Below are 115,343 nucleotides of genomic sequence, written 5' to 3'. Positions count from 1 at the left end.
GAACACGTTCCGGGCCACGGCGGGCAGCAGGGTCTGAGCGGCGGGCGCGGGCGCGCCGGGGCCGGGTGGGCCGGGGCCGGGTGGGTCGTCGTTCGGGTTCAGGCGAAGTGGCGGATGCGGGCGGCCGTCGCGGGGGCGTACGGGAGCCAGTCGTGGACCGAGCCGGTCCTGACGAACTCGGCGACCGCGGTACCGAACTCGCGCCCCAGGGCACGCTGGGCGTCTCCGACCCCGCCGAGCATCGGGCTGTCCGGGTAGGCGTCGAAGGTGTTGAAGAGGAAGGGCAGTTCGACGCAGTGGGCGGCGCCGAGGGAGTGCGGGTCCTCGGCCGGGCGGTAGTCGAACTCGTAGACGTGGGTCGCGTTGCCGCCGGCCGCGTGGTGGTCGGCGATCTCCAGCGAGCCGTCGCGGAAGAGCGCGTCCGTGCCGATCGCGGTGAAGACCTGCGCGGGGGTGCCCTGCGGGAGCCGGGCGGCGTACGCGTCGTAGATCTCCCGGGCCCGGTCACCGGCCTGGGCGGACAGGAGGTCCAGCGCGCCGGCGGTGGTGAGGTGCTGGATGTGCGGGTCGAAGGCGAAGAAGGACGTCGCCTCGTCGGCGGTGGTACCGATGAGCAGCGGCTTGCCCTCCAGGGCGCCGTCGGTGAGCGCCCGCTGCCAGGTGCGGGGCATGCCGGGGGCGCCCAGCACCGGGTACATCGGCGGGGCGGCGTTGCCGGGGCGGGCGATCCGGACCGCGAGCCGTCCGTAGGCGGACAGCAGCTGCTCGGCGGGCAGGGCGCGCAGGGCCTTCGCGGTGTCGGCGCCGGCCGGGACGCCGAGCAGCCGCAGATAGGTCTCGGCGTTCTCGGCCGCGTCCTCGGGGTCCTGCGGGGCCAGGCCGAAGGGGCCGCTCTGCACCAGCACCCGGCTGACGAAGCCGGAGGTCTGCGGGTCGAGCGCCAGGGAGAGGGCGGAGTAGGCGCCGGCCGACTGACCGCCGACCGTCACCTCGCGCGGGTCGCCGCCGAAGGAGGCGATGTTGTCCCGGACCCAGCGCAGCACGGCGGCCTGGTCCTGGGGGCCGAGGTTGGCGGCGCCGATCTCCGGGAGGTAGAGGTAACCCAGCGGTCCCACACGGTAGTTGGCGGTGACGACCACGATGTCGCCGAGGGCGGCGAGGCGGCCGCCGTCGTACCAGTCCCAGCCGCCGGAGCCGCTGGTGAAGCCGCCGCCGTGCCACCAGACCAGGACCGGGCGGGACGCGCCGTCCGCCAGGGCCCCGCGCGGCGCGAAGACGTTGACGGTGAGGCTGCCGTCCTCGTTCCAGTCCGGCGTGCGATGTCCCATCACCTGCTCCAGGCGGGACGGGCCCTGCGGGACGGCGGGCCCCGACCGCACGGCCTCCCGCACCCCGGTCCATCCCGGGTGCGGCCGCGGCGCGGCGAACCGCAGCTCACCGACCGGCGACGCGGCGTACGGGATGCCCCGGAAGGAGACCGCCCCGCCCGCCCCGCCCGCCGCGATTCCCTGGACCTTGCCCCGGTCCGTGGCCACGACCGGGTTCTCGATGTCCGCCATGGTGCTCACCTCTCTCGGTTCGGTTGCGATGTCACCGATCCTCACCGAGAGCACGGAAACGAGCCAGAAAGCGGGCTTCGAATCGCGAATACAGGCCATATGATCCGTGATTATGGAGAAAGCACGCCATCAGCTGGACGAGACCGACAGCCGGATCGCCGCCGCGATGCTGGCCTCCCCGCGCGCCTCGTGGCGCACCGTCGGCCGGGTCCTCGGGATGTCGGAGCGGACCGTGGTCCGGCGGGCCGCGCCGCTCTACCACGACGGCACGCTGCGGGCCACGGCCGTCCGCAACCCGGTGTGCTTCCCCGACCTGATCCCGCTGGCCCTGCGCATCCGGTGCAAGCCCAACCGGATCAGCGCCATCGCCGCCACCCTGGCCCGCCGCCCCGACACGATCTGGGTGGACGTGCTCGGCGGCGGCGACGAGATCTGCACCATCCTGTTCCTGGACGGCCCGGACGCCCGCAACAACCTGCTGCTGCGCGACCTGCCGGCCACCGCCGCCGTCCAGTCGTGGACCTCGCACGCGCTGCTGCGGGTCTTCCCGGCCGGCTTCGGCTGGAGCGGCGGCCTGCTGTCGGCGGAGGAGCTGGCCGGTCTGCGCCAGGACCTGCCGGAGGCCGCCCCGCGCCCCTCGCTCGCACCCGTCGACCACCAGCTGATCGCCGGGCTGGTCGAGGACGGGCGGGCCTCCTACACGGAGCTCGCGCACCGCGCCGGCATCAGTGCCCTGACCGCCCGCCGGCGCCTGGAGGCGCTGGCGGGCGGCCTGGTCGTCAGGCTCGCGACCGAGGTCGATCTCGCCCGGCTGGGCATCCGTACCGAGGCGCTGCTGTGGATGACGGTCGCCCCCGGCCGTCTGGAGGAGACCGGCCGGCGGCTGAGCCGCCATCCACAGGTCCGTTTCGCCTCGGCCACCACCGGCTCGGCCAACCTGCTCGTGGCCGTCGCGGCGACCGACCTCGACGCGCTCTACCGCTTCCTGAGCGACACGATCGGCGCCCTGGAACACGTCTCCACGATGGAGGTCACGCCGATCCTGAGCGGGGTCAAGCGGACCGGACTGGTCCGGCCCGGGAGCCTGTGACCGACCCGGAGCCCGTGACCGACCCCGGAGCCGGGGGCCGGACCAGCTGGTCGGGCTACTTGCCCGGGCACTGCTTCCAGGCCAGGTGGTAGACGGTGCTGATGTCGCCGTCGGTGGAGTCCATGGTCATGAAGCTGACCTTGCCGGGGTTCGCGCTCCCGGCGTTCACCCGCAGCTCCGTGTTGATGTTGAAGTTGCGCTGGACTCCGCAGGGCGCCCAGACCAGTTGGGCCCAGTCGTTGGTGTCGGTGGCCTGCCAGTTGTCGTTGTAGGGGCCGCTGAAGGGGTGGCTCGCCGCGGCGGTGTTGGACGAGCCCTGGAAGTAGTACGAGGCGCGCTGGGTACCGATGGCGCCCGACTGGAGCGAGGCGAAACCGCGGTAGTCGGCGCTGGCGATGGCGTAGGTGAAGCCGCCCGGCACGTGAACGACCAGGTTGAGCTGGCAGTTGCGCCGGAAGGCGGTGGGGTCGGAGTTGCCGCCGGCCTGGGCGAGATAGGCGCTGTAGGTGACGGTGAAGGCCTCGTTGTCCTCGGACACGGCGACGGCGGTGGTCCCCTGCGGACAGCCGGAGCCGTTCACCGTGGCGACGTTGATCACGATCTTGTCCGGCGGCGGGTCGTCGAAGACCGGCGACGACGAGGCCTTGGCCTGGGCGGGAAGCCCGGCGGTGAGCAGCGCGGCGAGCGCTCCGCCGAGCAGGAGTCCGCGTCTCCTGGGTCCCATGGTTTCTCCACTTCGGTGATCGGTGGGGGGTTACGCCCGCGGCCCTCCGTGGCTCACCTCTGTAGTTCACCTTTGAAGAATCTGTGTGCTTCCTGTGAAGACCGGGGCGCTCGAATCGTAGGAACCCCCACGCGGAGGGGTCAGGGCGAACTCCGGCCATTCACAGTCCCGGATTTCACAGCCCGCGAGGGCCTCAGGGGTTCTCCCAGGCCGCCGGCTCCGCGGCCAGCGCCCGCACCGGATCCGGCAGCGCGTCCGCCGCGATGTCCGCCACCGTGACGCCTTCGAGGATCTTGCGGACGTTGGCGCGCAGCGCGATCCACAGGGGCAGCAGCGGCTGGGCGGTGCCGGTGTAGGCCAGACCCGTCGGGCGTTCCCCCCGTACCGAGACGATCGGGCCGTCCACCGCACGGATCAGGTCCGCCACGGTGATCGCGGACGCGTCCCGCGCCAGCCGGTAGCCGCCGCCCCCGCCACGCCGGCTGTCGACGATCCCGGCGCGCCGGAGGTCACCCAGAATGCCCTCCAGGAACTTGTGCGGAATCTCCTGCGCACCGGCGATCTCCTCCGCCTTCACAGGGCCCTCCCCCTGCCGTACGGCGAGCTCCAGTACCGCCCGTACCGCGTAATCCGCTCGTGCCGAGATCCTCATGCGTCCATTGTGGGGCGTCCTCCCGTGGACAATGGCCGCACTCGCGCCCCGTAAGATCGCCCGGGAGGATCCCTTGGCGCTCAGCAGACGTACCTTCAGTGCCCTCGCCGGCTCGGCCGCGCTCGGCTTCGCCCTGGGCGGCAGCGGCGGGCCAGGAGCGCCCTCGGCGTACGCGGCGCGCAGCGTGCCGACCGGCCCGGCCCCCGCCGCGCCGCACGCCGACGGGCGGCGGCACACGATCGGCTACGACCACCACTCCCTCCTCGTCGACGGCCGGCGGCTGGTGGTCTGGTCCGGCGAGATGCACCCCTTCCGCCTCCCGAGCCCGTCCCTGTGGCGGGACGTCCTGGAGAAGATGCGGGCGCACGGCTACAACACGGTCAGCGTCTACGTGGCGTGGAACTACCACTCCCCCGCCCCCGGCGAGTACGACTTCACCGGCGTACGCGACCTCGATCTCTTCCTCCGCACGGCGGCCGAGACCGGGCTGTACGTCATCCTCCGCCCCGGCCCCTACATCAACGCCGAGGTCGACGCCGGCGGCTTCCCCGGCTGGCTCACTGCCACCGAGGGCGCCGCCCGCTCCACCGACCCGACCTACCTCGGCCATGTCGACGAGTGGCTGACGGCCGTCAACCGCATCGTGCGCCGCCACCAGCTCACCGACGGCGGCGGAACCGTCCTCCTCTACCAGATCGAGAACGAGTACGACGGCCACGTCGCCGACCCGACCGGCCCCGCCTACATGTCCCACCTGTACAAGAAGGTGCGGGCCGACGGCATCGACGTCCCCCTCTTCCACAACGACAAGGGCCGCAACGGCTACTGGATCCCCGGCTCCTTCGACACCGGCGGCGAGACCGGCAAGTGGCTGTACGGCTTCGACGGCTATCCGTCGCCTTCCCAACCCGCCCCGGACTGGGGTGACTTCGGGATCGGCGGCCTCAAGGGCGGCGCGACCGCGAGCCCGCGTACGCCCGGCTTCGTGCCGGAGTTCGGGGGCGGCTGGTTCGACCCGTGGGGCGGGGTCGAGTTCGGCGGCAAGGGGTACGCCGAGTCCCGGCGCACCCGGGACGCGGCCTACGAGCGCCGCTTCTACCTCACCAACCTCGCCAACGGCCTCACCCTCCACAACGTCTACATGACCTACGGCGGGACCACCTGGGGCTGGCTGCCGGCACCGGTCGTCTACACGTCGTACGACTACGGCGCGGCCATCGACGAGGCCCGCAACGTCACGCCGAAGATCGCGCCGATGCACCAGCTCGGCCACCTCCTCCAGCGCGTCCCGGACTTCGCGAAGCTGGACCGCGCGGCCGACGTCCACGTGTCCGGGCTGAAGGCGTACCACCTCACCAACCCCGACACCCAGGCCCACTTCTACGTCCTGCGCAACGACGGCGACGGCGAGGTCACCTCCACGCTCCGGACGGCCGACGGCGACGACGTCGAGCTGACCGTCCCGGCCCAGGACGCCCGGCTCGTCACCACCGGCCTCTCCCTCGGCAAGCGGAAGCTGCGCTACTGCACCGCGCAGCCGATGTTCGTGCTCACCGCGGGACGCCAGGACATCGCCCTGTTCACCGGCCGGTACGGCGAGATGGCGCACCTGGTCCTGGAGTGCCCGGCCGAGCCCTTCGTCCAGCGCCTCGACGCCGAGGCGGCCTGGGTCTACGACCAGGGCGTCCTGCACGTCACCGCCCCGCTCGGGCAGGGCGGACTCACCCGGGTCCTGGTCCAGCGCGGCGAGAGCGACACCCCGCTGCTCCTGCTCTTCGCCGACGACGCGACGGCGCTCCGGCTGTTCCCGTACGACACCCCGTCCGGCACGCTCCTCGTCTACGGTCCGGCGCTGCTGCGCCACGCCAAGCTCGACGGGCCGGCCGTCCGGCTCACCGGGGACACGGTCGGCCCGACCGGCCTGGAGGTCTGGGGACCCCGCGGGATCACCTCGGTCACCTGGAACGGGCGGCCGGTACCGACGCGGGTGAGCCTCTCGGAGAGCCTGGTCGCCCTGTCGGACATGCCGGGGGCGCCGCGGCCTGCGCTGCCGGCCCTTGCCGACTGGCGCCGGAAGGCCGAGAACCCCGAGTCGGCGACCGGCTTCGACGACTCGGCGTGGACGGTCGCCGACAAGAAGACGTCGTTCAGCACGACGGCGGTCCCGGCCGGTCAGCCGGTGCTCTTCGCCGACGACTACGGCTTCCACTACGGGGACGTCTGGTACCGGGGCCGGGTGGACGGTGACCTGTCGGACCTGGAGTCGGTCTCCCTCGCCTACAGCACCGGCACCCAGGGCATGCTGATGGCCTGGCTGGACGGGGTTCCGCTGGGCTCGCACCGGATGCCGGTGCCGGACGCGAAGACGGTGCGGAAGGGGAGTTGGGCGGCCACGGCCGAGTTCTCCGTCGCCGGGGTGAAGAAGAAGCAGAGAAGGAAGCCGCAGCATGTGCTGTCCGTGCTGGTGCGGCGGATGCAGCACGACATGGACGGCGGCTCGCTGGACACCCACAAGGTGGCGCGCGGGCTGACCGCCGTCTCCTTCAAGGGCGCCTCGCCGAAGGTGGGTTGGCGGATCCAGGGGACGGTCGCCGCGGATCCGGTGCGCGGGCCGCAGAACAACGGGGGGCTGTACGGGGAGCGGGAGGGATGGCACCTGCCCGGGTTCGCGGACGGCGGGTGGGAGGCGGTTGCGCTTCCCCGCTCCGACAAGGGGATGGGGGTCACCTGGTACCGGACCGGGTTCCGGATGTCCGTGCCGGGCGGGGTGGATGCTTCGGTGGGGCTGGTGCTGGAGGACGATCCGGCGCGGGCCTACCGGGTGCAGATCTTCCTCAACGGGTGGAACCTGGGGCAGTACGTCAATGACGTGGGGCCGCAGCATACGTTCGTGCTGCCGAACGGGATCTTGCGGACTCGGGGCTCGAACACGTTGGCCCTGGCTGTGCTTTCGGATGGCACGAGCGAGTTCGGGCCGGGGGTTGTGCGGCTGGAGTTGCTGGGGAGTGCGGCAGGGGGAGTGCCGGTGACTTCGGTGGTCTCCCCCGGCCGTTGACTGCGGGCCGGTGGGGGCTGGTCGCGCAGCTCCCCGCGCCCCCAAGGGGGCGCGTTGACCCTTACGTCAGTCGGATCACATTCCAGGAGAGGGGTTCCAGAACGGCGTTGAGAGTGCCGCTGTTCAGAGACGTGCCCTCGGCCAGGTGAGGGGTCACCCGCTCCGGTTCCTCCAAGGTGTTGCGGGCGTCGGGGTCCTCGTCCGACAGGACGCTGTGTTCCGTGACCTGCGTGAGGTCCAGGCCGCTCAGGGCCACTTCCAGCGGCAGCGTCTCCGTCCGGCTGCGGTTCACGGCGAAGACCGTGACCGTGCCGTCCTCGGCCCTGACCGCCGTCGCGTGCAGCAGGCTCGTCTCGCCGTACTGCTTCGTGTCGTACGTCGGTGAGTCCACGCGTACGTCCAGGACCCGGCCCCTGCCGTACCGGGACGCCTGGGCGAAGGGGAAGAACGTCGTCTGGCGCCAGGCAGGGCCGCCGGGCTCCGTCATGATCGGGGCGATCACGTTGACCAGCTGGGCCAGGCAGGCGACCGTGACGCGGTCGGCGTGGCGGAGCAGGGCGATGAGGAGGGAGCCGAAGACCACCGCGTCCAGGACGCTGTAGTTGTCCTCCAGGAGGCGGGGGGCCTCGGGCCAGTCCCGCGCGTCGGAGTTCTCGATCGCATGCCACTTCGAGGTGTACCAGACGTTCCACTCGTCGAAGGAGAGGTTGATCTTCTTCTGGGACTTCAGCCTGGCGCCCACGTGGTCACAGGTGGCGACCACGTTCTCGATGAAGGACTCCATGTCGACGGCGGAGGCCAGGAAGGAGTCGACGTCGCCGTCCTGAGGCTCGTAGTAGGCGTGCAGGGAGATGTAGTCGACCAGGTCGTACGTCTCCGCGAGGACCGTCGCCTCCCACTCGGCGAAGGTCGGCATGGACTGGCTGGAGGAACCGCAGGCGACCAGTTCCACGGACGGGTCCATCTGGCGCATGGCGCGGGCGGTCTCGGCGGCGATGCGGCCGTATTCCCCGGCGGTCTTGTGGCCGGTCTGCCAGGGGCCGTCCATCTCGTTGCCCAGACACCAGAGCCTGATGCCGAAGGGGTCCTTGTCGCCGTGGGCGGCGCGGAGGTCCGACAGGGCGGTTCCGGAGGGCTGGTTGGCGTACTCCTGGAGTTCCAGGGCCTCCGCCACGCCCCGCGTGCCGAGGTTGATCGCCATCATGGGCTCGGCCTGCGGGCCGACCTTCTTCAGGAAGGCGATGTACTCGCCGAGTCCGAAGCGGTTGGTCTCCGTCGACCGCCAGGCGAGGTCGAGGCGGCGCGGGCGGTCCTCCACCGGGCCGACCGAGTCCTCCCACTTGTAGCCGGAGACGAAGTTGCCGCCGGGGTAGCGGAGGGTGGTGACGCCGAGTTCGCGGACGAGGTCGAGGACGTCGGTGCGGAGGCCTTCGGCGTCGGCCGTGGGGTGGGTGGGCTCGAAGATGCCGGTGTAGACGCAGCGGCCCAGGTGCTCGACGAAGGAGCCGAAGAGCCGGGGGTTGACTTCGCCGATGGTGAAGGCGGGGTCGAGGGTGAAGCGGGCGGTGCGCAATTTTCGCCTTTCGGGGGTGGGTGACTTGTGTTTCGTGGGCGGGTGCGGGTGGTTCGTGGTTGCTCGCGCAGTTCCCCGCGCCCCTAAAGCAAGCTGGGCCAGCCGTCCTTTGTCCAGCTCAGGGGGTTAAGCCCTAGCTTTGGCGTTCCGTTGTCGTCCGCGTCGTAGTAGTGGTACGCCAGCCAGGTCCTGCCGTGGGTGCGGAACGTCGACTCGCCGCCCGGGCCTGTGTACCTGCCGTGGCTCGCCAGCAGCAGGTCTCCGCCGCCCTCCAGCATCGGCTTCCCCGTGCTGTCGGCGTACGGGCCCGTCGCCGACGTCGAGCGGCCCACCCTGATCTTGTAGGTGGAGTTCACTCCGGCGCAGCAGGCGTCGTAGGAGGCGAAGAGGTAGTAGTAGCGGCCGTGGTGGAGGATCGAGGCGCCTTCGACCGCGTAGGGGGCGTCCGGGCGGGTGGCCAACTGCTGGACCGTGGCGCCGGGGACCGCCTTTCCCGTGTGCGGGTTCAGCTGCACCATGCGGATGCCGGTCCAGTACGAGCCGAACGCCATCCAGAGCTTGCCGTCGGCTCGGACCAGCGCCGGGTCGATGGCGTTCCAGGAGTCGGTCGTGTCGGAGGCGAAGGCGGCGCCGTGGTCGGTCCAGGTGCCGGGGAGGCCCGTCGGGGAGGTGGCCACGCCGATCGCGGAGTGGTTGGTGCCCCAGGAGGAGACCGCGTAGTAGAGCCAGTAGCGGCCGTCGCGGTAGGAGAGGTCGGGGGCCCAGGGGTCGGCGGTGGAGTTGTAGTCGTACCACCAGCTCGGGGGCGTGGTGAACGCGTTGCCCGCGTCGGTCCAGTCGTGGAGGTTCGTGGAGAGGCGGGCGCCGATGATGCCGCCGGTGGAGTAGGCGACGTACTGGCCGTCCTTGAGGTGGTGGACGGTGGGGTCGTGGATGATCTGCTGGCCGGTCAGGGGGAGGGGGTCGGGGTAGGTGGTGGCCGCGGAGGCGGTGGTGGGGAGGAGTGCCAGGGTCGCGGCCGCAAGCAGGGTGGCGAGTCTGGGGAAGCGCTTCAACTCCGGCTCCTCACTGGCCGGCCAGGCCCGTGTGGGCCACGCCGCGCACGATCTGGCTCTGGAAGAAGACGAACACGATGATCAGCGGGAGGCCCGCGATCAGGCCGCCGGCCATCAGCTGCGGCCAGACGATACCGAAGGCGTTCTGCACGGTCGCGATGCCGTTCGGCATCGTCATCAGGTCGGGGTTGTTGGTCACCATGTACGGCCACAGGAAGTTGTTCCAGGAGGCTATGAAGGTGAAGATGCCGACCGCGGAGAGGGACGGCTTGGAGAGGGGGAGGACGATCGTGAAGAAGATGCGCCAGCGGCCGGCGCCGTCGATGAAGGCGGCCTCCTCCAGTTCCTTGGGCAGCGACTGGAAGAACTTGTAGAGGATGTAGACCATCGCGGCGGGGGCACACTGGGGGAGGATCATGCCCCAGTAGGTGTCCACCATGCCGAGCGACTGGACCGTGGTGAACAGCGGGACACCGAGGATGGCCGGGGAGAACATCAGGCCCGCCATGGTGAGCGAGAGCAGGACGCCCTTGCCCCGGAACTCGGTACGGGCGAAGCCGTATCCGGCGAGGGACGCGACGAGCAGCACGACGAAGGTCACGCAGACCGAGACGACGACCGAGTTGACGAACCAGTCGGGGATGTTGCCGGCGTCGAAGATGCCCTTCCAGGAGTCCCAGGTGACGTGGTCCGGGATCCAGTGCGGGGAGGCGACCGACTCGGTGGAGGTCTTGAGCGAGGTCGACAGGGCCCAGAAGAGCGGGGCGATCCAGAGGAGGGAAAGGACGGCGGCGATCGCCGTGAGGGCGATCTGGGGCGGGGTCCAGGTGGAGCGCGGCCTGCGGACGGCGCGGGGCGTGGTGCTGCTCATCGGGTGGCCTCCTCGCGGGTGCGCAGCAGCAGCATCCGGGCGAGGGCGACGGCCGCGACGATGATGAAGAGGATCATGGAGATCGCGGAGGCGTAGCCCACGCGGTAGCTGGTGAAGCCCTGCTCGATCATGTACTGCACGAAGGTGCGGGTGGAGTTCTCGGGGCCCGAGCCGAACTGGAACATGATGACGACCTGGTCGTAGACCTGGAGCGAGGCCAGGATCTGGAGCGCGATGACCAGGCCGGTGATGTTGCGCAGGTTGGGGACGGTGATGTGGACCATGCGCTGGAAGGCGTTCGCGCCGTCCAGTTCGGCCGCCTCGTAGAGGTGCCGGGGGATGTTCTGGAGGGCGGCCAGGTAGAGGAGGAAGGAGAAGCCGACGGTCCACCAGAGGGTCGCGATGACGCTCGCGAGCAGGGCCGTGGACTTCTGGGTGAGCCAGGGGGTGTCCAGGCCGAGGGTGTGGTTGACCAGGCCGTTGACCGGCTGGAAGAGCCAGTACCAGAGGTTGGCCACGACGGCCGACGGGAGCAGGAACGGGGCGAAGAAGCTGAACCGCCACAGCCACTTGAAGTGGACGGTGTGGTGGGCGATCAGCGCCATCAGGAGCGCCATGACGACGATCAGCGGGACCACCCAGAGGGTGAACTTGACGCTGTGCCACAGGGACTGCCAGACCAGGTCGTCCTGGAGGGCCTCGCGGTAGTTGTCCAGGCCGATGAAGCTGGTGTGGTCGCCGGAGATGTTGGCGTCCGTGAAGGACAGGTACAGGCCGCGGACGATCGGGACCAGGACGAAGAGGCCGTACAGGACGAAGAACGGGGTGACGAACCAGCCGCCGTGCTGGAGGCGGCGGCCCCAGCGCAGGCGCAGGGTGTCGGTGCCGGTGGCGGTGCGTGCCACGCGCGGGGCGGCGGGGACGGCCGTGGTGGAGGCGGTGGAGCTCATGCGCCGGCTCCCTTCAGCTCCTGGGCGGCGGTCTTGCCGTCCATCGGGTTCTTCGAGGCCAGCAGGGCCTCCAGGGCGCTCTTCATGGCGCGGGCGGTGGCGTCGGGCCTGGTGGAGCCGAGGTTGGAACCGGCGATGAGCGGGCCGACCCGCTTGGAGAGGGTGCCGGTGGAGCCCGCGAACCAGATGTGCGGCTCGGTGGCGAGGTGCCGCATGGCGTCCTGGGAGTACTCGCGCTGCGGTGAGAGCTTCGTGTACGCCGGGTCCTCGAAGGTCGGCAGGTAGGCGGGGACGTGACCGCCCTGGGCCCAGGTCGCCGCGTTCCTCACCAGGTAGGCGGCGAGCGCGTAGGCGCCCTCGTTCGCGGCGCCGCCGCGGCCGGCCTGGTGGGGCAGGACGAAGGAGTGGGACTCGGCGTGGGTGCCGGGGGTGCCGAAGACCGGGGGCAGGGGCGTGGCGCCGTAGTCGATCTTCGCGGGGGTGTAGACCGGGACCGACCAGTCGCCCTCCCAGACGAAGGGGGCACCGGCCAGGAACATCGCGGCGTCGTCCGAGCCCGCGATCGCGTAGCCGTCGGTGACGTGCCTGCGGAGGAACTCCAGTACCCGGGTGGCCTTGTCGGTGTCGAAGACGACGCCGGTCTGGTCGGCGTCGAAGTAGCCGCCGCCGAGCTGCTGGTAGAAGGCGACGAAGAACCACCAGGAGAAGTTCTGGTCGTTGGCGTGCATGCCGAGGGTCTGCAGGCCGCCCTTGAGCTTCGACCTGGCGGCCTTGAGCATGGCGAACCAGTCGTCCTCGGAGGCGGCGTGCGGCAGTCTGCCGTCCGCGTCGAGCAGGCCCGCCTTCCGGCAGACGTCCTTGCGGTAGAAGTTCAGCTGGACGTGGACGTCCAGGGGCAGGGCGTACAGCTCGCCGCCGACGACGCCGCGTTTCCACAGGGTGGGGTTGAAGTCGGCCTCGCGGACGCCGTGTTCGGCGAGCTTGCCGATGTCCCAGGGGTCGAGGAGGCGCCCGGGTGCGAAGCCGGTGACCCGGCCCTGGTGCATGACGGCCAGGTCGGGGGCGCGGTTGCCGGCGGCCGCCATGGCGAGCTTGGTGTAGTAGGGGTCGCCCCAGGTGAGCGTGGACGCCTTGACGTCCGTGTCGGGGTGGGCCGCGTGGAAGGCGTCCACCATGGCCTGCATGTTGGCGCCGTCGCCGCCGGAGAAGAGGTTCCAGTAGCGGACGCGGGTGCGCGCGCTCGATGTCAGTGCGTCGGCGCCGGTGCCGAGGGCCGCGAAGCCGAAGCTCGCCGCCACCGCCAGCCCTCCCGCCGTGCCCAGTAGTTGCCTGCGACCGAGGCCAGGTCGTCCCATGCCATTGCCTGCCCTTGTCTTCGGGATCCGTGGTGCTCGTGATCGCACTCGTCATTCTTGTTCGATATATCGGCTCACGCTCGTAACTTCGAACGGGACCGTAAAATCGAAGCGCTTGCGCGTCAATGGGTCCGGCGTGACTTTCCTGTATCGAGCAGTTGTTCTCACGTGAACTACCGCTCGAACTACCGCCCCCGGACGCGTAGTCTCGGACGGGCCGACGCAGCGCGGTGACCGCCGTCGGGGCGGTGCGAAGGGGGAGCGATGGACTTGGCCGGCGCGCGGCACCGGTGGGCCCCGATCGCCGCGTGGCTGCGGCGCTCCCGGCCGGACACGGGGGCACGGCGCTCCCGGCCGACCGCTCAGATGCGCCGGCTCGCCGCCGGCCTCACCGCCGCCGTCCGCGCCCGGCCGCAGCCGCCGGCCGGGGTGCGTGAGGTGTGCCGGGCCCTGTGCGAGGAGATGACCGCACTGCGCGGCGGACGGCCGGTGGAGCTGCGTTTCGAGCGGTTCCCGGACGAGATCGAGGTCACCGGACTGTGGGTGGAGTTCCAGGACTTCGATCTGGTCATCGTCGAGGAGCGGGCCGCGGCCGTGCAGCAACTGGTCATCCTCGGGCATGAACTGTGGCATCTGCACGCCGGTCACCACCAGCAGCACGGGGCCGGCCCGGCGGCGGTCCGCGCACTGGCCGGTCAACCCGACTGGCGGGAGAACGCGTTGACGGTGGCCGCGCGCGATGGCTCCCGGGCGACCGACGAGGCCGAGGCCGACGACTTCGGGTACCGGCTGGCTACCGCCCTGAGGCCGTACGTGGAGAGTCCGCGCCGCCCCGCGCTCGACCCCCTCCGGCCCCAGCCCGACCCGCTCCAGCGGTCCCTCGGTTACCGCGGGCACGGCGGAGCGGCACGGTGACGCCGACCTCGTCCGCCCTGGAACCCGCACGGTTCCTCAGCGACTTCTACATCTCCTTCTGGATCCCCACCGCAGTGCTGACCACCGCCCTGGTCATCAAGCTGCCCACCATCATCCGGCTCTGGCGCGACCCGCTGCTGCGCGCGGTCGGCGGCCTGCTGCTGCTCGCCTGCGGAGTGTTCGTGTTCTGCACCCCGTCGACGATCGCCGCCGTGAACCGGTGGACCGGCGTCCCCAACATCTCGGCGCCCTGGTGCTATTCGCTGCTCACCGCGTTCTGCGGCTCCTGTCTGCTGCTGATCATCGCCTGGCGCAACGGCCTCTCCGACCGCTCGGCCGCCACCCGGCGGGCGATGCGCTGGGTGGTCGCCGTCTACTCCGGGGTGATCGCCGCCCTGTGGCTGCTCTTCGCGCTCGCCGACACGCCCGTGGAGCGACTGCAGGACCTGGACACGTACTACGCCAACACCCCGTTCATGCGCGAGGAGATCCTGCTCTACCTCGTCGCCCACTCGATCGCCTGCTTGATCACCTCATGGCTGATCTGGAACTGGGTGCGCACCGAGGGCCTCGACGCCTGGCTGCGCTGGGGACTGAAACTGCTCGGCGTCGGCTACGTCCTGAACCTGATGTTCGACGCGGCCAAGCTGGTCGCGGTCGCCGCCCGCTGGTGCGGCCGCGACCTGGACTGGCTCAGCACCGACCTGGCCCCGCCCGTCGCCGCCCTGTCCGCGATCAACATCGCCGTCGGCTTCATCCTCCCGCACGCCGGCCAGTACCTGCACGAGCGCTGGCGGGTCCGGCTCGCCCACCGCGAGCTGCGGCCGCTGTACCAGCTGACCCGGACCGTGCACGGCGACCGCGTCCCCTTCGCCCTCCGCGCCACGCCCGAGCTGCGGCTGACCAGGCGCGAGACCTTCATCCGAGACGTGCTGCTGCCCCTCACCCGGCACATCGACGGGGACCTCGACCGGCGCTCCTACGACGCCGCGGTCGACCTCGGCCACCCTCCCGACCGGGCCCGGGCGCTGGCGTCCGCGGTCAGCATCCTGGACGCCGTCGGCACCCGGGGCCGTACCCCCGAACCTGCCGACACGGCCGGCGGCCCGGACGCCACCCACCTCCTCCAGGAGATCGGGGCGGTGTCCCGGGTCCTGCGCCACCCCGACGAGATCGAGGCGGTCCGCATGCGTGCGGCCGTCACAGCCATCCCCGCAGAGAGCGCCGTCCATGAGTAATCGCACCGCCGTCGTCCTCGGCGGCTCCCTCGCCGGCCTGCTGGCCGCCCACGCCCTCGTGCCGTTCGCGGACCGGGTCGTGGTCGTCGAACGGGACGCGCTGTCCGCCGGCCCCGAACCGCGCAAGGGGCTCCCGCAGGCCCGGCACGTCCACCACCTGTGGTCCGGCGGGGCACGCGCCCTGGAGGAGCTGCTGCCCGGCACGGTCGAGCGGCTGCAGGCGGCGGGCGTGCGGCGGCTGCCGGTGACCACGGACATGGTGGCGCTGTCCCCGCAGGGCTGGTTCCGGCGCTGGGACGAGTCGGCGTTCGTGCTGCCGTGCAGCCGGGACCTGCTGGACTCGGTGGTACGCGAGCAGGTGCTGGCCGACGACCGGATCGAACTGCTGGCACGCACCGAGGCGGTGGCGCTGACCGGCACGCACCAGGCGGTGACGGGGGTACGGCTACGAGCGCTCGACGGCGGCGCGGAGCGGGAGCTGGCCGCCGGGCTGGTCGTCGACGCGACCGGCCGCGGCTCCCGCACGCCGGCCTGGCTGACCGAACTCGGACTGCCCGCACCCGCGTTCCGCGAGGTCGACTCCGGTATCGCCTACGCCAGCCGGCTGTTCCTGGCCCCGGAGGAGGCCGCCCGGACCGGTTTCCCCATCGTCCACCTCCAGGGCAGCCCGCAGGGCAGCCGTCCGGGCCGCGGCGGCGTCCTGATGCCGATCGAGAACGGCCGGTGGCTGGTCACCCTGTACGGCCGCCGGGACGGCGCACCGGGCGCGGACGCCGACGACTTCCTGAGGTACGCCCGGGAGGAACTGGCCCACCCCGTCATCGCTGAACTCCTCACGAACGCCACGCCGTTGACCGGCGTCACGGTGACGCGCACGACGGCCAACCGGCGCCACTTCTACGAGCGCATGCAGGCTTGGCCGGAGAACCTCGTCGTACTCGGCGACGCAGTGTGCGCGCTGAATCCGGTGTACGGGCACGGGATGTCGGTGGCGGCGCAAGGAGCGCTCGCGGTAAGGACCGTGATGCAGCGTCAGGGCTGGGCCTCGCCCGGACTCGCCTTCTCGCTCCAAAAGGCGGTGAGTCGGCCGGTGCGGGCGGCGTGGGATCTGTCGACGGGGCTGGACGTGTTCTACCCGGGCGCGACGGAGGGCGGGCCGACGCTGCGGGAGCGGTTGGCGCAGGCGTACGTCGGGCGGCTGATGTACACGGCGACCGGGAACGGGCGGATCGCGCGGCGGGTCACGGATGTGACGGCTCTGGAGCGGGGGGCGGAGGTGCTGATGGCGCCGAGTGTGGTGCTGGCATCGTTGGTGGGACCGCTGAAACCGGCGTTGACCGGACCGCCGTTGACTGCAGGGGAGCTGAAGGCGGCGGGGGTTCTGTAGCGCCCCGTCAGGGGCGCGGGGAACTGCGCGGCCGGCCCCCACTCGCCCGCAGGCGAAAGACGACCCTGCCACGCCGGACAGTCGAGCATCTGCGGCGCCGTCGTGGCTGGTCGCGCAGTTCCCCGCGCCCCTTCAGGGCGCTCAGCCCTGGAACGCCGGTTGGGCCACGCCCTTCCCGGCCCCCGGGATCACCAGCAGGGACCCCGCCGTCGGATGCGGCCGGTCCAGCCCCACCCGGGCCGTGGTGACGTACAGGTCGGTCAGATCGGCGCCCCCGAACGCGCAGGCTGTGGTGAGCGTGGCGGGAAGGGGGATGACCCGGTCCAGCTCGCCCGTCGGCGTGTAGCGGCGTACCGCCGCCCCGCCCCACAGCGCCACCCACACACAGCCGTCCGCGTCGACCGTCAGGCCGTCGGGGAAGCCGGCGCTCTCCTCGATCGTCACCAACGGGCGGCGCTCGACGGGAAGTCCGTCGACGTAGTCGAAGACGTCCACCCGGCGGGTCGGCGTGTCGACGTAGTAGACGTGGCGGCCGTCCGGGCTCCAGCCCGTGCCGTTGCTGACCGTGACGTCCGGCAGCAACGTCGTCACCGTGCCGTCGGGCGACACCCGGGACAGCGTGCCGCCCCCGGTCGCCTCGTCGTAGCGCATCGTGCCGGCCCACAGGGAGCCGTCGGGGGCGACGGCCGCGTCGTTGGCGCGGCGGCCGGGGACCGGCTCGCGGTGCAGCCAGCGGAACGTGTCGTCGGGGTCGAGGAGGCCGACGCCGTCCCGGAGGTTGAGGACCAGGCCACCGCCCGCGCGCGGCTTGACCGCACCGACGTGCTGTTCGGTGGTGCGGACCGTACGGCCGCCCGTGGCCGGGTCGTAGCTGTGGATCCGCGAGCCCAGGACGTCTATCCAGATCAGGCGGCCGGTCGCCGCGTCCCACGTCGGGCCCTCGCCGAGCGTCGCCTCCGCGGCGACCGCGACCTCGTACGCCGTCGTCATCACGCCACGCTCCGGTGACCGAGGCGCTCGGAGAGTTCGGCGGCGCCCTTGGCCGCGAGCTGCTCCAGCTCGTCCCGGCGCTCGTCGCTCCAGCGGATCATCGGAACGGAGATGGACAGCGCCGCGACGACCTGGCCGGTACGGTCGCGGACCGGCGCGGCGACGCAGGAGACGTCCGGGTTGGACTCGCGGCTCTCCACGGCCACACCGCGCGCACGGATCCCGGCGAGGGCCTCGCGCAGGGCGCCCGGCTCGGTGATGCTGTTCGGGGTCATCGCGACGAGGTCGGCGTCGTCCGGGATGCGCGCGGTCAGCTCCGGCTCCGGCAGCGAGGCCAGCAGCATCTTGCCGACCGAGGTGCAGTGGGCGGGCAGCCGGCGGCCGGCCGCGGAGACCATGCGCACCGCGTGCGTGGAGTCGACCTTGGCAATGTAGATGACGTCGGTGCCTTCGAGGATCGCCACGTGGACGGTCTCGTCGCAGGTCTCGGCGACGGACCGGGCGACCTGCTGGCCCTCGGCGGCGAGGTCGAGCTGCTCGGCGTATCGGCTGCCGAGCTGGTACGGACGGACACCGAGCCGGTAGCGTCCGGGCTGTCCGGGTACGGGCACGATGTACGACCGGGCGGAGAGCGTGGTCACCAGCTCGTGCACGGTGGTCCGCGGCAGCTGGAGTTTGCGCACTATGTCGGGGGCGGAGAGAGTCCCGTCCCCGTCGAGGAAGAGCTCAAGAATGTCGAGAGCCCGGGTCACGGCAGGCACGAGGCGTCCCACGTCCGGCCCCCTCCCTTGGGTCTAGGCGCCAGATATCGGTGCGGCGCGCGTCGGAGCTGCGGAACCGTTCGAGATATCAACAGGCGATCGGCATGACGAACACAGGCTAACCATCTGGGATTCCGCGGGCAATGGCCGGGAACCAGCCGTACCCAAGCAGGCACCCAAGCACGTGCACCACATGTGCACCATGGGTGCCATGCAACTGGACTTCCAGCTGGTGCTGCTGCGCCGCATGGCCGACCACAACCCGGACCTGGTCGAGGACGCCCGGCGCACACTGGGCGCTTCGATCGCGGACATGCGGGAGGCCAACAAGCGTTGGCAGGCGATGGCCCGCTCGCCCCGGTCCCGCTCGGCGGCGGCCCGCTACCGCTCGGTCCTCGGCCCGCCCGCGTCCGAGACGAAACGGACCGTGGGCGACCTGGAGTGCGCGGCCTGGCAGTGGCCGCTCCCCCTCTGGCCCACCCTCCGCTTCGAGGTCATGGTCGCCCCCGGCGGCGCGGTCTGGAACGAGTGGCTGGTCCGCGCCCCCGGCGCCCCCGCCCCGAGACTGGAGACCCTCGACGACCTGACCCCCTGGTCCTGCACGGTCGACGAGGCCGCCCGCGCCTTCGCCCCCGCCCGCCCACTGGAGGGCACGGCCCCGACCCGCTGGGGGCTCACCTTCAAGGTGCCCGACGGCCGTCAGGTGGTCGCCGAGTTCACCTGGGGCCTGCTCCAGCGCACCGCGGTCATCGACGGGCCGCGCTGAGGATCGCCGCCGCCACGGCGTCCGCCGACCCGGGGTGCAGGAACAGGAACAGGTTCGGCTCGACCAGCTCCAGCTCCATCACCTGCGGCTGCCCGTCCGCCCCGTCGACCAGGTCCACCCGGGCGTACAGCAGCTCGGGCGCGTCCGGTACGGCGGCCAGCGCGCGCTCCGCGACGGCGACTTCGGCCGGGGTCGGGGTCCACCTCTCCAGCTCCGGGTGGGCGACCTTGTCCGCGTCGTACGCCGTGCCCGGCGTGAGCACCGCCCGCTTGCGGCTGGCGTGCAGCAGCCGCCCGCCGAAGAACTGCAGCGCCCGCTCCCCGCTGACGTCGATGCCGGAGACGTACGGCTGGACCATCGCGGTCAGCCCCTCCTCGTGCATCCGGGCGAGGTGCCCTACGGCCGTCCCGTGCTCGGCGGGCGTGTAGCGGGCGGCGAACCGGGCGCCGGCGCCGAAGGTGGGCTTGACGACGAAGTCGCGGTCGGACGGCAGCTCCGCGGGATCGCCGGGTGCCAGATACCGGGTCGGTACGACCGGCACACCGGCCGCCGCGAGATCACCGAGATACCGCTTGTCGGTGTTCCAGCGCACGACCTCCGCCGGATTCGCGATCCGGGTCGCCTTCCCCACCCGCTCCACCCACGGCAGGAACTCGTCCGTACGCCAGGCGTAGTCCCAGGTGGAACGGAGGACGACCAGGTCGTGGTCGCCCCACTCCGTCCCGGGGTCGTCCCACGGCCGGGCGACGGCCTCGGCCCCCGCGTCGGCCAGCGCCCGCAGCAGCACCGGCAGGTCCCGGTCCTTGCTCGGTTCCGCGCCGGGGTCGTAGGTGGCGAGGGCAATGCGGGGCACGGTGGGGCTCCCTTGTCGTGATGACGGCTGGTTTCCGCTCGGTCGCAGGCTAACCATCCGTACCGGCCATACCGCAACCGCGGCCGCCCTGTTGACCTTCACCTTCGGTGAAGCCCCAGCATCGGTGGCGGACGTCGAGGAACACGAGGCACGGGCATGGAGACGGCATGGAGACGGCATGGAGTGGCTGACCATCGGGGCCTTCGCGAGGGCCTGCCGGCTGTCGCCGAAGGCGTTGCGGCTGTACGACGAGCTGGACCTGCTGAAACCCGCCCGGGTCGACCCGGAGACCGGCTACCGGTACTACGCCGACGCGCAGCTGGAACGCGCCCGGCTGGTGGCCTGGCTGCGGCGGCTGGGCATGCCGCTGACGCGGATCCGCGAGGTGTGCGCGCTGCCCGCCGGCCCGGCCGCCCGGGAGGTGCGCGCGTACTGGGCCCGGGTCGAGACGGAGACCGCCGTACGGCGGGACCTGGCCGCGTTCCTCGTCGACCACCTGTCCGGTGAATCGAGAAGGGACACGACGAAGATGCTGGAGTTGCGTTACGCCGCCCATTCGGACCGGGGGCATGTCCGGCCGTCCAACCAGGACACCGCGTACGCGGGGCGCCGGCTGCTGGCCGTCGCCGACGGGTGCGGGCCGGCCGGGGAGTCGGCCAGTGCCGCCGCCGTGGCGGCGCTGAAGTCCCTGGAGGACGCGGAGCTTTCGGCGGGGAACGTGCTGAATCTCCTGGAGGACGCGGTGCGGTCGGCCGACGAGGCCGTGCGGCAGGTGGCAGAGGGCAGTACGGAAGGGGGCACGGAGGTCGGTACGACGCTCACCGCGCTGCTGTGGACCGGGTCCCGGCTGGCCCTCGTGCACATCGGGGACTCGCGGGGGTATCTGCTGCGGGACGGGGAGCTGTTCCGGATCACGCACGACCACAGCGTGGTGCAGTCGCTGATCGACGAGGGCCGGCTGACGCCGGAAGAGGCCGAGAGCCATCCGCAGCGGATGCTGCTGGCGAAGGCCCTGCCGGGTGGCACCGCCGACGCCCCGGACCTGAAACTGCACGAGGCCCGGGCCGGCGACCGGTACCTGCTGTGCTCGGACGGCCTGACCAGGGCGGTGTCCGACGAGCGGATCCGGGAGTTGCTGAGCGGGGGCGAGCCTGGGGACGCGGTGCGGGTACTGGTCGAGGCCGCCAACGCGGCGGGCGGGGACGACAACGTGAGCGCGGTGGTGGCCGACGTCGTGTTGCCCGCCCACCCACCCGTCTCGGCCCGATAAGAGGCCGAGGAAGGACGAGATCCGACCGGACGGAAAGCCGTCCGGGACCCGCCCCCGCCTCGGCCGACGGCAAGGCCGGAGGGGGCGGGCCACGAAGGGAGAACGCCGCCTCCGGGCTCGCCCCGCCACGGCCCACGGCCGCCACCGAGAACGCCGCCTCCCGGCTCACCCCACCCCGGCCCACAACCCCCACCAAGAACGCCACCCCCGAACTCACCCCACCCCGGCCCACAACCCCTACCGAGAACGCCGTCCCCCGGGCTCGCTTCGGCCCTGCCCACGGCCCTCGCTCCGCCCGGCAGAAGGTCCGCCATGACGTCCACGGCACCGGCCGATGCCCGCACCGGTCTCCCCGGCCTCGCCCCGGCGGTGTGATCAAGGTCGTGGGGTGGAGTGCGAGTGGGTGCCCTCGGAGGGCGGTACCTGGTGTAGGAAGAGGTTGTCGAGGTTCCGATCGGTGAGGAGTCGTCGCGTGTCCCTTCTGTTTCCGGCCCTGGTGGACGGTCCGGGCGAGCAGGTGGCCCTGCGGTTCGGCGCACGGTCGTTGACGTACGGGCAGCTCGCCGCCGCGGCCGGCGCCGTCGCGGGCCGGGTCCAGGACGCCGACCGGGTCGCGGTGTGGGCGACGCCGGAACTGGAGACGGCCGTCGCCGTCGTCGGCACCCTGCTCGCCGGCCGGGCGGCCGTACCGCTCAACCCCAAGTCGGGCGAGAAGGAACTCGCACACATCCTCTCCGACAGTGCGCCGGCCGTCGTTCTGGCCGCCCCGGGTGTCCGACTCCCTGCCGCGCTGGCGGACTTGGCGCGGATCGACGTCGACGCGCAGGCCGTCGGCCCGGTGCCCGAGGACCGCACCGCCGAGGCCGACCCCGCCCTCGTCGTCTACACCTCCGGCACCACCGGCCCGCCCAAGGGCGCCGTCATCCCGCGCCGGGCGCTCGCCGCCACCCTGGACGCGCTCGCCGACGCCTGGCAGTGGACCGGCGAGGACGTCCTCGTGCACGGCCTCCCGCTCTTCCATGTGCACGGGCTCGTGCTGGGGATCCTCGGGCCGCTGCGCCGCGGCGGCTCCGTCCGGCACCTCGGGCGGTTCGACACCGACGGGGTCACCCGCGAACTGAACGACGGCGCGACCATGCTCTTCGGCGTCCCCACCATGTACCACCGGATCGCCGAGGCGCTGCCCGCCGACCCCGGGCTTGCGAAGGCGCTCGGCCGGGCCCGGCTGCTGGTCTCCGGCTCGGCCGCGCTGCCCGTCCACGACCACGAGCGGATCGCGGCCGCGACCGGACGGCGGGTCGTCGAGCGGTACGGCATGACGGAGACCCTGATGAACACCAGCGTCAGGGCCGACGGGGAGGCGCGGGCGGGGACCGTGGGGGTGCCGCTGCCGGGGGTGGAGCTGCGGCTGGTGGAGGAGGACGGGACGGCGATCACTACGTTCGACGGGGAGACCGTCGGGGAGATCCAGGTGCGTGGCCCGAACCTGTTCACCGAGTACCTCAACCGGCCCGACGCCACCGCCGCCGCCTTCACCGCCGACGGCTGGTTCCGCACCGGTGACATGGCCGTGCGGGAGCCGGACGGCTATGTGCGGATCGTCGGGCGCAAGGCCACCGACCTGATCAAGAGCGGGGGTTACAAGATCGGGGCCGGTGAGATCGAGAACGCGCTCCTGGAGCACCCGGGGGTGCGGGAGGCCGCCGTCACCGGGGAGCCGGACGCGGACCTGGGCGAGCGGATCGTCGCCTGGATCGTCCCGGCCGACCCGCAGGCACCGCCGTCCGCCGAGGAGTTGGCGAACCATGTCGCCGCGCGGCTCGCCCCGCACAAGCGGCCCCGGGTCGTCCACTACCTGGACGCCCTCCCCCGCAACGACATGGGGAAGATCATGAAGCGGGCCCTCGGTGCCTGAGCCGGCATCCGGGCCGGCACCCGAGCGGCTCTCCGCCCGGCAGGTCCTCGGCCTCGTCACCGACCCCGGCACCTTCGCCGAACTCCCGCACCCGGCACGGCAGTCGCCGCCCGACGGCCCGCTCGGCTGGCAGGGGTACGACGCCTCGCGCGCCCGCGCCGCCGAGCGCACCGGCGAGGAGGAGTCCGTCGTCGTCGGCACCGCGCAGGTCGAGGGCACGGCGGCCGTGCTGATCGCCTTCGAGTTCGGCTTCCTCGGCGGCTCGCTCGGCGAGCGCACCGGGGACCGGCTGGAGGCGGCGTACGTCCATGCCCGCGCCCACCGGCTCCCGGTCGTGCCGCTGGTCGCCACCGGCGGCAGCCGGATGCAGGAGGGCATGCTCGCCCTCTCCCAACTCCAGCGGGTGGCACGCCAGTCGGCGCTCACCCGGGAGGCGGGGCTGCCGCAGATCGCGGTCCTGCGCGACCCGACGACCGGCGGCGGCTGGGCGACCCTGGGCGCCGGCGCCGATGTCGTCCTGGCCCTGCCCGGCGCCCAGGTGGGCTTCGCCGGCTCCCGGGTCCGCCCGCCGGACGCCGATCCGGCCGCGTACACGGCCGAGGCGCAGTTCGCGGCCGGGGCGGCCGACGCCGTGGTGCCCCTGGAGGATCTGAGGGCATCGCTCGGGCTGTGGCTGCGGCTGCTGACCGCCCCCGCCCCGATACCCGCCGACCCGCCGGCCGCCCTCGGCGGCACCGCGCTGCCCGCCACCGGCTGGGAGGCCGTCCGGCGCGCCCGCGCCCCGCACCGCCCGCGCGCCGACGCCTACCTGGACGCCTACTTCACCCGCCGGGTCGCCCTGGTCGGCGACCGGTGCGGCGGGGCGGACCCCGGCGGGATGCTGTGCGGCTTCGGCGAGCGGGAGGACGGCCGTACGGTCGCCTTCGCCGCGCAGACCGGGACGGCGACCAGGCCCGCCGGATACCGCACAGCATCCCGCCTGATACGGCTCGCGGACCGGCTGGGGATCCCCGTGCTGACCCTCGTCGACACCCCGGGCGCCGCGAACGACGCCGAGGCGGAACGGCAGGGCGCCGGCGCCGCGATCGCGGAGCTGTTCGGCGAGGTCGCGGCGGCCCGGACGCCGATCACCACCCTCGTCATCGGCGAGGGCGGCTCGGGCGGGGCGCTGGCGCTGGCCGCACCGGACAGCACCTGGGCCACGCCGGACAGCTACTTCTCCGTCATCGCACCCGAGTTGGCGGCGGCGATCCTGAAGCGGCCCCCGGAGCAGACCGAGACCACCGCCGGCCAACTGCGCATCCGGCCCCAGGACCTGGTGGAACTGGGGGTGGTCCGGGGCATCGTGGACCACGCCACGACCGGCTCCGCCGCACCCCTGCCACCGGGCTGACCTCCCGCCCGCCGCTCTGCTCGACCGCGCGTCCGGCTGCCCCGCCCCGACCCGTCCGCCCATCCGCCCGCCCATCGTGGTCGTCTGCGGGTCCGTGGGGGCTGGTCGCGCAGTTCCCCGCGCCCCTGCGGGGCGCTGCCCCACCCGCTCACCCGTCCGACCATCGTCGGTCGTTCCGAAAAAGTGTCACGGGGCCTGTACCGCACAGGCGTTGGGCGATGGTGCGGAAACGGCACGTCCGGGCGGTTTCCGTCGCGGCGGGCAGACACGGGCCGCCGCCTTCGGTGACAATGGGCCGGTTACGGGGTCGGAGTACACGGGGGAGCCGGGGGCGTCATGGCGAGGATGATGGAGTTCAAGACCGAGGACGGCGCCGTCGTCGTCGTGGAGTCGGCCGACAGCGTGCCCGGCAGCCGTCCGGTGTCCCGCGACGGCGGTGCGGGACCGGTCACCCAGGCCACCCGCTCCTTCGAGGGCGCCCTGGACGGGGTGCGGGCGGCGGCCCAGTCCGCGCTGCGGGTCTTCCGGGACGGCGCCCTGCAACCCGACTCCGTGGAGCTGGAGTTCGGCGTGAAGCTGACGGCGGAGGCGGGCGCCGTGATCGCCAAGGGCGCGGCCGAGGGGCAGCTGGTGGTACGGCTGAGCTGGGCCTCCGGGGCTGCCGACGCGACATGAGCCGCGCTGCCTGGCACGCCCGGATCGAGTGCGGGGGCGCGATCTCGGGGGCGGGCTTCCTCGTCGCCCCGCGCACGGTGCTGACCTGTGCGCATGTCGTCCAGGACCGGGAGTCGGCGCCGCTGACCGTGAGCTTCCCGAACCGCCGGGACCTGGGCGGGCTGACCGCGACCGTGGCCGTGCACGGCGGCTGGGCGGGCGGCTGGACCGACCCGGGCGATCTCGCCGTACTCGAACTGGACCGCGAAGTGCCGTTACCGCCGGCCCGGTTCGCGCCGCCGGGAGCGGAGCAGGGCGGGGCGCACCTGGTCGCGTACGGCTTCCCGGAGGGCTACGGCGAAGGGGTGCAGGCCCGCTACCGTGCCGTGTCCCGGACGCTGATCGCCGACGAGTGGCTCCAGCTGGAGGCCGCCTCGGCGCACGGGCAGCCGCTGGCGGGCGGGTTCAGCGGGGCGGCCCTGGCGCTGCCGGACGACCGGGTGGTCGGGATGGTCGTGCAGGCCTCCGAGGAGGCGGACGTCCGGATCGGGCGGATGCTGCCGACGGAGGTCATGGCCCGCTACTGGTACGACCTGGGCGCGCTGGTCCCGGCGGCCGAGACCGACACCCCGGCCGCGACAGGGCTGCTGCACGCGCTGGTGCGGCGGGCCGAGGAGGCCGGCCTGGACTGCCGTCCCGACCAGCTCTACCGGGACGCGACGGGCCCCTTCGCCCCGGATCCGCCCCCGGACGGGTTCGCCTCGCTGCGGGACGCGGCCGCGTACGTGCAGTGGCAGGTGGACGACCCGGAGGCGGTGCCGAGGTTCGCCGACCGGCTGCGGGCGCTGCTTGAGCCGCGGCCTCCGGCACCCGCGCGGGCGGCCGCCTGGGCACCCATCGTCGTCGAGCTGGAGCGCAGCGGCGAGGGCCAGGACCAGGTCACGGTGCGGGTGTCGGCGTACCGGGAGGGGCAGCGCCGGCCGGTGGGCGTGGCGCGGCTGCCGCGCGGTGACGTGCGGACGTACGTCCAGCAGCACGTCGACGACGCCTTCGGCCATCTCGCCCAGGACGCCGAGGCGTTGCTCACCTTCGTACTGCCCCGCGAGTGGCTGAACGAGCCGGTCGCGCACTGGGAGTGCGGCCCCGAGGACTCCACCCCGCTCGGCTGCGCGCACCCGCTGGTGGTGACCGACCGCTCCCGGCACCGCAGCGCGCGGCTGCGCCACCAGCTGGCCGGCCGGTGGCGGGCCCTGGAGCGGAGTCCGGGGAAGGCGGTACTGCACCGGGTCGACTGCGGCAGTGCCGAGCGCCCGCTCAGCCTGCGCAAACGCCTGCGGGACGCGGACGCCGGCCTGGCGGGTTTCGGCGCCCCGCCCGCCGCGGCCCCGGAGCACTTCGAGACCGGCGTGAACTTCCCGGTCCCGGTGCTCCTGTGGCCGCGCACCGGCTGCGCGAGCACCGACCACGCGGGCCCGTGCCCGGGCAGCGACTTCCTCGACGCCCTCGGCCCGCAGGTCGCCGGCGTCCCCCCGGCCGAACTCCCGCGCCGGATCTGGCACCTGCGGGAGGAGGCGGCGGCCACCGACCCCGACGGGCACTGGGCGAGGGACGTACAGCTTCTCTGGGACGACCCCCGCTGCTACCCCGAACCGCCCGCCAGCCTGCACACCCCCGTCGCCTGACCGCGCCGCCGTCAACGGAGAAGGAACCCATGCCCCTGTGGCCCGTCTACACCGGTACGAAGGAGCCGCACGACGGCGTCACGGGGCTGCCCGCGCCGCCGCCCTGGCGGGCCTTCGACGGCGGCCCGGAACTGGCGACCCCCGCCGACGCCGACGACACCTCGGCCACCTCCCCGGACCGCACCCACCGCGCCGCGACCTACCAGGCGACACCGCGCACGGTCCAGCTCGTCAACGCGGCCCTCTATCTGCGCCGCCCGCTACTGGTCACCGGCCCGCCCGGCACCGGCAAGTCCTCCCTCGCCTACGCGGTCGCCCGCGAGCTGCGGCTGGGCCCGGTGCTGCGCTGGAACATCACCAGCCGCAGCACCCTGCACGACGGCCTCTACCAGTACGACCCGCTCTCCCGCCTCTACGCGGCCCGCCAGTCGGCCACGGCCCTCGGCCCGGGCGCCCCCGTCCCCGAGTCCGGTATCGAGGACCATCTGCGTCTCGGCCCGCTCGGTACCGCGCTGCTCCCCTACGGCCGCCCCCGCGCCCTGCTCATCGACGAGATCGACAAGAGCGACCTCGACCTGCCCAACGACCTCCTCAACGTCCTGGAGGAGGGCCAGTACGAGATCCCGGAACTGGTCCGCGCCGCCCGGCACTCCCCCACCGCCGAGGTGATGGTCGACGGCACCGACGAACGGGTGCGGGTGGAGCGCGGCCGGGTGCGCTGCCGGGCCTTCCCGTTCGTCGTCCTCACCAGCAACGGCGAACGCGAGTTCCCGCCGGCCTTCCTGCGCCGCTGTGTCACGCTGAGGCTGCGCCAGCCCGACGACCGGCAGCTCGCCGACATCGTCCGCGCCCACCTCGGCGAACCGGACGCCTACGCCGAGTCGCTGATCACCCGGTTCCTGTCCCGGGTCGGCGGCGGCGACCTCGCCACCGACCAGCTCCTCAACGCGATCTACCTGGCCCGTTCCTCCGACCTGAGCGCCGAGTCGCTGGACGAACTGGCGGAACAGCTGATGCCGTATCTCGGCGAGGCCACCCGGACCGATGCCTTCTGACCACCCGGCTCCGCTCGCCCGCCTCGCCGACCTGCTGGCGCAGGCGGGGGACGGCGTGCGTCCGACGTCCCGGGAGCTGGCCGAACTGCTGTGGCTGGCGGGGCGGATGGACCGGGAGGAGGGAGAGTCGGCACCTCCGCCGGACGAGGCCCTCGTAGCGGCGGACCCACCGTCCCCGGATCCGGCCGCCGGCCCACCGCCCGCGCCGCGCCCCGACCCGGCGGGGCCCCCGGCCGCGGGGAGCGCGGAGGACCCCGCCCGCACCCCGCTCCACCTGCCCTCCCCGTCCCTGTCCCCCGGCCCGTACGCCTCCCTCCTGGCGCCCGCGCCGCCCATGCTGCGCCACCCGCTGGCCCTGCAACGCTCCCTGCGCCCCCTCAAACGCCGTACGGACGCCCCGTCCGGCCACCGGCTCGACGAACCCGCCACCGCCGACCGCATCGCCCGCCTCGGCGCGGCCCCCGAGTGGTGGCTCCCGGTCCTGCGCCCCGCGCGGGAACGCTGGCTGCGGCTGAACCTGGTGTACGACGACGGTCCGACGATGCCGGTCTGGCACCCGCTGCTCCGCGAACTGCACACGGCACTGGCCCAGTCGGGGGTGTTCCGGACGGTGGCCGTCCACCGGGCGGGCGCGGACGGTGCGGTGAGCGGCGAGGGGCTGCCCGGCGAGGGGCGCACGGTCACGCTTCTGATCAGCGACTGCATGGGCCCGCAGTGGCGGCCGGGCGAGGCGGGGGCACGATGGTACGGCACCCTGCGGCGGTGGGCGCGGCAGATGCCGCTGGCGGTGGTCCAGCCGCTCCCCGAACACCTGTGGCGCGACACGGCGTTGCCGGCCACGCCCGGACTGCTGTCGGCGCCGTTCCCGGCGGCACCGACGGCCGCGCTCACCTTCACGCCGTACGAGGGGGAGGTCCCGGAGGGTTCGCCGGTGCTGCCGGTCCTGGAGGCCGGGCCGCGGTGGCTGGCGAACTGGGCGGGGCTGGTGGCGTCGGCGGGCGGGGCCCGGTTCCCGGGGGCGGCCGCGCCGTTGGACGCCGGCGTCCGGGGCGACGCCCGTACCGACGTGTCCCGGCTGTCCGCCGAGGAACTGGTCCTGCGGTTCCGGGCGACCGCGTCCCCCGAGGCGTTCCGGCTGGCGGGGCATCTCGCGGTCGGCCGGCCCGATCTGCCGGTCATGCGGCTGGTGCAGCGGGCGGTGGAGCCGGATCCGCGGCCGCAGCACCTGGCGGAGGTGATTCTGAGCGGGGTGCTGACGGCGGTACCGGGGCCGCCGGGGGCGTACGCGTTCCGGCCGGGAGCGCGGGAACTGCTGCTGCGCAGCCTGCCACGGGCGGCGCGCAGCGGTACGAGCGAACTGCTGGCCCGGGTCGGCGGACTGATCGAGGAGCGGGCGGGCGCGGCGGCCGGGGAGTTCCGGGCGGTGGCCCCGATGGCGGGGGGGACTTCCGCGGCGGGCGAGGGCGAGGCGTTCGCGACGGTACGCGCGGAGAGCGTGCGGCAGCTGGCGGGGGGCGGGGCCGGGGCGGTCCCGGTGCCGCGGGAGGTCGGTGGGCGGTACCGGCTGGTGCGACAGCTCGCGCCGGGCGGCTCGACGTGGCTGGCCGAGGACGTCGAGACGGACCGGACGGTGACGGTCAGGCTGCACGAGCCGTTCCGGGAGCGGGGGCGGAGCGAGAGGTTTCTCGGTGACGCCGGACGCCTGCGGTCGCTCACGCACCCGAACGTGGCGGCCGTCCTCGGCTTCGGGCTCGACGACGGGGCACCCTATGTCGTCACGGAATGGCTGGACGGAATCGCCCTGAGCAAACTCGCGCCGACCGACGGTGAGAGTCTGTCCGCGCCGCTTCTCACGTCGATCGGCGCTCAACTGGCCCACGCCGTCGGGGCACTGCACGCGGCCGGGCTCTCCCATGGCTCGATCGGCCTGTCGGGCGTGATTCTGCTGCCCGACGGAACCGCCAAGCTCACCCGGTTCGAACCGGGCAGGTCGTCGGGGTCGGTCGGGCAGGGGCAGGACCTGCGGGCGCTGCGGACCCTGCTGCTGCGGCTGACCGCACCGGGCCGGCAGCCGACGCCGTCCGTGGCGCCGACGGAGCTCGAACACCTGCCGCGCCCCGTGCAGGGGGTGTACGCGGATGCCCTGGGCATGCTGGCGTCGAAGTCGCTGCGCGTCCAGCGGCAAGGGCTGGAACTGCTCACGGACCCGCGCCTGCGGCATGCGGCGAGCGAGTCGTACCGGACACGCTTCTACCACCTTCTTTCACATCCGCTCCTGGGACTTCCCCACGACCGCCGGGACGTCGGGTCCGTCGCGGGCGCGGTGCTCGCCATGCTGCTGCTCAAGCACGGTCGCGTGGTGACCCGGGACGAACTCGCGAGAGGTCTCTGGAACGCGGGCGAGGAGCCACGGGACGCGACGGCCGAGCTTGCCCTGATCGTCTCCCGGCTGCGGCTGGTCCTCGGCCCGGGGGTTCTGGCGAGGCATCCCGACGGCTACGCCCTGCACGCCGGTGACGACTACGTCGACCTGCTCGAGTGCGAGGGACTGGAACACCGGGCCACGCAGCTGGCGGCCGAGGGCCGGCTCACGGACGCCCGGGGCATGATCGACCAGGCGCTGCGGCTGTGGCAGGGCCCGGAGGCCCTCCCCGGCATCCCCGGGCCCGCGGCCCGCACCGCCCGCACCCGCCTCCTCCGGCTCCGCCTCGCCCTGCACCGCAAGCGCGCCGAACTCGACCTGGACCTGGGCGAGTACGAGCGCGCCGGCGCCGAACTCACCGAACTCGTCCGGGCGTACCCCTCCCACGAGGACTTCCGCCGCCTCCTGCTCATCGCGCTCCAGCGGCAGGACCGTGTCCACGAAGCACTGGACGTCTACGAGGAGTACGAGCTCGCCGGCGGCACCGACCCCGAACTCCGGGCGATAGGGCACGAGTTGCGCGCCGAGTTCGACGAGCCGGGCGACGGGGGCGAGTACGAGCCCCCGGCCCCGGAAGCCTGGTCTCCCGACGAACCGGAGGAGGGTTCCTTCCCGACCGAGGAGTCACTGCCGTCGATCTTCGCGATCGAGGAGGAGGCGACCGCCCGCCAGGAGGCGCCGCTGCCGCAGAACGTCGTACCCGAGAGCCTGTTCGCGGTGGAGGATCCGCTGGGCGAGGAGGAGCCGCCGTGGGAGGCGGGGGACGAGGGCGGGGACGGGGGCGGGCGCGATCCCGACGATCTCCTCGAGGCCGCCCCCGGCGCCGGTCCGCCCCCGCCCACCTACCGCACCCTGCTCTCCGTCGAGTTCGCCGACACCCCCCGGCACCCGGACGACGTGGCGGCGCTCGGCCGGGTGGTCACCCGGCTGGCAGGGGACGCCGCACTGCGCGCCGGCGAGTACGTGCTGACCGCCCACGGCAACGGCTACTCGGTGCTGACGGAGCCGGACGTCAGCGGGCTGCCGCTGTTCCTCGTCACCGTCGCGCGGTTCGAGGACGAGGTGCTGAGGCTGGGCGGTCCCAGATGCCTGGCGATCTTCTCCTGTGTCCTGGACGACGGCCGTACCGTGGGCCCGGCCCTGTCGAGGGTCCGCCGCACCCTGGACGCGGTCGACGACCGGCGGGGCATCATCGCCGTACCGCAGCTGCTCCGGGACGAGCTGGAGGACGACACCGACCCCGCCCCGTTGCTGCTGCCGCTGCGCCGCGGGACCGGGGAGGGCTGGTACCAGCTGTGCGTGCTGACGCGCCCGCTGTACGACGGCACGCGCAAGCCGACACCCGTGCACGGGCCCTACCCGGTGCCCGGACACAGCCCGTTTCCCGAGCCGGTCCGGGAGACCAGGACCGTCGTGTACCAGACCCGCTCAGGCGACGAACTCAGCCTCGTCATGTTCCCCGCGGCCACGCACTACCGCGAGGTCGACCTCACCGAACGACGGCTGGCGCTGGACGAGACCGACGCGACCTTCCGCGCCGTCGGCGAAGCCCGCTGGCGCGTCGTCGATCCCCTCCGGGCGGTGGCCCACGGCACCGCCGCATCCGCACGCAGGGTCATCACGGACCTCCTGCGAGCGCGGCTGCGCTATCTGTCGGACCACTACCCGCGCACCTACCTCCGCCAGGCGAGCGCCGAACTCGCCGACGGACCGGGCGAACGGCGGACCCCGCCGGGCATCGACGTCCGCTGGGACCTCACCCTCACGCCGACCCACGACGCCTACCCCGTACCGCCGGCCCGTCCGGAGCGGGTCGACCTCAATGCCCGTCTGCGCCGGGCGGACGCGGTCATGTTCGGTTTCGACGGCACGCTGGCCCGGCTCCACCCCGACGACGTGACCCCGGACATCCCGCTCCTGGCCCGGCTGCTCGGTCCGGATCCGCTCGGCCGTCCCCCCATGCTGGACCTGCAGAACGTCTCCCCGGAGTTGCGCGCACGCCTGACGGCCCTGGAGTCGCAGGCGGCCGAGCGGTCCGTGCCGGTCGCCGACGCCGACCTCGTGATCCGTACCCTCGCCGACATGGGCCTGGAGCTGGCGGTCGTCACCGACTGCGATGCGTACACGGCGACCGCGTATCTGCGCCGGCGCGGGCTGCTGGACTGCCTGCACGGAGGTGTCCACGGGCGCGACGGGCTGCACTCACCGCTGATGCCCGACCCGCACGTCGTGACGCAGGCCCTGCGGTACCTCGGTGTCCGTCCCTCGAAGTGCCTGATGGTCGGCGCCACCGAGGCCGAGCGGGCGGCCGCCCGGCAGGCCGACATCCCCTTCTTCCACGTCAGCGGCGAACCCGGCCTGCGCCCGCTCCTCGAAGCCGCCCGCACCCTGTAGCCGGGAAACCCCCCATTCAGCCGCGCCCCGCCCGGCCCCTCCCCGCAGGCGCGCCGCTCTGATCCCCCGGAGGATGCGAAGCAGGCCGCCGACCGGCGGTGCCACCCCACACGGCCCGCGCTCGGGAGGATCTGCCGTGACCGTCAGTCTGGAGCAGTTGCGCCGCTGCCATTTCGCCGTCGATCTGGGGGCCGCCCGCACCCGCGTGTACGTGAAGGGCATGGGTCTGGTCGTCGACCAGCCCTCCGTCGCCGCCGTGAACACCCGTTCCGGCGCCCTGATCGCCGTCGGCGAGTTCGCGGAGAAGATGACGGGCCGTACCCCGGACTACATCCGCGTGGTGCGGCCCATCTCCGGCGGGACCATCGTCGACATCGAGATGGCCCAGCGCATGCTGCGCCATCTGCTCGGCGACAAGATCCGCCGCTCCCTGCGCCGCAAGCCCCGGCTGCGGGCGGCGGCCTGCACGACGCACGACGCCGACCCGCTGGCCCAGCGGGCGACCATCGAGACGCTGGTGGGGCTGGGGGCCAGACGGGTGGAGCTGGTCGACACGCTGATCGCCGCGGCGGTGGGGTGCGGGCTTCCGGTGGAGCGGCCCGAGGCCAGCATGATCCTGGTCTGCGGGGCCGCCGCCACCCAGGTCGCCGTGTTGTCGCTGGGGTCGATCGTGTGCGCCGAGCGGCTGCCCGTCGGCGGTGAGGCCGTGGACCGCGCGATCGTGCAGCACCTGCGGCACGAGCACGAGCTGATGCTGCCGAACCAGTCGGTCCGGCCCCTGGAGCTGGCCCTGGACGGCAACGGCCTCACCCCGCACGGCCCGGCCTCCACCGAGATCCACGGGCGGGACGTGGCCACCGGGCTGGCCCGCAGCGTGCGGGTCGACACCGCCGCCGTACGCGATGCCATCCAGACGCCTCTCATGTCCGTCCTGGACGGCATCGGCAAGGTGCTGCGGGACTGCCCGCCGGACCTGGTCGCCGATCTCGTCGACCGCGGGATCATGATGGTCGGCGGTTCGGCGCTGCTCCCCGGCTTCGACCAGCTGCTGCGGGAGGCCACCGGTATGCCGGTGCACATCGCGGAGCGGCCGGACGTGTGCGCCGTCCAGGGCATCGGGGCGATGCTGGAGGGCCGGATCGAGCCGCTGGTGCTGGACCCGCTGGCCGCCTGAACAGCCACCTTCCGCGGCCGGGCACCGGTGTGAGTCGATGCGCCCCCTGCGCATCTTGTCGCCCCTGGATTAGGGTGGACTCACCGATGGTGACGGGAGGGGACGTTCCGTGACAGCCGATATCACCGAGTATCTCGCCGAGGCGGCAGCGGTCCCCCGCCTCACCGTGACCCGTGTCGGAGTGACCGGACACCGTGCGCTCCCGCCGTCCGTCCTGCCGCTCGTCCGTTCGGCCCTGCGGCGTCAGTTCAGCCGCAGCGACGTGGCCTGGGAGGCCCTCAGCTGCCTCGCGGCCGGCGCCGACCAGCTGTTCGCGGACATCGCCCTGGCCCATGGCGTCCCGGTGACGGCCGTGATCCCCGGCATGGACTACGAGGCCCACCTGGGCGACGAGCAGGCCCGGGCCACGTACCGCAGGATCCTGCGGTCCTGTGCGAACCGCGTCGACCTGCCCCGCCAGCCGACGCACGAGCAGGCCTACTTCGCGGCGGGCTGCTGGATCGTGGACCACTCCGACCACCTGATCGCCGTATGGGACGGCCGCCCGGCGCGCGGCCCGGGCGGCACCGGCGACGTGGTGGCCTACGCGCGGCGCAGGGGGGTGCCGGTGACGGTGCTGTGGCAGACGGGGGTGCGGCGGGACTGACACCGGGCCCGCCCGCCGGTCACGGGGCGGCCGTGAGGGGGTGTCAGGTGCCGAAGCGCACCAGCCACTCCGTGTGCGCCGGGGACATCAGACGCTCCGTCTCCCCCACCGCCTCGGCCCAGCCCGCCTCCGTCACCGTCGTGGCCATGGCGATCCGGGCGGTCTCCAGGTCCTGTTCGATGAGGGAGTGGGCGTGCGTCAGCGGGCCGTGGCGTCGCACCTCCTGCCAGGCGACACCCGCCGCGGCGGCCGCGCTGAGGAGCCCCGCGAGGTCGGCGCCGCCGAGCAGGCCGACGGTCCGCAGCAGGGCGGCCGCGAGGGCGAACAGGGTCAGTGCCGCGGTGACGGAGGACCAGCGGGCGGCGGCGCGATGCGCGCGGACGGACCGGTTCTTGTACCAGACGGCCTGTTCCAGGAGCCGGTCGCGCAGGTAGAGGTCCCGGCGGGCCGCGTAGGACTTGGCCCGCTCGGCGCGCATCCGCGGTGTGATCTGCCCCCCGCCCCGTTCCCCGGGGTCGCTGCGGGAGTCCTCCCAGCCGCATTTGCGCAGCTCGCGCAGGCGTTCCTCGACGCGCTCCGCGAAGACCGCGTCCGGGTCGGCGACATGGGAGTGGAAGGGCCCGCCGTGCACCATGTACTGCCAGGCCAGCGACTTCAGCAGTTCGGCGGCCGCCCGGTGCGCCTGCCAGTGGGCGCGGGAGCGACGCCGCGAGGTGCTCAGGCCGAGGGCTATCGTCAGCCCGTACAGCACGGCGGCGAGCAGCGTCATGACGTGCCCTGACGCCTGCTCGGTCAGGACGGCGGCCGTGGTGGCCAGCAGAAGCAGCAGCAGATGCGTACGCACCGCCCGGAACGAGTCACTCTGATGGCGCAACGCCCACTGGTCGCTGACCTGGAACAGCGGCGGCAGGTCCCCGTCGCTCAGCGTGGTTCGCGGTACAGGAGTGACAGCCGCTCCCATGACGCCCCCTGGATTCGCTGCGCGCCCCCGACAGCCTTACGCGCGCCTCCGAAGACCAGCGTAAGAACTCCCTGGGTGCGGAAACCAGTCCCACGCGCAAGTGAGGCATTTCTGATATATGGTTCCGCGTCAGCACGACCGGACTGCGCGGAAGTCCGCAAATCCTTTGAGCCGCCGAGGAGTTGCGTGTGCGACAGTCACAGCCGACAGCAGCTTCACCAATCCGAACCGGAGCTGAGAGACACCATGATCCTTTCGGTGACGCCGGCGAGGCGCCCTTCCCTCACCACCACGATCACTTCAGGACGCACGCGCCTGAGGGACATCGGACCGCGCACGGCCGCCGCCGCGCGCACCGCGGGGCGCGTGACCTGCCCCGACAACCGTCCCGACCGTCCCGTCACGTTCAACTCGGCCTGCTGAGCGAGGAGGGCTGACGTGGGGCAGCGCGCCGACGAGGCATCAACAGCCGCAGGACGCCCGAGGCTTCCCGGCAGCCCACCTCTGAGACAGCTGGTCCTCAAGATCCACAGCAGGTGTGACCTGCTCTGTGACCACTGCTACGTGTACCAGCACGCCGACCAGAGCTGGCGGAACCGCCCGACCTTCATCCGCCCGGAGACCGTGCGCGCCGTCGCCGGCCGGCTGGCCGAGTACGCCCGCTCGCGGACCCTCGAGTCCGTCTCGGTGATCCTGCACGGCGGCGAACCGCTGCTGGTCGGCCCGGCCCGGTTGCGGGCCATCTGCGCGGAGCTGACCAGCGCCCTCTCCCCGCTGACCGCGCTCGACCTGCGCATGCACACCAACGCGGTCACCCTGAACCGACGACACCTGGACGTCTGCCGGGAGTTCGGGGTCCGGGTCAGCGTGTCGCTCGACGGCGACCGCGCGGCCAACGACCGGCACCGGCTCGACCGAAGGGGACGCAGCAGCCACGACCGCGTCGTCCGCGGCATCCGGCTGCTCCAGGAGCCCGAGTACCGCCACCTGTTCAGCGGGGTGCTGTGCACGGTGGACGTGGCGAACGACCCGGTCGCCGTGCACGACGCCCTCACCGCACTGGCCCCGCCGCGGATCGACTACCTGCTTCCGCACTCCACCTGGGACTCCCCGCCGCCCAACCCGGCCCAGGCCACCGCGCCGTACGCCGACTGGCTGCTCGCGGTCTTCGACCGGTGGGAGGAGCAGGGCCGCCCGATGCCGGTGCGGACCTTCGAGTCGGTGCTCAGCACGCTCCGCGGCGGGCCGCCCCTGACCGAGGCGCTCGGGCTGGCGCCGAGCGACCTGGCCGTGATCGAGACGGACGGCGCCTTCGAGCAGGCCGACTGGCTCAAGACCGCCTACGCGGGCGCACCCGAGACGGGGTACGACGTCTTCCGGCACGGTTTCGCGGAGTTCGCCGCGCACCCCGGTGTCCAGGCCCGACAGGCGGGCGTCGACGGGCTCAGCGACACCTGCCGCCGGTGCCCGGTGGTGCGGTCCTGCGGCGGCGGCCTGTACGGACACCGGTACCGCTCGGGAGACGGCTTCGACAACCCCAGCGTCTTCTGCGCCGATCTGCGCTCCCTGGTCGAGGGCATCGCCGACCGGGTGACCGACCGCTCCTTCTCGCCCGCGGTGCTGGGCTCGGATCAACTCTCCTGGGCTCAGCTGGATTTGGACCGGCTGCTGTTACGCCGCGTACAGGAGCACCTGGCGTCCGAGCCGGACTGGGCGGACGCCTGGCGGCTGCTGCTGGCCCTGGACGCCGACCCCGGCACCGCCCCGCACCTGGACGAGGTGCTGACGCACCCCTATGTGCGCACCAGCCTCCAGCGCTCCCTCAACGGCCCCGTCGACACGGCCCGGTTCATGGCACTGGCCGCCGCGGCGGCCCTGCGGGCAGGGGTACCGGCCACGCTGTCCTGGGACCAGCCCGGCACCCGCCTGTACCTGCCCACCTGGGGCACCTACCGCCTGGACACCCCCGGCCGCATCGAGGTCACCGTGGCACCGGACGCCCTCCGGGTGCGCGAGGACCGCGAGGCCGACGGGAACTGGGTACGCCTCGACGAGGTCCCCGTCTCCGCGCGCTGGCGTCCCGTCGACCGGCTGCCGGTCCAGGACGGCCCGCTGGTCGACGACGCCGACCCCTACCGCGACTGCTACGCCTTCCCGGTCGCCCCGCCGCTGGAGTGCGGCGAGTTCGCCGAACGGATGGCCCGGGCCTACGAGCTGCTGGCGAAGGACGCACCGGCCAGGCACACCGACCCGGACACGTTCCGTCCCGGCGTCCTCACCCCGCTGGCGGCGGGCAGCGGTCTGGTGCTGGGTGCCCACGGGCTGGGGGCGCTGGGCGTGGCGGTGGACGTGACACCGGAGGAGTTCGCCCGCGAACTCCCGCGCATCGGCCGCCGGGCCCGCCTCACCGCCCTGCGCGAGACGGCCGACCTGCACCCGCCGGGCAGCCCCGCGGGCCCCCTGCTGGACCTGGCGGACGAGGAGCTCGGCCGGGATGCAGGCGAGGAGGCGGCAGGCGCCCTCACCGCGCTCACCCTGCTGCCCGAGAACGAGCTGACCCAGACCGGTGCCGTGCTGGTGGCCCGCATGTGGTCGCAGTGGGCGGACCGTCCTGCAGCGTCGGCGGAGCGGGCCGACGGCCTGTCAGCGGACAGGGGGACGCGTGGCGAGGGGTGAACGGGTGCAGGACCGGGTTCCGGACAACCGGCCCTGTTTCTTCCTGTCGTACGCCCGCACCCCGCGGTGGAGCCCGGACAGCGGCGACCCGGACCACTGGGTGCGGGTCCTGTTCAACGACCTGTGCGGCCACATCATGGCGCTCACCGACCTGCCCGCCGGTTCCCCGGCCGGTTTCATGGACCGGGAGATGCGTTCCGGGGAGGGCCGGCCCGAGAAGCTGAGCGAGAACCTCGCCGCCTGCCGGGTGTTCGTGCCGCTGTTCTCGCCGCGCTACTTCTCCAGCGAGACGTGCGGCCGCGAGTGGTACGCCTTCCACGAACGGATGCTGAACGCGAGGACCACCGGGACGGCCACCGCCCCGGCCATCGTGCCCGCCCTGTGGACCCCCGTCGACATGCGCGAACTCCCGGACTCCGTACGGCACATCCGCGTCGAGGACGCGCCGTCGGGCGGCCGGTACCTCAGCACCGGTATCTACGGGCTGATCAAGCTCAGCCGGCTGCGCGACGAGTACGACGAGACCGTGTTCGGCCTCGCCGAGCGCATCGTGCAGGCGGCCGGCGAGTCCCGGCTGCCGCCCGGCCGCCCCCGGGACTACGAGAGCACGCCGAGCGCCTTCAATCCGCGCGGCACCGGCCCCCGGCACATCCGGCTGACCGTTCTCGCGCCGACCCGGGACTCCGTCCCGGGCCACCGCGACGCCCAGCCGTACGGTGACGACGCAGTGGACTGGAACCCGTACCGCACCGAGTCGACGCGCGCGCTGTCCACGCACGCCGAGGAACTGATCCGCTCGCTGGACTACCGGGTGACCGTCGCCGCCTTCGACGACGAGAACCCCACCGAGGAGCCGCACGGGTCCGGGGAGCGGCGGCCCGGCATCCTGCTCGTGGACCAGTGGGCGCTGAGCGACGAGGAACGGCGGAGCAGACTGAAGACGTTCGACGCGCACGCCCGCCCATGGGTGAGCGCGATCGTGCCGCGCTGCCGGACGGACCTGCAGAACCACGGACAGGAGGGGCGGCGGCTCGCCGAGGAGCTGGAGCGGGTGATGCCGACCATCCTGGAGCGGGCCCGGCGCGGCGACACCCGGAGCGCCGTCGACGGCGTACCCACGCTCAAGTCCTTCACCAGGGTGCTGCCCGAGGTGGTGGCGTACACGACCCGGCAGTTCCTGAAGAACGCGGAGGTCCGACTGCCGCCGGGCCCGCACATCCCCAGACCCCGTCTGGCGGACCCGTGTCCGCCGTCCGACCCGGACGCGGGAGACGACCCCGGAGGAGAGGCATGACGGCCGCAAGGGACGGACGCATCATCACCTTCTACTCGTACAAAGGCGGCACCGGACGGACGATGGCGCTGGCCAACACGGCGTGGATCCTCGCCGCCAACGGCAAACGGGTCCTCGCCGTGGACTGGGACCTGGAAGCCCCGGGGCTGGATCGCTTCTTCCACCCGTTCCTGGACCCCAACGTGCTCGCCGCCACCGGGGGCGTCCTCAACATCCTCCAGGACTACGCCTGGGCGGCGACGGACGGCACCAGCCGCACGGGCGCCTGGCACCTGGAGTTCGCGGACGTGGAACACCACGCCGTCTCGCTCTCCCCCGAACGGCAGGGACTCGCCTTCGAGAGGGACGGCTCGCTCGACTTCCTCTCCGCGGGCCGCCAGTTCCGCGCCTACGCGGGCACGGCGTCGTCCCTGGAGTGGGACAACTTCTACGACCGCCTCGGCGGCGGCATGTTCCTGGAGGCGCTGCGCGACAGCATGAAACGGTCGTACGACTACGTCCTGATCGACTCCCGCACCGGGCGGTCGGACACCGCGGACATCTGCACCCTCCAGATGCCCGACCTCCTCGTGGACTGCTTCACCCTCAGCGACCAGTCCATCGAAGGCGCCGCCGAGGTCGCGCACAGCGTCGCCGACGAGCACCGCAAGCGGCGGATCCGGGTGCTGCCCGTGCCGATGCGCGTCGACGACGGCGAGAAGGACAAGGTCGAGGCGGGCCGAGCGGTGGCCCGGCTGAAGTTCGCCGGACTGCCGAAGGGGCCGGGCGGGGAATCGCTCAGCGCCGACGAGGTCACCGCCTACTGGGGCAGCGTCGAAATTCCGTACAAGCCGTACTACGCGTACGAGGAGACCCTTGCCGTCGTCGGGGACAAGAGGGGCGACCCCAAGTCGCTGCTGTCCGCCTTCGAACGGCTCACCGCGGCCGTGTCCGACAACCAGGTCACCGCGCTGCCGCAGATCCCGGAAGCGGTGCGGCTGCGCAGCCGGGACGCGTTCATCCGGCGCCGGCCGCAGGCCACCGGGGCGCGGGTGGCGATCGTGTACGCGGCGGAGAACCGGATGTGGGCCGACTGGATCGAGTCGCTGCTGAAGCGGGCGGGCTGCGCCGTCACGCTGCACGACCTGGCCGCCGGACCGCTCGGCGGTCCCTCCCCCGGCACCCGCACCCTGGTGGTGTGGTCCAAGGCGCTGCACGACTCCCGGCACACCGAGAGCCTGCTGGGCCCGGCGGCCGGCGACGGGGCACCGGGATCACTGGTGCCGGTGCAGGTCGACGAGGTCCGGCTACCGGCGTCGTACCCGGACCAGACCGATCCTGTCGTCGACCTGCACGGACTCGACGAGGCCGGCTGCGAGGGCGCGCTGCTCGGCGCGCTCGAACTGCCCGGGCAGGTACCGAAGAGCGGACCGGCGGCGCCCCGGTTCCCCGGCCATGTCCCGGCCCACTGGAACGTGCCGCAGCGCAACAGCACCTTCGCCGGGCGGGGTTACATCCTCGCAAAGGTACGGGAGCAGCTGCGCAGCGGCATGACCGCCGTGCTGCCCCAGCACCAGGCGCTGTTCGGGATGGGCGGGGTCGGCAAGACGCAGATCGCCCTGGAGTACGTGCACCGTTTCAGCGCCGACTACGACCTGGTGTGGTGGGTGTCGGCCGGGAACATCGACAACGTGGTGGCCTCGCTCGCCGAACTCGGTTCCCGCATCGGCGCGCCCGGCGGCGAGGACATGGCACTGGCCAGCAAGGAAACCGTGCGCATGCTCTCCCGGGGCAACCCCACCAAGCGGTGGATCCTGGTCTTCGACAACGCCGACGATCCGGAGGACCTCGCCGGCTACATGCCCGCCACCGGCGGCGGGCACATCCTCGTCACCTCACGGAACCAGGCGTGGTCGGACAGGGGGGAGACGCTGCCCGTCGACGTCTTCCAGCGGCAGGAGAGCGTCGAGCACCTGTCCCGGCGCGCCCCCGGGCTCAGCCCGGCGGAGGCCGACCAGGTCGCGGAGGCCGTGGGCGATCTGCCGCTCGCGGTGGAGCAGGCCGGGGCCTGGCTGGCCGAGACCGCCATGCCGACGGCCGAGTACCTGCGCCGCCTCACCGAGGAGACCGCCGCGGTGCTGGGGCTCAACCAGCCGGCCGACTACCCCGAGACGGTGGCCGCCACCTGGAACATCTCCATCGAGCGGCTGAAGGAGCGTTCGCCCGCATCGGTACGGCTGCTGCAGCTGTGCGCGTTCCTCGCCGCCGAGCCGATCTCCGCCGAACTGCTCTACGACAGCGACGAGATGCTCACCGCCCTCGGCCTGACGGAGAGCCTGCTGATCGGCCAGCTGGTACGGGAGATCGGCCGGCTCGCGCTGGCCAAGGTCGACCAGATCTCCCGCTCGATCCAGGTGCACCGGCTCGTGCAGGCGGTGATCCGCTCCCAGATGTCGGAGGAGGACCGGCGCGAGGCCCGGCACACAGTGCACGAGATCCTCAGAGGCGCCCGCCCCAAAGGGGACGAACCCACGGACAACCGGGAGAACTGGCCGCAGTTCGACATCGTCTGGCCGCATCTGACCGCCTCCGGCATCCGCAACTGCACCGAGACGGAGCCGCGCCGGCTGCTCATCGACCGCGTCCGCTACCTGTGGAAGCGCGGCGAGTTCCCGCGGGCGCAGCGACTCGCCGAGCAACTCCTCGACCACTGGAAGGAACCCCTCGGCGAGGACGACGAGCAGTACCTGTACCTGCGCTGCCAGCTCGCCAACGTGCTGCGCTCCCAGGGGCTGTACGTCGAGGCGCGGGAGCTGGACGCCGACGTGCTCGGGCGGCAGCGCCGGCTGCTCGGCAACCGGCACCCGCACACGTTCATCACCACCTCCGGCCTCTCCAGCGACCTCGCGGCGCTGGGCGAGTACACCAAGGCGGTGGAGCTGGCGAAGGAAGCGCACGACGGCTTCAGCGACCTCTTCTACGAGGCCCACCCGCGCACCCTGAACGCGGCCAACAACCTCGCACTGGCCCTGCGCATGGTCGGCAGGTACCGGGACGCCCGGCAGATCGACGACGTCACCCTCACCCGCCGTACCCAGGTGCACGGCGCGGATCACATCTACACGCTCTCGTCCGCGGAGAACCTCGGCCGCGACCTCCGCGAGGTCGGCGAGTACAGCGCGTCGGTGACCGTGCTGTCCCGGGCGTACGACCAGCACAAGCGCGTGCTCGGCAAGGAGTTCCCGGGCACGCTGCGGTGCGCGAAGTCGCTCGCGGTGTCGCTGCGCCGGGCGGGCGAGCTGGAGGACGCGCGGCGGCTGACGTCCGCGACCCTGGAGCAGTACCGGTTGCAGTACACCGCGTCCACCCCGGACTCGCTCGCCTGCGAACTGAACCTCGCCGCCGACCTGTTCGCGGCCGAGGACCGGGAAGCCGCGCGCGACGTCGCCCAGAAGGTGCTCACCGAGTACGTGAAGAAGCCGGGCGAGGCACACCCCTACACCCAGGCCGCGATGAACAACCTCGGTGTCTTCCACTGGGGCTGCGGTGACCAGGAGCAGGCCGAGGAGGTGTTCCTGAAGGTGCTGGAGCGTATGACCGAGGTGCTCGGCGCCCACCACCCGCACACCCGGTTCTGCTCCGCCAACTACGCCATCGTGCTTGCCGAGAGCGGCCGGCTGGAGGAGGCCTGGGAGCGGGAGCGACTCAGCATCGACGCGTTGCGCGCCGACCTCGGCGCCCAGCATCCCGAGGCTCTGGCCGTCGTCAGCAACGGCGCCCTCACCCTGACCGCCCTCGGCCGCCTGGACGAGGCCCGGACGCTGCGCGAGGAGACGGTCCGGAGACTGATGGGGCTGCGCCGGCAACTCGGCGAGAACAACGGCATCACCCGCTTCGCGCTGGCGGAACGCCGGGTGTACCGGGACCTGGAGCCGCTGGCCGTGTGACCGGGTCGGCGACGGGGTTGACCAGGAGCAGGCCGCGGCCGGTGCGGGCCGTCCGCGTGCCCGTGCTCCGTGCGGCGATCCGGGTTGCCTAGTACGGCAGGATGCGCCCGGAAGGCGTCCTGCGGTCGATCTCCTGCCCGCGGGGAGCGGGCCGACGAACAACGCGTACGCGGATCCGACCGTCCATGACGCCCTCCTCTTGCCGAGCCCTGACCGGTGCCTGCTGTCCGGTAGGAGGGCTCTGCCCCGCACATGGCTGGTCCAAGCCTGGTGCGGGGCAGCAAAGTTGGCGGGCGGCCTGCTCAGCGGGCGTCCGGCCGTGGCCCGCGCAGGAACAGGGCGCCGGTGAGGGTGGAGAGGAGGACGAGGGCGGCGTTCACCGCGATCGCCGCCCTGAGGCCGCCGAGGACGGCCGCGGCACCGGTGCCGGTCGTCGCCGCGGTGGCGATCGCGCTCATGACCGGGGTGCCCATGGCGATGCCGATCTGCTGGGTCATGGTCGCGAGCCCGGTGGCCAGGCCCTGTTCGCGGTCGGCCAGCCCCGAGGTGGCGGTGACCATGAAACCGACGATCACCAGCATGTTGCCGCCCCCGCCGGCGAACGTGGCGACGAGCAGCAGCCCCAGCGAGGAGCGGGTGTCGCCGAGGCCGAGCAGGGCTGCCGTGCACCCGGCCTGCAGGATGCCCCCGCCGATCAGCGTCCGCCCGCTGCCGAGACGGCCGATGACCCTCGGGGCGGCCGAACCGCCGACGACGGTTCCGGCGCCCAGCACGCCGAAGGACAGTCCCGCGGCCAGCGGGGAGAAACCGAGCACCTCCTGGAGGTAGAGGGTCAGCAGGAAGACCAGGGACGTCTCGGTGAGGAACGCGATCAGACCGGCGGCGTTGCCCCAGGCCACCGAGGGGCGGCCGAGCACACCGAGCGGCACCAGCGGCTCGGCCACCCGGCGCTCCACCGCCCGGAACACGATCAGCAGCAGCACCCCCGCCGCCGTCGGCAGCAGCGCGGACGGCGCACCCCAGCCGTGCTCGCCCGCCTGGGTGAGGCCGAGGACGACGGCCAGCAGACCGAGCGTGACGCTGAGGGCGCCGGGCACGTCGAGCCTCGGGCGCCCGTCGGGCCGGGACTCCGCGACCACCGCCGGGGCGACGAGCAGTACGGCGAGGGCGACGGGCACGTTGACGAAGAACGCCCAGCGCCAGGAGAGCAGGTCGGTCAGGAGGCCACCGAGGATCGCGCCGGTGGTGAAACCGGCCGGCATCAGCGCCCCGTTGAGGCCGAGCGCCTTCTCGCGCAGCGGGCCCTCCGGGAACGAGGTGGTCAGCAGCGACAGCCCGGCCGGGGTCACCGCGGCGGTGGCCAGGCCCTGCAGGACGCGGGCCGCGATCAGCACCTCCGGGTTCCCCGCCAGGCCGCCCAGCAGCCCGGCTCCCCCTCCGACGCGGCGCTGCGGCTGCTGGGCAGCGTCACCGCGCCGGTGGCCGACCCGGCGAAACCACGGTCCCGTAACACGTGAATCACAGGAGGTACCCGTAGGTTCCGGTGCCCATGACAGACACCTTCTCCACGTCTCACGGAAGGACATCCCTCCGGTCATGAGCAAACACAGGAACCGCCGGGCCGCGCGCATCGTGGCCTTCGGAGCCGCCGGTGCCCTGACGGTCGCCGCGGGCGTCACCGCGGTGGCGTCGGCGAGCCAGCCGGCCACGGCGACCGCGACCACCTGCTCCTTCACCCGGTCCGACACCTCGGCGAGCACCGGGGACAACCCCCGGCACGTGGTGACCGGTGACCTCGACGGCGACGGGAACGCCGACGTGGTCGCCGCGGACAACTCCGCCGACTCGGTCTCCGTGCTGCTCGGCAACGGCGACGGCACCTTCGGCGCGGCCACGGACTACTCCGTGGGCGACGCGCCGTACCAGACCGTCATCGCCGACTTCGACGCCGACGGCAACCCGGACCTCGCCACCGCCGACTTCGACGGCGGCACGGTGAGCGTGCTGCCCGGCAACGGCGACGGCACCTTCGGGACGGCCACGCAGTACACGGTCGGCTCGGGCGCCCGCGCGCTGGTCGCCGGTGACGTCGACGGGGACGGCGACCTGGACGTCGCGGTGGCCGAGGAGTCCGCCGGGCGCGTCAACCTGCTGCTGGGCGACGGTGAAGGTGCGTTCACCGTCTCCTCGCAGACGGTGACCGTGACCCGGCCGCACGGGCTGGTCCTCTCCGACTTCGACGGCGACGGCAACCTGGACGTCGCCACCGCCAGTGTCGCCACCGCCGGGGGCGTGAGCGTGGCCCTCGGCAACGGCGACGGGACCTTCGGCGACGTCACCGCGTACAGCAGCGTGCAGCGGCTCTACTCGCTCACCGAGGGCGACTTCGACGGGGACGGCACCACCGACCTGGCCGCCGTCAGCAACGGCTCCGACACCCTGGAGATCTACGCCGGGAACGGTGACGGCACCTTCCAGGACCCCGTCGACCACACGACCTCCGCCCTGCCGGTCGCCGTCAACGCGGCCGACGTCAACGGCGACGACGTCCCCGACGTCCTGGTCTCGTCCCTCAACGGCAACTCGGTCGAGGTCTTCACGGGCAGCGCCGGAGGCTCGTTGAGCGAGCTGACCGAGCTGTCGGCGGACGGCGCCTACGAGGCGGCCGCCGCCGACGTGACGTCCGACGGCACGACGGACCTGGTGGTGGCGAGCAGCAGCGACGACGCGGTGGACGTCTTCACCGGCTCGTGCGAGTGACCCGTCAGCCCACGCCGACGGCGATCGCACCGCTGTAGTCCCCGCCCGGCTCGATGGCGGTCGGCTCCCCGTCGACCGTCATCGTGACCGCACCCCCGCCGGACGCGGTCACGGAGGAGTCCGCCGAGAGGGTCAGGCGGCTGAGGTACGACGTTCCGGTGGCCGTCCACCGCGAGCCGCCGGCGAGCGTGACGACCACCCCGTTGTTGACGACCGGTTGTGCGGTGTTGGTGACATGGCCGAGCTGCGCGTACTCGGCGGAGGTGATGGTGGCGAGGGCGTGCCGGGACGCGGAGGCCGACAGGACGCCCGCGACGCTCGACGCGTCGAAGGTCAGCACCATGTTCCGGCCGGTGCGCATGGCGTTGTAGAAGTCGCCGGTGAGGGCGATGTCGGTGAAGGCGGCCGTGGTGTCGGTGTCGTGCGCCGAGGAGACGTCCCAGGTGTCGTCCTTCACCGGGTCCTCGGTGGGCTCGGTGTAGACGCCGTCGTTCGACCCGGGGTTGTCGGTCTCCATCACCTGGAGGATGACACCGTTGCCCGGGTCGAGGGCCGCGCCCGCCGAGCCGTCCACGGTGATGGTGGCCCGTACCGCCTTGTCCAGGAAGGTGGTCGCAGCGGTGGTGACGACCGTGCCGCCGGTGATGTGCAGGGTGCCCGCCCCGTGCCACATCACCCCGAACTGCCGGGAGTCGATGACCGTGCTCTGCACCGGAAGTGCGGCCAACTCGGCGTCACTCAGCCCGAGTTCGAGGTCGGTGTTGAGCTGGGCCACGTCCTCGCGGGTGCTGTCGCCGTAGTACAGGATGCTGTCGGAGGCACCGATGATGGTGGCGTACGTGCCGACGTCGATGGTGCAGCCGAGGATCCGTTCCGTCACGTTGCCGTCGGCGAAGGAGCCGTAGCCCTCGTCGCCGAGGTTGCTGATGGCGCAGTTGATCGCGGTGGCCTGGGCGTTGCTGACGGAGTCGGTGGAGAGGGCACCCCAGGTCTCCGACGCGATGCTCGAGTTGATGTACGTGGCCCTGGTACCGGTGCCGATGACGGTGGTGGCCCGGACGTTGCCGGAGATCCCGAGCCGCCAGGGCACGACCAGCATGTCGGCACCGCCGCCGAAGACGTAGTCGGAGGGCAGGACCCCGTTCAGGCACTGGATGGCCGAGTTCTTGACGACGACGTCGGCCCCGTCCGCCGCGACGAGACCGCTGCGCTCCACGCCCTTGCTGGAGACGGTGACCCCGTCGACGACCAGCCGGGTGCCCGATCCGGTCCCGACGATGGCGGATCCGTCCCCGACGAAGTCGCAGCGCCCGTTGCCGGTGAAGCCGATCGTGGTGTCCGAGATCGCGTACGACGCGCCCTCCGCGACGTAGCAGCCGTCGAAAGCCTCTCCGGTGGAGGTGATGCTCACGCCCTGCGCCGCCGAGTCGCCGACCGTCCCGCCCACCAGGGCCGAGGTGGCGGACTTCGCGGCGACGACCCCGTCCGCACCCACGTACAGGGCCTGCCGCAAGGGAAAGGTGACGCCGGCGAAGGCGGCCGGGTTCTGCTCGGCGACCGTGAGCACGAGGTCGCCGGTGTACGACCCCGGTGCGATCGTCGTGTCCGTGGCGAGCGTGGCGGTCAGTAAGGAGCCGGTCTCCACACCGTCCACGGTCAGGGTGAGGCTGTAGCCGTCGGGCGCGGCGAGGGTGCCCCCCTCGGCGAGGATCAGGGCGCCGAGGGCGGTCGTCGTCCCGACCACGTACGTCTCCCCGGCTCCCACGCTGAGCGTGCCCCCCGTGTCCCCAGCGTCCCCCGCGTCCCCCGCGTCCGCCGCGTCCGCCGCGTCCGCCGCCCGGGCGGTACCGGCGAGCGCCACCTGCCCGGCCCCCGCGGTCGCCAGCGCCACCAGGGCCCGCACCCGGTCCCTCATCGACGGCTCGTACGCACTGCTGCCTGCTGTCATGAACGACTCCTCCGCGGTCACGGATGTGCCGGTGGACGGTTCCGGATCGCGGTGCAGTCTGCCCCAACCACTGTTTAACTGTCGACAGTTGAGCAATATTCTCAGGAAGTGCCGCCAAAAATGGGCCCAGTGTCGACACTCATGGTTCGGTGAGCGCAGTTGCCGAGCCGGCTGCGGTGTCCTCAGACGGCCAGGCCGGCGGCCAGCCAGAGCGCGACGTCGCGCGGGTCGGCGGCCGTGCCGGTCATGCGGAGCTCGCGGTGCACCGCGCGGGGCAGTTCGGGGCGGTGCAGCAGCGGGCGGGCGGCGAGCGCGAGGACGAGGCCGGTCCATGCCTCGGCGTCCTCGGGGTCGCCCGCCAGCAGGCGGGCGTAGCCGTCGGAGGCGTCGGGGTCCCCTGCGACCAGGGCGCGGTCGCCTGCGGACGGCACGGGCCAGCCGCCGGCGTCCGGCACGGGCCGGCCGCCGGCGGACAGCGCGGACCGGTCGCCGGCGCCCGGCACGGCGAGGCGCTGCCGGATCAGTCCGTTGCGGGCCTGCGACCAGGGCGCGGCGAGATCGGGGACGACGGTGGACGCGGCGACGTGCGCGTCCACCGCGGCACCGGCGGCGAAGGCCCGGGCCAGGGCGCGGACGTCGTCCGGGGCGGGGGCCAGATGCCGGACCCGCCAGCCGGTGCGGTGGTCGGTGGCCGCCAGTTCGGCCAGTGCGGTGATGTCCGGACGGATCCGGCGGTCCGACCACCAGGCCGGCAGCCGCGCGGCCATGCCACGCAGGAAGCGGCGGCCGTGCGCGGTCAGGCCCGGGTCGGCGCGCAGGGTGTGGATCGCCTCCTGGGTCTGCCGTCGGCGCAGGGCGAACTCGAACTCCGCCAGCGGCCGCTCGGCCGGCGGCGCGTGGTCCAGGTACCTCCACCAGAAGTCGGTGATGCCGAGGAAGGCGTAGGCGCCCTGGAGCAGGCCGCTCAGCGGGCGCGGGTCGTTGCGCCAGGGGGCGTAGTGCCGTTCGGTTCCGCTGTCCCGCTCCAGTGTCAGCAGATGGAGCAGCGCGCCCAGTTTGGTGTGCTGGAACTCGTGGACCAGGGTGACCGCGAAACTGACCGGGTCCGGGGGCAGCGAGGAGAGCAGGCCGCCGAAGGCGTCACCGGAGGAGGCGCTGAGGACTGTCCAGGCCGGCGCCTGGCGCACCTCCGCGATGGTGCGAAGCCCCACGGCCATGGCGGCGGCCGTGCTCGGGTCACTGACCGCGAGCAGGTCCAGCGCGCGGCCGAACCGTTCCCGCCAGCGGGCGAGTTCGTCCTTGCCGAGGCGCTGCGGGGGCAGCGGTTCGCTCAGGTCCCGGTAGGGGTCGATGTCGTCCATCCAGAGGGTCATCGGCCGTCCCGGCACGTCGGCCCGCAGGGTGCGCAGCCCCTGCCACCCGGGGGCGTCACCGTCGTGGTCACCGGACGGGCCCACGCACACGCCCTGCGGATCGACCCGCAGCCGGCCTCCCTCGACCACCACCTCCGCCGTCCCCCACCGCGGACGGTCCGGCAGGCGGGCCAGCCCGAGGGCGGGGAACATCGCGGTGCCGTCCCGCAACGGCACGGTGGTGCGCAGCGGCAGCCCGGCGCGCACCGCGGCGACCGCGCACACCGCGTACAGATGACCGAGGTCGGTCCAGAGCGGCCCGTCGCCCCAGGCCGTGCGGCTCAGTCGCCGCAGGCCGTGCCCCAGCCAGATGCCGATCTGGGGGTGCATCAGCAGCTCCGCGAAGTCCTCCGGAGCCCGCTGCTGAGCCGCCGTCAGGGTGTCCCACGCGGTGTCCACGGGCGGCAGCGGGCCCAGCGCGCCGGGGGTCGCGGCAATGGCGTCGAGCAGGGTCCGCAGCAGCAGAAGCCGCCTGCTGTACTCGGTGACGCGCAGGAAACGCACCGTCTCGGGACCGCCCCGGCCCGCGGCCAGGTCGCTGAAGCAGGCCGCGGGTACGAGATGGTGGTCCGCCCGGGCGGGTGCGGAGCGTGCGTCCGGCTGCACATGTCTCCTTCCGCGGGGTCCGTCAGTCAGCTCGTCCGGGTCCTGGTCCGCCCTCGCCGGCGAAGTTGACCCGGGGCCGTTCGACCTGCCGCAGCAACCGCTCCAGTGCACGCGCGTAGACGTCAGGGCTCCGCGACCGGAGGTCGGAGAGGGCGGTGTCGCTCAGGTCGGGCAGTTCGGATCTCATGAATTCCGTCGACGTGTTCATGCGCCATCCCCCTGAGAACGCCATGTCTCCCGTTGATTTCATGATGACGCACGGACCAGGCGCCGGGAAGGCCGTGATCAGGCCGGACAGCCCTCCGACCCGGGCGGCAGCCGGCGGGCCGCCCAGTCCGTCAGCTCGCGCTGTGCCAGCGAACCCGGTTCGAGCCATCCGAGCGCCTCGACAAGAGCGGCCAGGCCTCCCGGGTGCAGGCGGCAGGTACGCACGATGCTGATGATGTCGGCCCGGGCCGCTCCCAGCCGGGGAATGGCGCCGGCCAGGTCGACGGGCAGCATGCCGATGACAAGCTGGCGCAGGTCGCGGTCGGCCAGGGCGGGCCATCCGGCCAGCAGTGCGATCAGTTCGGACAGTGCCGCGTCCGGCACCGGTTCCGCCCGGCGCCGCGTGGCGGGGAAGTCGTAGTGCCGTACGTCGCCGGCCCCGGACCGGTACCAGAGCGAGGTGGGCCGCTGTCCCCCCTCGGTGAACCGTCCGATCACGGTGCTCGCCACCGCACCCATGTCCGGTGGCCAGTTCTCGTCGCCCGCGGCCTCCAGTGTGGCCAGCACGGCACGGGAGAACGCCCCGGTCCGCAGCACGGGGTCGTTGGCCGCTCGCTGCCCCGGCCCCGAGGCCAGCAGCACGAACTGCTCCCGGCCCGGCAACCGGTCGCCGCGGGACGGGAGTTCGCCCGGCAGTGAGCGGACGAAGCCCAGGTCCTCGACGAAGGTCTGGCAGGAGTCCACCAGCCAGATCTGGCGCCGGAAGCCGGGCAGCGCGTCGGTGGTGAGGGTGGTCAGCCAGGCGTCCAGGTCGAGGTTGCGTTTGTCGTCGGCCGTGGCGTCGGCGTAGAAGAGCCTGCGGTGTCCCTGCGGGTCGGTGACCCCGTGGCCGCCCCAGACGACGAACAGCAGATCGCCCTCCAGCGCGGGCAGCCGACGCGTCAGCACCTCCTGCACGGCCTCCCGCCCGGCGGGACCGGCGGTCACGTCCGTCTCGGGTCCGCCCGTCCCGGGCAGGGCGTCCAGCAGCAGGGAGATGTGGGCCGCGGGCACGCCACGGCCGCGCAGCCAGGCGGTGAAGCGGCGGGCGTCGGCGGCCGGGCCCGGCAGGTCCCAGGACGGGCCGACGGCATAGCGTTCCACGCCGACGACGACGGCGTGGGTCCGGTCCGGACGGGCGGCGGTCACGGCAGTTCCTCGGCCAGCACGCGGTACAGCTCCGGGTTGCTCCAGTAGGCGCTGTGGGAGAGCGGGAAGGGCTGGCGGCTGTCGAGGGCGATGTCCTCGACCCGGCCGGGGAAGACGCCGGCGCCGAGGTAGCTGAGCAGGTCGCGCCGGTCGTAGACGTTCAGCCAGCGCGGTACGTGGGCGGGCAGCGGGCTGCCGGGCTCCAGGCTGGGCAGGGCCCCCAGTTCGTACAGGAACGGGGCCTGCGAGCCGACGGTCACCAGCAGCGCGACCTGCGGCAGCGGCCGCAGCACCAGCAGGTCCAGCGCGGCTATGCCGCCGAGGCTGTGGGCGAGCAGCACGACCGGTGGCTCCGCCTTCTGTACGGCCGCCGCGACGGCCTCGCGGATCGGGCCGCCGCGGGCCAGGTAGAGCAGCACGTCCCCGGCGGCCGGATGGGCCGCGTCGGTGAGCGCCGACCGCCGTCTGACCGCCTGCGCGGAGGCCAGGCCGAGGGCCAGCCGCCCGGTCAGCCGCTTGATCCGCCGGGTCACCGGGCCGCGGTGGGTGCCGGGCTCGTCCCCGGTGCCGGAGGGGCCGGGGAGCAAGGTGGCGATCCGGGCGACCGCCTCGTCGCGGGCGGTGCCGTCGAAGGCCGCCGCCGGTCCCTGCCGCCCGGTCCGGCGGCGGACCGCCTCGGCCACGAAGGCCCGGGCCAGTTCGGCCGTTCCGGCGCCCTCGACGGGGGCGCGGAGGAAGCGGCGGCAGTCGTCGGTGGTCAGTACGGCGGCCACGGCGGCGGCGAAGTCCTCGGCGATGCCCGCCGCGTCCAGCAGCCCGCGCAGCCGGTCGTCCGCGGTGAGCGCCGGGGCCGCCGCGGAGAGGGCCTCGCCCGGCGGCCGGGCGCCGGGTGCCGACTCGGTTCTCCCGGTGGTCTCCGCGGTGAGCAGGCGCAGTTCGAGCAGCGGGTCCAGATAAAGAAGTCCCCAGAATTCGACGTCCTCGTCGAGTGCCTCCCCCGGCGCACCGGGGGCGCCCGCATGCGGTACTTCACGCCCGGTCCCGTACCCCGGCACGGAAATACCGTTCGAATGCAGTACCGATCCGGCAGTTCCTCCCCAATAGCAGGAAGACATGCGGACTTCGGGCCGTAACGGCCGCAATCCTTCCCGTACGACTTCCACAGTTCCGCTGAATCCCGGCTCGCGCACGCCGGTACCGTGTACGAATAAGACCGTCGTCACCGTCGACCCCCCGCCCCAGAACGGCATATTCCAAGCGCACGCAACAATAGGTCAGTTGCCCCGTCACCGGCTACACTGTGTGAGAACAACGCCACAGGGTGCGGCACTTGCCGAAGGGGGATGCCGGTGAGCATCGACTCCACTGTCACTCATGTCGTCGCAGCTCTCGCGCTGGTGATCACAGCCTCCACGGCCCTGGGAGCGGCCGCCCGCAGGCTACGCCAGCCTTCCGTCATCGGACAGTTATTCGCCGGTATCGCCCTCGGTCCCAGCCTGCTGGGCCTGGCTCCCGGAGGGGTGTACGAAACCTTCTTCCCGGACCAGATCAAGCCAATCCTCACTTCCCTGGCGCAAGTCGCGCTGGTGCTCTTCCTGTTCGCGGTCGGTTATGAACTCGACCTCGGTCAGCTGCGTAATCGCGGCGCGGTCACCGCCGTCTCGCTGAGCGGGTTCGCGATTCCCATGCTTATCGGAGCCGGCATCGTTCTGCTGTATTCCGGAGGTTTCCGCTCCGCGAACGGCGGGCATCCGATCGACGCGACATTCACCCTCTATATGGCGGTCGCCCTGTCCATCACGGCGGTTCCCGTGCTGGCGAGCATCATCCGGGACCAGGGACTGGCCGGCACCCGCCCCGCCACGATCGCGATGGCCGCCGCCGGTGTCATCGACGCGCTGAGCTGGCCGGTGCTGGCCGTCGCCCTGCTCGGCGGCGCGGACGGCTCGCTGCGGGCCTGGACCCTCAAGGTGGCGCTGCTGGCGGGGTACGTGCTGGTGATGTTCGTCGTGGTGCGGCCGGCGCTGAAGTGGTGGATGCACCGGCCCGGCGCCCTGATGACCAATCATGTCCCCGTCGCCGCCGCGCTGGCGCTGGCCTCGGCCTGGGCCACCAGCGCGCTCGGACTGCATGTGATCTTCGGTGCGCTGCTGGCCGGGATCATCATGCCCCGCCAGCCCGACGGCGCCCCGGACAGCCAGGTGCTGCGCCCGCTCCAGGAGACCGGCGGCCTGCTGCTGCCGGTGTTCTTCACGATCTCCGGTATGTCGGTCCAGCTCAACGGACTGCACGCCTCCGACCTGGTGCTCCTGCTGGTGATATGCGCCGCCGCGGTGGTGGGCAAGGTGGCCGCCGGCGCCCTGTCGGCCCGGGGCGGTGCCCGGCTGCCCTGGCGTGACTCGCTGCTGATCGGTGTGCTGCTCAACACCCGGGGGCTCACCGAACTCATCGTGCTCAACGTGGGGTTGCAGGCCGGAGTGATCGGCCCCCGGCTGTATGCGCTGCTGGTCGTGATGGCGCTCTTCACGACGGCGGCCACCGGGCCGCTGATCGGCCCGCTGTACCGTCCGGCCGGCGCAGCGCCGCCCGGACGTGCCGACGCCGACCCCGGTGACGGGCGGCCCCCGGGCTCCGGCCAGGCCCCCGCCGTGGACGCCGAGCCGACGCCACAGCCGTAGCGCCTCCGGCCGCGGCGCCTCCGGTCGTGGCGTCGTGGCGGGTCGAGCCGGCCGGGCACAGGAGCCCGGCCGGCGGCCCCTGGCTAGAACGGCACCGGGGCGATGTCCGCCTCGGCCCGCTGGCTGCTGGCGGCGGCGGTGGTCGCCGGGTGGCTCTCGCCCAGCGTCCGGCGGAACCGGGTCAGGGTGTCGGTGTGCAGCACCGTGGCCTCGTCCACGCGGTCCAGCGCGCGCAGGTCCAGAGCCACGTTGTTGGCGCAGGCCAGGGTGGTCGGGTGGTCCGGGCCGAGGTCGCGCGTGAGGATCTCCAGGCTCTGCCGGTCCAGTTCCAGGGCCTCCGTGTGGCGCCCCAGTGCGCTGTGGTGGTTGGCCATGCCGAGAGCCGTGGTCACGGTGAGGATGTTCTCGTCACCCAGTGACTCGCGCATGCCCCGAAGCGCCATGTCGAGGTGTTCCCCGGCGGCATCGAGCTCGCCCAGATGGCGCAGCGTGATGGCCACGTTCGTACGGGCCGACAGGGTGTAGGGGTGAGCGGGGCCCAGTTGGGCGGCGTAGCGCTCGACGGTCGCCTCGCCCACCTCCCGGGACCGTGCCAGCTGACCGTCCTGCCTGAGGTCGACGACCAGGTTGGCCGCGAAGGCGATGGCGTCCGGGTGGTTGGCCCCGTACCGGCTCTGGACCCTCGACAGCCCCAGTTCGGCGAGCTGCAGCGCCCCTTCGTGGTCGCCGGCGCGCCGACGGCACACCGCGAGCACCCGGGCGCAGGTGATGCTGGCCGGGTTGTCCTCGCCGTAGTTGGCGATGTACCGGGCGTAGATGTCCTCCTGGTGGGCCAGCGCTCCCAGGTAGTCGCCGACCTCGCGCATGTCGAGGGACAGGCCGCTGAGGGTGTTCAGGGTGTCGAGGTGGTTCTCGCCGAGGGTGAGGCCGCGCAGCCGGGCCGTCTCCGCGTCGCGTTCGCGGGCCTCCTCGTACAGGCCCATCAGCCGCAGGCCGATGCCCAGGCTGTGCGCCGCGCGGAGGGTGGCCGGGTCGTCCTCGCCGAAGGCCCGCAGAGAGCGTTCGTAGACCGACCGGTTGATGTCCAGGCCCTGGGCCATCTCGGCCCTCAGCCGCAGTCCGCTGGTCAGCTGGATGAGGGCGTCCAGGGTGCCCTCGTCGTCCTCGCCCGCGACCCGGACGTACGTGTCCGCGGTGCGCTGCATCATGGCGGCTGCTTCCTCGTACTCGCCGACCCTGCGCAGCAGGAAGGCCAGCCACTTCGCCATCTCCAGCGTCTGCTGGTCCTCGGCGCCGAACTTCCCGGTCCACACCTGCATCGCCTCACGCGCCAGGGAGACCGCGCCGTCGAAGTCACCCCAGATGGAGAGGAACTCCACCACGTCCCGGATCAGGCCGCGCACCCACGGCGAGTCGCACTCCACGGCCCGTGACACCACGATGTGCGGCAGCAGCTGCTGGTAGCGCGGCCACAGCTCGCGTGAGCCGGGGCTGTTGGGGTTGGCGTCGGCGAGCAGCAGGTGTGCGCCGTGCCGCATGTCCGCCTGCTGCTGCGGGGACATGCGGTTGACCAGGACCGCCTGGACCAGGCGGTGCAGCTGGATGGTGTCGTGGCGGTGCTCGATGCGGGCCAGGGCGTAGACGTTGATCTCCCGGATGGCCCGGCCGAGCCTGATCGGGTGGCGCAGGGCCTCGTCCAGCTCGGGGGCGATGGTGCTGCGTGAGTTGTTGAAGAGGGAGCGGGAGATCGGCTCGGGCGCGAAGAAGGAGCAGACCTGGAGGAGCTGGAGCGCCGCGGGGTTGCGCTGTTCGAGCTGGCGCAGCGAGACGTCCCAGGCGGCGGCCACCGACATGGGGTAGTCCGGCGACGGGACGAGTTCGAGCATCAGCTCGGCGATCTTCTCCCGGATCAGTCCCAGGTACTCGTCCACGGCCATGCCGGTGACGGCCTGCCAGGCCGCGGCCTGCTCGATGGCGAGGGGCAGGTCGCCCAGCTCCTGGGCGAGCAGGTCGGCGTCGGTGTCGCTCAGGTCGCGGGCCCGGCGGCGCAGCAGCGTCTTGCTCTCCTCGCGCGTGAAGACGTCCACGGAGAGCGTCCTGGCCACCCGGTCCCACTCCTGGTTCCGGGAGGTGATGAGGATCTTGCCGGTGCCGCCGGTCGGGAAGTAGGGGCGTACGGCCTCGACGTTCTCGGCGTTGTCGAACACCAGGAGCCAACGGTCGTAGGGCTCGCCCCGGCGCAGGGCCTCGCGCACCGCCGGGACCGCCCGGTTGGCCTCCGTGCCCACGTTCAGGCCGATCCGGTGGGCGAGTTCGGTGAGCGCGGTCAGGATCATCGTGGGCTGTTCGGACGGGATCCACCAGATCACGTCGTATTCGGAGGCATGCCGGTAGACGTATTCGATGGCGATCTGGGATTTCCCGACACCGCCCATGCCGTGCAGGGTGTGGGGCAGCACGGCCGAGGTGTCGCCCGTCAACAGCTGCTGCCGCACCTGTGCGAGCAGCTCCTCCCGCCCGGTGAAATTGGGATTGTTCGGTGGCACGTTGCCCCAGACCACCGGTACGGAGGTGCGCTGCGGGGTCTGCTGTGACTGCGGTGCGGCCGGCCCCGGGACCGTCCTGCCGGATGACGAGAGGTCGGCGCCCGGCTGCCCGTCGGCGCTCGGAACGGGAATCTCCCGCACTGGAGTCCCGCTCGCGGATCCTTCCGCTGCATGCTGGTGCTCACTGGCAGTGATGTCGGTCATGTCCGGGCCGCCCAAATCTGAATTTAGAACATGTTTATTACGGGTATCGTGGCTCATTTGCCGCGAATTCTCATTGATCGACGCACCCGAAGGGGCCCCTTCCAGAGCCGCGCTGACCCGGCGGGCGCGCAGCAGGTAGGGCCCCGACAGGGCGCGCAGCACGGCCAGCTCGACACGCACGAACGGCAGGCTCTCCGCCGTCACTTGTGGAACCGGCTCCTCCTCCGGGGCGAGCAGTGCGCCGTGCAGCCCGCGGGCCGCCGCGAACCGGTCGCCGTAGAACTCGGACACCGAGCTCACGACCCGGGCCGTGTCCGCGCGCATCGCGCCCGCCAGCAGCGCCTCGCGCGCGCCGTCGACGAACTCCAGCGGCACGGGGGCGGCGGCGCTCCGCGCCGCGGCCGGCGCCGGCTGCTCCAGCAGGCCGCTCAGAAAGAGCTCGGCCAGATGGGCGGGCTGTGCCTCGGGCACCAGTCTGCGCTGTACGTCCCGCACCAGGCGGGGCTCCAGGATCGCGGCGGCCAGATGAGTGGCCAGCCGGAAGGCGGTGGGGGTGGCATGGCTGCGGAAGCGCCGGATGCGCTCCTGCACCGAGGGCGCCGGAATGACGACCGGAGGCTCGTCGACGTCCTCCTCGGGCGTATCCGGGGCGCCCACCAACAGCACGGGGGCCTCGACCCAGCCGGGCTCCGCACCGGCCACCAGCACGGCCCAGCGGCCCAGCCACCGGGCGTCCAGCTCCAGGACCGGGACCGCCGCGCTCCAGGCTGCGGGCGGCGGGTCGAACGGGTCGCGCCACTCGGCCGGGAAGTCCACGGCCAGTTCGGTGGTGCGGGCTCCCGCGCGGGGGCTGCGCAGCCGCGCCTGCCGGGGCACCAGCGCGGTGCGGTGCCAGTCCCGCTGGGACAGCAGATGCACCACCGCCACCGGTCCGGCCGCCGACCACAGCTCCAGCGCCTGCCGGCCGGCCGCGGTCCCCCACAGCGGTCCCAGGCCGTCGGTCAGGACCAGGACGATCCGGCGGCCGGTACGGTCCACCAGCTCGCCGGGGACACCGAGGACGTCGTGCTCCGGGTACGGCCCGCACAGCACCGCTTCCGGCCCCCGCGGGGTCTCCCGCAGGCCGAGCCGGCGCACCCGTACGTCCCGGAAGGCGCCGAGCCGCTCCGCCACGGCGGTGAACTCGGCGACCGTCTGCTCCCAGATGACCATGGTCGCGTGGTCGTCCACCACCAGCACCAGATCGAAGCGGCGCTCGTCCGCCGACCGGGTGTAGGGCACCCACAGGCCGTCCTCGGCGGCGCGTTCGGCGGTGGTCTCCTCGTCCAGTTCGACCTCGAACGCCGAGGGCACCAGCTGCTTCAGCACGCGCAGCGCACGGGTGATCCCCGCCGCGTCCCGCAGATCCGGCACCGCCTCGACCGGTTCGGCCGCCTCGGCCACCCCGGCCGCCCCGGTCCGGACCCGCCGGTTCGCCCGCTCCCGCGCGGTCCCGGGCCCGGGACCCTCCGGCCCGGCGGGAAACAACGGCAGGATCAGCACCTCGGCCATGTCACCGGACGGCTCCCGCACCGCACCGTCGTCGCCCTCGCCCGTCGTGCCGTCACCGGCCCCCGCCGTCGTACCGCCGACGGCACCGTTCGCCGCACCACCGGCGGAGCCGTTCGCCGCACCACCGGCGGAGCCGTTCGCCGCACCACCGGCGGGACCGCCCGTCCCGCCCCTCGTGCTGCCGCCCGTGCCGCCCGTCGTACTGCCGCCCGTCCCGCCGGACGCCGGCGGCCCGCCGAGGGGTTCGGGCAGGCCGGAGAGCTCCGACAGCGCGGTCGGCCGGGGCTGCGGCGGGCGGTCCGACGCCGGCAGCCGTGCCGCCAGCGTCTGGTATGCGTGCAGCCAGAGGCCCTCCGCCACTTCGAAGGCCTCCGGATAGGCACGCGAGTCCTCACCCATCAGGGCGCCCCCGACAACTCGCGCCAGAGCGCCTCCAGCAGCTCGCCCCAGGACTCGTCGTCCTCCCGGACCCCGGCCGTCCGCAGGAACACCGCGTTGAGCAGCTGGTCGGTCGCCAGCCCGCCGTTCTGCCGGCTGCGTTCCACGAACGCCCGGATCATCTCGTCGTGCCGGCCCGCCTGGTCCCGGAAGTGCGCGGCGATCATGGCGGCCAGCTGGTCCTCGCGGGGCGGGGAGACGTCCAGCCGGACGCAGCGGCGCAGAAAGGCCGGCGGGAACTGCCGTTCGCCGTTGCTGGTGATGACGACGAACGGGAAGGCCCGGCACCGGACCCGGCCGTCCGTCACCGTGACCGTGGTGTCCGGGTCGTCGGTGAACACCCGCGCCTCGCTCTCGTGATGGCGGGCGCGGACCAGTTCCGGGATGTCGTACGAGCCGTTCTCCAGCACGTGCAGGAGGTCGCTGGGCAGGTCGATGTCGCTCTTGTCCAGCTCGTCGATGAGCAGGACGCGGGGCAGCTCGTACGGGAGCAGGGCGGTGCCCAGCGGGCCGAGCCGCACGAAGTCCCCGATCCGTGCCCCGGTGCCGGCCTCCGGTGCCGTCTGCGGGGTGCCGTCGCCGGACGGGGCGGCCGGGCCCCGCCCGAGGGACGCCTGGGCGCGGCCGATGGCGTCGTACTCGTACAGTCCGGAGCGCAGGGTGCTGCGCGAGGTGATCCCCCAGTGCAGCACCCGGCCCAGGCCCAGTTCGCGCGCGACCAGATAGGCCAGCGTGGACTTCCCGATGCCGGGCCGGCCGGTCACAAGGAGCGGCCTGCGCAGCAGCAGAGCCGTGTTGATCATGTCGATGTCGTGCGGGTCCTGCCGGGAGGTGGTGCGGCCCACGCTGCCGAGGCGGCGGTCGGTCTCGGCGTTCTCGGCCGGTACGGGCGGCAGCACCGGGCCGCCGTCGAAGGCCCGCCAGCCGGGCGGCGGGGGCAGGACGTCGGCGAGGCGGATGTCGGGCAGCGGCTGACCGGTGCCGCGGTAGATCCACCAACTTCGGCTGACGGGACCGCCGTTGCGGCTGTGGTCCACCGGGTGCTGGGCGCGGGTCATGAGGTCCCCTCGTCGTTGTGTCCGCCGCGCACGCTCCCGGGATCCGACGCCGGGTATTCGGACCAGTCCACCATCCGGTTCGGGTTGTCGAGGAGCACCGCGAGGTGACGTCCCGAGTGCGCATCGCGTTGCGGCGCGGCAGCGGTGGCCGCTTCGGTCCGCAACTGCCGGACACGCTCCGGCAGTTCGGCGGCCGTTCCCTTCAGCAGCTTGTCGACCCGTTTCCTGAAGTCGCCCGGGGGCGTGGGCCGGCGGTCCCAGACGGCCAGCGGCACGCCGGCCCGCAGCGCGGCTTCGAGCGTGGCCTGGCGGCCCTCGGGTCCGGTCAGCGGAGGCGCGTTGAGCGCGACCGACACCAGCCGCTCGTCGGCGGCGAGGGTGCTGTTCCACCGCACCGGGTCGTGGCCGCGCTCGCCCGTGGTGTCCCAGTGGCAGAGGATCCGGGGGCCGGCCGTCATCTGCTGCCAGCGGTTGCGCCAGCGCCGGTGGTAGCGCCTGGCCCGCATCCGCTCCAGGCTGCGCAGCGCCACCGGGAAGTCCAGGCACAGCGCGGTGGCGGAGGACGAGTGCGAGGCCATCGGCAGCCACTCCACGGGATGGTTCAGCAGCTGCAGCGGCAGCACGAACTCGAGTACCGGCCGGCCGGGGCGCTCGCCCCAGTCCTCCTCGACGCTCTCGACCAACTGCTCGACCGCGGCCTCGACTTCACCCAAGGCCACGATCTGGTCCTCTCCCCGCTCCGGCCGCCACGAGCCCGGACGCCGCTGCCGCCAGTGGGACAGCAGATACTCGTCCGGGCTCATCCCGTGCTTGCTCAACTGGACAACGAGACAGGCGGGAGCCGGTTCCGCCGCCCCCCGAGTGATCTGCGAGCGGAGGGTTTCGAGAGGTTCCACCAGGTCAAGTCGGGTGCCCTGAGCGTCGTTCCAGCCGCGCAGGCCGTCGACGACCTGCCGGTCGGCGCCGGACGCCGCGCCCGCCGCGATCGCGTGCTCCACCAGGACCAGCACGGGAAGCAGGCCGTCGGGGCGGGCGTTGGCGTCGGCCAGGAAGTCGAAGGCCTCCTGGAGGGTGGAGACCGGGTGGGCCGGGAGCGGCAGGTCACCGGCCGCCGCGTACAGCAGGCCCTGCGCGTCGGGATGCGGTAAGCGGCTCAACAGCGAGCGAGCCCTGCGGAGTTCGGCTTCGGGCAGGACCGCGAGAACGGGCGAGGCGGAGACGAGCTCGACGATCCTCAGTACCGGAATCGAGCCGGGGTCGTACTCCTGGAGGGTGTCCACCAGTACGGAAAGTCCGGAGGGCTTCCGCCAACAGGCTTGGAAGATCTCCAGTATGTCGTGCCGCTTCCGGCTGTGTCGCCGGACGTTGGCCAACTCGGGTAACCGGCCCGCCAGCATGTCGATCAAGAGATCGCGCCCTCCCGGTGCATCGAGTCCCGACACCGCGCACATCTGCTCTATCAGCTCATGCTCGAACCCCGCTGCATGGCCGCCGTTTCTCCCACTCAACAAACTTCCCCCCGTCACGGCTCCGGCGCCCCTCAACTCCCTCCCGTTGCAGGGCAGTCCGAGTGCCGCAGCCCTGTGTCCAGGGTATGGCCCAGGCCTTACGGGTGGCCACCCCGGAGCGGTAATCACAGGCATCCGCTAGACGGTCACATGGACGTAGACCAAGGGCGCGGCCGCCTCGCTCTCGTCGACGGTCAGCAGGGCCGATCCGGCCGTGTCGCCCCGCTCGGGGAGGTCCGCGTAGAGGCCGGCGAGGTGTCCCCCGGTGCCGATCCTCCAGGGCAGCCCGACGGAGTCGATGTCGTCCTGGTCCAGGACGGCGTTGCCGGCCGCCAGGTCCCCGGTGGCCTTGTCCAGGGCGGCCAGGAACTTCTCCAGGCCTGCGGGGGTGGTGCGGAAGCGCAGGTAGAGGTCCTGGCCGCTGTCCGCGCTGCCGTCGCCGGGCACGACGAGGTAGGCGGCCTGCCGGGCCCCGGCCGGCACCGCGAGCCGGAAGGTCTTCCGGAGCGCGGCGCCGGGGACGCCGTGCTTCTCCTGCGGGGCCTTCGGCAGCGCCTCGACCTTGAACCCGTAGAGCCCGAGCGGTGCCGCGAGGATCGCCCCGGCGGCCGCCAGGAACACACCGCAGGCCACCACCAGGAGCGCGACGGGCAGCCGCCGTTCGCGCTCCGGGCGCGTCATGTCCGCCATCACGGCTTCTCTCCCGTACTCGCTCTCGTGATCTCTCTCATGTCCTCCCCCACCGTAGGGCTGCCGCTTCGCGGTCGGGCGCGGGCACCGCCTAAGGTCGTCCGGTGACGAACAGCAGCGCGACGCGTTCCCACGACCTCGACGGCATACGTCCGGCGCCGGCCTCCCTCGGGCGGCTGGACCGGCTGCGCCGGTTCGGTTACGCCGGGGTCCCGCACCGCACCGGCGTCCGGGAACGCCTGGTCCCGCCCTTCCCCGAGCCCGCCACCCGCCTCTGGCTGCTCCTGGGCCTCGGCCCGGCCCGGGCACTGCGCCTCGCGAAGGCGATGGAGTGGCTGGGCCCGCTGCTCGTCACCGCGCTGGCCGGCGCCCTCCGCTTCTGGCGCCTCGGCCGGCCGCGCGACCTCATCTTCGACGAGACGTACTACGCCAAGGACGCCTGGGCACTGCTGCACCTCGGGTACGAGGGCAGCTGGCCGGACCGCAAGGTCGCCGACCCGGAGATCCTGGCGCACCCCCAGGTGATCCGGCTCTCCGACACCGGCTCCTTCGTCGCCCACCCGCCGACGGGCAAGTGGGTGATCTCCGCCGGCGAGTGGCTGTTCGGCCTCGACCCCGTCGGCTGGCGCTCCATGACGGCGGTCCTCGGCACCCTGTCGGTGTTCATGCTGTGCCGCATCGGCCGCCGCCTGTTCCGGTCGACGTTCCTGGGCTGCCTGGCCGGGGCGCTGATGGCGGTGGACGGCCTGCACCTGGTGATGAGCCGCACCGCCCTGCTCGACCTCGTCGTCATGTTCTTCGTGCTGGCCGCGTTCGGTTGCCTGCTGATCGACCGGGACCGGGCCCGGGCCCGGCTCGCGGCGGCCCTGCCGGCCGACGCGGAGGGCCGGGTGCGCCCGGACGCCGGCACCGGTGAACGGGCCGGAACGGGCCCGCGGCCCTGGCGCCTCGCGGCCGGCGTCCTCCTCGGCCTGGCGGCCTCGACCAAGTGGAACGGCCTGTACGTCCTGGTCTTCTTCGTGGTCCTGACGCTGCTGTGGGACGTCGGCGCCCGCCGCGTCGCCGGGGCCGCCCACCCGTACCGGGCGGTGCTGCGCCGGGAGCTCGCCTGGTCGGTCCTCTCCCTCGTCCCGACCGCCGTGGCGACCTACCTGGTGACCTGGACCGGCTGGTTCCTGTCCGACGACGGCTGGGGCCGGCACTGGGCGGACGGCCGCGGCGGCACCTGGTCGTGGATACCGGCCCCGCTGCGCAGCTTCTGGCACTACGAGTACCTGGTGTACCAGTTCAACGTGGGCCTGCACACGCCGCACAAGTACCAGTCGAACCCCTGGAGCTGGCTGGTCCTCGGCCGTCCCGTGCTGTTCGCCTACGACTCCCCGGAGCCCGGCCGGGACGGCTGCTCCACGGCGTCCGCCTGCACCCGCACGGTCCTCGCCCTGGGCACCCCGCTGCTGTGGTGGTCGGCCTGCCTCGCCCTCGGCTACCTGCTCTACCGCTGGGCCCTGCGCCGCGACTGGCGGGCCGGCGCGATCCTCTGCGCGGTGGCGGCCGGTTACCTGCCCTGGTTCCTCTACCAGGACCGGACGGTCTTCTCCTTCTACGCCGTGGTCTTCGTGCCGTACCTGTGCCTGGCCGTGGCGATGATGCTGGGTGCCGTGCTGGGCCCGCCGGGCGCGGACCGCCGGCGCCGTACCCGGGGCGCGGTGGCCGCGGGGGTGCTGGTGCTCCTCATCGCCTGGAACTTCGTCTACTTCTACCCGGTCTACACCGGGCAGACGATTCCCTACAGCGGCTGGCAGTCCAGGATGTGGCTCGACACCTGGATCTGAGGCTCACCCGCCGCCGGGGCTCAGCGCAGTGCGGCGGCCTCGCCGGTGCGGACGGTACGCAGGACGCGGTCCGCGGTCTCCCGCTGCTCGCCGACGGGTGCCGTGTAGCCGATGACCTCGCGCACGGCCTCGTCGCCGAGCGTCCGGGAGATCACCCAGGCGCCGAGGTACTGCGAGGCCATGCAGCCGCCAGCCGTGGCGATGTTCCCCTCGCTGTGGAACGGCGCGTCCAGCACGGTGACGCCACGGGCCTCGACGAAGGGCCGGCTGACCGGGTCCGTGCACGCGGGCCGGCCGTCCAGCAGGCCGAGCCGGGCCAGCACGAGGGCGCCGGAGCACTGCGAGCCGATCAGCTGGCGCCCGGGGTCGAGCGGCAGCCGGGAGACCAGGTGGTCGTCGGCGACGACGTCCCGGGTCCGCACCCCGCTGCCGATCAGCACGGCGCCGGCCTCGGCCACGAACTCCAGCGGCCGCTGCCCGGTCACCTCGACGCCGTTCATGGACGTGACGACCGGCGTGGGCGTCGTGATGAACGCCTCAAGGCCGTCCTTGCGGCACCGGTTGACCAGCGCGGCGGCGATGAAGGAGTCGAGCTCGTTGAACCCGTCGAAGGTGACCACGGCTACCTGCATCGCAACTCCCCCGGTCCGGCGGCGGACGTCCACTCCACGGCCACTGCACCGTGCGGCGGCGTGTCAGCGGTGTGCGGTGGCCGTGGGGCTGGGCTCCGGGCCCTCCGCGCGCACCGAGCCGTGGCCGTGACCGGACCGGGGGTGCGGGCTGGGGCTCGGCCTGCCCGCCGCCTCGGACGTCGTCTTCTTGGCGTGGTGCCGGGGCACGACGTCCTGGGGGAAGGTCAGCTGCTCGTTCATCCACTTCAGGGCGGCGGGCATCTCCCGTACCCAGGTGGGGAAGTTGTGGCTGCCGCTCTCGGGGAGGATGGAGACGACCCGCATGGGCGCCCTGACGGCCTTGATGAAGGCCTCGGTCTGCGCGTAGCCCTTCTCGCCGTGCTTGCTGTTGGCGACCAGGACCGAGACCTGGGGCACGGGCAGGTGCTTCAGCCGCCACATCAGGTCGTGGCCGTCGATCCGGGCCTGACGGCCGGGACCGCTGCCGAAGAGGTTGCCGGTGGTGGGGTCGTCCTTGACCTGGTAGTCGGGCGACAGGGCGGCGGCCGTGGTGTAGACGCCGGGGTCGCGCATCGTGAGCTGGAGGGCGCAACTGCCGCCCGAGGAGTACCCCATGACGCCCCAGGAGTTCGCGTCGTGGCCGGCCCGGTAGACGGACTTGATCGCCTCCGGGAGGTCCTTCGCCAGGAACGTCTCGGTCTGCGGTCCGCCGGGGACGTCCACGCACTCGGTGTCGCGCGGCGGGGCGACGGTGGGCCGGATCATCACCATGATCGTCGGCTGCATCTGGCCCTTGCGCTGCAGTTCGCCCGCGGTCTGCGAGACCCGCAGGTGCTGGGCGAGGTTGAAGATGCTGCCCGGGTAGCCGCTGAGCGCGACGATCACCGGGAAGCGCATGCGGTGGTACGCCTTCTGGAAGTACTGCGGCGGCAGATAGACGAAGGCCGGGTCGACCACGCCGGTGCGACGGCCGATGATCTTCACCGACTCCACCCGGCCGACGGCCGCGGCGGGCCCGCTCGGCAGCCCGCTGACCCGGCTCAACTGCTGGTCGCCGGCGGGCTGTACGAGCGAGGCCCCGCGGACGCTGCTTATGCCGTTCACCGAGCCGCCGCCGTTCCCGCCGGCCGCCTGCGTCACGCCGACCGGAGCGGTGTCGACGTTGCCCAGCAGCTCGTTCCAGGAGCCGAAGAACTGGTACGACGAGTTCACCGCGCACGCGAACGCCGCGACGATCGTCACCTGCGTCACCGCGACGGCCCCGAGCCGCCCCAGCACCTGCCACAGCCCCGGCCTGGCGAACCGCGGCCACAGCCAGACCAGCAGGGCCACACACAGGGCGGCCAGCGCCGCGAGCGCGTATACGGTCGTTCGACTGGTCAAACCCATGTCACTCAGTCCCTGGTTTCCCTGCCCGTGCCTCGTTGCTTCCGCACAGGAGGAGGGCCGAAGAGCCTTCCGCGTTCCGTAACGAGGGATTCAGGAAGAAGACATGACCTGTTACGCCATGTCGGGCGGGGCGGCCGCCGCCGCGGGGTGACCGATGTCATTGACACACCGGATCACCGGAGGTTGTCATGAACACATGCAACTGACCGGGCGCCGTACGCTGCTCGACGCCGCCCGGGTACAGGCGGCGGCGCGCCCCGGGGTGCTCTTCCACGGTCCCGCCGGCATCGGCAAGTCCACGCTCGTGGCAGCCCTCGCGGCGGACCCGGCCGCCGGCACCGTACTGCACTGCTCGCCCGCCGAGGAGGACGCCCGGCTGCCCTTCGCGGGGCTCGTCGACCTGTTCGCGCAGGTCCCGGAGAGCTGCCTGGAGACCCTGCCGCCGCAGCCTCGGGCCGCACTGCGGACAGCCCTGCTGCGCGGCGGACCGGCGGACGACCGCGGCCTGCTGGCCGTACGCGTCGCCGTCCTGGACGCGCTGCGCACCCTGGCCGCCGGCGGTCCCGTCCTGCTGGTCGTCGACGGCCTGCAGTGGCTCGACGAACCGACCGCCGATGTCCTCGCCTTCGCCGTGCGCAGGCTCTACGACCCCGGCATCCGGATGCTCGCCGCCGAGCGGGTGGCGGACGGCGGCCAGCCCGAGCGGCTGCGCTGCTGCCCGCCGGGCACCGTCGAACTCCCCGTGCCGCCCCTGACGGACGACGAGACGGCCCATCTGGTCCGCGCCGACCTCGGCGCCGACCTGCCCCCGGCCGTGCTGCGGGCGATCCAGCAGACCGCCGCCGGAAACCCGTACTACGCACGGGAGTTGGGGCGCGCGGCACTGCGCTCCCCGGTGCCCGCCGGGTTCGGCACGCTGCCGCCGGTGCCCCCGGGACTGCGCACCCTCCTGCTGGAGCAGGCCCGTGCGCTGCCGGAGCCGGTGCGGCGCACCCTGCTCGTGGCGAGCGCCGCCGCCCGCCCCAGCCTCACCCTGCTGCGCGCCGCCGGGCTCCCGGACCCGGCCGCGGACCTCGCGGAGGCGGAACGGCTCGGCATCGCGACGGCCGACGCCGACGGGGTCGTACGCTTCCGGCATCCCGTGCTCCGGGCCGCCGTGCACGCCGACGCCGCCGAACACGGGCGCCGGCAGGCGCACGCGCTGCTGGCCCGCGCGGTGACCGAACCCGTGGAGCGGGCCCGTCATCTCGCGCTCTCCCATCCCTACGAGGACGAGGCCACGGCCCGCACCCTGATGTCGGCGGCCGGGTCCGCGCGCCTCGACGGCGCCCCCGGCACCGCCTTCGAACTGGCCGTCCTCGCCGCCCGCCGCACCCCGGCCGGCCATCCGGCGGACCGGGCCGAACGGCTGCTGGCCGCCGCCGAGTACGCCATCGACGCCGGACGCACCGAGGAGGCCGGCGAGGCCGCCGGGGCCGTGCTCGCCCGGTCGGGGTCGGCCGCGCAGCGGGTGCGGGCCCGGCTGGTCCTGCTGCGCGGCGCCGGGCAGGCGCTGGAGGGCACCGAGGACCTGATCGCGGACGGCCTGCGGGACGCCGCGGGCGATCCGCGCTCCGAGGCCCGGCTGCACCACTGGGCCGCCGTACGGGGCCTGCTGTGCGGGGAGTTGGCGGAGGCGGCCGGGCATGCCCGGCGGGCCGCACGGCAGGCGGGCGCGGCCGGCGACACCGAGACCCGGATCGACGCGCTCGCCACCCTCGCCCGGGTACGGTCCCTGGCCGGAGACCCGGTCGCCGCCGACGCCGCACTGACGGAGGCACTGACCCTGTTGGCAGCGCCCCGAAGGGGCGCGGGGAACTGCGCGACCAGCCACGACGCAGCCGCAGTCGACACACGACAGATCGCGGCACTTCCAGATTTCGCGGCGCTCCCAGCGGAGCGCCCCGGCGGCCCGGAGAGCCGGCGGCTGATCCGGATGCGGGCGATCCTCGCCCTGGACTCCGACCGGGTGACCGAGGCCCGCGACCAGGTCGTCCCGCTGCTGGCGGCGACCGGTGAGCCGGCCGGGGCCGAGGAGACCGTCGCGACCCTGGTGGCGCTGACCCGCATCCAGGTGCGCGCCGGGCACTGCCGGGAGGCGCTGCGTACCGCGGCCCGCTGCTCGCGGGCCCTGCCCCAGGCGGCTCCGGCCCTGTACGCGGCGGCACTCGCCGCGACCGCGGGCGGCACCGCCGACGAGGCCCGGCGGCTGGCCGCGCAGGCGGTCCGTGCCTCGGAGGCGGACGGCGACCGGCTGTTCCTGCTGCGCGCGCTCGCGGTCCTCGGGCAGGCCGAACTGCTCGGCGGTGATCCGCGCGGGGCGGCCGCCGCCGTCGAGGCGCTGCAACGCGTCAGGGAACTCGGCGAGGCCATGTGCGCCGCCGACCCGCCGCTGCTGCACTGGTACGGCGACCTGGCCGAGGCCCTGGTCGCGCTGGGCGAGACGGACGCGGCGGGGGCCGTGCTCCGCGACGCCCGGGCGCGCGTGCCGCACGGCGCGCCCGGCAGCGTACTGGCGGCGCTGGAACGGGCGGAGGGGCTGTGCGACGCGGGCCTCGGCCGGGCGCGGGAGGGGGCGGTACGGCTGCGTACCGCCGTGGAGCGGCTGCGCCGGTTGCCGCTCCCCGTCGAGCTGGTACGCACCCTGATCGCACTCGGCGCGGTCGAGCGCCGCGCCCGCCGCCGGAACGCCGCCCGGCAGGCGCTCGCCGAGGCCCTGGAGACGGCGACCCGGATCGGCGCGGCCCCGCTCGCGGCCCGGGCCAGGGACGAACTGGCCCGGCTGGCGGCCGGGGAGCGCGGCGGCGAGACGGGCGCGGGCGGGCCCGAACTCACGCCCACGGAGGCGCGGATCGCCGAACTGGTCGGCGGTGGGGCGACCAACAGGGAGGTCGCCGCCGAGCTGTTCATCAGCGTCAAGACGGTGGAGGGGGCGCTGTCCCGGGTCTACCGCAAGTTCGGGGTCCGCTCGCGCACCGCGCTGGCGCACGCGATGGCCGTCGCCGTCATCGCCTCCGGGGCGGCGGTGGACACCGGCGACGACGACCGGTCCGGGCCCGTGGCACAGACCGTGGCGGTGAGTCAGGCGGCACGTGCCCGTCTCCCCCGCCCGCTCGACACACGCCGTTGACATGACATCCGCAGTTAACACGTAACGCAAGGGTTCCCCCGCTTACGGGGGTGGGGCCGGAGTTCCTACGGTGATCCCGTTCCGTTTCCCGGGACGGCTCAACTCCCCACCCCCCACTCTCCATTCTTCGGAGGACCCCAGTGAAGTCACGCCTGAAGCTGCTCGGCCTGATCGCAGCGCCGGCCCTGGTCACGGCGGTCGTCCCCGCCGCCTTCGCGGCCGACGCCCCGCACACCGCCCGGGCCGCCGTCGCCGGAGACGTCCTGCCCGGCCTGAAGCACGACGCCGCCCGCACCGGCAAGGTGGCGGCCGGCAAGCGGATATCCGTGGCGATCAGCCTGACTCCCCGGGGCGGCACGGCACTCGACACCTTCGTGGCGAAGGTCAGCGACCCCCACTCGGCCTCCTACGGGCACTATCTGACGAAGAGCCGGTTCGCGGCCCGCTTCGGCCGGACCGACGCCGAGGTCAAGAAGCTGAAGGACTACCTGCGTTCGCAGGGCGTCACCGTCGGCAAGGTGCACTCCGGCAACCTGCTGGTCGACGCCAGCGGCACCGCAGCCCAGCTCCAGAAGGCCTTCGGCACCCAGCTGTCGACCTGGAAGGACGCCACCTCGGGCCGCTCCTTCTACGCCAACGACAGCGCGCCGACGCTCCCCTCCTCCCTCGCCTCCATCGTCAGCGACGTGGCGGGCCTCAACAACCGCGTCCAGCTGCACCACCAGGCGACCCCGCACACCGTCTCCCCGCACAACGGCCCCGGCGGCGGCTACACCCCGGCCCAGCTCAAGGGCGGCTACAACGTCTCCGGGACGTACACCGGCAGCGGCCAGAAGATCGCGCTCCTGGAGTTCGACGGCTTCCAGCAGTCCAACATCACCAAGTACGACACCAACTACAGCCTCGGCTCGCCCACCCCGACCGTGTCCAAGGTGGACGGCGGCTCCGGCTCGCTCGGCGACGGCCAGGTCGAGGTCGAGCTGGACATCGAGGTCCTGCACGCGATCGCCCCGAAGGCGAACGTGACGGTCTTCGAGGGCCCCAACTCGGACGCCGGTGAGGTCGACACGTACCAGGCCATCGTCGACAGCGGCATCCCGACCACCTCGATCAGCTGGGGCGCGGCCGAGTCGGCCCGCACCACCTCCAACATCAACGCGGTGGACGCGGTCTTCAAGACGGGCGCCGCCGAGGGCCTCGGCTTCTACGCGGCCTCCGGTGACGACGGCTCCGACGACGCGGGCGACGGCGGCACCTCCGTCGACTACCCGGCCAGCGACCCGTACGTCACGGGCGTCGGCGGCACCAAGCTGACCGTCACCTCGGCCAACGCCTTCAGCAAGGAGGTGGCCTGGTCCGGCGGCGGTGGCGGCAAGTCCACCGTCTTCAAGATCCCGAGCTGGCAGACGGCCGTCCAGAAGAGCGCGGGCGGCGGCTACCGCCAGGTCCCGGACGTCTCGGCGCACGCCAACCCGAGCCCCGGTGTCTCCATCTACTCGCAGGGCTCCTGGTCCTCGGTCGGCGGCACCAGCGCGGCGGCCCCCGAGTGGGCGGCGTTCGCGGCCCTCTACAACCAGCAGGCCGCGGCGGCCGGCAAGGCCAACCTCGGCTTCGCCAACCCCGCCCTCTACGCGGCGAGCGGCACCGGCTTCCACGACATCACCAGCGGCAGCAACGGCGCCTACTCCGCGGCCACCGGCTGGGACTTCACCACCGGCTGGGGCTCGTACAACGCCTCGACCCTGGCGACGAAGCTCCTCGGCTGACCCCGTCCCCTGAACCACCCGCCCCCGCGCGTACCGGGAACCGTCCCGGCCCGCACGGGGGCGCTTTTTCTCACCTGACGTCGACGAAGTCGCCTGCCGCCGTGGCCGGGCCGGTGGTGGCGGTGCCGGCGAAGACGAAGCGGAAGTAGCCGTCGGCCTTCGCCTTGGTGGTGGTCCGCAGCGTGCCGCTGCCGCCGCTGGTGACGGTCTTCAGGGTGGTGTAGGTGCTGCTGCCCTTCTTGCGGAACTGCAGCTTGACCGGCTGTCCCTGGTAGCCGGTGTAGCTGCCGCTCGACCAGTTGGCGCGGGTCAGCTTGCCGGTGACCGTGACGGTCCTGCCCTTCTTCACCGGCTCCGGCGAGGCGTTCACCGTGACCTTGGCCAGCCGCTTGACCGAGGCGGTGCCCGCGACGTCGATCTCCGTCCAGTCGTCGGTGCGGTCCTGCGCCCCGGCGAGCACGTTCCAGGTACCGGCGAGGCCGTTGTGGTCGAGGTCCCGCGCGGCGTCCACGGCGATGCTCACCGTGCAGTCGGCGGTGGTGGGGTTGGCGATGGCCGGCACCTCGCAGGTACCCGCCGGGTACGCCCCCAGGGTGCCGTCCTCGTCGTCGGTGTTCGGGCCGTGCCACAGGTAGGCCCAGGACGCGACGACGCCGTCCGGGTCCGTCGCCGTCCAGGTGATGGTGACGGTCTTCTTGGTGGTGAGGCCGAGGACGATGTCCTTGCCGCCGTTGACGACGACGTTCGAGAACACCGTGTCGCTGGATGCGGTCCGGTCCGCCGCCTGGGCGGCTGTCGGAAGCACCGACGCGGACAGGGCGGCAAGGCCGGTGGCAAGGGATACGGCGGCGACGGCCGGGCGGATGCGCATGGAATCCCCTTTCGGGATCGACGGCCCGCCGCCTCCGTACGGCGAGTCCTGATGCTGCGTCACACCGCCTAGACATGCGGGGGACCGTCACGGTTGCCCCGTTGTTCCGATTGTGTTCACGGAGAACGGCCGGCTCCCGCCGCTCCGCCCCGGATCAGGATCTGCGCAGGACCCGGTTGGCTCCCGCCACGACCGTGGTCACGAGGACCCAGCCCACGCTGACCAGGGCGACCACCACCCACTGCATGTCGCCGTGGGAGCTGTACGAGCGCTCCTGCCCGAAGTCGACCACCGGAAGCAGCAGGTCGAGGGTGTACACGGCCGGCTGGAAGTCCGGTGGCGTGCCGTCGCCGTAGGGCAGCGGCGGCCAGGTCGCGAACAGCGCGGTGCCGGCGGTGAAGAAGGCCGCGAGCAGCAGCACCGCGCGCAGCGGCCGGTACCCGTAGCCGACGGTGAGGTCCTGCAGGAGGCTCCAGATCCGGGCGGGCCAGGCCAGGGTGGCCCGCCTGCGGCGCTGTTTGGCGAGCAGGACGAGGCGCGCGTCGGCGTCGCGGCCGTGGCGCCGGTAGTTGGCGGCCAGTTGCTCGTAGGGCTGCGGTGCGAAGCCGGCCGGGTCGCGGTCGAGCCAGGTCAGCCGCTGCCGGCCGGACAACGCGGGCTGGGCGCTGTCGTAGGCGAGGCCCTCCAGGACCAGCGAGCCGGGCCAGCCGGCCGGGTCGTCGCGCAGCACGCCGACCCGGGTGTGGCTGAGGTCGACGATGCCGCGCGGTGCCTCGCGGGGCTTCAGCGTCAGGTCGGCGGCCGCGGACCGCCGGCAGATCAGGGCGCGCTCCCCCGCCGGGACGTCCAGCACGGCGTTCTCGAAACAGAGCTTGGCCCGTACGGTGATGCTGCTGAGGGAGATCCGGCCGTGCGCGGTCAGCCCGTCGCAGCAGTTGAACTCCGCTCCCACCTCTATGCCGTTGGCCCGCAGCGCGGCGGCTCCGGCGCGGCCGGTCAGCTCGGCGCCCTCGAACAGGGCCGAGCCGCCGACCCGGGCGTCGCAGAGGTCGACCGTGCCGTGCGAGACGAAGCCGGACCGGCAGTCGAGGTCGCCGCCGACATGCAGGCGGTGGGCTCTGAGCGCGGTGCCGTCCGGATGGTGCAGCCGGGCCCGCCGCAGCACGACGCTGCCCCGCACCGAGGTGTCCCGCATGTCGACGCTCCCCCGCACGGTGAGCCCCGAGCCGGCCTGTATGTCGCCGCCGACCGAGGCGCAGAGCAGTTGCAGAGCGGGTTCACCGCCGGGTGCGTCCGGGCCGGTCAGGGTGGCGTCCTCCAGGTGCAGCGAACCGCCTATCGAGGCGCCGTAGAGGTTGATCCCCCCGTCGCTGGAGAACCCCCGGTCGAGGTACAGGCCGCCGCCCACGGTCAGTTCGGGAGCCTGGAGGCAGGCCCGGTCCCCCTGGAGCCGGGCGCCGCGGAAGCCGAGCGTGTCCTGCACCCGGGAGCTCATGAGCCGGATCGGCCCGCTGCACACCAGTCCGGTCGCCGAGAGGTGCTCCTCGACGGCGAGCGACTGCGCGTCGACGGCCACCGTGCCGTCGGGCGCCTGCACCGTCGAGCGGTCGAGCAGCAGATGCGTACCGACGGTCAGGGAACGGAGGTTCAGAGTGCCGTCGAGGGTGCACCCCACGATCTCGCACTCCTGGCCCACCCGAGCCCCGACCGCGCTCAGCCCCGGCAGGGCGCAGTCCTTCAGCTGGAGCACACCGAACTGCCCGCCGTCGAAGCACGGCACCTCGTCGAAGCGACAGGCATCGAGGCGTATCGCGCCCTGGACGGCCGCCTCGGCCAGATCGAGCGTGCCGGTGATCCGGGCACCGCGCAGCCGGAGCCGGGCCAGCCGCCCCCGCGCGGGGCGCGGCGCGGCGACCAGCAGCCACCGCAGGGCCTCGGCCCGCACCTCCGGCACGTCCTCGCACCACTCACCGTGCCGGTACGCCTCCCACAGCCGGCGCTCGTGCGCCTCCCAGCCGTCCGGCGGGCCGTCGTCCGACACCCTGTGATCCCCCTTCACACAAGTTCCCGCCGAGTTCCCGCGAGCGGCGGCGAAGCAGGACGTTGCTACCCGACCGGCACGGAGATCACGCCCGTGAACCTCCTTGACGGTGCGGTCCCTTGGGATTGCCGGGGCCGTGGCCGTCGCGGTCGTCCGCGGGTCCGTGGGGGCTGGTCGCGCAGTTCCCCGCGCCCCTGACGGGGCGCTGACGTGCCGCGCCCCGCAGGGACGCGGGCCTCATCCGTGGTAAAGCACGCGCACGGCGTACGCGTCGCCCGGAAGGGCGTCGAGGTACTCGGTGAAGTAGTGGCGCCGCTCGGCGTTCGCCACGTCCAGCCAGCGTCCGTCCAGGGTCAGCAGGGCGTTCGAGGGCAGGACCTGGTCGGCTTGTTCCCGCACGTATTCTTCGAGGTCACCGGTGAGGCGGGCGGCAGGGTCGCCGCCGATGAGGTCCCGGAGTTCGGGGTTGCTCCTGAGCGCCACGACAGCCGGCTGGGTGCGGTAGTCCTCCAGGGCCTGTGCCTGCGGGTAGTTCTCGGGGTCGGCGAAGTGCCTCGCCCAGAAGTGGCTCGACGGCATGGTCGGCGGGTAAGCCGCGGAGAAGTCCTGCCACGCCTCGAAGGCCCGCCGTGCGCGGGCGGCCGCCCGCGCGCGTGGCGTGTCGAGATCCAACAGCACGCGCGGCCCGCCGTCGCACAGTGAAGGCGAAACATCGCGGGGCTCTCCGGACAGGGTCTCGGCACCCCGGATGAGACGCGGATCGTCCTCACGCCCCGGGACGACCAGGAACTCGCAGCCCCGGCCGTCGATCTGCCAGTAGTCCCACCAGGTCTCGACATCCGGACCGCCGACTCCGGGATCACGGTTGTAGTCGAACGGCGCCATCGCCGCGCCGATCGCCTGGACGACGTCCCCCGGGTCGCACGGGGGGAGGCACACCGTCACTCGCTCTTTCGCCATAGCTCTTTCCTCGGTCTCTTCACACTCATGCCATCGGCGGCGGGTCACAGGAGACGAGCCAGCCGTCACAGCCCCGCTGCCACGAGCGCGTCGCGTCCCAGATCATGTACAGATCACCGACGACGCCGAGACCGCCCATGAGCTTACCCACTCTGCTTCCCCCGCCCGACCTGGGCTCGGACGGCGCATCGGGCACACTGGGAGCCTTCTCGGTGACCTCGCCGGGGTTGATCCGGATGGTCCCTCCGTCGGTCTTGCGGATCAGCGGCTGCACGCGTTGCGTGTCGAAAGCGCCGTCCGGCCAGATCACGCGCACGTGCTTGTTGCCGACGAACTTGTCCCGGATCGCCTCGGCCTCGGCCTGACTCTTGGCGACGTAGACGACGTTCTGGGTCTGGCCCTTGGCCTGGGCATCCATCTTCCGCGCCACGGTCTTGGCCGTGTTGTCCGGGTCGAACTGCTTGTTGTTGCTCTCGTTGGCGTCCCAGGAGTCGACCTTGACGATCTTCCCGTTCTTCCAGGTGACCTTGATGAAGTCACAGGTGGTGCCGACTGCCACATGGTCACCGTTGGCGTTGTGCCACAACGCCTTCTGCTTGATGACACCCTCGTTCTCGTCCTGCCACAGGTACTGGGAGCCGCTGCCGTTGTGGGAACCGTCGGAGTACTTGCCGGCGTACTGCAGATCCTCGTTCATGTAGTCGAACGCGACCTGCTCCGAGTGGTTGGCGGACCTCACGCCCAGCGTGTGCGGGACGCCCCGCTCGTCGTAGATGACGTCGCGCCCCTTGACCGTGCCCTTGGTGAGAGCACGGTCCGAGTCGACATCCTCATGCGGCTTCGCCGAGATGATCCGCCCGCCCCGGCATTCCGCCGTGCCCTCCCAGCACTCGATGGGCTGCAGGCCGTCCGGGTCGCTCTTGGTGACCGGGTTGTTGTCGGCGTAGGAGTAACCGTTGATCTGCAGCGGGTCGGACGGGTCGATGACCGGGTCGGCGGAGATGAAGCGGCCGGTGGACTGGTCGTACTCACGGGCGCCGAGGTGGGTCAGGCCGGTGGCCGTGTCGTCGATTCCGGTGCGCAGGTAGGAGCGCCGGTTGGGCCAGCTGGACGGCTGGCTGCCGCGCGTCTCGCCGAAGGGCTTCGAGAAGCGGCGGGTGACGGGCTGTCCACTGGCTTCGTCCACCGCGGTGGTGGCGGTGCCGAGCTGGTCGGTGAGCAGGATGCTCAGCCGGTGACCGGTCGTGCTGCCGTACTTGGTGGAGCGGACCACGGTGGGCGCCCCGGAGTGGGAGTAACCGCGCGACGCCGCGACGATGTTGCCCTTGATGTCCGCGCTGACCTCGGTCTCACCGAGGTAGAGGACGCTGCCCGCGGCGGTGTGCTCCAGCAGACGGTTGCCCGCGGCGTCGTACACGTACGTCGTGCGGTCGGCCGGCGTCCACTGCTGGGCCGCGCTGCCGTTGCAGGTGTAGAGCTGCAGATCAGTGCCGTCGGCGTCGTTGGAGCTCGGTACGTCGACGCACTTGCCGGACGCGGGGTTGTAGAGGCTCTTGTCGGAGGTGCGGACGGTGAACTTCTGCGCGCTGCCGCCGTCGCAGGTGGCCAGCAGGATCTTGGTGCCGTTCGCGGTGCCGGAGGCGCTCGCGCACTTGCCGAGGATCCGCAGGGTGTCGCCGGTCGTCCGCCACTGCTGGGCGCGGGAGTTGTTGCACCGGTAGAGCTGTACGGGGTTGCCGTCGGTGGTCAGACCGCTGGCGTCGTCCAGGCACTTCCCGGACAGGCCGACGACCGCTCCGGCGCCGTCGCCGAAGCCCTTGACCTCGGTGACCTTGTCCTCGGCGCTCCAGACGAGGTTCTGGGTGCCGCCGGGCAGCGTCCTGGTCTCGGCGTTGCCGACCGCCGTGTAGGTGTAGCTCGACGCGGTGCCCGTGGCCGGTGTGACCTTGGTCAGGGTGTGCGGCTGCGCGAGCGTGCCTCCGGTGCCCTGGGTGCCGTAGCCGTAGACGCTCTTGACGTCCTTGGTGGTGTCGGCGGGGTCGTGCTCGGTGAGGCTCGCCCGGTTGCCGATCGCATCGAAGGTGAACGACTGGAAGTAGGCGGTGGCGTCGGCGGACACCGTGCCGGTGGCGGGTGCGGCGGCGTTCAGCGAGGCCGCCATGTCGCTGTCGGGTGCGGTGGCGTCCGTGGCGGAGTCCGGTGCCTCGGCGATGGGGCCGGCCGAGGACTGGCCGTCCTGCCGGTAGCCCCAGGCGGTGCCGCTCACGGACTTGCAGCCGGTGCCCGCGGTGCCCACGGCCACCGAGGAGGTCCAGGCCTGGACCATCTCGCCGAGGTAGTCGTAGGTGAAGCACTGGGTGTCCCAGGTGCTCGTCGACCCGGTGGTCTGCTTGCGGGCGCTGGAGGTGACGTTGCCCGCCCGGTCGTAGGAGTAGTAGGAGTCCGAGATCCGGTGGGAGCTGTCGGTCTCCCGGTCCCACACGGTGCGCTGGACGCGGCCGGTGTGCTCGTCGATGAAGTTCGTCGTCCACACCCGGTAGGGCTGCGCGCCGCTGACCGTGCGCAGCGGCTCTCCGTAGGGCGAGTAGGTGACGTCGGAGGTGTACCAGGTCAGGCCGGAGGTGGACTGGGGCAGGCCGTCGCTGTCGTAGCGGGTGACGACCTTCTCCTTGGCCAGGCCGCCGACCGCCGGCAGGGTGACGCTGAGCGGCTTGCCGGTGGGCGTGTAGGTGTAGTCGTACCGGTAGGTGCCCGCGAGGCCGGTGGTGTCGGCCTGGGCGGGGACGACGATCTCGCGTCCGGTCGGCCGGTACTCGCTGTCGTAGCCGGTGACCGAGTCGACGTAGTCGCCGGTGGCGTCGTGCCGGATGGAGGAGGCGGGCTTGCCGGCCGCTCCGGGCAGGTCGTAGGTGAACTCCTTGACCGGCGTCGCGGTGGGCGAGCCCTCCCGGACATAGGTGACGCGGCCGATGGCGTCGTAGTCGGTGTAGGTCGTCTTCTGGTTCGCGTCCGACGCCTTGGTCTGCCGGTCGAGGTCGTCGTACTCGAAGGACGAGGTGCCGAGGTCCGGGTCGGTGGAGGTGCTGAGCCTTCCGCGCGCGTCGTAGGTGTAGGTCCAGAGGTTGCCCAGGTGGTCCTTGACGGAGGTGCGGTTGCCCCGGACGTCGTAGCCGTACCAGGTGCTGCGCCAGTCGCTGAGGTCCTTGTTGGTGAAGTGCTGGACGCGGGTGGCCCGGCCGAGGGCGTCGGTGGTCGTCTTCGTCGCCGGGGTGGCGCCGCCGGCCGGCTTGGCGAGCGTCCAGTTGTCGCCGTAGCTGGTGGAGTCGTAGTAGACGGCCGTGCCGCTGTGCAGCGCGGTCGTCTTCACCGGGCGCTCCAGACCGTCGTACGTGGTCCGGGTCATGCTCGGCACCAGGCTGAGGCTCCTGGGCTTGAACTGCGCGGCCTCCGGCTCCCCCTTGGCGAGGTAGTCGCCGGTCTGGTCACGCACGAGACCGTGGTCGTCGTAGCGGGTGTCGACGATGACGCGGCCCGGGCCGTGCGCCTCGCTCTGGACCTGGAACTGGCGGCCCAGGCCGTCGTAGAGGGTGACCTGCCTGGCGTAGGTGCCGTCGTCCTTGATCGTCTGCACGGTGACCGCGGTGGGCTTGGTCGCGCTGGAGGTGACGGCGGCCATCTGGTAGCCGATGATCACGTCCGGGGACTGGCCGCCCGAGGAGCGGGACGCCGACCAGCCCTTGGTCAGCCGGCCCAGGGCGTCGTACTCGCTGCGGGAGACGTGCCCGTTGGTGTCGGTGACCGTCAGGGCCAGGCCGCGGCCCGGGTCGTAGGTGGTGGTGCCGGTGTGCCCCTTGGGATTGATCGTCTTGATCGCGGTGACCGGTCCGCCGATGTCGGCGGGCGTGTACTGGGTCTCCGTGACGCCCTTGAGCGGGTCGGTGATCTTGCGCGGTCTGCCGAGCGGGTCGTAGCTGCGGCCGGTCACCACCGAGTAGCCGACACCGGTGCCGTCGGGGTTGGCGATGCTGGTGGGCAGGCCCTTGGTGGGGGTCGCACCCCAGGCGCCGTTGTCGTAGCTGGTGCGGGTGGCGTTCATCAGCTGGGTCGCCGGGTCGGCGGTCGCCCAGCCGTCGCAGGAGGTCGCCGTCAGACGGACCTGCTTGGGCAGGCCGATGAGGTTGGCGTCCTCGTTGTTGACGTAGTCGGTGCGGGAGCAGGTGTAGTCGCTGAGCTTCTCGCCGCTGCCGTCGGGCTTGACCACGGCGGTCTGCACCTGCCACGGCAGCCCGTGGTCGGTCTCGAACTCGGTCTCGGTGCGCACCGCCTGCCAGCTGGAGTCGACCGTCTGGATCGCGTCGGTGCGCCGGACGCCGACCTGGTGGGCGAGGAGCGGGTCGAGTCCGCCGTCGCGGGTGCGGGAGGCCGTCTGGTGCGACCAGGGGTAGTTCAGGGCGCGCTTGAGGAGCCGGCCGCCGGTGCCGTCGTAGGTGAGGGTCTCGGCGGCCATGCCGGCGTACTGCGGCGCGTCGTCGGCGGCCAGTGTGACGGCGCCGGTGGAGTCCTTCACCGCGCCGCCGGTGCCGCGGAAGTACCGGGTGACACCGTACGACTGGGTCTGCGGGACGCCCACGGCGGTGCCACCGTTCTTCGCGCCGCGGATCGTGGCCACCTTCTGGTAGCCGCGCCAGACGCTGTAGGTGCGCAGGCTCGGTTTGGTGAGCTCGTCGTCGTCCTGCCCCCAGGCCGCGTCGCTGTAGGCGTACTTGGTGGTGACGCGGTCCGAGACACCGGAGATCTTGTCGATCTCGGTGACCGAGTCGACGACGTACTTGTTGAACCAGGCGAGCGGGGGCGTGGCCTGTTCCGCGTCCGGCGACCAGCGCACGGGGTAGCAGGTGCCGTGGTTGGCGGCGGGGTCCACGGACGGCTCGGTGCGGCAGCCGCCGCGGTAGACGACCTCGACGTCACCGCCGTTCTCGGTGGACACCGTGCCGATGCGGGGCCGGGTGAACCCGGGCCGCGGGTCGCCCTTGTAGCGGGGGACCAGGTTGGGCAGCTGCTGGTCCTTGAGGTAGCCGCCGAGTGGGTCGTCCTCGCTGACGACGTACGGCCCGAAGCTGACGCCGGACGTGGTCAGCAGGGTGCCGGTGGTGTCGCCGGGCGCGTAGCCGGTGCGGGTGACGGAGTCCAGCCACAGCCCGGGCGAGGTGTTGTACCAGTCACGCGGGAAGGAGTGGTGGAGCGTGTAGGTGTCGACGCGCGCCAGACCGCTGCCGCCGGGGCGGGCGGCGTAGGTGGTCACGCTGCCCAGCCGCATCCGGATCCAGAACGACGGGAAGGCCGGGCACAGCTTGGAGTCGGACTTGCAGTTGAGGTTGCCCGGGCTGTCCCACCAGGGGCGGTAGGAGGCGGGGTTCTTGGTGTCGTCGAACTTGTCGGCGGCGCAGGAGCCGTCGGTCTCCACACAGCGCTGTACGGCGTCGAAGACTACTTTCGCGGCGGGGCTGGTGAGGTTGTCGGGGCGCATCCCGTACTCGATGGTGTCCGGGTAGCCGCCGCGGACGTACTTCTCGGGCGTCGTGAACTTCTTGTTGACGGCGTAGTAGTTGGTCGACTTGTGCCAGGTGACGACCATGGTGTTGCCGTGCACGTCGACGACCTTGTCCAGGCCCCAGCTCCAGGCCTGCTGCTGCTTGGTGCCGTCGCTCGCGGTACACCGGGAGTCGGCGAAGGCGTCCTTGTGGCAGGGCTCGCCCGGGTGGTTGCCGAAGACGGGGACGGTGAAGACGGAGTCGGTGTCGGCGTGACCGCCGCCCACCTTGTTCAGGCCGTAGAAGTACTGCGTGCCGTCGGTGGTGGTGACGACCCAGTACTCGCCGTTGTTGTCACCGTTGTCGCCGCCGGTCCTCAGCTCGACCCTGGTGCCGTCGTCCTTCTCCAGCCGGTAGCTGTCGGTCTCGCCGACCCGCACCAGCTGGGTGGTCGTGCCGCCGAGCGACAGCACGGCGTTGTACGACACCCAGCACAGGTCGGACGTCTTGTACTTCTTGTCCTTGTTGTTGGGCGTACCGGCGGCAATGTCCTCGCGGTCGTCCTTGCAGGTGCGGTAGCGGCGCTCGATGTGCCCGGGGTCGTAGTTCCAGCCCTCGCCGAGCCAGGACGACTGGGGTGAGGAGGTGGCCGTTCTGCCGTCCACCGTCTGCGAGTTGTAGTCGAAGGAGATCTCCGGCCGGGGGCCGGCGGGCGCCGGCGGCACCTGGAGCGGGTAGGACCAGGTGAAGGCACCGGAGGAGCTGCCCGAGGCCCACTTGCCGTCGGTGGTCAGCGGCGTGGCCTTGAAGGTGCCGGCCGGACCGGACCCGGAGTCGACGGCTCCGACGACGGCGCTGTCACCGCTCGCCGCGGCCGGCTGCACGTAGGAGGCCTGCACGGCACCGGAGCCGGAGGGGGCGGAACCGCTCGCGGCGGCCTGGCCGACCGTGCCGTCGGCCGCGGTGTCGACGGTGGCCGTCACGGTCTTGGCGTGCGGGTCGTTGACGGTGTCCAGCTCGGTGTACTGCCGGCACGCCTCGACGTCCGGGGTGGTCAGGTAGCACTCGGGGAACTGGACGAACTGCAGCCTGGAGGCCCAGTCGGCCCCGTAGAGGTTCTCGTACTTCTGGTAGCTCAGCTGGACCGAGACCGGCACCGAGCCCGTCGTCGGCGCGGTCACCTTGACGAGGGTGCCGTCCACGCCCTGGGCCTCGGGGGCGGCTTGGTCGAAGACGCCGACCTGCCAGGTGCCGCTGGGGGCGGGTGCGTCGGGGGCCTGCCCCAGCTTGACCGGGAGGGGGCCGGCGGGCACGTAGTCGGTCTGCGTGGCGGTGGCGGAGCCGCCGGTGCGCAGGGCGGTCTGGGTGGTGCCGGTGCCGAAGCTGACCGGGGCGCTACCGGCCGGGGCCGGGGTGGTGGTGCCGGCCGGCGCCTCGGTCTGGTCGGTGGGCTGGTCCGTGCGGATGCTGTCGAGGCCGGGGTCCCGGGTGGTACCGGCGACCGCCTCGTCGTCGGCGAGCTTCACCAGGTCGACGTCCTCACGCGGGGCGTCGGCGGTGGTGGGGTCCGGCGGCGAGGCGAACGCCTGGGTGGGCAGCAGGGCGAGCGCCACTGCCGCGGCCACCGGCGCGAGCACGGCGGAACGGCGTCTGCGCCGGTGCGCGGACAGGAAGAAGGGCACGGCGAAAATCCCCCGGTCGACCCGAAACAAGGTGGAGTGGCGCCTGGGTTGACCACAGGCGAAGCCACTTCAAGATCGGCCAGATTCTGTGTCCATGCCATGAAGAAATCCAGAGTTCCCTGTGATCATGTGGCAATGATCACGTCATGTAACAGTCAAAGGAGCGTCAATCGGGATGCTCCGACGCCCCAGGAGCTCTGCCGCGACGACCGGTTCAGGACACAGGCGTGACGGGCGCCTTCCCGTAGGTCATGATCTGCAGCCGTTGTCCGAGGGGGAAGGAAGACTCGCTCATGACCAGCAAGTGGCGGCGCCTGCGCGCCCGCCGGGCCGCGGCCGCGGCCGTCGTGGCCCTGGCCACGGTCGGCGGCCTGACGTACGCCGGGCTGACCGGTGCCGGCGGGGACCGGCACCATGGCAGCGACCACCCGGCCCGCGCGGCCGCACCGGTCACCGAGGCCGAGGCCGCCTCGCGTGCGGCGAGGTCCGGCAGACCGGTCGAGGTGACGGCGCTGCGCACGGCGTACGAGACCACCTGGGCGCGGCCCGACGGGCTGCTGCAGCGGCGCGTGCACGCCACGCCGGTCCGTGCAAAGGTCCACGGCCGCTGGCAGCCGATCGACGCCACGCTGGTCCGCACCGGACATGGCTGGTCGCCACGCGCCACCGACGTCGGTCTCACGTTCTCGGCGGGCTCCCGCACCGCCTCCGCGCGTGCCGACCGCGGAACCGGGGTGCGCAGGGTCTCGCTGCTCACCGCGGCCGCCGGCACCGGTACCGCCCTGGTGACGCTCACCACCGGGGCGCACACCGTCCAGCTGACCTGGCCGGGGACCATCCCCACCCCGGTGATCGACGGCTCGCGCGCGCTGTACCCGGAGATCATCCCCGGCGCCGACCTGGTGCTGACGGCGGACGACGGGGGCTTCGCCCAGCTGCTGGTGGTCAAGACCCGGCAGGCGGCTGCCGATCCACGGGTGGCGCAGCTGGCCTACGGGCTGACCTCCCCCGACCTGACCTTCAGTCTCGACCCCACCACCGGTATCGTCAGCGGCCGGGACGCCGACGGCGAGGAGGCGGCGATCTCGCCGACGCCGCTGATGTGGGACAGCTCCGGAACTCCCGCCCTGACCGACGGTCAGGCGGGCACGAGCGCGTCACCGACCGCCGCCGAGAGCCTGTCCGGCGACGCCAGTGCCGCTCCGGACGACTCGGAGTCGCCCACCGCCTCCCCCGAGCCCAGCGACTCCGTCGACGACAGCGACGACGGAGACGTGGACGACGAGGTGCTGTCCGACGCCACCGACGAGGCTCCCGACGCCTCCGCCGGGGAGAGCGAGAGCGCCGCGCCGTCCGTTCCCGCCGAGCCCTCGCCCGAGCCGACCCACACGGGGGCGGCCGCCACCCTGGACCTGCCCTCGCTGGCCGGCCCGCAGCCCGACTCCCGCGGCACGCTGGTGACGGCCGACCTCGACGGCTCCACCTGGTCCCTGACGCCGGACCAGGACTTCCTGACCGACCCCGACACGGTCTACCCGGTCTTCATCGACCCGTCGGTCAGCAAGCACACCAACGACTGGACCACCGCCTACAGCCGCCATCCCAACGCGAACTTCTACAACGGGCGCAACTTCAACAAGGGCACGCACGAAGCGCGCGTGGGCTTCGAGTCGGACACCTGGGGGACCTCGCGGTCGTTCTTCAGCATCGACTGGAACCCGGACCTCAAGGGCGCCACCGTCATCAGCGCCAAGCTGCACGCGCTGGAGACCTACTCGTGGTCGTGCAGCGCCCGCACCATGAACGTGTATCTGACCGGGGCGATCAGCAACAAGACGACCTGGCGCAACGCGCCGAAGATGACGGCGGGCAACAAGCTCGCGAGCAAGAGCTTCGCGCACGGCTACCGGTCTTCGGGCTGCCCCGACGACTACGAGGCGTTCGACGTCAAGGCGGCCGCCCAGAAGGCGATCGCGCACGGCTGGTCCACCCTCACCGTCGGCTTCCGGGCCGGTGACGAGGACTCGGCGTACTCGTGGAAGAAGTTCCAGGCGGACGGCGGCAACGACCCGTACGTCGAGCTGGTCTACAACCGCCCGCCGGCCGCCCCTTCGCACCTGGACCTCGACCCGGACCTGTCCTGCGACACCACCTCTCCCTACGTCAACGTCGGCGCCGATTCGATCACCTTCTGGGCCGACAGCAGCGACAAGGACGCCAACCTGGCCTCCCTGCGCTTCGAACTGTGGCCGACCGGCGGCAGCGGGAACCTGCTGGGCAGCAAGGCCAAGGTCACGGTCGGCAGCCAGACCGACTCGGCCCGCGTGCACACCGACCCGTTCTCCACCAGCGGCCTGAAGAACGGCGTCAAGTACTCCTGGCGGGTCAAGGCGGTGGACAAGCGCGGGACGGCCTCGGGCTATTCGCCGTCGAAGACGCCGTGCCGGTTCGTCTTCGACAGCTCCCGGCCCACGCCGCCCGTGGTCACCTCCACGACGTTCCCCGACGCCGACGCGAAGGACGACGGCTTCGGGAACTCCGACGAGGACTCCACCTGGTCCACCGTCAGGTTCGGCACGGCGGGCTCGTTCACCTTCAAGGCCTCGCAGACCGACGTGGTCAAGTACGAGTACGGCTTCAACTCCGCCTCGTACAGCGGTTCCGTGTCACGGACGAACGGCGCCGCCACCTCCACCCTGAGCACCTACTCCGGCGCGAAGCCGCCGCTCGCCGGGCCGAACGTGCTCTACGTACGGGCCGTGGACGACGCCGGGAACGTGTCGGACCCGCGGAAGTACTTCTTCTACGTCACCCCGCGCGACACGGCCGACGCGCCGGGAGACTTCACCGGCGACGGCTTCCCCGACCTCATGGTCGTGGACGCCAACGGCAACCTGCGCATGTACCCGGACAAGGGCACCGTCGACGGCTCCAAGGGCACCGGCGCCCTCGGCTACTCCATGTCCGGCGCCTACCAGGAGAACAGCGACAAGGACCCGAACGGTGACGACCTGCCGCTGTACTCCCGTCCGTCCTCCGGCTACTGGAAGAACACCCTCATCGCCCACCTCGGCGACGTCTACGGCGGTGACGGCCTGCAGGACCTGATCGCGGTGCGCGCGGGCAGACTGTGGGTGTACCCGGGTGACGGCTACGGTGCCGTCGACATCGGCAAGCGGCACGAGATCCTGCTGCCGGCCGGTGCTCCGGATCCCGCGACGATCACCCAGATCGTCTCGGCCGGCGACGCCACGGGCGACGGCAAGCCCGACTTCTTCCTCACGGTGGGCGACGCGTTGTGGGCACTCATCGGGTACAACGGCGCCACCGTGGACGAGGCCCGGCGACTGTCCGCGTCGGCCTGGACCGACCGCGACCTCGTCACCGCCCAGGACATCTCCGGCGACGGCGTCACCGACTTCGTCTACCGCTCGGATGCCAGCGGACGGCTGCTGTTGCGCAAGGGCATCAAGGACACCGCGACCGGCGGGGTCGACACCGGTTCGCTCGCCTCGGCGGCCGCCTCCTCCGGCGGCGCGGACACCGAGTACGGCGCCTCCGGCTGGGGCAGCTCAAGCATCAGGTTCCTCTTCGGCACCCCGGACGCCGACGGGGACGGCATCCCCGACATCTGGACGCTCAGAGTGGACGGCACCGTGCGCTTCTACTCCGGCAGCCGCACAGCACTCAGCGGCTCCGGTACGGAGATCATCGGCAACGGTGACGGCATCGGCTGGAAGAACAAGCTGGCGATCGGCTGACGCGTCGCCAGGCACCGCATACGACGCCGCCGCGCACGGAACCCCCGTGCGCGGCGGCGTCGTGCGCCCGGCACCGGAACCGGACGCGGCGCACTTCGCCGGGCAGAACACCCGTGATGGCCGACGTCAGCCCTCTCCCCCTCCGGCCCGTCGTCGTCCGTGTCCCACGCCCGTCCCAGCAGCACTCCGTCCCCGCAGGTCACCGGGGCCTGACCGTCCCGGTGTCCCGATCCGGGCAAGCGGAGCCCGACTTCGGGACGGCCGCTGCCAGCATGTCCCCCGCCGGGAGCTCCCGGTCACTCACAGAGGGGGAACACAGATGGGACGGAGGACGCTTCTGCGGGGTCTGACCCTCGCCGTGGCAGCGGTCCTGCCCCTGTACGGGCCCACGGCGGTGCACGCGGCCCAGTCCGCGGCCACCGCCGTCGCGGTCTGCGGGCACACCGGTGAACAGCCCACGCTGCAGCGGGGATCGACAGGGGACCCGACGGTCGAGGCGCAGTGCGAACTCGATCTCGCGACGAAGCCGAGCCGGTACACGCCGATCGCGGCGGACGGTTCGTTCGGACCCGCGACGGAGACGCGGGTCAAGGAGTTCCAGGCGTGTGCCGGGCTGAGCGTGGACGGTGTGCTCGGCCCGCAGACCTGGGCGGCGCTCAACACCTGGGCCGCCGGGCCGCACACCTGCGCCACCCAGGGCACGTCGGCCACGGCGCAGACGGCCGTGTGCGGCCACACCGACACGCGCCCGACGCTGCGCAAGGGCGCGAACGGCGTCGAGGTCAAGGAAGTGCAGTGCCGGCTCAACCTGGCCATGGAGCCGTTCCACTACCCGCCGCTGACGATCGACGGCGACTTCGGCGGCGGCACCGAGTCCCGGGTCGTCGAGCTCCAGCACTGCGCGGGCCTCAGCGCCGACGGCGTCGTGGGCCCCAACACCTGGGCGAAGCTGGTGGACTGGTCCGGCCGTAACACGTACTGCACGCCACCGCGCCCCGCCGGCTACCCGGTCGACGGCCTGGACACGGCCAAGTACCAGCATCCCGACGGCGCGCCGATCGACTGGAAGGCCGTGAAGGCCTCGGGTGTCGAGTTCGCGACGGTCAAGGCCACCCGCGGCCTGAACGTCACCGACGAGTACCTCGCCACCGACCTGCCGGCGGCCAGGGCGGCCGGACTGGCCGTCGCGCCCTACCACTTCTACACGGGCACCGCGCCCGACACGGGCGCCGCGCAGGCCGACCGGTTCATCACGGCGGTGCGGGCGACCGGCTACACCGGACAGCGCGCCGGCGACCTGCCGCCGGTGTTCGACCTGGAGCGCATGGACGACGGCACCGGCCGCTGTCCCACCTACGGCACGGTGGCCGACGCCAAGGCCTGGCTCGACAAGGTGGAGGCGGCCTTCGGCCGTACGCCGGTCATCTACACCCAGAAGTCCTTCCTGGACGACTGCCTGGGTTCGACCACCGCCTTCGCCCGGTATCCGCTGCAACTCGCCGACTACCGGCAGTCGATCACCCAGCCGCCGGTGCCGGCCGGCTCGACGACCTGGGCGATGTGGCAGTACACCGACGCCGCACTGTTCCCGGGCATCAAGGCACCGGCGACCGCTGACGTGTTCAACGGCACCCAGGCCGACCTGGACCGGCTGGCCAACCGCAGCACCGGTCTCACCGCTGCGGCGCCCGCCTCCGTGTCGGCCGCCGCGGCCGCGACGAGTTGCTACGGCGGGGCCGTCACGGTGCACTACGGGGACGTGCTCGACTTCGGCCCGTACCGGACCACGAGCCGCTGCAACGACATCAACATGCGCGTCGTCGGCGGCGACGCGGAGTACATCGTCGCCTGCGTGAAGTTCGAGAAGACCGGCGTCTGCAACCGCTGGACCAAGGTCGGCTGGAGCTGGACGACCGTCGCCACCGACGTCCTGGACGGGACCAGGTTCACCGTGCCCAACGGCGTGGACCTGGAAGGCAGTTCCGCCACCATCCAGATCGCCTTCTGACCCCCTCACCCGAACGGAGACCACCATGACCAGAAGCAGGGCGTTCGCCTCGGTTCTGTTCACCGCGGCCGCGCTGCTGGGCGTGGGCGTCGCACCCGCCTCGGCACAGAACTCGGCGCCCTCGGCCGCCGCCACCAGCTGCTACGGCGGCGCGAAGACCCTGACGTACCACTACCAGGCGGCCGCCAAGGAGTACGGCACCTACACCACGTCCTCGCGGTGCAACGACATCAACCTGCGGCTCATCACGGACGAGCCCGGGGTGTACCTGGACGCCTGCGTGGTGTTCGTCGACCACACCAGCAAGTGCAACAACGGCGACGCGTACACCACGCACGGTACCGAGTGGGGAACCGTCGCCACCGACGTCCTGGACGGCACCCACTTCGTCCTGCGTGTGCACGCCTACGACATCGACGCGCAGAACGTGACGTTCCAGATCGCCTACTGACCTCCTCGAAAGGACGACCATGACCTCCTCCTCCCGTCCCCTGGACCGCCGCACCATGCTGCGCGGCACGCTGGCCGCCGGCGCCGGCATAGCCTTCGGCCAACTGCTGTTCTCGGGTACCGCGCAGGCCTATTCCTGGTCGCGCACCCTGGAACAGGGCGCCACCGGCGCCGACGTGACCGAACTGCAGATCCGGATCGCGGGCTGGGCTGCGGACAGCGCAAGCCACAGCCGGGTGAGCATCGACGGGGACTTCGGCTCCGGTACGGCGGCGGCCGTACGCCGGTTCCAGACCGCGTACGGCCTCACCGCCGACGCCAGTGTCGGCCCCAACACCCAGGCGAAGCTCAACGCCCTGGAGCAGTCGGACGGCTCCACGCTCCACTTCAACTGGAGCGAGTTCTACAACCAGACGGACGGCACCTTCAACGGCGGCAAGCTGAGCGCGTCGCAGGTGAAGGAGAACGTCCGGCGCTGCATGTACAAGCTGGAGGCGCTGCGCAAGAAGCTGGGCGACAAGCCGATCACGGTCAACTCCGGCTTCCGCAGCATCGCGCACAACGCCGAGATCGGCGGGGCCAGCGACAGCATGCACCTGTACGGCACCGCGGCCGACCTCGACGTGCCCGGGGTGGCCACCAAGACCGTCTACCAGAAGGCGGAGACCTGCGGGTTCTCCGGGCTGGAGACGTACACCGTCGACCACCAGCACGTCGACAGCAGGGCCGACCTCGGCCGTGACTGGTGGTGGGAGGACGGCACGGTCTGACGCCGCTCCCGGGGAAGCGGAGCTCCGGGTACCGCCGCTTCGGTACCCGGAGCTCCGGGCCTCATTTCTTCGGTGTGGTGTTCGGTGTGGTCTTCAGCGCCGCCTCGCAGGAGGGCCAGTCGTGGAAGTCGTGCCGGACGCTCCACAGCCGGTGGGCCGCCCTGATGTTCCAGTCCGGGTCGAAAGCCCGCAGCGGTGTGCCGTCGAGGTCCTGCAGACGGGCGTCGGATATCTGGAACACGCCCCAGTTGCGGCTGCCGTTGGTGTTCGGGAGTACGTACAGCGGGTCGAGGAACGACGCGCAGCGGGCGACGGCCTCGGCGGTGCCGGGATCCTCGACGAACACCTCACGGATCCGCTTCGCCACCCTGGCCGGCGACCAGGTCGTCATGCTGACCTGCTGTGCGTAGAGAGCCTTCTTGGTGGCGTCGTCGACCACGTTGGTGGCCGGCAGACCCGCCAGCACCTGGAACGCGGTCACTCTGCGCAGGGTCTCAGGACCGAAGTCGCCGTCGACGGCGAGCTTGCCCTTCGCCCGCGCCAGCAGGGTCTGGACCTCGCGCACGCAGGCGTCGTGCTGCCCCATGCTCACGGTCCTGCACGCCGTGGAGTCCAGCAGTCTGCCGTCGGCCGCCGGTGCGGCACCGTCGGAGCTGCTGCCGGGCAGCCAGACAAAGCCGGCCACCAGCACCACCGCGACCACGGCGGCCAGGACCGCGAAACGGGGGGACGGTTTCTCGGGCACCCGGAACCGCTGCGGCCTGCTGGTCTCCGGCGGGGTGACGTCATCCGGTACGGCGCCCGCCGGCATGGGCCCGGCAGGTTCGTCCGGCGCCGACGCCGGCGCCGGCTGCGGCTCCGGCTCCGGCTCTGGGCTCTCCTCGGCAGCCGCAGTCGCAGTCGCAGCCGCAGTCGGCGCATCGCGGTCGGTGTCCGCCAGCGCCCACAGCCGGTGGAGTTCGCGAAGCTCCTCCGCACTGGCTCCGCACACCTTGGCGAAGGCATGCACCACCCGGTAGTCGGCCGGGACGCTGAGGCCCGAGCAGTAGCGATGCAGACTGGAACCGCTGACGCCCGCCTCCTTGCCGAGGCGGTCGTATCCCCGGCCGCTGCGGTCCTTCAGCATCCGAAGGCGGGCGGCGAACTTCTCGGTATGCGGAGAGGCAACCACGCGTCCCCCGTTGCTCAAGCCTCTACTGACGGGTAGAAGCTACACCGGGGGAAAGGGGCGCGTACGCCCTTCCATTGCCATGATGTGACCGACAATGACCTTTCTCACAACCATATTTGACAATGCGTCAACTAATCCGGCCACGTCTCCCCGCACGGCCTACTTGCACTCGACTTGTCCGACCGGAGCGGCGCCTGTCGTCAGCGCCTCGCACGCCGCCTGCCAGGCATACGGGTCGGGCTGGAGCTGAGTGCGCAGGTAGGCCGCGGCGAGGCGGCCGAGGGCGGCGACGCGTCCGGGGTCCTCGTCGGTGGTCTCGTCGGCGTCGTATCCGGAGATGCCGCCGAGCAGGTGCTCGGCGTCGAACAGGGTGAGCAGGGTCTTGGGGGTGGGGGCGAGGTGGAAGGGGTCGGCGTGCCAGTCGGGGCCGATGTCGGTGAAGTGCCGGGAGTCGTCCTTGTCGCCGACGACGACCAGGGTGGGTGTGGTCATCGTGGAGAAGTCGGTGGCGTGGAAGAACGGCACCTTGTCGGCCATCGGTCCGTTGAGGATGTCGCCGCCTCTGCCGGGCGCCGCCAGCAGTACGCCCGCCTTGATGCGGGGCTCGCTCAGGTCCGCCTCCGTCCCGGTGTCGGGGTCGGTGGTCCGGGCGCCCAGCAGCAGGCTCGCGGTGTGGCCGCCGAGGGAGTGCCCGGCGACCGCGACCCGGTCGTGGTCGAGGCGCCCGGCGAGCCCCGGCACGGTGTTCTCGATCTCGTCGAGCCGGTCCAGGACATGGCTCATGTCCTCGGCTCGGGAGCGCCAGAAGAAGGGGCCGCCGGGGGCACCGGCGAGTCGCCGGGCCAGGGTCCGGGAGCTGAGGTGGGTGGGCTGCAAGACGGTGAATCCGGCTGCCGCCCAGAGGTTGGCGAGGGGTGCGTAGCCGTTCAGCGAGGAGAGGTTGTTGGAGCCGCCGTGGCCGTGCGAGAACAGGACGACGGGCAGGCCGGTCCCGGTCACGGGCGCGGAGACGCGGACCTGGAGCTCCACGGGCCGTCCGGGCACGGACAGCGTCACCGGGCTGTACGACAGCACGGGAGCGGACGGGCCGAAGGCGCCGGTGGTGTCGGTGAATGCACTCATGGTGAACGGTTCCCTTCTGCGTCCCGTCCGTCGGCGGTCATGCGGGCCTGGCCGCGGCCGAACTAAACGGAACACTGTCCCGATTACTATCCGGAACAGCGTCCCGTTTTGTCAAGCGACGTCGCGCGTCGCACATCCCGCGCGGCGGCGACGAGGACCTGACCGCCCTTGAGGCGTCGTCGCGGACGCGGGCCTCATCCGTGGTACGGCACGCGAACCGCGTACGCGTCGGCCGGAAGTGCGTCGGGGTAGTCGTTGAAGCAGCGGCGTCGCTCGGCGTTCGCGACGTCCAGCCAGCGTCCGCCCAGGGTCAGCAGGGCGTTCGAGGGCAAGACGGCGTCCACGGCGTGGCGCACCAGGACACCGAGGTCGCCGCCCAGGTCGGCGACCGGATCGCCGACCCCGACGTCACGGTTGTAGTCGAACGGCGCCATCGCCACGCAGATGGCCCGGACGGCATCCCCGCCGCCGGCGCACCCGCTCCCGGCCGGGCCCCGGATGTACAGAACGCGCCACCCGGCCTCGCTCCGGAACGGACCGCCCGGTGTCCGGCCGCACGGGCTGCGCCCTCCTGGACCCTTCCGATGGATCTCCGTGCCTGGATCAGGACGTGGCACGAAGACCGCAGAAGAGATCCTCGACGAAGTCGCCGCCTGCCGTCGACGGGTTTCCGGTGCGGCCGACGTCCGCCTGACGGTCGTGGCCCCGCCCGGCGCCCGAGAAGACCTGGCTGGCCGGAGCCTTGTCGGGCTCTCTCACGCGCCCGTAGCGTCTGTCGTGCCTGGTGCCCGGGAGGCGTCGACAGGGCGACGCCGGTGAAGGGGCTGACCGGCCAGGCGAGAGTGCGGACGGTGTGCGCGTCCGATCGCCGGGGGTTGTCGTGGTGACGTTCAGACTTCTCGGGCCCGTCGAGGTGGTGGGCCACGGCCCTGTCGACGTGGGTCCTCCGCAGCGGCGGAGCGTGATGGCGGCGCTCGCGGTGGACGCAGGCCGGGCCGTGCCGCTCGAGACCCTGATGAGACGTGTGTGGGGCGATGATCCGCCGGAGGGGGCGCGTCAGGCGCTGTACGCGCATGTGGCCCGCATCCGGCGGGTGTTGGCGGCCACCGGGGCCGTTCGCACGCCTGGTCTGCTCCGGCGGGGCGGTGGTTACGTGCTGGACACCGACGCCGAGGAGGTGGACCTCCACCGGTTCCATCGCCTGGTCGCCGACGCCCGCAGAGCGGGCCGGGGCGGCGCCGGGCAGGTGACGATGCTCCGGGAGGCTCTGGACCTGTGGCGCGGGGAGCCGCTCGCCGGGCTGTCCGGGGAGTGGGTGTCGCGGATGCGCGACACCTGGCAGCGGCAGCGGCTGGACGCGGTCACGGCGTGGGCCGACGCGGAGACGGCGGTGGGCAACCACGCGGTGGTGATCGGCCGGGTGCCCGAGCTGATCGGCGAACACCCGCTCGTGGAGCCGCTGGTGGCCGTGCTGATGCGGGCGCTGTACGAGGCGGGGCGCGGCTCCGAGGCCCTGGAGTGCTTCGCCGAGGCCCGCAAGCGGCTGGCCGAAGAACTGGGCGCCGATCCTGGGACCGAGCTCCGGCGGCTCCACCAGGCGATCCTGCAGGGCGCCTCCGGGCCGGCCGAGGCCACGGACCGGCCGCCTCCGGCACGGCGGCGGTCCGCGCCGGTTCTGGCACGTCTGCCCCTGGACGTACCGGCTTTCACCGGCCGGGAGGAGGAGCTCGCCCAGCTCGACAAGATCCTCGCCGAGGGCATCGGCGGCCCCTCGGTGGCGGTGGTCTCGACCCTCTCCGGAACCGCGGGGGTAGGGAAGACGGCGGTGGCCGTCCACTGGGCGCACCGGGTGGCCGACTGGTTCGAGGACGGCCAGATCTACCTGAACCTCCACGGTTTCGAGCCTTCGCGGCCACCCGTGACCCCGGCGGAAGCGCTGCCCCGGCTGCTGGAGGCGTTGGGCGTGCTCCCCCAGCACATGCCGGTGAGCCTGGAGGCGCAGACCGGGCTGTACCGCGGCATGCTGGCGGGACGGCGGATGCTGGTGATGCTCGACAACGCCCGCGACGCCGAACAGGTGCGGGCGTTCCTGCCCGGCAGTCCAGGGTGCTTCACCCTGGTGACCAGCCGGAACCGGCTCTCCGGCCTGATCGCTCTGGAAGGCGCCCGCAGCCTGGTCCTGGACGTGCTGCCCGCGGCGGAGTGCCGGCGGCTGCTCGCCCGCCGGATAGGGGCCGGGCGCGTGATGTCCGAACCGCTGGCGGTGGACGAGATCGTGAGCCGCTGCGCGCGGCTGCCGCTGGCCCTGGTGATCGTGGCGGCCCGGGCGGCGATCGAGCCGCGGCTCGGCCTGGCCCGGCTGGCCGCCGAACTCCGGGACGCCCAGCACGCCCCCGAAGGGCTGGACAGCTTCGGCGACGAGGACACGCGGGCGGACGTACGGGCCGTGTTCTCCTGGTCGTACGGAGCCCTGAGCCCGCAGGCCGCCCGGATGTTCCGGCTGCTCGGCGTGCACCCCGGCCCGGACCTCAGCGTGGCCGCCGCCGCGAGCCTGGCCGGGCTCCCCGTCGAGCAGGCAGGCCGGCTGCTGACGGTGCTGGCCGACAGCCACCTGGTCACGGAGTACTCGCGCGGCAGATACGTACTCCACGACCTGCTGCGGATGTACGCGGCCGAACTCGCCGGCACCGCACACACCGCCGACGAGACGCGAGCGGCCGGGGACCGCGTGTTCGGCCACTACCTGCACTCGGCCCACTCCGCCGACCGCATGCTGGATCCGCACCGCGACCCGATCGCACTGCCGCCCGTGGTCCCCGGCGTCTCCCCCGAGCACGCCGCGGACCACGGAGCGGCCCTTGCCTGGTTCACCGCCGAGCACCCCGTGCTCCTCGCGGTGGTGCACCGGTCGGGCACCGCCACGCGGGCACCGGATGCCCCGATCTGGCAGCTGACCCGCGCCCTGACCACGTTCCTGCAGCGGCGCGGCCACTGGTCCGACTGGGCCACGGCCCAGGAGGCCGCGCTGGCCGCCGCACTGCGCTCGGCCTCCGCCGCCGGGGAGGCCGACGCCCACAGCGGCCTCGGCCGTGCCTGCACCCGCCTGACGCGGCTGGACGACGCGCTCGCCCACCTCACCCGCGCCCTGGATCTCCACAAGGCCCTCGGCGACCGGACCGAGCAGGCCCACACCCACCTCGACCTGGCCCGCCTGCACGCCCGGCGGGACGCCTGCCCCGAAGCGCTGGCCAGTGCCGAGGAGGCCCTTGACCAGTACACCTCCCTGGGCCATCGGACCGGACAGGCCCGGGCCCTGAACTCGGTCGGCTGGTATCACGCGCAGCTCGGCGACCACCGCCAGTGCCTCGCGTTCTGCGGGCAGGCGCTGGAGCTCTTCACCGAACTCGGCGTCCGCGACGGGCAGGCGGACACCTGGGACAGCCTCGGCTACGCTCACCAGCACCTCGGCGACCACCGCCAGGCGGCGGCCTGCTACGGCAACGCCGTCGCGCTGTTCCACGGTCTCGGGGACCGCTACTTCGAGGCCGACGTGCTGGCCCACCTCAGCGAGAGCCACCGGGCCGCCGGCGAGGCCCACGCGGCACGGCGGGCCGCCCGGCGCGCGGCGGACATCCTCGACGAACTCGGCGTGCCGGACTCGGACGGCGTCCGCGCCCGGCTGCGCCGCCCCGGCCTGCCGGCCGGCCCCGGGGAGCTGGCCGACACGCCGGGCGGGGGCCGGGGCCGGAGTGCTCCGGGTCAGGAACCGTCGCAGTTGTAGTAGGAGCCGCCGTTGGGCAGCAGGCTGTCGCTCACCCACCCGGACGTGCCGTCGGTTTCGTTCTTGAGGTACGTCCAGGTGGCATTGGAGCTGTTGATGGTGTAGCAGAAGTAGTTCAGGGCGTCCTGGTTGTCCGCGTAGCCCTTGATGCCGCAAGCGGTGCTGGGCCCACTGCGCATGTTGGCGGAGACACCCGCCGTCTGCCTCACATAGGGGCCCGGGTCGCGGTTGGGGCCGGTCACGTTGCAGGCATCCGCCGCGGACGCGGGCGCGGCCAGTCCGATCACGGCCGCCGGAACGGCGAGTGCGGCCACTGCGACGGATACGAGACCGTACCTCGCCGGCCTGGAGCTGAAGTTCGTGTTCACTTTTCCTCCCCTGCGCGCGGATGTGCGATGACGTGCGCCGTCGGGCCCTTCCGCTCCGGTGGCCGGTGCGGTCGCCTCGGTGCACATGACGACGATGGTGAGGAAGCCTTGCCGGAACCTTGCCGGAACCTTGCCGCCCGTCCAGCCGCTCCCGGGCCCCGCCGTCGGCATCACGCGTGTCCCACGGCATCCGGCACGGCGCCTCGTAAGGGCGCGACGGCCGCCGCCCTTACGGGTCAGGGCCGGGGCGGCGGGTGTCAGCCCTGGACGAGTTTCGCAACGCCTTCACCTGCCTGATCGGCCGCGGTGTAGAGAGCACGGATCTTCTCCAGGTGACGGGCGAGGACTTCCAGGTATCCGGCCGGGACATCGCCGTGGCGAAACGTCCTCGCGATCTCGTCGGCGTGGTCGGCGACGGACCGTTCGGCGTCGATGGCGACCAGGAAACGGGCTGCGACCGCCACCTCGTCCGGCGGGAGGTGGAAGCAGGCGGTGCCGAGGTCGTCGTCGCCGAGGAGGTCGCCCATGGTGATGGGAAGCCCGCTGGTCTCCTCAGGCCCCTGGGCCAGCAGGATCTGCTCCAGGACTTCCCACTCCCGGCCGAGAAAGCACTCACTCTCCACACCGCCGCGTTCACCCGAAAACCGGGATACGACATGCCGGAATCCCTTGTCCGCATCCGCAGCGGAAATCCTTCGAAGCGTCATATCCACCGCCGACCACTCCGATCCACAGCTCTGATCACCGGACTTCGAAACCCCCACGGCCAGGAAGGTGGCCAGGAGCTTCAGATCCGGTTGAGACTTCACGGTTCATGAACCTTCTCCTCGGGATCCATCGCTTTACGTGTCGCGAGGTCGACGCCAGAGTAAGGGCACCCCGACGCCCGGCACTCCGCCCGACAGAAAGCCGAGACCATGGCTCTCGATCCCACCGCCCTGCGGGCCCACTTTCCCTCCCTCGCCACCGGCCTCGCCTACTTCGACGGTCCGGGCGGAACGCAGACCCCCCGCCCCGTCGCCGACGCCATCGCCGCGACGCTGACCGGCCCCCTGTCCAACCGGGGAACCGTCAGCCCGTCCGAACGCAACGCCGAGCGCGCGGTCGCGGACTTCCGCAGCGCCTACGCCGACCTGCTCCGCATGCCCGCGAACGGCGTGGTCCACGGCCGCAGCGCCACCCAGCTCACCTACGACTTCGCACGCCACCTGGCCAAGACCTGGAACGCGGGCGACGAGATCATCCTCAGCCGCCTGGACCACGACGCCAACGTCCGCCCCTGGATCCAGGCGGCCGAGCGCGCCGGGGTGACGGTCCGCTGGATCGAGATCGACGCCGACACCACGCAGCTGGACCTCGACTCGTACGAGCGGGCCCTCTCCCCCCGGACCCGGCTGGTCGCGGTCACGGCCGCCTCCAACGTGCTGGGCACCAAGCCGCCCGTCCGCGTCATCGCCGACCGCGCCCACGAGGCCGGCGCCCTGGTGTACGCCGACGGCGTCCACTACGCCGCGCACCACCTCGTGGACGTACCCGCCCTCGGAGTCGACCTGTTCGTCTGCTCGCCGTACAAGTTCCTCGGACCGCACTGCGGAGTGCTCGCCGCAGCCCCCGCGCTCCTCGAGACCCTGCGCCCGGACAAGCTCCTGCCCTCCCCCGACACCGTCCCCGAACGCTTCGAGTTCGGCACGCTCCCCTACGAGATCCTCGCGGGCGCCACCGCGGCCGTCGACTTCCTCGCCGCGATGGATCCCGGTACGTCAGGTGAGGAGACCTCGCGCAGGGAGCGCCTGACGCGGTCCCTGGCCTCCCTGCACGAGCACGAGCGGTCGCTGCGCACGAGGCTCCAGGAGGGCCTCGATTCCCTGGGCGACGCCGTCACCCTGCACTCGAAGGCCCCCGACCGCACGCCGACCCTCCTGATGACCTTCGAAGGCCGCGACGCCCGCGAGGCCCAGACACACCTGGCCGCACGCGACGTGGTGGCACCCGCGGGATCGTTCTACGCGCACGAGCCCTTCACCGCGCTGAAGCTCGAGAACCCCGCCCTACGAGCGGGCCTGGCCCCCTACAACACCACCGACGACGTGGACCGGCTCCTGGACGGCCTCGCCGCCTTCCTCTGACCCGTGAGGCGGCGACGCGCAGAGTGAGCATTCCGTGGCCGGCAGGTGCCGGCGGGCACTGGCGCACTCCCCCTGTCTCCCCTGGCCCGCCCCGGCGCGGCAGGTGGATCGAGTCCTCAGTCGGGCAGGCCCCAGAAGGATCCGTGCAGGCCGACCTCGGCGAAGTAGGAGGTGGCGGAGGCGGGGTCGCGGCGGGTGTAGCCCGGTTCCAGGCGGCCGGTGTACCAGTCGCGGGCGAAGCGCCACAGGGTGCCCAGATCCATGACGTAGCCGAGCTCCTGGCCCGTCCGCCGCAGCCAGGTGCCGACGCAGTCGGTCGAGCAGAACAGGCGCTGGTTGCCGCAGGTGCGGACGACATCGTCCCAGGCCCGGGCCATGGGGACAAGGAAGTGGGCCACCTGGTCGCCGTGCGGGGGTGCCTCCCGGCCGACCACCCGGGCGTGCGGGGTGTCACAGGCCGGGCAGCGGGTGGCGACCAGGACGTCCGTCTCGTCCTGGAGCAGGTGGGGCATGGCGAACGAGTCCCAGGCGCAGCCGCCCCACCACAGCGTGCGCGCCCCCATGACGGAGAAGCCGAGCGGCACGGACGCGAAGGGGTGGGCCATCACGACGTGGTTCCCGGCGACAGCGGGCTGCCGCTCTTCGGCACCCCGGTGGTGGACAGCCCGGCCCTGTCCCGAGCCGTGGCCCGCCTCCACACCGCGGTCGTCGAGACCGCACCCCGACCGGTCGTCGAGGAACGCCTCACCGCCGCCGTGCTGGCACTGTCCCGCGACGCCGCCACGCGTCCGGCACGTCTGCCGGACCGGCAGAGCGAGGCAGATCCGACCGCCATGGCGCAGGCACGAAGTCTGCTGCGGGAGCGATTCGCCGAGAACATCGCCGCCGACGAGCTGGCCCGGGTGGCCGGCTGCAGTCGCTTCGCGCTGTACCGGGGCTTCCGAACGGTCTACGGCTTCGCGCCGAGCGACTACCAACGCGATCTGCGGTTGCGCCGAACCCGTGCGCTCCTGGCCGAGGGCACGGCACCGTCGACAGCGGCCGCCGAGGCCGGCTTCGCGGACCAGGCCCATCTCACCCGGTGGTTCACCCGCACCTACGGTGTCACGCCGGCCGCCTACCGCACGGCGCCGCACGGGGAGTTCCAGCAGTAGCAGAGCACAACGCGGACATTCCTGTCCCAACAGGCCGGCCGTCATTCCGTGGCGCCGAGCGGCCCCGCCGCGGTGAGAGCGGCACGACGAGCACGAACACGCAGGACATCCCGGTGAGTGAGGCCACGAAGTCCGACGACAAGCGACGTGGGCGACGTGGGCGTCATGGTCACCGGGCGCCGGTGCCGGCCGAAGGCGTGCAGCGCGGCCAAGGCTCGGGACGCCGCTGAGGCCCGGGCGTGCCTGCCCGGGCCTCAGCGATCCGCAGAAAGCCGATTGGCGATCAGCGGGCAATGGGCATGAATCGGATACGGGCGTACGGCCGCTCCATCCCGCGGCCGATCCGGTCCCCGATCCCACTTCCCTGTTCCGCGCCGGTACGGAGGGACGCCATGAGCACGACCCATGAAATGCGGCTGGTCAACACGTTGGCATCGGGCGCCGAGGAGTGGTTCTGCCCCAGTTGCCGACGACGGATACTGATGCAGTGGCCGCCCCGGTACGAGCTGGTGGTGCTGGAGCGCGGCGACGAGACCGTCACCCATGCGGGAGGGAAGGGCGGCCTGTCGATCGTACGGACCGAGGTGCCCGCCGCGCCGACCGTCCCGCAGCCGTTGGCGATGCCGTCCGGGCCGAGGCCGGAGGACAGCCGCTGGCTGCGGGAGATCGGCATCGCCTGGGACGACGAGGCGGGCCCGGACTCGGACTCCGCCGCGTGAGGCGTGGCCCGGTGCCCGTCACCGTCACCGTCACAGGCTGAGCACGAGCCCGTTCACCGTGGCTGCCAGCGCGCTCGGGCGGAGCCCGCCGGGTTCGCGGAGGCTGACCGCGATGCCCAGGCTGTGGGTGCCGGGCTGCAGGCCGGGCAACGGCAGCCGGATGACGGGGTGTCCGGCGACCACCACGCCCCGGCCTTCGGCCAGCATCCGCCGTCCGGCGCCGGTCAGGGTCTCGGTGACGGCCGCGTAGTACGCGAAACGCTGCTCCGGGCCACCGGACGGCGGCAGTTCGAGCGTGACGTCCAAGGCGAACGGCGCCCCCGCCCGTACGGTACCGCCGTCCCCGACCGACAGCCGGGGCTCGGCCAGCACGACGGTCGGCGTCGGCGGCACGGGGCGAGCCTCGGGCTCGCCGGCTGCCGTCGGCGCCACCGCGGCCTCCGACTCCCGCTCCCGCTCCGGCACTGGCACTGGCACCGGCTCCCGCTCCGGCTCCGGCTCCGGCTCCGGCTGCGCGTCGGCCTCCGAGGGGGCCGGCCGGCCAAGGACGCAGGCCAGCAGCGACTCGGCGTCCCACTCGGGCCACTGCCGGGTCTCCCCGGTACGGACTCTGCGGACTTCCGTCGCCCGGATCCGCCCCCGGTCGAGCCGGACCCGCAGCACGAAGCTCTCGTACTCTTCGTCTGCCGCGTCCGGCTCGGACTCGGGTGCCGCCGCGAGGAGTTCGGCCGCGTTCTTGCGCCATTGCTCGACCCGGCTCACGGACAGGCCGTGCAGGCCACGCAGGGCGGCCAGGACCTCGTCCGTGGATGCGGCCGACAGGTCGGCGTACGTGCGTATCCCGGCGGCGGCCAGCCTGCGAGCGGTGGACGCGCCAACGCCGTCAAGCCGGGTCAGCTCGTCGTCGCTCATCTCAGATGACCTGGATCACCGGGGTCATGGCGAATGCGCCGATGCCGGACGTGCTGGGGAACCGGACCGTCGCCACGACGTCGTAGATCCCCGGCGCGAGCGTGCCCGGGGGCAGAACATCCCGGGTGGTGGCGCCGCTGACCACGACCCGCGTGGACGACGGGCCCCCGCTCGTGTTGAGTGTGCGGGTCACCTTGCGGATGACGTCAGGAGTGCCGACACGCGAGTTGAAGGCGTAGGTCACTTCGTAGGCCGGGTTGATGATCAGCGGCAGGGACAGTCCCTTGACCTCGAAGGTCAGACTGACGGTGATCGGCAACGAACCGGTGACGATCAGGCTGGACGGAATGCCGTCGTTGTCCGTGACTTGGAGGGTCCTGGCGTCGACCCCGAAACCGACGTCGGTGAGATCAGGCTGGCCTGGCATGCCGTTCTCCTCTGATTGTGGGCGGTCGGCCCGGCGGCGGAGTGCCACCGGCCATGGCACCGGTTATGCCGGACGCCGCTTAACGGCCTCGCCGGGCACCGCTTAATCGCGCGGCCCGGCGCGTTAAGCCACGCGTTAAGCGACGCTCACACCGGAAGGTCGGCGCGGAGCCGGTCGTACAGGGCCGCCGTCTCGCGCTGTGGCGGTATGCCGAGTTCGGCCCGCAGGGCCTTGACGCAGGAGCGGAACTGGAGGATGGCCAGGTGGGGTTGGCCGATCCGGCTCAGGCAGCGCATCAGGCGGCGGTGGGCGCTCTCCCGGCACGGGTCCAGCTCGACCAGCCGGCGGCAGAGCTCGGCGCAGGGGACGTAACGTCCGGTGGTGAAGTGCAGTTCGCTGAGCCGGGCGAGGGCGTCGAGGTGGGCCAGGCGCAGCCGCTCCCGGTAGAGGGCGCTCCACTCCTCGTACGGGGATTCGGCGAGGAACTCGCCCCGGTAGAGGGCGAGCGCCTGCTCGTAGTCCGTCACCGCGACGGTCTTGTCGCCGCGGTCCTCCGCGTCCCGGGCGGTGCACAGCCGCAGCTCGAACTCGTCGCAGTCCAGCCACAGGCCGAGGCCCGGGCAGAGCCGGTAGGTGCCGCAGCTGAAGACGACCACGGGGTCACCGGTGGCGGTGCGCAGGGTCTGGCGCAACTGGTGCAGTGCGACACCGAGGCTGTTGCGGGCGGCCTCGGGGGCGGAGTCCGGCCAGAAGGCGTCCATCAGGGTCTCCCGGTGCGGCCAGGGGTCGCGGTGGGTGGCCAGGAAGGCGAACAGTGAGCGGGTGCGGTGGCCGTTCCAGCCCTCGGCGGGGACGCCGTCGACGCTGACGTTGAGCGAGCCGAGCAGGGCGATCGCCAGCTGCGGCGCGAGGTGCGCGGCAGGCCCGGCCGGGGCGGGAGACCGTTGCGGTTCCGGGGCGCGCCAGGTGTTGCGCAGCCGCCCCCACAGCCGGGGGCCGGGGTCGGCGCGGGTCGCGTCGTCCGATGTGGGCGGTGGGGTCCGGTCCGCGTCCGGCGCCCCGGCCCGCCGGAACCAGTCGGCGGCGGCCTCACGGTCCCCGGCCAGCAGGGCCAGGCGTCCCTGGCGCAGCTGGGCGGCCCGCAGGTGAGTCGCCAGCCCCGCGGAGGCGGCCAGCATCGCCGCGGTACGGGCATGGGCGGCGGCGGTCGCCAGGTCGCCGGTGTCGGCGGCGGCGTCGCTCGCCCCCAGTAACTCACGGCAGAGCCGGTCGTTCGGGACTCCGGGCAGTGGTGGTTGCAGCGGCGGCTGCGGCGCGGATGAGCTGCTGTGACCAGGCATGACGTATCCCCCTGCGGTTCTGCCTGGCGTCCACTCAAGGGCGGTGGTTTGGGTGTGTCAATCCGCATTTCGGTGTAGCGACCGGCGGCGCCCGCAGGCCGTCGGGACCGATTTCGCACCGCGGCCGGACGCCCCTCCCCTAGCATGCCGAGCGAGTCCATCTACGAAGGGAAACCCGTGGCGGACCAGCGCATCAGCGGCAGGCCACCGGCCCTGCGGCCCGCGGTGGAGTCGATGACCCTCCTGGCGGCCGCCGTCATCGTCCACGACAAGGAGAACGACCGGGTCGTCCTCCTCCAGCGCGGCCCGGGCGCCAAGTACGGGAACGGCCTGTGGGACCTTCCGGCCGGCAAGAGCGACCCCGGCGAGCCCGTCACCGAGACGGCCGTGCGTGAACTACGGGAGGAGACCGGGCTGGTCGTCGATCCGAAGTCGCTGCGCGTAGCCCACCTCGTCCACGGCGCCTGGGGCGTCGAGGCGCCGCGCGGCTTCCTCACCGTCGTCTTCGCCACCCACGAGTGGACCGGCGAGCCGGTCAACGCCGAACCGGCCAAGCATGTGCAGGTCCGCTGGACCGGCACCGGCGCCATCCCGGAGGCCATCGTGCCGACGACGGGCATCGCCCTCGGCAACTATCTGGGCGGCGGCGCCCAACTGACGACCGCCGGTTTCGGCGACGCCGGGTAGGCCTCGCCGGGTCCGGGGGTACGGGTGCGTGGGGTCGGGGGCGGGGGCGGGGGCGGGGGCACCGGCAGCGGCGAATTCGCCTTCCGGCGCGCAGGAAACTCTCCCGTGGGCGCCGGGGCAGACCTCGCGGCGAGCCCGGCCGACGAGTCGGCGCCGGGCGTCCGCGCCCGTAGCAGGTTCAGGACGCGCGACGGCCATCCGTGTGCGGACATGCCGTGCGGCACTCTCCGAGAGCCCCTCACCCGAAGCGGCCGTTGACATAGTCCGCGGTGCGTCGGTCCTGCGGGTTGCCGAACATCGCGTCGGTCGGGCCGTACTCGACGATGCCGCCCGGTTCGCCCTGCGCGGCGAGGAAGAAGGCGCACCGGTCGGAGACCCGGGCGGCCTGCTGCATGTTGTGGGTCACGATGACGACGGTGACCTCCTGTGCCAGGCTCTGGATGGTCTCCTCCACGCGCCGCGTGGACGTCGGGTCGAGCGCCGAGCACGGCTCGTCCATCAGCAGCACCCTGGGCCGTACCGCCAGCGCCCGTGCGATGCACAGACGCTGCTGCTGGCCGCCGGAGAGCGCGCCACCGGGCCGGCGCAGCCGGTCCCGCACCTCGTTCCACAGACCCGCGCGGGTCAGGCACTCCTCGACCAGCGCGTCCTTGGTCGCCCGGCCGGCCTTGACACCGGTCAGCCGGAGCCCGGCCACCACGTTGTCGTAGATCGACATGGCCGGGAAGGGGTTGGGTTTCTGGAACACCATGCCGATGTCCCGGCGTGCCTGGGTGAGTCTGCGTTCGGGCGCGTACAGGTCGGTGCCGTCCAGCAGCACCTCGCCGGCGAAGGCCGCGCCGCTCACCAGTTCGTGCATGCGGTTGAGGGTGCGCAGAAAGGTGGACTTGCCGCAGCCGGACGGGCCGATCAGGGCCGTGACCCGGCCGGCGGGCATCGTCAGGGAGACGCGGTCGAGCACCTTGTGGCTGCCGAACCAGGCGGACACGCCGCGGGCGTCGAGTTCGGCGGGACCCGCACCGGTGGTCGGACCCGCGGCTTCCATTGGTCTGGTCTCCGCGGCCTCTTCGGTGGCGGCGGTGGTGTCGGTCATGGGGAATCCTCAGTCCTGGGCGGGTCAGAGCAGATTGGGGAGGAGCCGGGTGACCTGTTCCGCCACCTGGAGGCCGATGGCGCCGAGCAGTCCGGTGAACACGACCCACGTCTGGCGGCGCCCCCAGCGGAACCAGGCCCAGACCGCTGCCGCGGAGGCGGCGGCCAGTGCCTGGAGCCAGAGCACCACCTGCCACCAGACGACGGAGTCGCCGCGGAGCGGGAGTTCGCTCGGCGGGAGGGAGTCGGGGACGATCCGCAGGGCCGGTGTGTCGGCCGCGGTGCCGACCAGGTCGGCGTCGAGACGCAGCACGCCCTTGGGGAGGTACGGCGGGCCGGTCGCGGTCATCAGGACGACCCGGCTCCTGCCCGCGGCAGGTGCGTCCGGGGCGCGGTCGCCGGCATGGCGCAGGTCGAGGACCCGGAAGGTGAAGCGTCCCTGCCCCGTCGTGATCCGGAAGGTGTCGCCGGGGGTCAGGTCGTCCAGGTGCCCGAACGGGCCCCCGTAGGCGGCGGCCCGGCCCATGAGCACGCTGGTTCCGGCCTGGCCTGGCAGCAGGGTGTCCCGGCGGTGGCCGGGGCCCTTGGCCAGTACGTCGGAGTCCGTGCCCTCGAAGACCACCTCGCGGACGCGCAGCTTCGGGATCTCAAGGAGCATCAGCGGGGTGCCCGGCCTGAGCAGCCGCCCCTGCTGGTCGGCCTGGGACACCGCCACGGTTCCGGCGGCCAGTTCGCCGCGCAGCCTGTCGAAGCCCGCCGACTGGGCGGCGCGGTGCTGGAGCGGGCTGAGCAGGACCAGCTGGGCGCAGATACCGATCAGCAGCACGCTGATCGTGAGCAGCGCGCCGCCGGTCAGGTAGGGCTTGGCCGTCCCGCGCTTCCTGCCCTTGGCCGCCTTGCCGGCGGGGGACGGGCGGACGGCCTCTTCCGGCCCGGCGGGCCTGTCGGTCGTCGTGGTCACCTGCGGAACCTCCCGCCGGGTCGGCGAGTCGTACGGCGGACGAAGGCCTGTGCTCCGGAGAGGGCAGCGGCCGCACCCCGGGGACGCCAGCCGGTCGCGAACGGCGCGATCAGTCCGGCGAGGGCACCGAGTCCCGCGCCGACGGGCAGGGCCAGGCGGAGCGGTACCGCCGGGTCGGCCGGGGTGAGACCGCTCGCGGTGCTGATCAGGTCGGGGGCGGTGCTGCCGTGCGGGGCGGCGGGACTGCCCGAGGCGGAGGCGGCGGTGCCGGTCGGGGTCCCCGTGGTGGAACCCGCACCGGTGCCGCCGGTGGCCGTACCCGCTCCCCCGGTGCCTCCCGTACCGCCGCCGGATCCGGGGCCGGTCGGGTCACCGGCCGTGGTGCCGCCCTGGTAGGACTCCAGCGCCTTCGCGGCCGCCAGTGTCACGCCGCGCTGCTTGCTGTCCAGTGGTGCGTAACCGGGCGGCAGGTCGCCGAGTTCGATGCCGGTCCGCTGACCCGCCCGCACGGCGTAGCGCAGAAGTGCGGCGTAGCTCTTCCGCTCCGCCGCCTTGACCTGGCCCGGGCGGACCACCGCGTCGACCAGCATGGTCACGGGGTACGCGGCGGCCCGGGAGGCGGTGACGGGTACGACGGCGGGGCTGCCGGTGGCGGAGGCGGCCGCGGCGGTCAGGGACGCCGAGGTCGGGGTGACGTACCTGCCGGCTGAGTTGAGCAGGCCGGCGGTCTGCAGCCCGTACCGCGCCGCCGAGGCCGCGTCGGTGACGACCAGTTGGAAGCGCTGGCCTACGTTCTGCGGACCGGGGGACTTCCACACCGGCGGGTTGGCGTTCGCGTCCCAGCTGGACTTCCAGAGCTGGTCGCCGCGGCGGGCGTGCTGGGCGGCGAGGAGCATGTCGTCCACGTAGGGGTGGAAGTCGGTCATGCCCTGCTTGACGGTGGCCTCGGCGGAGCCCGGCGGGATCGTCGTCCACGGGTCGGCCTTGGGGTAGTCGTCCCGGGCCGCGGTGAAGGCGTAACCGGTGGGGTTCAGGTCGGCGTTGGTGCCGTAGTACGGGTTGACCTGCATGCCGTACTCGTCGGGCACGCCGGCCAGGAAGCGCCGGGCGTCCTTGTCGGCGAGCACGTAGTTCCACAGCTGACGGGCCGCGTCGGTGTGGCCGAGCGCCACTTCGAGGTCGGTGTCGGTGCTGGGGTTCTCGGCGATGGACTGGTTGGCGTACTCGGGGTTGAGGGCCAGGAACTCCGGGTCGGACAGCAGGCCGGGCGGGTTGTTCTTCGCCCAGCCGTAGCCCTTGGCCGCGGTGAGGGTGGCGTTGCCGCCGGAGTAGACGGTCCTGACCGCTCCCCAGGGGGAGTTGCGGTACGACTCGGTGAGCAGCTTGGCGATCAGCCGGGGGGTGAGCTTCATCGAGGTGAACCGGGTTCCGTCCAGGGCCTTCTGGTCCTTGGTGGCGGTGGAGCCGGGTTGTCGTTCGATGTTGAAGCCGATGACGACACCGGAGAGCGCGACCGGGGCGTAGGTCACCTTGCCGGTGGGCGCGGTGGTGCCGTCGTCGGAGCCGAGGGGGCGGGTGACGAAGCCGAGGGTGTCGGCGCCGGAGGTGATGCGGGCGCGGGTGTCGGCGTCGCCGAGCTGGGTGAAGCCGTAGACGGTGCCGGTGGCGCAGAGTTTGGCCTGCCAGCTGGTCATGGCCTCGGCGACGAGTTCGCTGCCGATGGTGTCCTGCTCCTCGGCGCCGATCGTGCAGGAGGCGCCGACCGGGTTGAAGCCGAGCCTGACGGCGATGCGGTTCTTCCAGTTGGTCGAGGACACCGGGGAGCCGGCGTTGACCTGGGTCTGGTCCTCGTAGGGCTTGCCGTCGAGGTCGAGGTGGCCCTGCGGGACGATGACCAGCCAGCAGGAGCGGCCGCTGACGGTGCCGTCGGCGTGGGTGACCGGGGCGCCGCAGCCCAGCTGCGGCGCCTCGCCCGCGGTCTGGGTCTCGAAGATCTCCGAACCGGTGCCGTCCGCCTCGGTGCGCGCGAAGTCGATCTCGTTGGTGGTGGCGTGGTTGAAGAACTTGTTGTTCTGGGTGCCGCTGGTGACGACGGTTCCGTCGACCGCCTTGAAGGGCACCTCGCCGAGGCCGTAGGGCATGGTGGAGCCGTAGGTGTCGTCGTCCCCGTAGTGGCCGGGCTTGGCGCGGTAGACGACGGCACGGGTGTCGTCGTCGCCGTTGCCGGGCCAGTTGGAGCGGTCGGTGGTGGGCGAGGCGCCGTACTCGCACTGGGTGCGCGGCGGGCCCGGGTTGCCGGGGACCGTGCCGTCGTCATCGCCCCAGCACTGCATGATCTGCACGAAGTCGGTGTTGAACTGGCTTCCGGCGAAGGTGGTGGGCGTGCCGCCGGTCCAGGAGACGGTGACGGCCCGGTCGGTCAGTCCCTCGGTCTGGCTGACGGTGAACCTCATGCCGGCGAACTCGCCGCGTCCGGAGACGGTCACGGCGGAGCCGGCCGTGGTGGCCGCGGGGGCCGCGCCCGCGCCGGGCGCCGCCGCCACCGAGACCAGTGCGCCCACCAGGGCGCCCGCGGTGGCCCCCACGAGCGTGCGGAAGAGCTGGCGTGTCCTCACTTCTGCTCCCCCTTGGCCGAGTCGGCTCTGCGGCCGGCCAGGACGTGCGCGGTGACCGCGGGCACCAGGACCACCACGAGCAGGGTGATCCCGGCCAGGACCATCAGGGTCTGCCGGGCGCTCCAGCCGTCGTCGGCGGACAGGGAGACCGGGGAGGCCAGCACCGTCGTACCGCCGCTGCCGCCGGTGGCGGACGCGTTGACGGTCTGGCCGGTGTCCGGGTCGACGCTCGCGCCGCCGGTGGGGCTCGCCGCCCCGGCCGCTCCCCCGGTGGCCGCGGTACCGCCGGTCGTGCCGCCGCTGGTGCCGGACCCTCCGGTGGTGCCGGAGCCGCCGGTGGAACCGCCGTTCGAGGAGCCGCTGTTGGCGGTCGACTGCCTGGCCCCGCCGGAGCCGGTGGCGCACTGCCGGGTCGCGCCCTTCTTGTCGCAGGCGGGCGGCATGGGCGCGGTGGTGGCCAGCCGGTTGGTGCCGTCCGCGCTGAAGGTCGGGTTGTTGCAGCCCTTGATGTTGATGTTCTTCGGGACCACGCCGGGAATCTTGCGGATCTGGTCGAAGCCCGCCCTGACCAGGTTGATCGGCAGCGGTGAGTAGCCGAGTTCGGGCGCCTGCTGCTGGCCCTGGCACATGAAGTAGTAGGAGAACGCGCCCAGGGTGGCGCCCTTGGCGGTGGTGAAGGTCCCCTGCACCCTGAGCGGCAGGATCATGTACGAGTAGCTGGAGAGCACGTAGGACCGCGGATCGCTGTCGGTGTAGACGGAGTCCAGGTTCTGGGTGAGGTAGTCCGCGGAGCTCCTGTTCGTGTTGATCTTCGCCTTGAGCAGCGACACCGCGACGTTCTGCGCGGTCGGCTCGGTGTAGTAACCGGCCGCGTTCAGCAGCTTGGCGACGGGGTAGTGCGCGTTGAGCGCGTAGGAGTAGTTGACGTACCCGATGGAGCCCTCGCCGTAGCCCTGGGAGATGTAGCCGGCCACGCCGAGGTCGCCGGACTGGGCGATCATGCCGGTGACGGTCGGGTAGTACGAGGTCTCGCCGCAGGCGTTGCTGCGGCCGACCTTGGCGCAGTACGCCTTCCACAGCGCGCTCTGCCGCTTGGCCATCCAGAGCGTGAACTGGGCGGAGGCGCCGGAGCCGTCCGAGCGGACGACGGGCACGATGGCCCGGTGCGGCAGCTTCAGACCGGGGTTGTCGGCCCGGATCGAGGAGTCGTCCCAGTACCGCACGGCCGCGGTGAAGATCTTTGTCAGCGTGGGCTGGCTCAGCCGCAGGTTGGTGACCCGCTGGCCGTTGATCGTCAGGTGGTACATGAAGGCGGTGCCGCCCGCCACGATCGGCATGTAGGCGTACGACCCGGCCACCGGCCGCTCGGGGGCGGAACCGTCCGTCGGGTTGGTCTGGAAGGGGATGTCCGAGACCGCGAAGTCCGTGGTGCCGGCCAGGAACTGCTGGCGGCCGTAGGAGGAGCCCTGCGGGGTGTACGAGATCTGCATGCCGTACTGCCTGACGTCGCGGCGCCACTGGTCGACGGCGTTGAAGGCCCAGCTGGAACCGGCCCCGCTGATGGGGGTGTAGCTCGTGGCGACCGAGGGCGCGGCGGCGCCGAGCAGCAGCGCCGCGGCCAGGACGAGCGCCGCGATCGCTGCTCGCAGCGAGGAACGTATCCGACGGGGTATCAGTCGGGGCATCAGTCCACCTCGGTGGGAGCGGGAGCGGGAGCGGGAGCGGGGTTCGGGTTCGGGTTCGGGTTCGGGCTCGGGTCCGGGGTCACGGTGACGGCCGGGCCGTCGGCCGGCGTGGCGGCGGGGCCGTCGAGAACCGTGGCGTCAGCCGTCACGGCATCCGTCGCGGCGGACTCGAAGCGGTCCAGGTCTCGCCGCGAACGTCGGGCCGCGCTGCGGGACTGGCGGGGGCTCAGCTGTCCGGGGCCGCGGCCGCCGACGACGCGGGCGAGCGAGAAGAGGAGCAGGACCAGCGCGAGCAGCACCAGCGCGGTGCCGAAGGCCCGGGTGATCATGGCGGGTTGGGGCGACCTGACGAAGGTGAACACCGCGAGCGGCAGGGACATCATCGGACCGTGCGTGGGGTCGGCGTTGAGCGCGGCCGTCGCGCCGGCCGTGAGCAGCACCGGGGAGGTCTCGCCGATGCCGCGCGCGGTGCCCAGGATGACGGCGGTGGCGAGTCCGGAGCGCGCGGAGGGCAGCACCACGTGCCACACGGTGCGCCAGCGCGGTGCGCCCAGTGCCTCCGCGGCCTCGGTGAGCGTGCCGGGCACCAGGCGCAGCACCACGTCCGACGCCCGGATCACGATCGGCAGCATCATCACGCTGAGGGCGAGCCCGGCCGCCAGACCGGACTTCTCGAAGCCCAGCATCAGGATCCAGCTCGCGTAGACGAAGAGGCCGGCCACGACCGAGGGCAGCGCGGTCATCGCCTCGACGATGGTGCGCACGAAACGGGAGAACCGTCCCGGCACCTGCCCGAGGTAGACGGCGCAGGTGATGCCCAGCGGAATGGTGACCGTGAGCGCGATGGCGATCTGGATCAGGGTGCCGACGACGGCGTGCTTGACGCCGCCGACGGTGACCGGGTCCAGCGGACCGGCCGCCTGCATGTCCTGCGTGTAGAAGCTGCCGTGCGGCAGCGCGCGCCAGCCGCGGGCCGCGGTGAAGCCGATGACGAGGACCAGCCCGGCGAACAGCAGGGCGGCGGCGGAGCCCAGGACGACGGTCAGCAGCCGGTCGCGTACGGCGGGTCCGGCGGGTTCCGCGGGTCCGGCGTCGGATCCGTCGGACGAGGCGTCCATCCACACCAGCACCGCGTAGACCAGCAGGAAGATCAGACAGGCGACGACGGCGAAGCCCAACGGCCCCGAGAGCGGCGCCAGTTGACCGAAGAGCAGCCAGGCCAGGGTGAGGCCGGTGGTGGCCGCGCCGGCGAGGGCGAGCAGGTCGTCGCGGCGCAGTCCGCCGACGCGACGGTGTTCCTCGGGCTCCTCCAGCGGCTCGGGGCGCGGTACGACGGTGGTCGTGGGGCCGGGGCCGGGCGTCGGGGCCGACAGCTTGTCCAGTGCGGTCGTCATGGGCTCAGGCCTCGCTCTGTGCGCCGGACCGGGAGCGGGCCACGATCGAGGACGCGGTGAAGTTGACCACCAGGGTCAGCAGGAACAGGGCCAGTCCGGCCGCCATCAGCGCGGAGACGCCGAAGGCGGAGGAGTCGCCGTAGTGCAGGGCGATCAGGGAGGACACGGAGTTCGAGCCGGTCTGCAGGATGTGCGGCTGGACGGTGAAGACCGGTGAGATGATCAGATAGACGGCGATGGTCTCGCCCAGGGCGCGGCCGAGTCCGAGCATGGTGCCGCCGATGATGCCGGCGGCCCCGTACGGCAGGACGACGCTGCGGATCATGCCCGCGCGGGTCGAGCCGAGCGCGTACGCGCCCTCCCGCTCCCCCGCCGGTGCGCGGCTGAACACCTCGCGCATCACCGAGCACTGGATCGGCGCCACCATCAGCGCGACCACGATGCCCGCGACGAACGTCGAGGCGGTGTACACACTGGCGGACGCAAGGGGGTCGTCCTGGTGCGCCCCGTCGACGTGCAGGAACGGGATCCAGCCGAACCAGGTGGACAGCCACCGGGACAGGCCGATCACCTTGCTCTGCAGGAAGAACAGCCCCCACAGGCCGTAGACCACCGACGGCACGGCGGCCATCAGGTCGACGAGCGCGATCAGTGTGCGCCGCAGCCGGGCCGGCGCGATCTCGGAGATGTACAGCGCGGTCCCGAGCGCCAGCGGCACGGACACGGCGACGGCCACGGCCGCGATCAGCAGGGTGCCGGTGAGGACGGCGGCGATGCCGAAGTCGTGGGTGTCGGGTTCCCAGCGCTCGGTGGTGAGGAAGGAGAACCCGGCGGTGTGCAGCGCCTGCAGGGCGCGCAGCAGCAGGAAGAGGCCGACGGCCGCCATGATGGCGAGCACGGCGAGACCGGAGCCGCGCAGCACGCCCCGGAAGAGGCGGTCGTCGGTGCCCCGTGCGGTGGACAGCCGCCGTGGCGTGTCCTCGTCCGGCGCGGTCAGCGGGAGGCCCATGGTCCCGTGCTCCTTCCTGGTTCCGGCTGTTTCGGTCTTGTTCGGTCTTGTTCGGTCTTTTTCGGGTACGACGGCGCCCGGGGCCGGAGCCGGCGTGGTGCCGGCTCCGGTCCTCGGGGGGGGGTGCTCAGTAGCTGGTGATGCTGATGCTCTTGGACTTGGTGTTCACGTAGCCGCTGCCGCCGTAGCGGATGCTGAGCGTGTGCTTGCCCTTGGAGAGCCTCGCGATGCTGATGGTGGCCTTGCCGCCGCTGAGGGTGCCGGTGCCGACCTGCGTGGAGCCGTTGTAGATCCGGATCCTGCCGGTCGGGGTGGTGCCGGTGGCGCTCACCTTGACGGTGATCGCGGCGTGCTTGGTGTGGCTGATCCGGGCCGGGGCGGTGACGGTCAGCGTCGGGGTGGCCTTGACGACGGTGAAGGTGACGTTCTTGCTGGAGGCGCCGTGGACGCTGTCGCCGCCGTAACGGATGCTCAGGGTCTTGCCGCCGACCGCGCCGAGCTTGGTGGTGGCGACCTTGACGGTGGCCTTGCCCGAGGTGTTCAGGGTGGCGGAGCCCACCTTGGTGGAGCCGTAGTAGGCGGCGACGGTGCCGGTCGGGACGGCGGCGTCGGTGTGGCCGACGGTCACCGCGACCGACTCGGTGGTCCCGTAGGCGGGCTTGGCCGCCGAGGCCGTGGCGGTCACGGTCGTGGCCGTCTTCACGGTCGGGGTGGCCGTGGTGGCATCGCTGTTGCCGTTGATGTTCGCCGCGTAGACCGTGACGGTGTACGTGCCGGCCGCCAGGCCGGTCAGGCTCGCGCTGGTGGTGGCGGCGGACACGTCCTTGTAGGCGTAACCGCCGACGGCCGCGCCGGTGCCGTCCTGGACGGTCACGCGGTAGTCGCTCACCGAGGCGCCGGCGGCGGGGGCCCAGGACAGCTTCAGCGTGCCGGCGCCCGGCGTCGCGGTCACGGCCGGGGCCGCCGGGACGGCCGTTGCGAGGTTGCCGTCCTCCAGGCCGCCGCGCTTGACGTGCTTGTTGGTCGGGTCGGCGACGCCGTTGTAACTGACGTTCAGGAAGCCGAACTTGGCGATCACCGACTGGGCGGCGGCGGAGTCCAGCGCCGCCGTGTGGCTGTCGTCGGTCACGAAGACGTCGTAGAGGGCCTGGTTGAAGAAGACGCTGGTCGGGTCGATGGCCCGGGTGGAGACCACGTTGGAGACGTCACGGCCGAAGGTGGTGTCGGCGAAGAAGTCGGGGTTGGAGGAGAGGGTGCCGTCGGCGTTGTCGGTCACCGGCGCGGTGTAGGTGCCGGTGTTCTCCTCGTCCAGCGAGCCGACGAAGGCACCGCCCGCCACGGCGGTCGCACTGCGGTCCGGGGCCGTGCCGTTGTGCTGGGCGACGAAGCTGGCGACGGAGAGCGGGACGAGGTCACCGTCGTTCTCGATGACGTTGTTCAGACGGTTCTGCTGGACCGCCTTGCCGTCGTAGTCCAGCGTGTCGACGTTGCTGCCGAGCTGGGCGTCGGTGACGCCGATGGCCTTCTGGAAGAAGGTGCGGGTGCCGGCACCGGAGTTGGGGATGAACGGGTGGATCTTCACCCCGCCGATCTCCGTCAGCGCACCGGTGTAGATGTCGTGCAGCTGCTGCTTGGTCAGCTGGGCGAGCGCGGAGCCCTTGGCCGCGTAGCCCACCGCGTCGCGGGCGAAGGGGACCGCGGTCAGCGCGGTGCCGGAGACGGCGGGTGCGCTGGTGTTGCGGGCGAAGTCGATCTGGTCCTGGATGTTCACCGTGCCGTCGTTCGCGCTGGAGGAGACGGCGTAGTTGCCGCCCGCGACCGAGTCGCTCAGGGCGAGGCGGCCGGCGTTGGCGCCGTTGGGACGCAGGAACTTCGGCCCGCTCGTCCGGGTCTGGATCTGCGAGGTCGTGGAGCCGGTGCCCGGCTCGGTCGCGTCGTAGGACGCCAGCGTGTAGCCGTCCGCGGTGACCGCGGTCGAGGCGTAGCTGGTGCCGTTGACGGTCTCGCCGGCCAGCGCGTCCAGGACGTCCTGGGTGACGTCCGAGCCGACGCCGACGAGTTGGTGGGAGGCGATGCCGGCGCCCGGGTCGGCGTACGCGGCGGTGGAGGCGAGGGCCAGGGGCGTGGCGAGCGTCGCGATGACGACGGCGGTGGCCACGGCGGAGGTGCGTCTCTTGCGCATGGGTGAACTCCTCGGAAGGCGTGCCCGCCGGCCGGCCGCGTCCGCGCAGGGGAGAGCGCGGATACGGAGGATGCGGGCAGGGGGGAAGCGCGGGAAGGCGGATGACCGCAGGGCTGAACGACCGGAATCAGAAGGGCTGTCGGCCGATCGTCCAGGAGGAGAGGGAGATGCCTTGGCGTGCCCGCGCACGTGGGGGTCACGGCCGGGAGGAGTGAGCGCGCGTGTGAGTGTCGGTCCGACTCAGCAGCAGGCCACGGCGACGCCGGGGCAACAGCTGGCGCTGCCCACGCGCATCAGATCGACGACGCGACGTCGCGTCAGCGCCGGGGTGGATGTCCGAATCACGGCGGGAACAGTAGCAGCGGCCTTCACAGAGACAACACAACTGGACGAACGTCTCGCATGCCGATACGAAACCGCCCAAGTCCGAGGTCTTCGCCCTGTTTTGCACCCGCCGTTTTTGAGACAGCCCCGTCCCACATGTTGTCGACCCCTCCGCCACGAACTCGTCACGGCCGGGGCCGTCGGCGTGCACGGAGCGACCGCGGTCACTCCGACCGGGGCGACGGTTTCACCGCGCACCGCTGCACGGTGGTCGGCCGGTGGGCCCCATGTCGCCCCGCCCGCGCACTTCGTCGCCGGGGCCCACACGCCGGACCGGGTCCCGGTCGAGGAGATGTTCCTGCCGCTGGTCCTGCTCGGCATCGCCGCCCGGGTCGAGCGTGCCCCCGACAGCACGCCCGCCCTGGGCGACGTGGCGTCGCGGGAGCAGCGCAACGGCCTGTCCCGTCCGGTTCGTTCGTCGCCCTGCGCACCGGCTGCCGCCGACGCCAGCCAGACCCGGTGACGATGGCCGACCGCGACGAGGCGGGGGTCAGCCGCGCACCGGGCCGGCCGGCCGAGGTCCTGCGGTATCCGTTGGTATCCGGCGGTATCCGGTCGAGGAGGCGGGTACCACCGCCATCGGCCACGAGCAGTCCGGCACCGACCCGGGGCTCGCCGCCTCCCCCGGCGACCACGGCCCGGAGGCGAACGTCATGCGACGCGTTCAGGCCCGGGGGTCCTTCTCGTCGGCGTCGAACCTGCGCACCTCGTTGCGTATGCGCGGGCCCCACCTGGTGAGGAGCGCCGTGACCTCCGGTGTGGCCACGTGCCGGTCCAGGGTCTCCTGGGACGCCCACTGCTCGAGCACCGTGACGGTCCCGGTCGCCGCGTCCTCCACGCAGAACGAGATCAGCACGTTCCCCGGGTCGGCCGCGGCGAGCGGGTACGACGTCGCCCGTGCCTCGGCGACGAACGTCTCGACGTCCTCGGCGGGGACGAAGACCCGGCCGGCGATGATGACGGCCGTCCGGGCGTCGTCCTGAGGCTTGCTCAGCGCGTTTTCATGGTTCTTCCTCGTCCTTCGTGTCCGGTCAGGCGGTGTACTGGTAGGCGGGGTAGGTGAGATAGCCCGCGTCGCCACCCTCGAAGTACGTGGCCGGGTCGGCGGGCGCGATCGGCAGGCCGGTGCGGAGCCGTTCCACCAGGTCGGGGTTGGCGATGAAGGCGCGGCCGAAGCTGATCAGATCCGCGCCCAGGCCGAGCCAGCGGTCGGCGGCGGCCCGGTCGGTCTGCTTGGGGCCCATCGGCGCCACCGGGTTGACGACCAGGCTGCCCGGCCAGGCGCGGCGCAGCCCGACCAGC

At 72.5% G+C, this 115,343-nt stretch carries 80 protein-coding genes and 1 pseudogene (2 of these 81 running past the window's edge); 34 read left to right on the top strand and 47 right to left on the bottom strand.

Annotated elements, in window-relative coordinates; all coding sequences use genetic code 11:
- A protein-coding gene (locus ACFWPS_RS03350) for a GlxA family transcriptional regulator (RefSeq protein ID WP_383700384.1) crosses the window boundary here: on the top strand, nt 1-37 show its final stretch. Its footprint begins 950 nt before the window's first position; the window shows 37 of its 987 coding nt (coding positions 951-987); its start codon lies off the left edge, out of view; its stop codon occupies nt 35-37.
- A gap of 61 nt (nt 38-98) precedes the next feature.
- On the opposite strand, the gene ACFWPS_RS03345 is transcribed toward ACFWPS_RS03350, so the two are convergent.
- Complete coding sequence (locus ACFWPS_RS03345; RefSeq protein ID WP_383700381.1) at nt 99-1,559, bottom strand: carboxylesterase/lipase family protein; 1,461 nt, start codon at nt 1,557-1,559, stop codon at nt 99-101.
- Between the two features lie 112 nt (nt 1,560-1,671).
- Between ACFWPS_RS03345 and ACFWPS_RS03340 the strand changes: the two genes are divergently transcribed.
- Nucleotides 1,672-2,649 carry an AsnC family transcriptional regulator gene (locus tag ACFWPS_RS03340; protein ID WP_383700378.1) on the top strand — a complete coding sequence of 326 codons (978 nt, stop codon included), beginning with the start codon at nt 1,672-1,674 and terminating at the stop codon, nt 2,647-2,649.
- Between the two features lie 55 nt (nt 2,650-2,704).
- Here ACFWPS_RS03340 and ACFWPS_RS03335 read toward each other — a convergent pair whose 3' ends face one another.
- Together ACFWPS_RS03335 and ACFWPS_RS03330 are read right to left on the bottom strand one after the other, a co-directional pair.
- Nucleotides 2,705-3,373, bottom strand: coding sequence for a DUF4360 domain-containing protein (locus ACFWPS_RS03335; RefSeq protein WP_383700375.1), 669 nt, complete (start codon nt 3,371-3,373; stop codon nt 2,705-2,707).
- 193 nt (nt 3,374-3,566) lie between these two features.
- Complete coding sequence (locus ACFWPS_RS03330; protein ID WP_383700372.1) at nt 3,567-4,025, bottom strand: RrF2 family transcriptional regulator; 459 nt, start codon at nt 4,023-4,025, stop codon at nt 3,567-3,569.
- 73 nt (nt 4,026-4,098) lie between these two features.
- Here ACFWPS_RS03330 and ACFWPS_RS03325 point away from each other — a divergent pair, with 73 nt between their 5' ends.
- Nucleotides 4,099-7,080, top strand: coding sequence for a beta-galactosidase (locus ACFWPS_RS03325; protein ID WP_383700369.1), 2,982 nt, complete (start codon nt 4,099-4,101; stop codon nt 7,078-7,080).
- Between the two features lie 61 nt (nt 7,081-7,141).
- Here ACFWPS_RS03325 and ACFWPS_RS03320 read toward each other — a convergent pair whose 3' ends face one another.
- The 5 genes from ACFWPS_RS03320 to ACFWPS_RS03300 form a co-directional block, all read right to left on the bottom strand.
- On the bottom strand, nt 7,142-8,653 hold the full coding sequence (locus ACFWPS_RS03320; protein WP_383700366.1) for an alpha-N-arabinofuranosidase: 1,512 nt from the start codon (nt 8,651-8,653) through the stop codon (nt 7,142-7,144).
- An 83-nt stretch (nt 8,654-8,736) separates the two neighbouring features.
- Nucleotides 8,737-9,708, bottom strand: a complete 972-nt coding sequence (locus ACFWPS_RS03315; RefSeq protein ID WP_383700363.1) for an arabinan endo-1,5-alpha-L-arabinosidase — start codon at nt 9,706-9,708, stop codon at nt 8,737-8,739.
- A gap of 10 nt (nt 9,709-9,718) precedes the next feature.
- On the bottom strand, nt 9,719-10,579 hold the full coding sequence (locus ACFWPS_RS03310) for a carbohydrate ABC transporter permease (RefSeq protein ID WP_383700360.1): 861 nt from the start codon (nt 10,577-10,579) through the stop codon (nt 9,719-9,721).
- A complete protein-coding gene (locus ACFWPS_RS03305; protein ID WP_383700357.1) occupies nt 10,576-11,529 on the bottom strand; it encodes a carbohydrate ABC transporter permease in 954 nt (317 codons plus the stop codon). The genes ACFWPS_RS03310 and ACFWPS_RS03305 overlap by 4 nt, the downstream gene beginning before the upstream one ends.
- Complete coding sequence (locus ACFWPS_RS03300; RefSeq protein ID WP_383700352.1) at nt 11,526-12,884, bottom strand: extracellular solute-binding protein; 1,359 nt, start codon at nt 12,882-12,884, stop codon at nt 11,526-11,528. The genes ACFWPS_RS03305 and ACFWPS_RS03300 overlap by 4 nt, the downstream gene beginning before the upstream one ends.
- A gap of 264 nt (nt 12,885-13,148) precedes the next feature.
- Here ACFWPS_RS03300 and ACFWPS_RS03295 point away from each other — a divergent pair, with 264 nt between their 5' ends.
- From ACFWPS_RS03295 to ACFWPS_RS03285, 3 genes are read left to right on the top strand one after another with little or no spacing between them, the layout of a single operon-like run.
- Complete coding sequence (locus ACFWPS_RS03295) at nt 13,149-13,799, top strand: toxin-antitoxin system, toxin component family protein (protein ID WP_383700349.1); 651 nt, start codon at nt 13,149-13,151, stop codon at nt 13,797-13,799.
- On the top strand, nt 13,796-15,037 hold the full coding sequence (locus ACFWPS_RS03290; RefSeq protein WP_383700346.1) for an MAB_1171c family putative transporter: 1,242 nt from the start codon (nt 13,796-13,798) through the stop codon (nt 15,035-15,037). Before ACFWPS_RS03295 ends, ACFWPS_RS03290 begins: the two co-directional genes overlap by 4 nt.
- Nucleotides 15,030-16,424 (top strand): NAD(P)/FAD-dependent oxidoreductase, encoded by a 1,395-nt coding sequence (locus ACFWPS_RS03285; protein WP_383700343.1) that lies wholly within the window; start codon nt 15,030-15,032, stop codon nt 16,422-16,424. Before ACFWPS_RS03290 ends, ACFWPS_RS03285 begins: the two co-directional genes overlap by 8 nt.
- Before the next feature lie 141 nt (nt 16,425-16,565).
- Here ACFWPS_RS03285 and ACFWPS_RS03280 read toward each other — a convergent pair whose 3' ends face one another.
- On the bottom strand, nt 16,566-17,414 hold the full coding sequence (locus tag ACFWPS_RS03280) for an SMP-30/gluconolactonase/LRE family protein (RefSeq protein ID WP_383700340.1): 849 nt from the start codon (nt 17,412-17,414) through the stop codon (nt 16,566-16,568).
- On the bottom strand, nt 17,414-18,187 hold the full coding sequence (locus tag ACFWPS_RS03275; RefSeq protein ID WP_383700337.1) for an IclR family transcriptional regulator: 774 nt from the start codon (nt 18,185-18,187) through the stop codon (nt 17,414-17,416). The genes ACFWPS_RS03280 and ACFWPS_RS03275 overlap by 1 nt, the downstream gene beginning before the upstream one ends.
- Nucleotides 18,188-18,386: 199 nt before the next feature.
- On the opposite strand from ACFWPS_RS03275, the gene ACFWPS_RS03270 reads away from it, so the two are divergent.
- The gene (locus ACFWPS_RS03270) at nt 18,387-18,941 is read left to right on the top strand and encodes a hypothetical protein (RefSeq protein ID WP_383700334.1); all 555 of its coding nucleotides are present in this window, start codon (nt 18,387-18,389) and stop codon (nt 18,939-18,941) included.
- Here the strand turns inward: ACFWPS_RS03270 and ACFWPS_RS03265 are convergent.
- Nucleotides 18,922-19,794 (bottom strand): RimK family alpha-L-glutamate ligase, encoded by an 873-nt coding sequence (locus ACFWPS_RS03265; RefSeq protein WP_383700331.1) that lies wholly within the window; start codon nt 19,792-19,794, stop codon nt 18,922-18,924. The genes ACFWPS_RS03270 and ACFWPS_RS03265 overlap by 20 nt on opposite strands.
- Before the next feature lie 178 nt (nt 19,795-19,972).
- Here ACFWPS_RS03265 and ACFWPS_RS03260 point away from each other — a divergent pair, with 178 nt between their 5' ends.
- The 9 genes from ACFWPS_RS03260 (at nt 19,973) to ACFWPS_RS03220 (ending at nt 34,399) form a co-directional block, all read left to right on the top strand.
- Entirely contained in the window at nt 19,973-21,064 is a 1,092-nt protein-coding gene (locus ACFWPS_RS03260; protein ID WP_383700328.1) for a MerR family transcriptional regulator, read from the top strand.
- 472 nt (nt 21,065-21,536) lie between these two features.
- Complete coding sequence (locus ACFWPS_RS03255) at nt 21,537-22,979, top strand: acyl-CoA synthetase (RefSeq protein ID WP_383700325.1); 1,443 nt, start codon at nt 21,537-21,539, stop codon at nt 22,977-22,979.
- Entirely contained in the window at nt 22,972-24,372 is a 1,401-nt protein-coding gene (locus ACFWPS_RS03250; protein WP_383700322.1) for a carboxyl transferase domain-containing protein, read from the top strand. The genes ACFWPS_RS03255 and ACFWPS_RS03250 overlap by 8 nt, the downstream gene beginning before the upstream one ends.
- 336 nt (nt 24,373-24,708) lie before the next feature.
- Nucleotides 24,709-25,047: a CU044_2847 family protein gene (locus ACFWPS_RS03245; protein ID WP_383700319.1), complete on the top strand. Its 339-nt coding sequence runs from the start codon at nt 24,709-24,711 to the stop codon at nt 25,045-25,047.
- Nucleotides 25,044-26,708: a trypsin-like peptidase domain-containing protein gene (locus ACFWPS_RS03240; RefSeq protein ID WP_383700316.1), complete on the top strand. Its 1,665-nt coding sequence runs from the start codon at nt 25,044-25,046 to the stop codon at nt 26,706-26,708. The genes ACFWPS_RS03245 and ACFWPS_RS03240 overlap by 4 nt, the downstream gene beginning before the upstream one ends.
- Nucleotides 26,709-26,737: 29 nt before the next feature.
- Nucleotides 26,738-27,763: an AAA family ATPase gene (locus ACFWPS_RS03235; protein ID WP_383700313.1), complete on the top strand. Its 1,026-nt coding sequence runs from the start codon at nt 26,738-26,740 to the stop codon at nt 27,761-27,763.
- On the top strand, nt 27,753-32,579 hold the full coding sequence (locus ACFWPS_RS03230; protein WP_383700310.1) for an SAV_2336 N-terminal domain-related protein: 4,827 nt from the start codon (nt 27,753-27,755) through the stop codon (nt 32,577-32,579). The genes ACFWPS_RS03235 and ACFWPS_RS03230 overlap by 11 nt, the downstream gene beginning before the upstream one ends.
- A 136-nt stretch (nt 32,580-32,715) precedes the next feature.
- A complete protein-coding gene (locus ACFWPS_RS03225; RefSeq protein ID WP_383700307.1) occupies nt 32,716-33,753 on the top strand; it encodes a rod shape-determining protein in 1,038 nt (345 codons plus the stop codon).
- Nucleotides 33,754-33,919: 166 nt separating this feature from the next.
- Nucleotides 33,920-34,399, top strand: coding sequence for a hypothetical protein (locus ACFWPS_RS03220; protein ID WP_383700438.1), 480 nt, complete (start codon nt 33,920-33,922; stop codon nt 34,397-34,399).
- Nucleotides 34,400-34,442: 43 nt separating this feature from the next.
- On the opposite strand, the gene ACFWPS_RS03215 is transcribed toward ACFWPS_RS03220, so the two are convergent.
- The gene (locus ACFWPS_RS03215) at nt 34,443-35,360 is read right to left on the bottom strand and encodes a DUF4231 domain-containing protein (protein ID WP_383700304.1); all 918 of its coding nucleotides are present in this window, start codon (nt 35,358-35,360) and stop codon (nt 34,443-34,445) included.
- A gap of 438 nt (nt 35,361-35,798) precedes the next feature.
- Here ACFWPS_RS03215 and fxsBH point away from each other — a divergent pair, with 438 nt between their 5' ends.
- The 3 genes from fxsBH to fxsT (ACFWPS_RS03200) are packed head-to-tail and all read left to right on the top strand — an operon-like array spanning nt 35,799 to nt 43,256.
- Nucleotides 35,799-38,036 (top strand): radical SAM/SPASM protein FxsBH, inactivated beta-hydroxylase extension form, encoded by a 2,238-nt coding sequence (gene fxsBH, locus ACFWPS_RS03210; RefSeq protein WP_383700300.1) that lies wholly within the window; start codon nt 35,799-35,801, stop codon nt 38,034-38,036.
- Nucleotides 38,023-39,330 carry a TIR-like protein FxsC gene (locus tag ACFWPS_RS03205; RefSeq protein ID WP_383700297.1) on the top strand — a complete coding sequence of 436 codons (1,308 nt, stop codon included), beginning with the start codon at nt 38,023-38,025 and terminating at the stop codon, nt 39,328-39,330. The genes fxsBH and ACFWPS_RS03205 overlap by 14 nt, the downstream gene beginning before the upstream one ends.
- Nucleotides 39,327-43,256 carry an FxSxx-COOH system tetratricopeptide repeat protein gene (gene fxsT, locus ACFWPS_RS03200; protein ID WP_383700294.1) on the top strand — a complete coding sequence of 1,310 codons (3,930 nt, stop codon included), beginning with the start codon at nt 39,327-39,329 and terminating at the stop codon, nt 43,254-43,256. The genes ACFWPS_RS03205 and fxsT (ACFWPS_RS03200) overlap by 4 nt, the downstream gene beginning before the upstream one ends.
- Nucleotides 43,257-43,558: 302 nt before the next feature.
- Here the strand turns inward: fxsT (ACFWPS_RS03200) and ACFWPS_RS03195 are convergent.
- Nucleotides 43,559-44,692, bottom strand: a pseudogene (locus ACFWPS_RS03195) (MFS transporter); the annotation flags it as partial.
- A 160-nt stretch (nt 44,693-44,852) separates the two neighbouring features.
- Here ACFWPS_RS03195 and ACFWPS_RS03190 point away from each other — a divergent pair.
- Entirely contained in the window at nt 44,853-46,016 is a 1,164-nt protein-coding gene (locus ACFWPS_RS03190; protein ID WP_383700291.1) for an FG-GAP repeat domain-containing protein, read from the top strand.
- A 4-nt stretch (nt 46,017-46,020) separates the two neighbouring features.
- Here ACFWPS_RS03190 and ACFWPS_RS03185 read toward each other — a convergent pair whose 3' ends face one another.
- The 5 genes from ACFWPS_RS03185 to ACFWPS_RS03165 all read right to left on the bottom strand — a co-directional run bounded on the left by ACFWPS_RS03185 (nt 46,021) and on the right by ACFWPS_RS03165 (nt 52,432).
- Nucleotides 46,021-47,964, bottom strand: a complete 1,944-nt coding sequence (locus tag ACFWPS_RS03185; RefSeq protein ID WP_383700288.1) for a hypothetical protein — start codon at nt 47,962-47,964, stop codon at nt 46,021-46,023.
- 182 nt (nt 47,965-48,146) lie between these two features.
- On the bottom strand, nt 48,147-49,982 hold the full coding sequence (locus ACFWPS_RS03180) for an aKG-HExxH-type peptide beta-hydroxylase (RefSeq protein ID WP_383700285.1): 1,836 nt from the start codon (nt 49,980-49,982) through the stop codon (nt 48,147-48,149).
- A 22-nt stretch (nt 49,983-50,004) separates the two neighbouring features.
- Complete coding sequence (locus ACFWPS_RS03175) at nt 50,005-50,190, bottom strand: hypothetical protein (protein ID WP_383700281.1); 186 nt, start codon at nt 50,188-50,190, stop codon at nt 50,005-50,007.
- A gap of 77 nt (nt 50,191-50,267) precedes the next feature.
- On the bottom strand, nt 50,268-51,377 hold the full coding sequence (locus ACFWPS_RS03170) for a caspase family protein (protein ID WP_383700278.1): 1,110 nt from the start codon (nt 51,375-51,377) through the stop codon (nt 50,268-50,270).
- The gene (locus ACFWPS_RS03165) at nt 51,374-52,432 is read right to left on the bottom strand and encodes a hypothetical protein (protein ID WP_383700275.1); all 1,059 of its coding nucleotides are present in this window, start codon (nt 52,430-52,432) and stop codon (nt 51,374-51,376) included. The genes ACFWPS_RS03170 and ACFWPS_RS03165 overlap by 4 nt, the downstream gene beginning before the upstream one ends.
- Before the next feature lie 294 nt (nt 52,433-52,726).
- On the opposite strand from ACFWPS_RS03165, the gene ACFWPS_RS03160 reads away from it, so the two are divergent.
- Entirely contained in the window at nt 52,727-54,055 is a 1,329-nt protein-coding gene (locus ACFWPS_RS03160; protein WP_383700273.1) for a cation:proton antiporter, read from the top strand.
- An 83-nt stretch (nt 54,056-54,138) separates the two neighbouring features.
- Here ACFWPS_RS03160 and fxsT (ACFWPS_RS03155) read toward each other — a convergent pair whose 3' ends face one another.
- The 4 genes from fxsT (ACFWPS_RS03155) to ACFWPS_RS03140 form a co-directional block, all read right to left on the bottom strand.
- On the bottom strand, nt 54,139-58,755 hold the full coding sequence (gene fxsT / locus ACFWPS_RS03155; RefSeq protein ID WP_383700270.1) for an FxSxx-COOH system tetratricopeptide repeat protein: 4,617 nt from the start codon (nt 58,753-58,755) through the stop codon (nt 54,139-54,141).
- Nucleotides 58,755-59,852 (bottom strand): AAA family ATPase, encoded by a 1,098-nt coding sequence (locus ACFWPS_RS03150; RefSeq protein ID WP_383700268.1) that lies wholly within the window; start codon nt 59,850-59,852, stop codon nt 58,755-58,757. Before ACFWPS_RS03150 ends, fxsT (ACFWPS_RS03155) begins: the two co-directional genes overlap by 1 nt.
- A complete protein-coding gene (locus tag ACFWPS_RS03145) occupies nt 59,849-61,303 on the bottom strand; it encodes a hypothetical protein (protein ID WP_383700434.1) in 1,455 nt (484 codons plus the stop codon). Before ACFWPS_RS03145 ends, ACFWPS_RS03150 begins: the two co-directional genes overlap by 4 nt.
- Before the next feature lie 195 nt (nt 61,304-61,498).
- On the bottom strand, nt 61,499-62,050 hold the full coding sequence (locus ACFWPS_RS03140; RefSeq protein WP_383700266.1) for a hypothetical protein: 552 nt from the start codon (nt 62,048-62,050) through the stop codon (nt 61,499-61,501).
- A gap of 104 nt (nt 62,051-62,154) precedes the next feature.
- On the opposite strand from ACFWPS_RS03140, the gene ACFWPS_RS03135 reads away from it, so the two are divergent.
- Complete coding sequence (locus tag ACFWPS_RS03135; protein ID WP_383700264.1) at nt 62,155-63,882, top strand: dolichyl-phosphate-mannose--protein mannosyltransferase; 1,728 nt, start codon at nt 62,155-62,157, stop codon at nt 63,880-63,882.
- 20 nt (nt 63,883-63,902) lie between these two features.
- On the opposite strand, the gene ACFWPS_RS03130 is transcribed toward ACFWPS_RS03135, so the two are convergent.
- Nucleotides 63,903-64,514, bottom strand: coding sequence for a DJ-1/PfpI family protein (locus ACFWPS_RS03130; protein WP_383700262.1), 612 nt, complete (start codon nt 64,512-64,514; stop codon nt 63,903-63,905).
- 63 nt (nt 64,515-64,577) lie between these two features.
- Complete coding sequence (locus ACFWPS_RS03125; RefSeq protein WP_383700260.1) at nt 64,578-65,903, bottom strand: alpha/beta hydrolase; 1,326 nt, start codon at nt 65,901-65,903, stop codon at nt 64,578-64,580.
- Nucleotides 65,904-66,099: 196 nt separating this feature from the next.
- On the opposite strand from ACFWPS_RS03125, the gene ACFWPS_RS03120 reads away from it, so the two are divergent.
- Together ACFWPS_RS03120 and ACFWPS_RS03115 are read left to right on the top strand one after the other, a co-directional pair.
- Complete coding sequence (locus ACFWPS_RS03120) at nt 66,100-69,072, top strand: AAA family ATPase (protein WP_383700258.1); 2,973 nt, start codon at nt 66,100-66,102, stop codon at nt 69,070-69,072.
- Nucleotides 69,073-69,212: 140 nt separating this feature from the next.
- Nucleotides 69,213-70,838 (top strand): protease pro-enzyme activation domain-containing protein, encoded by a 1,626-nt coding sequence (locus ACFWPS_RS03115; protein ID WP_383700256.1) that lies wholly within the window; start codon nt 69,213-69,215, stop codon nt 70,836-70,838.
- Between the two features lie 70 nt (nt 70,839-70,908).
- On the opposite strand, the gene ACFWPS_RS03110 is transcribed toward ACFWPS_RS03115, so the two are convergent.
- The 4 genes from ACFWPS_RS03110 to ACFWPS_RS03095 form a co-directional block, all read right to left on the bottom strand.
- On the bottom strand, nt 70,909-71,709 hold the full coding sequence (locus tag ACFWPS_RS03110; protein WP_383700254.1) for a hypothetical protein: 801 nt from the start codon (nt 71,707-71,709) through the stop codon (nt 70,909-70,911).
- Between the two features lie 154 nt (nt 71,710-71,863).
- Nucleotides 71,864-73,750 carry a hypothetical protein gene (locus tag ACFWPS_RS03105; RefSeq protein WP_383700252.1) on the bottom strand — a complete coding sequence of 629 codons (1,887 nt, stop codon included), beginning with the start codon at nt 73,748-73,750 and terminating at the stop codon, nt 71,864-71,866.
- A 237-nt stretch (nt 73,751-73,987) separates the two neighbouring features.
- Nucleotides 73,988-74,710: a hypothetical protein gene (locus ACFWPS_RS03100; protein ID WP_383700250.1), complete on the bottom strand. Its 723-nt coding sequence runs from the start codon at nt 74,708-74,710 to the stop codon at nt 73,988-73,990.
- 25 nt (nt 74,711-74,735) lie between these two features.
- The gene (locus ACFWPS_RS03095) at nt 74,736-81,923 is read right to left on the bottom strand and encodes a ricin-type beta-trefoil lectin domain protein (RefSeq protein WP_383700248.1); all 7,188 of its coding nucleotides are present in this window, start codon (nt 81,921-81,923) and stop codon (nt 74,736-74,738) included.
- A 293-nt stretch (nt 81,924-82,216) separates the two neighbouring features.
- Here ACFWPS_RS03095 and ACFWPS_RS03090 point away from each other — a divergent pair, with 293 nt between their 5' ends.
- The 4 genes from ACFWPS_RS03090 (at nt 82,217) to ACFWPS_RS03075 (ending at nt 88,912) form a co-directional block, all read left to right on the top strand.
- Nucleotides 82,217-85,684 (top strand): DNRLRE domain-containing protein, encoded by a 3,468-nt coding sequence (locus ACFWPS_RS03090; RefSeq protein ID WP_383700246.1) that lies wholly within the window; start codon nt 82,217-82,219, stop codon nt 85,682-85,684.
- Nucleotides 85,685-86,003: 319 nt separating this feature from the next.
- On the top strand, nt 86,004-87,692 hold the full coding sequence (locus ACFWPS_RS03085; protein WP_383700244.1) for a GH25 family lysozyme: 1,689 nt from the start codon (nt 86,004-86,006) through the stop codon (nt 87,690-87,692).
- A 25-nt stretch (nt 87,693-87,717) separates the two neighbouring features.
- The gene (locus ACFWPS_RS03080) at nt 87,718-88,143 is read left to right on the top strand and encodes a hypothetical protein (protein ID WP_383700242.1); all 426 of its coding nucleotides are present in this window, start codon (nt 87,718-87,720) and stop codon (nt 88,141-88,143) included.
- 19 nt (nt 88,144-88,162) lie between these two features.
- Complete coding sequence (locus tag ACFWPS_RS03075; protein WP_383700240.1) at nt 88,163-88,912, top strand: D-Ala-D-Ala carboxypeptidase family metallohydrolase; 750 nt, start codon at nt 88,163-88,165, stop codon at nt 88,910-88,912.
- A gap of 61 nt (nt 88,913-88,973) precedes the next feature.
- Here the strand turns inward: ACFWPS_RS03075 and ACFWPS_RS03070 are convergent, their stop codons facing one another.
- The 4 genes from ACFWPS_RS03070 to ACFWPS_RS03055 all read right to left on the bottom strand — a co-directional run bounded on the left by ACFWPS_RS03070 (nt 88,974) and on the right by ACFWPS_RS03055 (nt 91,964).
- Nucleotides 88,974-90,083 carry a helix-turn-helix domain-containing protein gene (locus tag ACFWPS_RS03070; protein WP_383700238.1) on the bottom strand — a complete coding sequence of 370 codons (1,110 nt, stop codon included), beginning with the start codon at nt 90,081-90,083 and terminating at the stop codon, nt 88,974-88,976.
- A 159-nt stretch (nt 90,084-90,242) separates the two neighbouring features.
- Entirely contained in the window at nt 90,243-91,205 is a 963-nt protein-coding gene (locus ACFWPS_RS03065; RefSeq protein WP_383700236.1) for an alpha/beta hydrolase family protein, read from the bottom strand.
- A 194-nt stretch (nt 91,206-91,399) separates the two neighbouring features.
- Nucleotides 91,400-91,639: a hypothetical protein gene (locus ACFWPS_RS03060; RefSeq protein ID WP_383700234.1), complete on the bottom strand. Its 240-nt coding sequence runs from the start codon at nt 91,637-91,639 to the stop codon at nt 91,400-91,402.
- Nucleotides 91,640-91,808: 169 nt separating this feature from the next.
- A complete protein-coding gene (locus tag ACFWPS_RS03055) occupies nt 91,809-91,964 on the bottom strand; it encodes a hypothetical protein (RefSeq protein WP_383700232.1) in 156 nt (51 codons plus the stop codon).
- Between the two features lie 124 nt (nt 91,965-92,088).
- On the opposite strand from ACFWPS_RS03055, the gene ACFWPS_RS03050 reads away from it, so the two are divergent.
- Complete coding sequence (locus ACFWPS_RS03050; protein WP_383700230.1) at nt 92,089-94,986, top strand: BTAD domain-containing putative transcriptional regulator; 2,898 nt, start codon at nt 92,089-92,091, stop codon at nt 94,984-94,986.
- Here ACFWPS_RS03050 and ACFWPS_RS03045 read toward each other — a convergent pair.
- Both ACFWPS_RS03045 and ACFWPS_RS03040 read right to left on the bottom strand, forming a co-directional pair.
- On the bottom strand, nt 94,965-95,354 hold the full coding sequence (locus ACFWPS_RS03045) for an SH3 domain-containing protein (protein ID WP_383700228.1): 390 nt from the start codon (nt 95,352-95,354) through the stop codon (nt 94,965-94,967). The genes ACFWPS_RS03050 and ACFWPS_RS03045 overlap by 22 nt on opposite strands.
- A 257-nt stretch (nt 95,355-95,611) precedes the next feature.
- Nucleotides 95,612-95,977, bottom strand: coding sequence for a hypothetical protein (locus tag ACFWPS_RS03040; protein WP_383700226.1), 366 nt, complete (start codon nt 95,975-95,977; stop codon nt 95,612-95,614).
- Nucleotides 95,978-96,271: 294 nt separating this feature from the next.
- Here ACFWPS_RS03040 and ACFWPS_RS03035 point away from each other — a divergent pair, with 294 nt between their 5' ends.
- Complete coding sequence (locus ACFWPS_RS03035; protein WP_383700223.1) at nt 96,272-97,480, top strand: cysteine desulfurase-like protein; 1,209 nt, start codon at nt 96,272-96,274, stop codon at nt 97,478-97,480.
- 116 nt (nt 97,481-97,596) lie between these two features.
- Here ACFWPS_RS03035 and merB read toward each other — a convergent pair whose 3' ends face one another.
- Entirely contained in the window at nt 97,597-98,085 is a 489-nt protein-coding gene (gene merB / locus ACFWPS_RS03030; protein WP_383700221.1) for an organomercurial lyase, read from the bottom strand.
- On the opposite strand from merB, the gene ACFWPS_RS03025 reads away from it, so the two are divergent.
- Nucleotides 98,077-98,634 carry a helix-turn-helix domain-containing protein gene (locus tag ACFWPS_RS03025; RefSeq protein ID WP_383700219.1) on the top strand — a complete coding sequence of 186 codons (558 nt, stop codon included), beginning with the start codon at nt 98,077-98,079 and terminating at the stop codon, nt 98,632-98,634. The genes merB and ACFWPS_RS03025 overlap by 9 nt on opposite strands.
- Nucleotides 98,635-99,026: 392 nt before the next feature.
- On the top strand, nt 99,027-99,353 hold the full coding sequence (locus tag ACFWPS_RS03020) for a hypothetical protein (protein WP_383700217.1): 327 nt from the start codon (nt 99,027-99,029) through the stop codon (nt 99,351-99,353).
- Between the two features lie 30 nt (nt 99,354-99,383).
- On the opposite strand, the gene ACFWPS_RS03015 is transcribed toward ACFWPS_RS03020, so the two are convergent.
- From ACFWPS_RS03015 to ACFWPS_RS03005, 3 genes are all read right to left on the bottom strand, one after another.
- Complete coding sequence (locus tag ACFWPS_RS03015) at nt 99,384-100,265, bottom strand: helix-hairpin-helix domain-containing protein (RefSeq protein ID WP_383700215.1); 882 nt, start codon at nt 100,263-100,265, stop codon at nt 99,384-99,386.
- Nucleotide 100,266: 1 nt separating this feature from the next.
- The gene (locus tag ACFWPS_RS03010) at nt 100,267-100,692 is read right to left on the bottom strand and encodes a hypothetical protein (RefSeq protein ID WP_383700213.1); all 426 of its coding nucleotides are present in this window, start codon (nt 100,690-100,692) and stop codon (nt 100,267-100,269) included.
- Nucleotides 100,693-100,838: 146 nt separating this feature from the next.
- The gene (locus ACFWPS_RS03005) at nt 100,839-102,032 is read right to left on the bottom strand and encodes a BTAD domain-containing putative transcriptional regulator (protein ID WP_383700211.1); all 1,194 of its coding nucleotides are present in this window, start codon (nt 102,030-102,032) and stop codon (nt 100,839-100,841) included.
- A 144-nt stretch (nt 102,033-102,176) separates the two neighbouring features.
- On the opposite strand from ACFWPS_RS03005, the gene ACFWPS_RS03000 reads away from it, so the two are divergent.
- Nucleotides 102,177-102,719, top strand: a complete 543-nt coding sequence (locus ACFWPS_RS03000) for an NUDIX domain-containing protein (protein WP_383700209.1) — start codon at nt 102,177-102,179, stop codon at nt 102,717-102,719.
- A 238-nt stretch (nt 102,720-102,957) separates the two neighbouring features.
- On the opposite strand, the gene ACFWPS_RS02995 is transcribed toward ACFWPS_RS03000, so the two are convergent.
- The 7 genes from ACFWPS_RS02995 to ACFWPS_RS02965 form a co-directional block, all read right to left on the bottom strand.
- A complete protein-coding gene (locus tag ACFWPS_RS02995) occupies nt 102,958-103,764 on the bottom strand; it encodes a phosphate ABC transporter ATP-binding protein (RefSeq protein ID WP_383700432.1) in 807 nt (268 codons plus the stop codon).
- A gap of 72 nt (nt 103,765-103,836) precedes the next feature.
- On the bottom strand, nt 103,837-104,772 hold the full coding sequence (locus ACFWPS_RS02990) for a sortase (protein ID WP_383700207.1): 936 nt from the start codon (nt 104,770-104,772) through the stop codon (nt 103,837-103,839).
- Nucleotides 104,769-107,387 carry a hypothetical protein gene (locus ACFWPS_RS02985; protein ID WP_383700205.1) on the bottom strand — a complete coding sequence of 873 codons (2,619 nt, stop codon included), beginning with the start codon at nt 107,385-107,387 and terminating at the stop codon, nt 104,769-104,771. The genes ACFWPS_RS02990 and ACFWPS_RS02985 overlap by 4 nt, the downstream gene beginning before the upstream one ends.
- Nucleotides 107,384-109,072: a substrate-binding domain-containing protein gene (locus ACFWPS_RS02980; RefSeq protein WP_383700203.1), complete on the bottom strand. Its 1,689-nt coding sequence runs from the start codon at nt 109,070-109,072 to the stop codon at nt 107,384-107,386. Before ACFWPS_RS02980 ends, ACFWPS_RS02985 begins: the two co-directional genes overlap by 4 nt.
- Nucleotides 109,072-110,466 (bottom strand): phosphate ABC transporter permease PstA, encoded by a 1,395-nt coding sequence (gene pstA, locus ACFWPS_RS02975; RefSeq protein WP_383700201.1) that lies wholly within the window; start codon nt 110,464-110,466, stop codon nt 109,072-109,074. The genes ACFWPS_RS02980 and pstA overlap by 1 nt, the downstream gene beginning before the upstream one ends.
- 4 nt (nt 110,467-110,470) lie before the next feature.
- A complete protein-coding gene (pstC, locus tag ACFWPS_RS02970) occupies nt 110,471-111,475 on the bottom strand; it encodes a phosphate ABC transporter permease subunit PstC (RefSeq protein WP_383700199.1) in 1,005 nt (334 codons plus the stop codon).
- 127 nt (nt 111,476-111,602) lie between these two features.
- Nucleotides 111,603-113,657, bottom strand: coding sequence for an Ig-like domain repeat protein (locus ACFWPS_RS02965; RefSeq protein WP_383700197.1), 2,055 nt, complete (start codon nt 113,655-113,657; stop codon nt 111,603-111,605).
- Between the two features lie 529 nt (nt 113,658-114,186).
- Here ACFWPS_RS02965 and ACFWPS_RS02960 point away from each other — a divergent pair.
- Nucleotides 114,187-114,504: a cyclase family protein gene (locus ACFWPS_RS02960; RefSeq protein WP_383700195.1), complete on the top strand. Its 318-nt coding sequence runs from the start codon at nt 114,187-114,189 to the stop codon at nt 114,502-114,504.
- A 201-nt stretch (nt 114,505-114,705) separates the two neighbouring features.
- On the opposite strand, the gene ACFWPS_RS02955 is transcribed toward ACFWPS_RS02960, so the two are convergent.
- On the bottom strand, nt 114,706-115,122 hold the full coding sequence (locus tag ACFWPS_RS02955; protein ID WP_383700193.1) for a putative quinol monooxygenase: 417 nt from the start codon (nt 115,120-115,122) through the stop codon (nt 114,706-114,708).
- Nucleotides 115,073-115,343 carry the 3' end of an alkene reductase gene (locus ACFWPS_RS02950; protein ID WP_383700190.1) on the bottom strand. It continues 812 nt past the right edge of the window, so the window shows 271 of its 1,083 coding nt (coding positions 813-1,083); its start codon lies beyond the right edge, outside the window; the stop codon is at nt 115,073-115,075. The genes ACFWPS_RS02955 and ACFWPS_RS02950 overlap by 50 nt, the downstream gene beginning before the upstream one ends.

This window comes from Streptomyces sp. NPDC058457, assembly GCF_042720695.1.
GTDB lineage: Bacteria > Actinomycetota > Actinomycetes > Streptomycetales > Streptomycetaceae > Streptomyces.
The sequence above is the reverse complement of the archived record's forward strand: the minus strand, read 5'-3'. Positions and strand labels throughout refer to the sequence as shown.

Bases quoted from the DNA above. Each gene is read 5' to 3' on its own strand.
- ACFWPS_RS03065 (WP_383700236.1), bottom strand. From the start codon at position 91,205: ATGAGTGCATTCACCGACACCACCGGCGCCTTCGGCCCGTCCGCTCCC.
- ACFWPS_RS03215 (WP_383700304.1), bottom strand. From the start codon at position 35,360: ATGGGAGCGGCTGTCACTCCTGTACCGCGAACCACGCTGAGCGACGGG.
- ACFWPS_RS03060 (WP_383700234.1), bottom strand. From the start codon at position 91,639: ATGGCGCCGTTCGACTACAACCGTGACGTCGGGGTCGGCGATCCGGTC.
- ACFWPS_RS02980 (WP_383700203.1), bottom strand. From the start codon at position 109,072: ATGCCCCGACTGATACCCCGTCGGATACGTTCCTCGCTGCGAGCAGCG.
- ACFWPS_RS03075 (WP_383700240.1), top strand. From the start codon at position 88,163: ATGACCTCCTCCTCCCGTCCCCTGGACCGCCGCACCATGCTGCGCGGC.
- ACFWPS_RS03190 (WP_383700291.1), top strand. From the start codon at position 44,853: ATGAGCAAACACAGGAACCGCCGGGCCGCGCGCATCGTGGCCTTCGGA.
- ACFWPS_RS03150 (WP_383700268.1), bottom strand. From the start codon at position 59,852: ATGACCCGCGCCCAGCACCCGGTGGACCACAGCCGCAACGGCGGTCCC.
- ACFWPS_RS03110 (WP_383700254.1), bottom strand. From the start codon at position 71,709: ATGCGCATCCGCCCGGCCGTCGCCGCCGTATCCCTTGCCACCGGCCTT.
- ACFWPS_RS03230 (WP_383700310.1), top strand. From the start codon at position 27,753: ATGCCTTCTGACCACCCGGCTCCGCTCGCCCGCCTCGCCGACCTGCTG.
- ACFWPS_RS03020 (WP_383700217.1), top strand. From the start codon at position 99,027: ATGAGCACGACCCATGAAATGCGGCTGGTCAACACGTTGGCATCGGGC.
- ACFWPS_RS03295 (WP_383700349.1), top strand. From the start codon at position 13,149: ATGGACTTGGCCGGCGCGCGGCACCGGTGGGCCCCGATCGCCGCGTGG.
- ACFWPS_RS03330 (WP_383700372.1), bottom strand. From the start codon at position 4,025: ATGAGGATCTCGGCACGAGCGGATTACGCGGTACGGGCGGTACTGGAG.
- ACFWPS_RS03240 (WP_383700316.1), top strand. From the start codon at position 25,044: ATGAGCCGCGCTGCCTGGCACGCCCGGATCGAGTGCGGGGGCGCGATC.
- ACFWPS_RS03090 (WP_383700246.1), top strand. From the start codon at position 82,217: ATGACCAGCAAGTGGCGGCGCCTGCGCGCCCGCCGGGCCGCGGCCGCG.
- ACFWPS_RS03235 (WP_383700313.1), top strand. From the start codon at position 26,738: ATGCCCCTGTGGCCCGTCTACACCGGTACGAAGGAGCCGCACGACGGC.
- ACFWPS_RS02965 (WP_383700197.1), bottom strand. From the start codon at position 113,657: ATGCGCAAGAGACGCACCTCCGCCGTGGCCACCGCCGTCGTCATCGCG.
- ACFWPS_RS03345 (WP_383700381.1), bottom strand. From the start codon at position 1,559: ATGGCGGACATCGAGAACCCGGTCGTGGCCACGGACCGGGGCAAGGTC.
- ACFWPS_RS03185 (WP_383700288.1), bottom strand. From the start codon at position 47,964: ATGACAGCAGGCAGCAGTGCGTACGAGCCGTCGATGAGGGACCGGGTG.
- ACFWPS_RS03300 (WP_383700352.1), bottom strand. From the start codon at position 12,884: ATGGGACGACCTGGCCTCGGTCGCAGGCAACTACTGGGCACGGCGGGA.
- ACFWPS_RS03120 (WP_383700258.1), top strand. From the start codon at position 66,100: ATGCAACTGACCGGGCGCCGTACGCTGCTCGACGCCGCCCGGGTACAG.
- ACFWPS_RS03010 (WP_383700213.1), bottom strand. From the start codon at position 100,692: ATGCCAGGCCAGCCTGATCTCACCGACGTCGGTTTCGGGGTCGACGCC.
- fxsT (WP_383700270.1), bottom strand. From the start codon at position 58,755: ATGGGTGAGGACTCGCGTGCCTATCCGGAGGCCTTCGAAGTGGCGGAG.
- ACFWPS_RS03005 (WP_383700211.1), bottom strand. From the start codon at position 102,032: ATGCCTGGTCACAGCAGCTCATCCGCGCCGCAGCCGCCGCTGCAACCA.
- ACFWPS_RS03175 (WP_383700281.1), bottom strand. From the start codon at position 50,190: ATGAACACGTCGACGGAATTCATGAGATCCGAACTGCCCGACCTGAGC.
- ACFWPS_RS03260 (WP_383700328.1), top strand. From the start codon at position 19,973: ATGGAGTGGCTGACCATCGGGGCCTTCGCGAGGGCCTGCCGGCTGTCG.
- merB (WP_383700221.1), bottom strand. From the start codon at position 98,085: ATGGCCCACCCCTTCGCGTCCGTGCCGCTCGGCTTCTCCGTCATGGGG.
- ACFWPS_RS03340 (WP_383700378.1), top strand. From the start codon at position 1,672: ATGGAGAAAGCACGCCATCAGCTGGACGAGACCGACAGCCGGATCGCC.
- ACFWPS_RS03035 (WP_383700223.1), top strand. From the start codon at position 96,272: ATGGCTCTCGATCCCACCGCCCTGCGGGCCCACTTTCCCTCCCTCGCC.
- ACFWPS_RS03140 (WP_383700266.1), bottom strand. From the start codon at position 62,050: ATGGCGGACATGACGCGCCCGGAGCGCGAACGGCGGCTGCCCGTCGCG.
- ACFWPS_RS03130 (WP_383700262.1), bottom strand. From the start codon at position 64,514: ATGCAGGTAGCCGTGGTCACCTTCGACGGGTTCAACGAGCTCGACTCC.
- ACFWPS_RS03100 (WP_383700250.1), bottom strand. From the start codon at position 74,710: ATGGCGAAAGAGCGAGTGACGGTGTGCCTCCCCCCGTGCGACCCGGGG.
- ACFWPS_RS03125 (WP_383700260.1), bottom strand. From the start codon at position 65,903: ATGGGTTTGACCAGTCGAACGACCGTATACGCGCTCGCGGCGCTGGCC.
- ACFWPS_RS03145 (WP_383700434.1), bottom strand. From the start codon at position 61,303: ATGTGCGCGGTGTCGGGACTCGATGCACCGGGAGGGCGCGATCTCTTG.
- ACFWPS_RS03270 (WP_383700334.1), top strand. From the start codon at position 18,387: ATGCAACTGGACTTCCAGCTGGTGCTGCTGCGCCGCATGGCCGACCAC.
- ACFWPS_RS02995 (WP_383700432.1), bottom strand. From the start codon at position 103,764: ATGGAAGCCGCGGGTCCGACCACCGGTGCGGGTCCCGCCGAACTCGAC.
- ACFWPS_RS03305 (WP_383700357.1), bottom strand. From the start codon at position 11,529: ATGAGCTCCACCGCCTCCACCACGGCCGTCCCCGCCGCCCCGCGCGTG.
- ACFWPS_RS03335 (WP_383700375.1), bottom strand. From the start codon at position 3,373: ATGGGACCCAGGAGACGCGGACTCCTGCTCGGCGGAGCGCTCGCCGCG.
- ACFWPS_RS03280 (WP_383700340.1), bottom strand. From the start codon at position 17,414: ATGACGACGGCGTACGAGGTCGCGGTCGCCGCGGAGGCGACGCTCGGC.
- ACFWPS_RS03245 (WP_383700319.1), top strand. From the start codon at position 24,709: ATGGCGAGGATGATGGAGTTCAAGACCGAGGACGGCGCCGTCGTCGTC.
- pstA (WP_383700201.1), bottom strand. From the start codon at position 110,466: ATGACGACCGCACTGGACAAGCTGTCGGCCCCGACGCCCGGCCCCGGC.
- ACFWPS_RS03000 (WP_383700209.1), top strand. From the start codon at position 102,177: ATGCCGAGCGAGTCCATCTACGAAGGGAAACCCGTGGCGGACCAGCGC.
- ACFWPS_RS03310 (WP_383700360.1), bottom strand. From the start codon at position 10,579: ATGAGCAGCACCACGCCCCGCGCCGTCCGCAGGCCGCGCTCCACCTGG.
- pstC (WP_383700199.1), bottom strand. From the start codon at position 111,475: ATGGGCCTCCCGCTGACCGCGCCGGACGAGGACACGCCACGGCGGCTG.
- ACFWPS_RS03085 (WP_383700244.1), top strand. From the start codon at position 86,004: ATGGGACGGAGGACGCTTCTGCGGGGTCTGACCCTCGCCGTGGCAGCG.
- ACFWPS_RS03080 (WP_383700242.1), top strand. From the start codon at position 87,718: ATGACCAGAAGCAGGGCGTTCGCCTCGGTTCTGTTCACCGCGGCCGCG.
- fxsT (WP_383700294.1), top strand. From the start codon at position 39,327: ATGACGGCCGCAAGGGACGGACGCATCATCACCTTCTACTCGTACAAA.
- ACFWPS_RS03285 (WP_383700343.1), top strand. From the start codon at position 15,030: ATGAGTAATCGCACCGCCGTCGTCCTCGGCGGCTCCCTCGCCGGCCTG.
- ACFWPS_RS03015 (WP_383700215.1), bottom strand. From the start codon at position 100,265: ATGAGCGACGACGAGCTGACCCGGCTTGACGGCGTTGGCGCGTCCACC.